Genomic DNA, 115,343 nt, shown 5'->3' with positions numbered 1-115,343 from the left:
AAGCATCCGCTGAAGGACGTACCTGGAAGACAACCGCATTAAAATTATTGTTCTTTAAAAATCCAAAATACCGATCGCTTCCTGCTGCTGCTCAGCAGTACTAAGGTAATTTTTGCTCGGCCAGTTGATATTCGCAACGGAAGCAACCCAGGCAGCACGAAACTCGCGTGGCACAGCTGGAAGTTCAACAACGATATCCTTCTTCTTTTCAACAGCAGGCTGTTCTTTAGTCTCTTTAGTTTCGATTGTATTTTTCATCCGCTCTCTTTTTGGAATCGAAGGTGGATCTTTTTACAATTTCAACATTGGTCTTTGTATTAACAGGTTCTTCCTTCTTATTTTTCTTGGATGAACAAGAAGACAAAAGAAAGACTGCCGTAGCTAAAAATAATAAGGAACGTTTCATTAAGCGATAAAGTATAGTGTTTTTTTCAAAATAACCCCAAAACTAAGCTAAATTTCAATAGAAAAGAAATTTAGCTTTCTTTCATCCTTCTTAAAATATATTTCTATCAGATGAAAATCACAGCATATAAGTCAATTGCAGATTACAACGTAATCTACCCCAACAGGCTCATCAATAGCGCAGTTCCCCTTTGAAGATAACATGCTCCAACTTGAAGTCATCCGTAAACACGATGACATTGGCCATACTTCCTGTATTCAGGTTTCCGATATCGCTTCTTCCTAGTAGATTCGCCGGATAGGTTGTCGACATCCGGATCGCTTCGTCCAACGGAATCCCGACCTGCTGTACACAGTTTCTGATTCCTTCAAATAGGGAAATTGCTGCCCCGAAATCGTGCCATCCGGCAAGGCGTAATAACCATCATTCAACACATGCTGATAGATCCCTTTATTGCATGCCGCGACAGCGTCAGTGATCATAAATAGACGGTCGCCCATTTGCTTTTTAGCAATTTTCACAGCTTCAAAGCTGACGTGATGTCCATCGACAATAATACTCGAACAGGCTCTGTGATGGTTAAAAACAGCTCCGACCAAACCCACCTCGCGATGATGCAATGGGGACATGGCGTTAAACAGATGTGTACTTGTCGGAATTCCCGCATCATAGCCATGAGTCCCTTCGGCAAAAGTAGCATTACTATGCCCTGCACTCAGCAACAACTGATACGTTTGTAAATACCTCAGCACCTCATCCGAAATACATTCGGGAGCAATCGTCATCATCTTGACAACCTGACTTCCCTCGAGCAGATCTTCGATCCGTTCTTTCGTCGGTGTTATAATCAGTTCTTCAGGATGAGCACCACGTTTTTTTGCATTCAAAAATGGACCTTCCAGATGCAGTCCCAAAAATGCATCATGATGATAATCTTCAGCAACGCGAATGGCTTCTTTAAATACTGGAATAGTATTCGTCGCCAAAGTCATCATATAGGAAGTCGTCCCCTTATCAATCAATCCATTGGAGATCCGTTCCAATGACGCGAGGCTAAGTTCAGCAGAATAAAGATCCGAACCATCGCCATATAGCTGCAGATCAACCAATCCGGCACAGATATTGGCACCTTTGACGTCAAGAGACTGATATCCCACTGGGATATCCTTATCATCGACGGTCCCGACTATTACCCCACCATCCAAAAGCAAAGCCTTCTTCTCTATAATTTCATTCCCGGTATAGATCTTACCACCTATTAATGCTGTTTTCTTCATCAAAATAATTTTTACATTTTTCCTTTTCAACGCTTCAAATGGGATACTTTTCATGCTGAATATATTGACTTACAATCCTCTCGAAAAGCTTCCGACATGAAATTCGCTGTAACAATCCGCATTGTAACATGTGTAGGCCTTTTCAGTATTTCCTTTCCTCGTAGGCTCAACAGCAAATTTTACACAGCATGCTTCTATTACTAAAGTTAGGATTTGTCTTCACGCTATCCCAAAGTTTTTACTTTTTAATTTTAACTTTTTAATTTACTGTCGTAACTTAGTTCCATGTACTTTTTCAGAAAGCGCAACGCTGACCGACCCACCAGTGGCAGTATCAAAGCCATGCATATCATTAATGCAACGGCTATTATTGTCTTTTTATTGGGGTTGATCTATAAAATATTTTTTTCATCCTAAACAAGCGACCATGTCAAAAAAGAGATCTTAAATACAGACAAAGCTCCAGCAGCGATCGGCCCCTATAACCAAGCAATCAAAGCGGAAATACCCTCTATGTATCCGGACAGATACCACTTGTTCCAGAGACCATGGAACTGATATCTTCAGGTGTAAAAGATGAAGCACATCAGGTTTTGAAAAATGTGGAAGCCATCTTAACAAATGCTGGATATACATTTCAGGATGTTGTCAAGGCCTCAATTTTTTTAAGTGATATGGGTAATTTTGCTCTCGTAAATGATGTTTATGCGGAATATTTCAAGGATGCACAACCGGCACGTGAGTGTGTAGCGGTGAAGACATTGCCAAAGAATGTCAATGTCGAAATTTCGGTCATTGCCTGGAAAGATTAGTCCGTGGAAAATAATAACGAAACTGTAAGCCGCGGAAAATATCTTTTCGCGGCTTTTTGGCGCCCTTTATTTGGGGCTTCATGTCCATTCCTGTTCGGTGGATACGAGAATATCCTGCCGAAGATATTCTATATTTTAGGATCGTAACAGCCCTTGGAGTGCTGTGGCTCTATCTCCTATTATTTCAAAGAAAGACGCTGCGTGCAGATATTCAAAAGTTCAAAACCTCCCACGGAACCGCAAAATTCAACAGACCGGTCTCACTATTCTCGCGTCCCTATTGATCTTCGGGAATTGGTTTACCTATATCTATGCCGTCAATCACATCAGCATCCAATCCGCGGCATTGGCCTATCTCACCTGCCCCTTGATCACCGCTGCAGCAGCCTATTTTATCTTAAAAGAAGAACTGCGCCCCTTGCAAAAGCTGGCCTTGCTCATTGCCTTTGGCAGTGTTTGTCTACTGGCCAAGGGCTCATTGAATGATGTTTTATGGGCCGCAACCATCGCGACCTGCTATGCCTTCTACCTTATTGTGCAGCGTATATCGACAGGTTTCAACAAACTTAACCAATTGGTCCTCCAATTGAGTATATGTGCGCTATTTGTTGTCCCGAAGCTGATCTATAATCACCACGACATCCCCACAGACCCTATTTTTTGGGGTACTATTTTACTGATCGCTGTTGTCTTCACCATTATCCCGCTTTTCCTGAGCATGTATGCATTGATCGGTATTTCCTCAACAACAACAGGTGTCCTATTATACATCAATCCAATCATTGCTTTCACGCTGGCCGCGACGTATTTTCAGGAACCGGTCCCTTTTGTCAAGTATGTCGCTTATGGCATTATATTGATGGCAATTGTTCTTTTCAACAGCAGTAATTTCCAACAGGTCAGGAAAAATTAGGCTAGGATGTAGCAAAGCGGATAGTATTTACGTATTTATTGCGTAAATAACCAATAAATTAAATACTGACCATGAAACATCACAAGTTATTGTACGTTGCATTATTTTTGTTTATCGCTTTAATTTCCTGTAAAAAAGAGAATCTTTCATCGGGATATTGGGAAGAATTGGCCATTAAAAAACGGAAGGAAATTGAACAGTTAATCACCTCAAAAAAGCCACAGATAAGGAAGAATGGTATGTAAAAAAGCACAAAATTACTGGTGCGGCGAGAGCTATTTTGCCATGCACAAGTCACTTGAAAAGGATTTCGACAGACTGTGGCAGGACTATCGGGATCTTGTAAAAAGGGATTCGATGCTGGGATCAAAGAAGGCATTATTTATGAACCTTGTGACGATTACTATTGGTATGAATATTCACCATTGGAATTGGTTGTTGAGAATCAAAAAGCCAAATTAATTTTTGCACAAGATCTCTCTGCCGAAAAATGCCGGGAACTCCTCCCCGATCTTAAGAAAAAGATGGATGATTATCAAAATCAGCTTAACTGTACCGGTATTGACAAATGGGATGTTACCCCATTCTAGGATGTTATAATACCTATTTACCCTTTTCTCGAGCTAATGACTACAGCGAAATAAAGAGAATAGTAAGCCTTTACAATGCGCTTTACCTAAGGCTATCCTCCTTAGAGCGTCCAGTTTGTACACAAGGCCCTACACCAAAGTTTAAATCGCTGACCTGTGAAAACGGAAAACCAAAGGTCAACTACACTTGGAATTAGACACTTACTCACGAAAAAATTTGACACGTCATCTGGTCTATCGTCGTGCGAGCTTGCTATAGCACAGCGATGATAAATCAGATGATGCATTTTGCTTCCCAAAATCATGCTTCAACTATTACTGAAAGGCTTCAACTATAAAATTTTGAGGCCTTTTGGTGTTTAATATATCCCCAAAGATACATTTTTGGCAGAGCACAAAAATTACAAAACGATACATAACTAAAAATCAACTAATTAACATAAAAACCCCTAGTTTTGTATCAATTTTGTTTCTTAAAATTTTTGATTTTTAATCAACAGTAGTAAATTAGTATTAATTAAAGGAAATCACACTTTCCCTCACTCCTATCAATTGGGGTATTGAATAACATACAATAATCATTTATTTCGCTCTCCAGCTCTATTCAATATCGTTTTCCCTAACCGACATGCTAAATGGAATTAGCCCATTACCGTGGAAAATAACTTCTGTTGTGAAAATATGTATATAAAAAACTGAATATAACACATATACTACATGAATAACAAATTATACACTACACTGAGGATGTTGAGTATTGTTCCGACAATGCTTTTTCAGCATCTTTACTACATGCGCAAAGCAGCCAAGTGAAAGGAACGGTTGTTGACGCAAAATCAAAAACTCCACTCGTGGGCGCTACCATTAAGGTATTGGGAACGTCCACAGCAAGTTCCACAGACAGTAAGGGAACATTTCAGATCAATGTAGACGATAAAAATCGTGTCCTGAACATCAGCACGATTGGCTACGAAAATAAGACAGTTACACTTGGACCGGGAGAAACAACGGTTACAATAAGCCTAGATGAGCAGACGCAACAGCTTGAAAGCGTTGTCGTCACGGCGCTGGGTATCAGCCGCGCACAGAAATCACTGACCTACTCTACACAACAGGTTAGTGGAGATGAACTGAACAAGGTTAAAAGTACCAACTTGGCCAACAACCTAAATGGTAAAGTAGCAGGGGTTAATATCGCTTCCAGCTCCTCAGGGCCAGGCGGCTCCGCAAAAGTCGTTTTACGTGGTAACAAATCTGCCTCCGGTAATAACCAAGTACTTTATGTTGTCGATGGTGTACCGATCAATAACCAAACTTTAGCCGGCCAACCAGATAATGTTTTCGGTGGTCAGCGCGATGGTGGCGACCCAATAGCTATGATTAACCCTGAAGATGTGGAAAATATCTCCGTATTAAAAGGAGCTTCAGCGGCAGCATTATATGGTAGCCAAGCCGCCAATGGTGTGATTTTGATTACAACCAAATCTGGAAAGCAAGGCCGCACAACAATTAACTTTTCATCAAGCGCCCAAATCGAACAAGCTGTATCAACACCAAAGTTTCAGAGCCAATATGGCCAAGGCTCTAAAGGCAAAAACAGTAATACAAGTGTATTTAGTTGGGGTGATAAAACGAATGGCGCTAACTATGATAATGTAGGTGAATTCTTCCGTACAGGAAGTAATTTCACAAATTCACTAACGCTATCTGGTGGTAATGAGAAAAATCAAACCTACTTTTCTTATGCCAATACCCTTGCAAAGGGAATACTACCAGAAAATGACCTGATGCGTCACAACTTCAATCTCAAAGAGAGTGCAACATTCTTTGATGATAAATTGACGGTTGAAGCAAGTGCAAACTACATTACACAAAAATTGGATAATGCACCTACTTCGGGCTTTTACTACAGTCCCTTAGTCGGCCTTTATCTTTTACCTCGAAGTTTGAATATTGCGGATTATAAAACTTACGAAAAATTTAATCCAAGTCGTAGTCTCAATGAGCAGAATTGGTTTACACTTTCGGATGATGAAACCACACAACAAAATCCCTGGTGGATTGCAAACCGGAATTCGACAAGATCGACCAGAAATCGCTTATTGTTGAACGGAAGTGCAAAATATAAAATCGCACCATGGATCAGCGTGCAGGCACGTGGTAGTGTAGACCGACGAGTGAAGTTTGGGATAGAAAGGCATATGCCGGTACACAGAAAATTCTTGCCCGCGAAAATGGTGCATATAGCTACACAAATACCACCATTACACAACAGTATGGTGATGTCGTTGCTAATATGAACTTTAATGTTAGCGACAAACTGCAGATCACAGGATTGGTCGGTACAAGTATCACCGATTGGAAAACAGAAGGAACGGATTTCACGACAGGAAAAGATGGCTTGAAGGTTCCTAATCAATTCTTTATCCAAAATACAACCACACCTGTCACCTCCACATTATCTGCCAACCGCAGACAATTACAATCCGTATTTGCCTCCGCCAATTTAGCCTATGATAATTGGATCTATTTGGATCTGACGGCTCGTAATGACTGGTCAAGTACACTTGCTTTTACTGGCACAAAGTCGTTCTTCTATCCTTCAGCAGGTTTAGGAATTGTCTTGAATGACAAGCTAAACCTCCCTGAATTTGTCAATATGGCCAAGATTCGCGGTTCTTATGCAGTCGTAGGTAACGACCTTCCGCCTTATACAAGTTTATTAACAAACACAGTGAATCCTTATGCGGTATTAACCGTTAATGATATCGCCTTTTGAAAACTTTAAAACCGGAAAAGACGAAGTCATTGGAAATCGGTACAGAATGGCGTATGTGGAATAATCGTCTGAATGTGGACCTGACCTACTACAAAACCAACACAACAAATCAGTTCTTTAAGGTAGCAGCAAGTCACGCTTCACTGAACAAACAATATGCGATCAATGCTGGAAATATCCAAAACCAGGGTATCGAAGCGTTGGTTTCATTGGATGCTATCAAGAATGATAATTTTACTTGGAACACAAGTGTAAACTTCACCTACAACAAAAACAAGATTATCGAACTTGCAGATGCTGTACCTGAATTTAATCTGACTGGAGAAGGTAGAAATAACTTTGCTTCCAAATTGGAAGTTGGAGGATCTTTCGGTGATATCTACGGACAGGATTTTGTACGCGATAACCAAGGCCGCATTATTATTTCTGCGGACGGAATTCCACAAAAAAACAACGTCTATACCAAACTTGGAAATTCCAATCCAATTTGGCAAATGGGCTGGAACAACAGCTTTAACTACAAGAACTTCAATTTAAGTTTCCTCATCGATGGCAAGTTCAACTATGACGTCATGTCGGTGACACAATCTTTACTTGACGGTTATGGTGTATCGAAAGTAACTGGTGATGCACGGGCGAATGGTGGTGTGATCGTCAATGGTGTAACACCAGATGGTAAAGCAGTCACAAAAGTGGATGCAGAGCAATGGTACACATCAACTGCTGGTATGGGGCCTGTGAGTAGCCAATATATCTATGACGGAACTGTAGTGAGATTGCGTGAGCTAACCTTTGGCTATGATTTTAACATTAAAGATAGCTTCTTCAAAAAACTTCGTGTCAATGCTGTCGGAAGAAACCTATTCTATATCTCGAAAAAGGCACCTTTCGATCCTGAAGTGACCATGTCTACGGGCAACGCACTAAGTGGTGTCGATATCTTTATGATGCCAGCAACACGTAACTATGGTCTAACATTAAACGCAACGTTCTAATAGAAATACAATGAAATTTACAATAAAAAATATATCAAAGTTCTCTCTTGCTCTATTAATTTTAGGAGGCGCTATGACGAGCTGCACCAAAAATTTTGAAGACTACAACAAAAACAATATTGGCGTTACAGATGAGGACTTAAAAGGAGACGGACAAGATCTTGTCATTTTCCTACGGAACGCTCAAATGTCTATTTATAATTTTTCAGGTGCTGGCGATCCAAACTCATATCAGGTACAACAGAATCTGAATGCAGATGTTTATTCAGGCTTCTTTATGTCGCCGACACCGTTCAATAGTGGACAGAACAACCTCAATTATGCTATGGTAAATGGCTGGAATGGCGAACCCTTCCAAGTATTATACCTCAATGTCATCAAGGCGATCGATAAACTGAAAAAGAATGGTCTTGCAGAAACATATCCAGCATTATGGGGTTCAGCCCTGGTCATCAAAGTAGAAGCGGCAAGCCGCGTTACGGATATCTATGGCCCCATTCCCTACAGCCAGGTAGGTACATCCAATACTATTCCGTACGACAAACAGTCCGATGTGTACAACAGCTTCTTTAAAGAACTTGATGAAGCGGTAACAGTATTGAAGGCCTATAAAGCAGATAGTCCAATGGCGGCAAAAATCGACCAGATTGATTTGGTTTTTCCAAATACCGATAATCAGGTAAGATTTAAAAATTGGTTGAAAATTGCCAACTCCTGCGCTTACGCCTTGCGATGCGTCTGGTTAAAGTTGACCCACAGCTAGCAAAAACACAGGCAGAAAAAGCTTTGGATCCTGCAAATGGTGGTGTTTTGGAAAGCAATTCCGATAATTTCAAGGTTACCGTACCAACAGACGGAACCTATAGCAATCCACTTTGGTTTATCGCCAAAAACTGGGCCGATACGCGTATCAATGCTACGCTTTCGTCCTACATGGTCGGACTGAAAGATCCCCGGACCTCAAAATACATGTCTCCCGTTTCAAACGACCCTACACTGACATCAGTGGCAGGCCAATACATTGGTATTCGTACAGGTGCAGAGGGTATTGAAAAAGACAAATATCAAAAACTTTCAGCACTGAATACGGAAGGTACCACACCAACCTTCACCGCAAGTACAGCACCGATTCTAATGACGGCTGCAGAAGTTTACTTTTTACGTGCCGAAGCAGCTTTAAGAGGCTGGGGAAATACAGGCGGAACAGCACAGTCACTTTATGAGAAGGGCGTGGAGACTTCATTCGCACAGTGGGGTGTTTCATCAGCTCTAAGAACTTATTTGGATGATAACACAAGTACAGCTGCCGACTATAACGACCCATTCAATGCGGACAATAATGCAAAATCACCAAGTTCATTAACCATCAAGTGGAACGATGGCGCCACGAATGAGGAAAAACTGGAACGCATCATTACCCAAAAATGGTTGGCAATCTTCCCAGAAGGACAAGAGGCATGGAGCGAATTCCGTCGTACCGGATATCCACGTTTATTTCCTGTGGTTGTCAATAACAGCGGTGGGCTGATCGACACTAAAATACAGATCCGTCGTTTGCCGTTCCCTCAGAACGAATACAACACCAACAGAGCTGAAGTACAAAACGCAATATCACTTTTAGGTGGTCCTGACAATGGCGGTACCCGCCTTTGGTGGATGTTGCGAAAGGAAATTTCTAAAAAGAATTCCCTGCAATACCGAAGCGGCTTAACCATATGGTTAAGCCGCTTTTTTATCGTTCTGATCCTCTTTATCTCCGAATTCGTCGCTCGCCCTACGCTCTGGCACAAATCACCGCTTCTAAAAAATCACAGTCATGAGAAATTTTTAATCCTCTCTGTAGCACCAGCACAAAATTCTTCGTTCAGTCAGAAAACCAAATACGCTATTATGAAAAATCTGTCCGTCCTAGGCATTACCTCCCTGCTCGCATGTACGATGCTATTTGTTGTTTGTAAATCCGAATCCCATCTTGAAAACCCCTATAAAGAAAAAAAACCGAAAAGGAATTGGAAACACTTTCAAATGAAAAATACAGCAAAATTATAGCGCTGGCCAGCCCAAAAGAATGTTCCAATGCCGATGACTGGAAAATCATAGATATCCAGACCGTATGTGGTACCAGTCATATCGCCTACCACCACTCCGTTGATAAGACCATCTTACAGAACATGATCAATGACTATAATAGGCTCATGGAAATATACCAGCCCATGATGGCGCCAAGAATCAATTGCATTCCCTATCGAAAACCGCTAGATGTCATTTGCAAGGAAGGAAAGGCAACGATTAAATACGAATAAACCGATTCAAAACAGAAAACTTTACAAGCCTAAATTTATTGATCCTAAAAAAACAGCATGTCAGATCGGTCGCCCAAATAGAAAAAAATCAGTTCAATGCAAGGATGGAAAGCCATTTGTGGAAGTATATAAATCGTAAAAATTAAATTTTTCGTATTTTAGCCACTCGAGAAGAATGGCTGAATTAAGTTTAATTACCCCGATAGAATACCTCAAAGGTGTAGGCCCCAAAAGGCAGATGTGCTCAAGAAAGAGTTACAGGTATTTACCATTGGTGACCTCTTGACCCAATACCCTTTCCGTTATATCGACCGCACAGAATTCCACAAGATACGGAAGCTGCACCCCGATATGATGGCCGCACAGGTTTTGGGACGGCTGGTTTCACTACAGCTCGTGGGTGAGAAAAGAACCAAGCGTCTCGTGGGCTCATTCAAGGACGAAACCGGCTCCATGGAGCTCGTCTGGTTCCAGTCTATTCCCTGGCTCCAAAAGTCCCTGAAAGTAGGTTCGGCCTATATCATTTATGGCAAGCCCAGTGAATTTAATGGGCAGCTATCCATCACCCATCCTGAAATGGACCTGTACAATCCGCAGGTCAAACAGGCGGGCAACATGAGCTTACAGCCCGTCTATTCCTCCACGGAGAAACTCAAAAATTCAATTTGGATACCAAAGGCATCCAACGCTTGCAGCAGACCGCATTGGAGACCGTATTTCGGAGTATCGGAGAAACGATACCCCAGGAAATAATGGCAAAACACCAGCTGGTTTCCCACCAGCAAGCCCTCGCGTCCATTCACTTTCCGAGCAACCAAAAGGAATTGAACCAGGCCATCAAGCGGATCAAATTTGAAGAACTATTTTTCATCCAGCTAAAACTGCTGAACAACAAACAACTGAACACGCAGAAATTCAGGGGTCAGCGTTTCAATAAAGTAGGCGAAAAGTTCAACACTTTTTCAATGAGCGTCTTCCATTCCCGTTGACAGGTGCACAGAAACGCGTTGTTAAAGAAATCCGTATCGATACCAATACCGGCGCGCAGATGAACCGTCTGGTGCAGGGCGATGTGGGCTCCGGCAAAACGGTGGTTGCCCTGATGAGCATGCTGCTCGCCGTTGACAACGGCTTTCAGGCCTGTATGATGGCACCGACCGAGATCTTGGCCACACAGCATTACCATGGACTCAAACAGCTCGTCGGTGATGATCTTGTCAGTATCAAGCTGCTCACGGGATCAACCGGCACCAAAGAGCGGCGGCTGATCCATCAGGCCCTCGAAGAGGGCACGCTCGACATCTTGATTGGCACCCATGCGCTGATTGAAGATAAGGTGCAATTCAAGAATCTCGGCTTCGTCGTTATCGATGAACAACACCGTTTTGGTGTAGAGCAGCGCGCCAAGCTCTGGCGCAAGAATGTTATCCCACCGCATATGCTGGTCATGACAGCTACGCCCATTCCACGGACGCTAGCGATGACGATGTATGGGGATCTCGATATTTCGGTGATCGACGAACTCCCTGCCGGACGTAAACCGATTAAAACCGTGCATTTCTTTGAAAGCTCCCGTCTGCGGATGTTTGGCTTTATGCGGGAAGAAATCGCCAAGGGCAGACAGGTCTATCTGGTCTATCCCCTGATCAAAGAAAGTGAAAAACTGGATTTGATCTATCTAGAAGCGGGGCTAGAAAATTTGCAACGTGAATTTCCTCTCCCACAATATAAAATCAGTATTGTTCACGGCAAGATGCCCGTGAAGGATAAGGATTTTGAGATGCAACGTTTTGTAAAACACGAGACACAGATCATGGTGGCAACAACCGTAATTGAAGTCGGTGTCAATGTGCCTAACGCCTCGGTCATGGTCATTGAAAACTCCGAACGATTTGGTCTATCCCAGCTCCATCAATTACGGGGACGTGTGGGGCGTGGAGCCGAGCAGTCCTTTTGTATCCTAATGTCGGGCAATAAGCTCAGCAAAGAAGGACGCCTCCGACTGGATACCATGGTACGCACCAATGATGGCTTTGAAATTGCCGAAGTTGACCTGGAATTACGCGGCCCTGGGGATATCTCCGGCACACAGCAATCCGGTGTCCTCGACCTTAAGATGGCCAATCTGGCAACAGACCAGGCCTTATTGACCGAATGTAGAAACACTGTGATCGCCATATTCAAAGAAGACCCCACGCTTCAGAGCGAAAAAACTACCTGCTCAGAAGCTTTTTGGCCCGAAAATCAGATGGCATTGCCTGGGACAAAATATCCTGATCATCAGCCACTCAGCAGTGCCGCGTTCAAATTCAAAACAAGAAGTGCCATATATTCGGCACAAACCAAATGATGGCACCTCCAGTGCTCATGAAAATGCTACATAAGCTGGGCATTCAGTTAACTATTTTCGCAATCCGAATCCCGATATCCTTCAAGGGGACGATCAACAAGGGTCAGCGGTACTACCGCATATCGCATGCAAGCTTTTAAATGCTATTTCACTTCCCCTGAGACCAGATGATCAAAAATAAAGTAAACAGATCGTCATAAATAACTTATGGGCGAACAGCACTCAATTCATTTGTATATAAAATCAAAATTATTTATTTTTGCATCATTATGAACATGATATAGAAAATACCCCTTCTTTTACTAGGCAAAAGATGGCGACTGACCGCTTACTTATTTTGAGTTGCCCTGGTAAGCAAATCACAAAAAACTTATTGGTTTTTCTTAAATTCACCTTTTTCAAAACAAAAATTAAAAGTGGAAGTATGATAAGAGGCAGACGATCGCTATGAACATAGCTGAACGCGCTCCATACACTACAATATACTTAATAGTACAAAATGGCCAGAATTAAAATACACGATACAGCAATAAAACCCGAAACAGCCGTCTTGGTCAGTGTGATCACCCAAGGCGTGACTGAGGCAAAAGCAAGGGAATATCTGGAAGAACTTGAATTTCTCGTACAGACAGCCGGTGGAGAGACCAAAGGCATGTTTACACAGAAATTAGCTTTTCCGGATAGAGCGACATTTGTCGGTAGCGGAAAACTTGAGGAGATCAAAGCCTATGTCGAAGCCGAAGAGATCGACATTGTTGTCTTTGACGATGAGTTATCCCCATCCCAATTACGTAACATCGAGAAAGAGCTCCAACGCAAAGTCTTAGACCGTTCCAATCTGATCCTGGATATCTTTGCCCGACATGCGAAAACTGCACAGGCAAAAACCCAGGTGGAACTGGCCCAATTGCAATACCTATTACCACGATTGACCCGCTTGTGGACCCACTTGGAGCGTCAACGCGGGGGTATCGGTATGCGTGGTCCCGGTGAATCGCAGATCGAAACCGATAGACGGATTATCTTGGACAAAATTTCGTTGTTCAAGGAGAGACTGAGAACGATCGACAAGCAGAATGAAACCCAGCGCAAAAACCGTGGCGAGATGATCCGCGTAGCTCTGGTAGGTTATACGAACGTTGGTAAATCAACGATCATGAATATGATCTCCAAATCTGACGTATTGATCGAGAACAAACTTTTTGCAACGCTGGACACTACGGTACGTAAGGTCGTTATCGACAATCTTCCGTTCCTGTTGTCCGATACGGTAGGTTTTATCCGCAAATTACCGCATCACCTGGTGGAATGTTTCAAATCTACATTGGATGAAGTCAGAGAAGCAGATGTGCTGATCCACGTGGTGGATATCTCACACCCTAACTTTGAAGACCATATTCAGGCGGTGAATGAGACATTGAAAGATCTGAAAGCTTTAGATAAGCCCGTTATTACAGTCTTCAACAAAATTGACTTGTACAAACCGGCTGTTGAAGAGGGACACGATGGTGAAGAGGTAGAGATTACATTGGACGATTTCCGCAATTCATGGATGGCGAAAAACTCCGATCCGGCGATCTTCCTATCTGCGACAAACAAGACAAATATCGAAGAGTTCAAACAGACACTTTACGATATCATCGTGAAGATGCACAATGAACGTTATCCATACAACAACCTGTTGTATTAATTTGACAAACATGAGGGCGGATCGTTACTGACGATCCGTCTTCTTAAAAAAATAAGCAATGAATAAAGTGGTGCAGTTCCAAGATTGGGGACTTGTAGACTATCAGGAAGCCTGGGACAGACAAGAGTCCATCTTCAAGGAGGTATTAGACGTCAAACACGACAATCGGGTCAATGCGACAACAACAGACACGCCAAACTACCTGATTTTCACAGCCCACCCCATGTCTATACCTTAGGAAAAAGCGGACACGAAGAATACCTGCTCCTGGATGAGAAAGGCCTGGAAGAAAAAGAAGCGAAGTTCTATAAGATCAACCGTGGCGGTGATATCACCTACCATGGACCGGGTCAGATTGTGGGATATCCGATTCTGGATCTCGACAACTTTTTTACCGATATCCACCTTTATTTAAGGACATTGGAAGAAGCGATCATCTTGACCTGCGCCGATTATGGTGTTCCGGCGGGGAGATACCCCGGATTTACGGGAGTCTGGATCGAACCGGACAAGCCCACGGCCCGCAAGATCTGCGCGATGGGCGTGCGCGCCTCACGCTGGGTCACCATGCATGGCTTCGCCTTTAACGTCAATACAGACCTGGATTATTTCAGCAATATCATCCCATGTGGTATCGACGACAAAGACGTGACCTCATTGAAACGGGAACTTGGTCAAGAAGTCGATATGGATGAAGTGAAGGAAAAACTTCGCGGACACATTGCCAGACTTTTTGAAATGTCAATTATATAGATCAGAAACAACAATAAACGCGCAAGGACCTGCTCAATACAGGTCCTTGCGCGTTTATGCTATCCTTAAAAATAGGAAATCCTTTAGTAATCCATTTATTTCTTTAGTCCCCTATGCTGCGATTAACAATAGTACATACAGTCGTAGCTAAACAATTTACCATCTTTAAAGGTAATGATCAGTTGACCTGCATCGCCATTTTGAAGACGGTACACATGCGGCTCCTCGATCATATTTGCGGAGAGCATATCGCCAAAATGATTGATAAAATCCCTTTCAGCGTAATTGGCATCCATATGTTCATTGCCCATCACCAAGATCTCACCATCCGAAAAGTATAACTTATAGACCGTTCCGAAGACCTTCTTTTTGTCATTTTCTTCGAATGCCACGATCATATTCGGAGTTTTATAAAAGTAACGCGGTTCCCAGCCACATTCGGGCATATCCGGTATCTCGGCAACACGTTGCATCTTTAATTGATTCATCTGAGCATCCTTGATATCTCCGTCCACGAGCGACACCCCTTTCCAGATAAAATGTAAGTTCAGCGCCGTCATTTTCTTTTCATACGCTTCAAAATCCGGCTTTTTATCCAGTTTACTGGCCAGTAGCAATTCAAAATCAATATCGACTTTCGGATTTCCCACCCCATAGGCGGCATAAGATTCCTTCCAATATGACAGGGCCGGCTTCAGATTTTTCGACTCCCGCCAAGCTAACTCCCGCAATCTCCCCACCTGAACCAGTTCTTTTTCTTGATCCTTACCTTTTACCGCCAAATAATCTTTCAGTACTTTATCATAGGTCAGTTCGGAACCCAAAAACTTCAATTGCACATATTCAGGCTGTTCATGAAAATGATCACCGATATACACCCAACCGTCGGTATATAAAGGGACATAATCAATGCATAGCAATTCATTGAGTGGTGCGCGGCGCACAGCGGTGCTTGTCGTTGTAGGCGCTTTACGGACACGCAGTTCGGACACCTGCACATAATAGTGCGGGCACTGATACCCTTCGACGCCCCGATAAAAATATTTAGCGGGCTCACCGGCAGATTTTTTTCCGTCCATGAAATTCTTCAGCGGTTGCCGGTCGATAAATCCGATATCGCCGTTGCTGACCTGCACCTTATACTGCCTATTGGTCGAGTCGAGCAGATAAATCGGCGCTTCAGTGGCAAATACCCCAAAGGATCATTGTTATTTCCAGCCTCCCGATAGAGATAGCCCCACTTGGATGTATACACAGGCCGTTCACCCGCTGGCTGCGCCATGCTTCGGTTCACAAAACAACTGTATAGGATACAGCACAGGAGTAATACTTTTCTAAACATATAGCTTGATTTCTTTAAATAGCGATGCAGATAACCATCAAAGTCGGCTAAATCCGTTGAAAACTATCCCTAAGGGCAACTCAACATTTTTAACATAACAATAGCCCGCTGATACTTAACAAAAATAGGCAAAAAGGAGGCCAAGGAAATCGCTATAATCAGCTATTTAGCGAACGAAGGGTTGATCTTATTTTGGATTTTATTTCCGATTCAGCAGTATCACCTGTCCCTCCAAAGCGGAAATTGTTTTTTCCTGCGCTTTGATCGTCTGTTCAAGCGCGGCGACCAATTGTTTGGAAACTGACGAACCTTCGGAACTGCTCGCAGCCATCTGCGGTTCGGGGCTAACGGCTCCCGCAGTACGCATCATTTTGCCTTCGCCCAACAATAACCAAGCAGGGCTAATATCCGGATGGCGGGTCAATATCGCAATCATTGCATCCGAACTCAGCGCTGTATTTTTCTGACCGCCCTTAAAATTGGCATAGGAGAGCCCCACATCTTTAAAAATTCAGTTTTACTGATGCCCTTTTTTCAGCGATCAGCAATACGCGTTCTTTTACGTTCACAATTATTCTACTTTTAAGACGCTATTATTTTAAACCAAACCACAAACCAAATCTCCCGTTTGTGCAGGAGTTTATCTTTGCAAAAAAGCGAGACCCGCTAATTCCTGTTGATTCCACAACGATTGAACAACTTATTCCCATGCAAATAATGACCAATTAGCTTCCCGTCTCGGAGAAGAAAACAAAAATTTATGGTTAGAATCTATTTATTCCGCAGCCATTCAATCTCTTGCTCAAATGAAGACAATAATCTCTCTAAAGACATAATTGTCTTCTCTTGAGATTTAATAGTCATATTTTGAGAAGCGATCAGTTGTTTTAACGTATTAATCTCCCCATTCGTGATTCCCTCCAACTCAGATGTTAGATACGTTTCTTCACTATCCTTGGCCAAAACAGGCTTAAGCATATCCCCTCACCTCTCAATAACCATTCTGAGGAATATTTGGGATATTTTTCAGCAAGATTGACCAACCACTTAGCTTGAACATCAGTATTATTCGCCAATGCACGTGTAAAAACACCCTTACTAGCCCCAATTGATGCTTCTAAAGCGGACACACTTATCCCCTTTTTCTGAAACAATCTTAATTCTCTTCAATATAGAACTCATTTACGAAAATTTTAATATTTTAAATTTGTTTTGATGAAATATAGTTCTTAAATTAGCTTTACAGAAGATAATTATAAACACACTATTTAACCAAAAACATTCCTAGCATGAAAAATACGCAAAAGAAACTAAAAGCGAAACATTTTCGCTATTTAAGCAAGGATGTAGTCAAAAATCCAATGATCTATATCAGGGATTTCTATCGCTATGAAACAAATATTATTTACTGGATGAATCATATTCAGCTTTTTGTCAACGCAGCAACTGTCCCCGAAATGACAGATCGCAACTTTGCTGAAAACGGATATCATTGCAAACAGATGATCAAACAGATTGAAGCAGCTTATGTATTTTTTTACCAATGTCAACTTCCAATACAAGAAGCCCCATTAGATTTCTTTTCCACAAAAGAAGACTACCACAACTACCTGTTTAAACTGGAATTTACCACCAACGGACATATAGCTCCTGCGGATACCATCAGTAAGTTTTTCTCCTACCAATCTCTTCAAAAATGGTATGAGACCATGGATGATATCATGCACTATCTAACGGTACCCGATTCGGGAACTACGAATACTTTGGTGATCAAATTATTGCCATACGCGAATTGTTGATTCGCCTCGCTTTCGCTCTACACTATATTTATGAAGATGAAGGAATTTCCTTGAATGTTCCTTCCTATGTAAAAGCTATAAATGATGAGCCTCATCAGTCTACCGAAAAGAAGACCAAATTACGACAGTTCATTGAACAAAGTATTGATAAAAAATATGCTCAAAAAGAAGCACAGGAAAATAGCAATGAAATAGATGAAAACCAAAGTTTGGAGACATCAGAAGTTTCTGCAAGCGAAAACAGCGACTTAAAACGATAAAATCTGATCCTCTCACTTCCGCTGGAGCCACCGAAAACAGCATAAACCGAGTGAAACGAGCTCATGAATACATGTGAAAATAAATACTTATGAATAATACCTCAATCAAAAAATAGTTGATAAACAGATAACCTAAAGAGATGAAAAAGAAAAGTAGAAAAATAACGTGGAGAGAATTTAGATATCTTCATAAACATCAGTTCAATGACCACTTGTCGACGCTCAAAAAATTTTCAGAGGATAAAAGAAACTGTAGTAAAATTTCTTGCATTTTATCAACATGTGTTTATGCAAAGAGATCCGCTGTAAGGATTTTAACTCGACGCATACTTATCTAGAACTCGGTAAAGCTATCGATCTTGCTTGGCTGATATTTAACAAATCCGGATTAAGAAGAAAGAATATAAAAGATATTCTTCCAAACCATAGCGACGAGATTGATTGCTCCTGTAATTATCTCGAAGGGGTATATCCTCCTGATTTTTTGACGAAAATGTTTAGTTATCAAAGTCACAAAGACTGGCATACTGCTATAGACGAACTCCTCTTTTCCTACTTAGACCCAAGTTTTAGTTGCACTTTTTTAAGTTATTCAGAAGATCTCATACCCCTTCAAGAGATACTCTCCGATCTCCCAATTGCTTTGAGAACCATACATTTAAATGAAGGAAAAATAGATAAATAACCACAACACCAAACCAATCAATTATGGACACCGAACTTACTCCAATCATCGAAGCTATTCTTCGCGCTATTGCCGTCGATGAAATCTACCAATGGACTTACACCAATGATGGTAAGAAATATCAAATACTGCATATTAACCGCTTATCAAATACAGCAATTCGATGCATAGATCCCCTTGCCGCGATTAATAAGATTATCAAGAATCACCCAGACTTATACGTCAAAATACACTTCACCCATGAGATACAAAAAAACTCGACCAAGGATTGGGACGTACCTCTCTTATTTATCAATCAGAAAATCGCATTTACCAAAATCCAGCGCAGGAAATTCCACTTGTATTACCCCAATATACTCCAGCTGAGGTTATCGAAAGAACCAGATCATATATCGACCAAGAGAAAAGTAAAATCAGATCGTTTATAGATGGACACTTTTTCTATCTGGATAGTAACAACCATGCACACGCAGCCTTTATGCTCCATCAGGCCATCGAACTCTCTCTAAGAACCGCAGAAAAACTTCTCTTAAACGATGAAAGGAAATCACATTCACTTAGAGGTACCATAGCCCATCTCAAAACTTTTGACGCTAAATTGGCCAAATTGATAGACAGCGAAGAGGAAAAAAAGCACTTGAAAAGATTGATGAGGCCTATGTTGGTTATCGTTACAATCAAGATTATACGATCGACAAAAGTCTATTAGAAACAGCTTACCAAATCGCAATAAATGCGTTAAACTGGATCTACGATTATTCCAACCTTTTATTCGAAGAAATCAGAGAAAACTTAGCACCAAAGAACCGCAGCACGGGAGACTGAAAAATCCAAAAATAACACTGTTATTTACAACACAAATCAATGTAACAGCAACTACCGCGATCTAATCTTAAATGTTCTGGAGTTACACTGCACCCCTTCCTTAGCCGCCTGCTTCGGTTATCATTCCGATCAACATAAGCACAATAGTCCGCTCCAAAACAATAAAGAAAACCAGATAACGTATGCTTACTACCTCTTTATCGCGTATGATAGCCTAAATACTGACCTCGCTAACCTACAACAAAAGACCATGGATCTGCTGCCGAAAAATGTGTCGCTGACCTTCGTCACTGAAGAGACAACGCACTTTATCAAAAAACTTTCCAAAGGCCATCCTTTCTTTCTATCGCTAATGAAAGTCGGTGATATCTGGTTTCAAAATGCAGTAATTGAAAATACCAACCCTGACAGCATCGTTGCACCTCAACTTGACCTGGATTATGCACGTCAGCAATGGCGCAATCGCTATAATAATGCCCGCTGCATATACAATGCTTTTGAAGACAATTGGCTTTTTTGCATCGAAGGTGGATATCATGCCTTATCACAAGTTTTAGAACAAATCTGTCTCGGTGTTATCAGTACTGTTCTACAATACAAACCTCAAACTGTTGGGCTCCACTTTTTAATGAATCTCTGCCGATTAATTGTTCCCGAAGCACATGCGACCTTTTGCCTGAACAATAGCGACCATGTTAAACTGTTTAAAGAAATTATCAAAGCCCAACAGGAATTTAGATATAATGCCAATTATAAAGGAGATCCATTCGCTATTATTAGATTACAGCAACTTACAAAGCTGTTTATCGAAAGATGTAACAAAGAGATGGAAGATTACTTTGGGAAAATAGCAAGTGCTATTCAGGTCGAGAAAATAGAATAAATACCTGTGTACGTCAGGCTACATTTAATCAATATCGGAATCCAAATCCTACCACTCCATTCACTAAAAGTAATGCTTTTTAGTGAATGAACTCACCAAAAAGCATTACTTTTGGTGAATAGCATAATTCTTACTGCGTTTAGTCAAGCTCTGGAAGCTTGCTCGTGACTAATCCCAACCTTATATTATCGGCTCTCTACTGGTATGAAATATAGAAACAACATAAATTATTTTCATACCTTCAAAGGAGGTCGATCCGCCATTATAAGATTACGGAACTTACAAAGTTATTTATCGAAAAATACAACGAAGAGATAGAAGATTACTTTGGAAAAATAGTAAGTTGTTAAAAAGACATGTCAAATTATTTGCAGATAATCGGAAATATTCCGATTATCTCACCAATTTAATACATTTACCTTATGAAAGAACTTCAACTAACCCTTTCCGAGCAAGATCAACTGGATGCATTACTGTTCAGCATGTCCAAATCACCCCAAATAATTAAAGCTTGCAAAAATCACGATTCATGTTTATGCTACTTATGCTGATACTTGCCATCCCGTTTTCTATTATGAACGTCAACTGGCCATTCTGATTATCGTAGTCAGCGTAATCGCCTTTCTGTTCTTTCCAAAATATCTCGGGATATACTACAAGCGCTATTTCACTAAATATGTCAAAAGCCCTGAATTCCAAAATCGGATCGGCATTCTACACACAATCAGCTTTGAAGATAATTATCTCCAGATCAAAAGCACACAAATGGAGTCCAAATATCAATATGATCAGTTTGAATATATCACCGAAACGGCTTTCGCATTTTTTATCAAACTAAAAATGGCCGATCAACTGTTTTTTCCAAAACAGCAGATCGAAGATACCGCCGAATTTAAAGCTTTCCTGACAGCGCTCAGCCAACGCCTTCATATCGCCTATCAGGAGGAACTGGACTGGAAGTGGAAATAACAGTCGAAAGACCTTATGTCCATCCATACACTAAGCCAATGCCCTGATATCCTTGATTTCCAATATATTTTTTACATCGTCCCGCTCCACAGCATGAATCATCGCCCGCCCTACCTCATGTAGCGACAACACCGCCGAAGGGGCAAAGAATTTTATAATCTTGGCAACAAATGAAAATGGATTGGCATGTTTCTGTCCTGCAACGGTGGTCATTCCGCCCGGCCGGAAATTGTATTCCTTCTTAAACGGCAATTTCGCCAGATCATTCTCCGTCTTGCCCTTCACTCTTGCCCACATCACCTTCCCTTGCTCGGTACTATCCGTACTCCCACCCGACACGTAGATAAAGCTGATTTCGGGATTGATCTTCAACAGCGATTTTGCAAATGCCAATGTCGTATCATAGGTGATATAGCGGTATTTGTCCTCCTTCATGCCAACCGAACTGACACCTGCGCAATAAAAACAGGCATCATAGCCCCGAATCTCCGTCTCAACTTCGGAAAGATCCGTGAAATCCTTAACCAAAAGTTCTTTTAACTTTGGATGCTGTATATCAGCAGTACGACGTGAAATGCTCAATACCGCCTCTACTTTATTATTTTGAAGACATTCCAATAAAACACCTTCTCCGACCATTCCTGTGGCCCCTGTTATTATAACTTTCATCGCAATTCAACTTATGTACCAAGCCCAAAGGGCTACAATTATTATTATTTATTCAGATCAATAGGATAGCACGGCATTATATCATGCGCAAGCGCTCTTCCTCCAGATCAATCTGATAGAGCTGTGAACGGATGAGATCTTCATCAATCTCCGACCCGCTGTTCAATTTTTCCAGATATTCACGCTGCACATCCAGCAATTCAATGAAAATCACTTTCGTGCGCTCATTCATCCACGAATCATCTGCAGCATTGACTTTTTCCTCCCAATGTCGCAAAATCCTCTCCATTGCCTCCCGATTATGCTCTTCTTTCTCATATTTATCTTTGAGAAACTGATAGACATGCTGTTTTAAGCCTTGCTTCATCTGCTGTTTGGCAACTTCTTCAGGCGCATCTGCAAGCACGGCATCAAAGAGCTTCGTTCGCTTGATCAGATAGGGTAAAGTGAGTCCCTGAACCAAAAGGGTTGAGAGAATGACGACAAAGGTGATAAATAGAATCAGATGCCGCTGCGGAATCACAGTACCATTCATGACCAAAGGAATGGAAAGCGCCGCTGCCAGGGAAACCACTCCCCGCATCCCCGTCCAACCCAGTAATAGCGGCATAAAGAAACGTTGCTTTGAAGACCGCGCCCTAGGTGCCACACTTGGACGAAAGATAAGCGTCGCAATCATCGCGGCATAGGCACTGATCACACGGGCAAGGATAAGGACTGCCGTCACCAAGAGACCGTAACCGATCGCCTCCCGTAGCGAAGTACCATTTGCACGCAAGCCGGCAACAATCTCGGGGAGATCAAGACCGATAATAAAAATACAATCCCATTCAGGATAAACACAAAACTCTCCCAGACACTCAGCCCCCGCACCCGACTGGTACTGTTCAGAAATTTAAGCCGCTGGTTGGACATCAACAGACTTCCCGCAACCACAGCCAGCACCCCGAACTGTGAAACTGCTCGGCAATCCAGTACATAAAATAGGGTTCGATCAAGGTCAGTGCAATATCCGAAGGTGCATCCGTCGGTAGGCGTTTATGTGCCTGAATAAAAAACCAACCCAACAGAACACCGATACCTACTCCACCGACCAACATCCAGATAAACGATACCGCTGCCTCCTGCCATACAAACTGCCCCATACCCACGGCTATCAGTGCAAAACGGACAATAATTAAAGAGGAAGCATCATTCAGCAAACTCTCCCCTTCCAGGATTGCAGAAGTAGATTTTGGAACTTTCACAAACTTCATGATGGCCCCGGTACTGACGGCATCTGGCGGGGAAACAATACCCCCAACAGAAATCCCATTGCGAGCGTGAAACCCGGAATATAATGATTGGCAACCACCGCAACAGATAACGCTGTGAAGAAAACGACCAAAAAGGCAAAACTTCCAATTATACGCCACCATTTCTTCATCTCCTTATACGAAATCGACCAGGCAGCCTCACATAGCAAGGGTGGAAGGAAAATCAGAAAAATAACATCCGGATCGATCGTAACAACGGGCAATGTTGGAATAAAGCTGACAATCAAGCCCGCCAAAACCAATAAAATGGGATAGGCTACCCGAAGTTTCGTAGCCAGCATTTCGAGCAATACGATTGCCGTAATCATGGCAATAAATAACGGGAACAAGTTATGCATAGGCTGTCATAATTTATTGGTCTTGAGACATATCATTAACTATTGTAAATATCTTAAATGGAAATTAAAAACCATCAACTCCCGATCATATTTTTTACTTTTCATCTGTACCCTAGTTTTACCCCAATTCTGTACCTCAAATTCGGGCTGTACCCTTCTTAAATTAGCAAAAGATTTATTGCCATGTCGACTTCAACACATCAATCGTATTCCATCAGACAGGTTGATCTCTCTGATCTCTCCCTACTAAAAAGGTTCAGTCCGAAGTGAGCAACAAAAACTTGCTACACATGCCTTTTCTTTTGCTTGCGCAAAACGAAGAAATAGCAGCTGTTTCTTCTGCTACGGTCTCCGAAAACAACAGCCTTACTGTTGAAATTTCTTATCGAACTGAAGTTTCCGAAAACTTATCAACGGTATTTAAGCGCAAAGCGCTGGCTTATTACGAACAACAACTTTTAAATATGTTTGGCAGCGAAGAAGCACTAAAAGGGGAATCCGTCATTTCCATGATTGGGTAAATCCAACCGGAAACAGTAAATTAGTATAAGTATGGAGCAACAATTGTATAAAAAAATTGCAAACATCGTTGAGAACCAGATCAAAAATGGCTCTTTGACCTACGGTGATCGTCTACCTTCAGTCCGTAGTGCGCAAAAATTGTATAATGTGAGCTTAAATACGGCAAAGAGCGCCTACATGGAGCTCGAGAGCAGATCCCTGATTGAGTCTCGCCCCAAATCTGGCTTTTTTGTCAGCCTGGCCGGCCAGCGCCGGATGTCCATCCCTTCCATCTCAACATTTAAGATTGATGAAAAGAAGCAAGATCCCGCGGCATTGATTGATAAAGTTTTTCACTCGTTGGAGGATAAGGAAATTACGCGATTCTCTTTGGGACTGCCCAGCCCTTCTTTGCTCCCCATTCAGAAGCTCAATAAATGTATCCTGGAGACAGTACACGAACTGCACGATTACGGCGATCAGTACGGACAGGTGCAGGGTAGTCCGACTTTACGTAAAGAGATTGCCAAATGGTCGCTCGTACTCGAAGGAAAAATAAGCGACGAAGATCTGATTATCACCTCGGGTGCCATGAATGCCATTTATAGCTGTCTCCGCGCGGTTACAAAACCCGGTGATACCATTGCCGTGGAAAGTCCGCTCTATTTTGGTTTTATTCAGGCGTTTCAGGTATTGGGATTGAAGACCATTGAGATACCGACACATCCCATTACAGGTATTGAACTGGATGCCCTGAAAAAGTAATCCATAAAATCGATGTATGCTGCTTTGTCTCCAATTTCAGCAACCCTTTGGGTGCACTTATGCCCGATGAACATAAAAAGAACTTGTCAAGCTCCTCGCTTTCCATCATATCCCTTTGATCGAAGACGACCTCTATGGAAATATTTATTTCGGAAGTTCAAGACCCAAGCCCTGTAAATACTTTGATGAGGAAGGTTTGGTCATGTGGTGCGGATCTGTCACCAAAGTATTGGCGCCAAGTTTTCGGATCGGTTGGGTCGAACCAGGACAGTACAAAGACAAGATCCTTAAACAAAGGCTGATCCAGACCATCTCGCAGCCGGCTATTTATCAGGAAGCAGTGGCCAAGTTCCTTCAAATCGGAAGGTATGACCATCATCTCAACACCTTTAGAAAGAAGTTGTACAGCAATTATATCAATTTTAGAAACAGTATTGAGGCCCATTTTCCCGAGAACACCAAAATGTCACAGCCCGAAGGTGGTTTTGTGCTCTGGTTGGAAATGGATCCAAAATTGATTCTACGGTACTATACGATTATGCGCTAAAACAAAAATTGAGCTTTGCTCCAGGCCGAATGTTTACTCAACATGATCAATTCAAAAATTGTATCCGACTGAACTATGCCGTCGATTGGAACGAAAAGACAGCAAACGACCTAATGCGATTGGGCCGCTTTTTTAAAGCCGTCATCTAATCGGTTAATCCCAGTCAACCTCATCATCGTGACTTGGTAAGATAGGCGGTGGCAGTTTATCTGATTTTTCTTCGGGAATATCGTATGCTTACCGCCACGGATCAGGAGCGCATCGAAAATTTCACCAGTCATCAAGGTCCCACCGTTGGACATAAATTCTTCACGCCCATTAGGGGTCGTCAACCAACACCTAACTGTCGCTAGGCATAAAATAACAGCATCTTTGCAGTCCTCCATTGCAAAAGTAATTCCACGATTCACTTTGTGATCTTCTTTTCTTAGCTCCAAGGTTTTACTGCTATGGTAAAATATAGTATTGCGATCATCTAGTTTAATCACCACACAATATATTTTTATGTCTATTTTAACTAGTCTTTCATGAATTAATTCAAATTTACGGAGGCCTGCCAAATGGAGCTGGACCTGAACTTGCTGCTGGGCTTCATCAAAATGTACCATTGGATGATTCATAAAGAAATTGCTCCAGCTGACCCGTTTGGAGTACCGGAAACCTTTCAAAGGGAGTACTGATCCATACCCGAGCCGTAAGCTCCCGAGATCGTGCTCCCGATCATTACGTACGGCCTCATATAGTACATTTTGTAACCGTAAATAGGTACTACGCTCACAGGCGACTCGTAAAATCGATTTTAAAATCTGATACAATCGGCTCGCCAAATTACAGTTGTACGTAAAATCAAGTCCTGTTAACTTGCTATTTTCACTCAGCTCATAGGCGTCCCCTCGTTTGCGTTCTTTTTTACTCTTGCCGGAAGATTTCCTCATCCCATTAAGTTAAATTGGTATACTTTAAAAATACAATAATCGTATGAATTAAACAATACCCCTTTAACAACACATACGACCAAGATAGCTAAGATCCATAAAGTCCCTTCAACTCCCTTAAAGTCCCCTCAAGTCCGTTCAAGTGCCAACAACATTCGAGTACGCTCCGTACATGCTTCGCCCCAACCTTGGGATTGCCTTGGTAATGGTTCGACATTTGGTCGATTCAGCTTCGGTCAATCATCGACAACAGGGCAAACAACAGCCAAAGAACAGTCAAACCAAACCCGACGTTGTCCCAACGCAGTCCCGAAGCAGTAGCAACGCACACCCGAAGGATCTCCGAACAACTATCGAACAAGGGGCAACAGATCAGCGGAAACGCGCTACCCGTCCAGTACCGTACCTCCGCCCAAATTGTATAAGACCAAAAGTACTTTATAGGCGCTTTAGCTGTATCTTATATATGCAAGGGGCTGCCTTATTCAAGCAACCCCTTTGCATATTTTTTATAATACGTAATGTATAGGTACCCAACGAGATGCAATATATGACTTGGAATTATATGTTTGCCCTAAGAATTTCTACATTAAGGAGCGAAATCTTAGGGTAAAAAGCATCAAAAGGAGCTTTGAGAAAGCCTCCAAATAATAAAGGCGTCTTAAAAGGACGCCTTCTAATTACTGAATTTTTGAAAGAATTTTTTTGTCTTATAGAAGGCCAATAATCCGATGATACCAATCATCAACCAAAGAAAATCGACAACAAATAAATCACGTTGACCGTCAACAAATGTTTTCCAAAGCCAATTATGTGTCACCAGGCCATTGGCTATCGGGACGACAAATGCAAGGATGCTTCCAACCAATAGCGTTTCGCGATTTGTCCTTCTTATACTGCGACGAATGATATAGTAAAGTGACAGCAGCAACCATGCGTAAAAATAGACCCGATAAATAAAGTCCTGATCAACTTTAGGACTGACTTTGATCGCAACAAATGTAATCGCTGTAACCGGGAGCATCGTCAAACATATCGCCGTAAAAACATTAGCAGCCCAAAAGTTGAATTTGCGTTTTCTTGGAATGACATTGTTTTTATCCCGCGCAACCAACCAGATCAGAATTCCTGAAATAATAACCAGACAGCCCATTACTCCCAAGATAAAATAGACCATTTTGAGCGGATATCCACCATAGTCGCCATAATGCAAACGGTAGATAATACTGCGGACATAGTCCCCATAGCTCGCCCCTGTTAAGGGTGATTTCTCTTCTACAATTTTATTATCGGCCACCTTCATGGTCAATATTCCAGATCCGGCAAAGCTGCTGTTAAAATGCGGTTCAAGCTCCATGATAACATGCATATTTGAGTCCGCATAGTTTTTTACGACAATACGATGAAACTCGCTTTCCGGCCACTTTGTCTTTGCCATGTCCAAGAAAGGAGCGATTTTCACATCCTTATTCAAGGATTTATAGCTATACGCATAGTCCTCCTTAGCGGATACACCAATATCCTGATACATTTTCTGCTGATCGCCATCGTACAGCAATTTGCTGAAAGGCAATGCCAAAACTGAATTAACAATCAGAAATGTACCTGTAACGGCAAAAATAAACTGAAAAGGGAACCCAATCACCCCTAGGGCGGTGTGCATATCTGTCCAGACAGTCTTCCATTTGCTGAATGGCCTAAACACGAAAAAGTTCGACACTAATTTGTCCCAATGCAATAATAGCCCTGTGATCAGTGCAAATAAAAAGATAAAGGCTGTAATTCCGGCAACGAGGTATCCGAACGGCGCTATTCCTATGCTAATGGGTACTTGATTGAGTTGGGCCAGAAAATGTAAGCGGAATAAAAACTCGCCCATATCATAGTTCTGCGCATAGTCTCCTACTTTTTGATTGACAAAATTATAGGTGAAATTTTTCGAATCATCATCTCCACCTCTCCTTCTCCGGCTTTTCTTTTTTCCGCTTTCTGTTCAGGCGTAATCTTGGATAGGTTTTCCTTATTGAGTATCGTGTCGTTTGACGCGGTGTACCCCACATAAGCAGAAGTCCCCTCCCGGTGCATATAGAAGTTGATATCACGCCCATGGAGGTTGGCTTCACCCTTTAGAGAATCCAGAAGCTTGTCGAAGCTCTGATGGTTTTCCTTGTATGTTTTGTACGACGCATTATTTTGCCAGGCTGCAATCTCATTTCTAAAAAGGCAAAGGAACCTGCAAAAATATCACGTACAGGAGCGCACAGATGATAATGCCACTGATGGTATGGGTATTAAAATAGATATTGTAATTTCTGTTGTTCATGATTGATTACATCTTTAACAAATATGGCAACGAAAAAACCACCGCCAAGAGTAAATAAATTCCCCATATTTTCCATCCGCTTTTGGAAAGAAAAGCCAGGAGCATCAGAACCGCCCAAAGTAGATAACCTGTAAATCCGGCAGTCATCACAACATCTTTTTTCTCAAAAAGGTTAGTCAACAATACATGAAAAGAGAGCATAACAACATAACCGCCGATAAATCCGGCCGTAATCTTCAGGAATCGTTGCAAGGGCGAACTCAGGTATTTTTTATTTGCTGGCATAAGAAATCAATTAGGATATCAAAAATTCAACACAGAGACTGACGGCATACAATCCGAGAACTTGGTACCCTGTTAAATAACGGTAAGGGTTCAATAAAACGACAAGACTCATCATGCACATGACATAGGCAAAAAAGCAAAGAATCCAGCACCAAAACCCTGTACATAAAGGATTACCGCAAATGGTAAAAGTAGCAGACCAATACTCAAGATACGCACAGACTGAGTCTGCGCGCAAAGCTTTTCAACCACTCGGGTCTATGCTGGAACTTCACTTTTTACTGCTGTTGTAAAAGAGGTAAGCGCCAATAAGTATAATTATTAAAAGTGTGCTATACATCGTATAAATGATTTATATAGAATCGCTTAATTAAAACTTGTAGGTTACACCTAGACGGAAGTTGCGTCTTGCCTCAACGATATAAGTATAGTACATAACACTGTTCTCAATTTTAGCATTTTTCGCAGTTGTTGATCCGGCAGTCATCAGCTTACGGTTGTCTAGTAAGTTATTGACCATCAAAGAAATATTATATCGGTTTCGTTGGTAGCTAATACCACCATCTGTACGTAAGTAATTCTTAAAATTAGATTCCTTTGTTGTACCAATAGCACGATCAAACATCCCTGAACACTTCCAATAAAACCAACACCTTTTAATGGACCTTGTTGCAAACGATAGGTTACCCAAGCATTCGCGGTATGCTTTGCCGTATTAGGGGTTATATTTCCTATGTTTTCCACTTTAGTATCTTTTGAGATTTTAGAGTCCGTCAATGCATAATTCGCATTGACATTTAATCCCTTAACAATTTCACCCGTGATATCAAACTCAATTCCTTTGGTCGTTGTCTCACCCAACTGCATCATGAAATAACCGTTGCCATTGGGAAGTGGATGGTCAAAGTCTGTAGCCGTTGCATTCTTGCGTTTGATCTGATAAGCACTCAATGTAGAAATCCATTTTCCGCCAGCCCATTCCTTCTTCACACCGGCTTCCATGCTATTGCCGCGTATTGGCTTGAAAGCATTGCCTTCCCAGTCAGCTCCCGGTACAGGTACAAAGGACTGGTCAAACAGGGCATAAACACTTGTTGAAGGCGTGACCAAATAGTTTAATCCTACCCGTGGGCTCCACACCTTGTCCTTTACCGGATCTGCACCTGTTTTTGAAACTACACTGGATGTGGTAAAACGCAGTCCCAAAGATAATTTAAGACGATCCTCGAGGAATGCCATCTCGTCATGAACATAGAAGGAAGTATATGAGGAGCTTGTAATATACATTTGGCTCTTTGCCCGTTCCTTAATGCTCAAGGTACGGTCAACCTTTGGAAAGACGGACTCAGGAATACCATAAACAGGATTATAAACATTGAGTGGAACTGAAGGGATCGAATCCAATATGGGACTAAAATCGCCCCAGAATTTTTTATTACCATAATCCACACCTGCCAAGATCCGATGTCTAATACTACCTGTTCGCTCCTCACCATTAAGGAGAGCTGTCCAAATTTATTTTCACCATGCTCATCTGCTGTACTATAGTATCGCGGCATATTTCCTTCCGCTGTCATATAGTTCAACCAGGTACTGGTTGCTTTCATGTCGAAATTAAAATAAGCGGCTTGCGCATGGAATTTCCACTTTTGGCTAAGTTTTCGATCAAAATAAAGATAGGCGCTATGATCTCTCAGTTTACCGGGTTCCATCCCCGATCACCATAGAAAAGTCGTTGGCAATACCTGGGTCAGCAAAACCCTTTGGTGAAAAGGTATAATTTCCATTACTTAAGTAAGAAGATCCCTGAAAGGTATATTCTGCCGTAATAGCGGTCAATGAGTCGATATTATACGTCAATACCGGAGCGATGACAAGACGATCACTATTATTGTATTTGGTAAAGAACTTTTTTTCTGACCTGCAACGTTCAGGCGGTAAATTAATTTATTGCTTTTGGTAATCTTTCCATCCAAATCGACAGCGCCGCGGTATAGATCAAAACTTCCGGTATTGAGTGTCACGGATCCTTTGGTATGACCTGTCGGTTTTTGGTGACGACATTGTAGAAACCTCCCGGCTCACCACTAGCAAGCATAAAACCCGCTGGACCTTTGACAAACTCGATACGTTCGATCATGGATACATCCTCCGCGGTAGGCCCCATGAAGCCTCGATATTCATACCATTACGGAAAGCAGGGATCTTGGATCCGCGCATGCGGATATTGGCGTATTGATTGTCCCAGTGTCCCTGACGTGTTGCACCGCTGATATTACGTGTGATGCCATCAACAATGTCGAAAACCTGTTGATCGGCCATCAGATCTGAAGAAACTACCTGGATATTTTGTGGCAGCTCCAAAATTGGTGTCTTTAAACGTAGTGATCCGGATATGCTGTCGAATTTATAGTTCTGATAATATTTTCCATAAACGGCAACCTCATCGATAGACTCAGACTGGTTGCTGAGCTTAATCTGCCCCAGACGACTATCTTCTCCATTAAGGACTGCTGTCATCGTATGTTTGCTGTAACCAAATGCTTTGATCTCGATCGTATACGTATTCGGAGCAAGTTTATAAAAAGTGAAGTGTCCATCACTATCGGTACTGGTCGTTACACCTGTATTCGATAGTTTAATTGTGCACCCGAAATAGGTTCGGATTTTTCATTGACAAGGATACCGTCAATCTTCAATTTGCTCTGCGCCTGCGCCACAGAAAAAATTGAGCTGATCATCGGAATAGCTAGAAAGGATAAAGTTTTATTCATGCGTATTTCACTGGTAGATATGTAATAAAGAATGGATTCATTTTGAATGTGAGATTTAAAATGAATCCATCTACGTTGTAGGTATCAATTTTTATTTTACTGCAAAAAGGTTGTACTTCCCTGCCAAGACGATGCATAGGGTTTTCCCTCATGCTCACCTGCTTTTTCGACAAATGTACTTGCTTCGAGTACATAAGCTCCAGCCCAAAGGGCATCGAAGGTAACAACACCATTGGCATCAGCTACAAATTCTTTTCCCCAGCCTGTGGACGAGAAAACAGATACTTTCGCATTTGGAACTACTTTTCCTTCGCTGGTTATCTTAGCCTGTAAGCTAGCGCCTTTTTTTGCATTTGCTGAATTGAGCAACTCAACCTGTAATGGATTTTTAATGCACTGTAGTCCAATTTGCTTGATTTGCCAATGACAACGGGCATTAGTGAAGAAAACTCATATTTTGTCTGGCCACCCAGATCTTTAGGTGCCTTTACGATCGATAAAAAGTAAGTTCCTTGCTCAGTCGGTTGGAATGAACCGCTGAAATGATCTCCTTTATTGGTCAATTGTACTTTAACAGGGGCTTTTCCCGGAACATACAATAACAAGGTGAAATCCTTCACATCAGAATACCATTTTTCAATCTGATCTCTTTCATTGGTAACATATTCACCATAATAGACTTTTACATCATGCGACTGATTGACTGTACCATGAGGAGCGGATTCTATCCAAAGTGCGTGAGCGGAACTGCTGTTACAGTAAAACAATACTGTAAGGAATGCAAAGAGTGATGTCAAAATTTTCATAATATGTTGATTGATGCGTATAGTTTTTCAACTTATTATGGAGGAGCTCGCAGGTTAAAAAAACAAACCGGTTAACAAATAAAACCGCAAATTTCGTTATCTTGCAAGTTCTTCCATATCCTATATCGGAAGCAACTGGAGCAGCGAGCTGCTTCAGTCAACTAGAGACAGTTGCCGCTGTCTGTAGCTTTTCGCCATGTGATAGATTGCCGTCTATCGCATGGTGTTTTTGTCTTTAATTAGACCAGCAAATTCTTGTTAAATAATTTAGACTGATTAAAAACAAAGCAAATATAAAAGGAATTATTTGGATATCAACTAAATTTTAATTTTTTTCGCTTCTGGAGTTTTCTATGATTTTTTTACGAAATCCAATTGTAAAATAAGAACTTACAAGATCTTGATTAATTAAATCAGCCGGACGGTTTCTTTAGTTGATTCCATGAGGGCGCCCCATAGCGGATCGATATCAGCAAAAAGGTAGAGTGATCGTTGATTTTATCAGGAGTCGTGGTGAGTTTATTCGGACTGGTGATCGACTATATGAGGAGCGGTTGCTTTACTAGAAGCAGCCTTCTTAATTATCCCAAACAGGCCGTCGGTGATGAGACCGTTTGTTTATTTAAGATCTGGGTAATATCAAACAATTCCGTTTCTTGATAACGTGTAGCCACATGAAGTTTGATACGCTCACAATGGGGCTCAAATGTCGCATGAACAAGATCAACCGTATTATTTTCACCAGAAAGGTGTGTTAAGATCAGATGTTTGAGACGATCGGTTTTATATTGATTGAATAATTCAACCGCAACACGATTGGAAAGATGCCCCCATCCGCTGCTGATCCTATTCTTCAAAAAATAGGAATATCTTCCCGTATGCAACATATCCTCATCGTAATTGGATTCCAGCAAGAGAATATCCGAATGTTGGATCACATGTTGCACATTTTCACAGGGCCGCCCAATATCGGTCAGCACACCGATATTATGAACGCCATCGGAGACAAGGAAACTACAGGGTTCTTTTGCATCATGATATTTGGGGATGCCATAAATTTTAAGTCCTCCTATTTCGACCTCCTCATTGGGCGCAATGATATTGACCAGGTGGGATGGTAGATGTAGTCTGGATCCTTCATAACTTCCCTTCGTGATATATACGGGCAGATTGTATTTTTTTGCAAAAACAGACAATCCGCGGATATGATCGGAGTGTTCGTGCGTAATGAAAATTGCTTTAATCTGGGTCGGAATAATCCCGAGATTATACATCCGGAGATGAATATGTTTACTGTTGATACCAGCATCAATTAAGATCGCCGAATCATCTTTGGCGATATAATAACAGTTTCCATTACTTCCGGAGGCGATTGCACAATATTTCATTCGCGTATACTAATTATGAGTATATATATTCTACTGCAGCAAAGATACAAAAACAAGAAGACTCAGTTGAACCTTAACATTCCGGCAAACTCAATGGAATATTGACTGCCAAGCCGCCATCTGCAGTTTCTTTATATTTGGCATTCATATCCAAAGCGGTCTCCCACATGGTTTTGACCACGGTATCCAAGCTTACTTTGGCTTTGTCAGGATTTGACTGTAAAGCCAGCTGCGCTGCTGTAATCGCTTTTATCGCCCCCATAGTATTGCGTTCGATACAAGGGATCTGTACCAGTCCTCCGATCGGATCGCAGGTCAATCCGAGATGGTGTTCCATGGCGATCTCCGCTGCCATCAGCACCTGCCGTTGTGATCCGCCCAGCACTTCTGTCAGCGCACCGGCAGCCATTGCTGAGGATACCCCAATTTCGGCCTGACAGCCACCCATGGCAGCTGAAATAGTCGCATTCTTTTTAAAGATGGATCCGATCTCCGAAGCTGTTAGGATAAACTGCACAATTCTATTTTCCCGCATACCGTCATGGAAAGTAATATAATACTGCAAAACGGCTGGTATAACCCCGAAGCGCCATTGGTAGGAGCGGTAACAACACGTCCAAAAGAAGCATTTTCTTCATTGACAGCAAGCGCAAAGCAGCTTACCCAGTCCAGGATATATTGAAAATTCTGTCCACCTTCACGAATTGCCGTTATCCATGATTCATAATCTTGGTAGCTACGCCCCTGCATCAATTTTTTATTTAATTTCGCAGCCCTGCGTTCCACATTCAAGCCTCCGGGCAGTGTACCACCCGTGTGACAGCCACGATAGATACACTCATAGATCGTCTTATAGATATTCAGGACTCCGGCAACAGTTTCACTTTCCTCCCGCCATGCACACTCATTTTCAAGCACAAGCTCTGATATCTTCAAGCCTGTTTTCATCGTCCAGTGTAGCAGCTCCTGCGGTATCCACCGGAAAAGGAAGATCCACTTCAGATAATACACTCTCGGTATCATTTTCCTGAACGACAAATCCACCACCGATTGAATAATAGGTTTCCGTAATGGCTTTACCACTTGACAGGAAAGCCTGAAAAGTAACGGCATTTGGATGGAAGGGTAAACTCTCCGTGTACAAAAACAGGAGGTCTTCCTGATAGGAGAATGGGATCGTGCGCTCACCTGCAACCTCCAGTTCGCCTACCGCTTTGATATGCGCTACTTTTGGTGTCACCTGATCTACATCGAAGGTAACTGGATCATCGCCACTCAGTCCAAGCAGAACAGCGATATCTGTACCGTGTCCAGCACCGGTCTTGGCTAAAGATCCATAAAGCAAAATCTTGACCTGCTCGACCTCATTCAATACACCTTTTATCTTGAGGACATGGGTAAATTGCTGGGCTGCACGCCAAGGACCTAAGGTATGCGAACTGGATGGTCCGATACCAATCTTAAACATATCAAAAACGGATATTTGTTCTTTGCTCATAATCTTTATTGTTGCGGTTAGCTCGCTTTTCATAGCTTTTGTGAAAACCGCATCTAAATTAGCACAAATAAGTGTACAATGTTACCTGTATTTGCATTATTATCAATTTGAAAACCAAGCTGACATTCTTTTAACAAGTATCCAACAAACATCTTACATTTTTTAGGAAAAAGTAAGAAATGCTTCCCTATCTTTGTTGGCTACAATTTATAGAATGACGGAAAAACATATTTATATTCTTTTTTTGCCTTTTTATCTGTTTATTTTCGATCAGAACATATTCCCAACAAATACCTAAGCGAGAGTTTCGTGGTGTATGGGTTGCAACCATAGGTAATATAGATTGGCCTTCGGTCAGAGCGGGCAATAATGTTGCCCAGCAAAAGCAGGAATTTATAGACCTCCTGGACCAGCACCGTAGTGCGGGTCTAAATGCAATCATCCTACAGGTGCGGCCTGCAGCAGATGCTTTTTATGGCAAAGGTCGTGAGCCCTGGAGCAGATACCTGACAGGAAAGCAAGGGTTAGCCCCGTCGCCATTTTATGATCCTTTAGAATTTGCCATTGAGGAAGCACATAAAAGAGGCATGGAACTTCATGCCTGGTTCAATCCCTATCGGGCCTCAACCACCTTGAATCCCGCACATTTCTCAGAGGACCATATTACCAAACGTCACCCGGAATGGTTCTTTACATACGCAGGAAAAAGCTTTTCAACCCAGGGCTACCCGATGTCCGTAAATATATCATCGATGTCATTATGGATGTTGTCAAGAATTACGATGTGGATGGTATCCATTTTGACGATTATTTTTACCCTTATCCCGATAGCCGGAGTACATCCGTCCCGGATCAGCTGACTTTTGCCCAGTATAATAATGGCATTGAAAATATTGAAGACTGGCGACGCAATAATGTGAACATGCTCGTGCGTGACCTCGGCATTGCGATCAAAAGGATAAAACCTTATGTCAAATATGGAATCAGTCCATGCGGTGTATGGGATAATAAGGAAAACAATAGTATTGGCTCGGAAACACGTGGGCTAAGTGCCTATCGTGAGCTCTATGCAGATGGTGTAAAATGGATGCAGGAAGGCTGGATCGACTATATCAATCCACAGATTTACTTTCCATTTAAAAACCGCGCAGCGGCATATGAGGTTCTGGTATCCTGGTGGCAACGCCATACCTATGGTCGGCATTTTTATGTGGGACATGGAGCTTACCGTGTAACAGAAAATAAAACCGGATGGACCGACAAAAGTCAGATCCCTCGACAGGTACGCCACCTACGCGAAGAACATGATGTAGAAGGAAGTATTTATTTCAGTTCCAAATCGCTCATGGACAATTTGGCCGGATTACAGGACTCCATGCGAAATGACCTGTATCGTAGCCCTGCTTTACCCCCGACAATGCCTTGGCTGGACAGCATTCCACCAAACGCTCCTTTCGGCTTGCTGGTAAAATCATCCGCCAACGGAAAAATGAATACACTTTTTTGGCAGAAACCGGATGTAGCCAGTGACGGTCAATCGGCCTATGGTTATGTCGTCTATCGATTTGTCGTAGGTGAGCACGTCAATATCAAAGATCCAAGCAAAATTATCTTTATCACATACGATGCCGATAAACTCCAATATACAGATGATGACATCAAACAGAATCAACGTTATAAATATGTCGTCACTGCAATAGACCGGCTGAAAAATGAGAGTCGTCCTTCTGACAGTCGGGAGGAAGATGAGGAGAGCTAATCTTCGTCTGCAAGATTGGCATTGATAAAAAAATAAGAAGAGCCCTCCCGGATCGCTGTGCTGATGGCAGCAGCGCGATCCAGGAGGGCTCTTTTATTGGTGTGATTTTATAGCGACCTTATTTGCCCTGTCCGTACTTGAATTTTTTATTGATGGTAACAGGCAACTTTCCTTTAGGAACATTTTGTCCCAATATTGTTTTGGCAGCAGCTAGCTGCATAAAAGCATCATTTTGATAAGCGAGCAAAATTGTCTTCGCTTTCTTGGATGCTTCTACGCCATCTAATGCATATACATTTGTAAATAGGGTCAAGATGGATTTCTTTGCAAACTTCTTCATCAGGTCCTGTACATTTTCATTCAATTGCATTGTAGGGCGTGGGCGTAACCGCGTATCGTGTACAGCGATGATGTATTGCTTGTTTTTCTTGATTTCTTTCACAAGACGTTTCATATCATCTTTGCTCAAGCTGTCTGGCACAAAATATTGTGTTTCGTTGGTCAATCCCGACGCCAGTTCGTTCTGGAATGTTTGATTGGCAGCAACACCGACATTGATAATCGCTGTAGGTAGATCCTTTTTAAAGGATTTTAATTTTTCGGTGCTGTTGAGGGCTGTAATAGCAGCATTGGACAATTCATCAATCAGCTGAACTGCAGACGCTCTATGTAAATCGGCATACAGATTCTGCTGCGGGGTTGCCTGGTATTTGTCTAGGCCCAACCAGAGTTTAGCAGCCAATACTCTTTTCACGCGTGCATCAATATCTGCCTGTGAGATCCGACCCGATTCAATAGCTTTCAGAATAAGGTCAATGGCGCGTTTACTATTTTCGGATACCTCAAGGAGATCGTGTCCGGCAATGATTGCCTGAACATCGGCCTCACCATTCGGGAAGAATTTTTGACGCCTTTCATGTCCATTGCGTCAGTCACTGTTAAGCCCTTAAAGCCAAGTTCATTCCGTAAGAGATCTGTAACAACCTTTTTAGAAATAGAGGATGGCATATTCGGGGTATCATCCAAGACAGGGATATTCATATGCGCAACCATAACCGCTGGCGCACCGGCTTTAATAAGTTCTTTGAAAGGGTACAGTTCCAGCGTATCCAATCTGGTTTTATCAAAAGGAAGCTTAGGCAGGTCATGGTGTGAATCTACATCGGTGTCACCGTGTCCCGGGAAGTGCTTAATGGAAGCCAAGATACCGCCATCCACCATACCGTCCATATAGGCTTTTGCTTTTTGGTGACATTATATTTATTGTCGCCAAAAGAACGAATACCTATGACCGGATTTTTTGGGTTGTTATTGATGTCCACATCTGGTGCAAAATTGAAATGCATACCGATACGATGAAAATCCAGCGCAACCTCACGTCCCATGCGGTAGATCAATTGATTGTCCTGCACAGCACCGAGCGTCATCTGATAAGGGAATGACAACGTAGAATCCGGCATACGCATACCAAGCCCCATTCTCCATCAAAAGTGATCATTAAGGGCACTTTAGATAAAGACTGATAACGATTGAACATGTCCGCATGGCGCACGGGACCGCCCTGAAAAACCACAAGACCACCCAGATGTTCATCCTGAACAACCTGTGCAACGGAATCAATATATTTCTGACCTAGATTAGTATGTGCCCTTACGAGGAACAACTGGGCCACTTTTTCTTTTGGCGTCAAGGTATTAAACACAGCATCTACCCAATCATGCTGGGAATTGATGTATTTTACAAAATCTTTCTTGTCCTGTGCCTTCGCAAATGATAGCGCACTGGCCAACGCCAATAGGCCCAGACTGAATTTTTGAACATAAATTAGTTTGTATAATGTCTTAAATAGAATACTAATAACGTTATTATTTTGGATAATATGAAATTGTTTTTGCAACAATTTTATTAAAACATGCAACAAGACGCATTTCAAGCGCAACAAAGGGAATATAAGGATACAATACCTGAGAAGTACTGCCGAATGTACCTATTGTCTATCGTTGATTTTGCCGGGAACCGATTTCGGGATGAATCTGGTGATGGATTTGATTAGCTAATGAACGTCAGTTATGGCTAAGTCTCTGCAATAAGCTTAAGCAAGCCCAAAATACCCAAGAGTAAAAACAAACGAAGTATCAGCTGTAAGCTTAAACAACGAGAATCTAAATACTAGATACTCAATACTATAATCTAAATCAAATTATACTTTTTCTCCAGAAACAGCGTCAATTCCATAACATGCTCCAATTCGCCAATAGCTTCCTTTTTCCAAAATGAATCAATGATCAAGAGGAGGAATTGCGTTTCCAATTCAGGATTTTCATAGCCCAGTTCTTCAAAAGCACGATGGATAATCGGCTGCACTGGTTTCATGAACTGCTCATGTTGTTGTTTGGAGAACGGGTGGTGGGACAGGCGCTCCTGTAATTTCCAGAATATGGGTTCAGCACTGACCAACTTATTGGGAAGGTTGATCATGGTACGTAAAAAGTCTTTGGGTTCACGATAGGTCATCATCCCACGGTGATGGGTCAGGACCTTGCGATATCCGGATTTGATCAAATAGACCAAGAGTGCGTCTTTGTTACCAAAATGTTTGAATATCAAAGCCTCAGAAACGCCAGCGTTCTGCGCTATTGTTTTGGTAGACGTATTGGTATAGCCCTGGTCTGAAAAAAGCAGCAATGCTTCTTTCATAATACGCTCTTTTCTACTCAAAACACTTTCTTTCATATACTATGCCGTTCAGTTGATTTCTAATTCTACTGCAAATATATCTAATCTTTCCATTCAGTTAGGATTATTGTAACTAAAATGATAGTAATTCGTATCAAATAGTCGCATAAATTTGACAAATAAAAAAATAGAACCAACACCCGCGCCTAAAACCACGCAGACAACATCAACCAATGAAAATCAAAACCTGGACAACTGTTATCCTCTCGCTTAGTTTAATGCTGTTAAAAATGAATGCTTTTGCCCAGCAGTATATCTCGGGGAAGCTCATGGATAGCAACGGTTCAAAACCTATTTCAGGTGCCAGTGTTACGATCATTGCCTTAAAAGACTCCAGTAAGCTGCAAACACCAACGGATATCCTGGGCAAGTTTACCAGTGTCGCACTTCCCAATGGTGATTATCTGATTTCGGTACAGCCAATGGGCTATACGGCAGATATTCGGAAGATCAAATTAGCTGGTAAAACTGTGGAGGTAAACTTTAAGCTCAACAGCTCGGAGATCGTGCTGGACGAAATCAGCATCTCACCGACGAGTGTACAGGTGCGGGGCGATACCTTAGAATTTGATGCAAAAAAATATGTTACACCTGATTTTGCAGATGCCGACGAACTGGTCAAACAGATCCCGGGTGTAGAAATTGACGAAGATGGTAATGTAAAGGCGCAGGGGAAGCCGTAAGTAAGATTATTATTGATGGTCGCGAATTTTTCAGCACCGATCCAAAAGTAGCCCTTAAAAACTTACCCGCGGATGTCATTGCCAAAGTTCAGCTTATTGATGACAAAACCGAACAAGCGAAATTCAGTGGATTTGATGATGGAAAACGCCTAAAAGTGATCAATATTGTCACCAAACCGGATAAAAGAAAATCTTACTTTGGCAAAATCAGTGGTGGAGCTGGTCCGGATGAGAAGTATGCGATCAATACGCAGGTCACCAAAATGAACCCAAAGCGCCAATATTCCATAGATATCAATACCAATAACGTCAATCAGCCCAATGGTTTTGCGCCACGAGGCAACACGCGCGGACGCACAGGACAGGGCGTCACAACACGATTCAATGCTGGATTCAACTATCTCGACCGTTTTTTTGCGGACCGGATGGATTTCAACGCCAATTATACCTACAACTATACCGACAATAATACCATCAGCCAAAACAAAACGGAATATACGGCAGGCAATAGGGCCAACCAGATCAACAATCAACAGCAATCTGGCAGCACCTACACAAACAATCACGCCTTCTCCCTGCGGGCGAACTGGAAAATAGATTCTATTCAAAAGCTGGACATACAACCCAATTTTTCCTACCAGAGCAACAATAGGCATAGCAGCTCGCTGGGCAGTACCTTATTAAACCTGAGCGAAATGCTCAACCAATCCAACAGGAAACAGCAGTTTTGGCGAAAATTTCAACTGGGGTGGCGATCTGACTTATATGCGTAGGCTAAACAAACCGGGACGAACTATTAGTGTCAATTTTAATGGTTCTTTCAGCACAAACAAGGGGAATGCTGCAAACTATGCCTTGAATACCTATTATAGGAACGGGGAGTTTAGTCGAATTGACACCACAAACAATCGTAATTACTCAAATGGCGACAACAATGGCTTTCGCTCAAAAATCGCCTATACCGAGATGCTGGATAAATATTCCCGTTTGCAGGGTAATTACACCTTCCGAAATACGGCTCGTTATTCTGACCGTAAAACGTATGAATTCCTAGCGGAAACAGAACAATTGGGCGAGTTGAAAACCGTCTTTCGAATGAATTTCGCAATGACTTTGTTTACCATAGTGCTGGGGTATCCTATTTATTCAATAAAAAGATAGTATACGATTTCAAATCGGATTGGATTATCAGACCGCCAATCAGTTAAATGACAAACTATTTCCAAACAAATTAAAAACAAGGAGTCATTTCAACAGTCTGCTGCCAAACTTGAATTTCCAATATAACTTCAACAAGGAAACACGTATTGAATTGCGCTATAATGCCAAAACGAATACGCCTGCCATTGAGCAGTTACAGGATTTTATCGATAATCAGAACCCACTACGTATTACTTCGGGCAACCCAAACCTAAAACAGGAATATGACCACAACCTGGTTATGCAGTTTAGGTCTATCAATAAGGCTTCTGGTCGAAGCTTTACATCAGATTTTACGGCAGATTTTATTCAGGATAAGATTTCAAATACCATCTTTACAACCGATTCAGCATTTACCATTGAGAACGATGTCGTACTGGGGCCGGGAGGGCAATATATCAAACCCGAGAATTTTGATGGTGTCTACAACCTAAAGTGGCACAATAGCCTTGGTTATCGTATAGAACCCTTAAAGCTCAATATCAACCTAAATAATAATCTATATTTCAATCAAAACTACACCTTGTTGAATCTGGAAAAAGTAGATGCAAAAACATATGGTATGAGTCAACGCGTTGGCGTGAACACAGCGTTCAGTAAGGAACTGATCATCGGATTGGATTATAATGGAAATTTATCCTATTCAAAAAATTCGGCAACTGAAAAATCCAATTATTCTGTTTATAAACATACCATCAGCAATTCCATTGCGTTGACATTATTGCAAAGCTGGACCCTAAATTCGACGTTCAATTACTTATATAACGGAAGTATCCTCAACGCACCCAGTACAACGAGTTTATTGTGGAATGTTTCCGTCGGCAAGAAGCTGTTCAAAAAGAGAAATGCAGAGATCAACCTAACGGTTTTTGATATTTTTAATGACAATAAAAACGTCAATCAACAGGTCAACGACCTTTGGGTACGTGTATCCCAATCCAATGCAATTACCCGATATGCCATCTTGAGTTTTACCTATCATATACGGGGTATGGGCGGGAAGGCTAATCGAATGCGAAAAGAATAAAAAATCTCCACGTGGAACACCGTCATCAATCCACTGTAAGCATATAGCCGACCCCGCGTATATTGGTAATTTTGATCCTTGGGTCCTGGCTTAAATACTTCCGTATACGGCTAATAAATACATCCAGGCTTCGTCCTGTAAAGTACTTATCATGGCTCCAATAAGCACGCATGATCTCTTCTCTAGCGATTACCTTATCTTTCTGTTCGTAGAGCTTACGGAGGAGTTCACTTTCACGAAAAGACAACTTGAGCATTTCCTCCTGATAAATCAGCTGGTGCTTTAAACTGTCCAGTGTATAATCACCGATCATCAGCTTCTGTCCAAAGAGCATTTTGGGGCTATTCTTTAACAGGGACTCGATCCGTACGACCAATTCTTCGATTTTAAACGGTTTTTTGACATAGTCATCTCCCCGAGACGAAATCCCCGGACCACATCTTCTGTCTGCACTTTCGCTGTTAAGAAGATAATGGGAAGCAAGGAGTCCATCTCGCGGATTTTTGCCGCCAAGGTGAACCCATCCATGACAGGCATCATCACATCTACGACCATTATATCCGGTTTCGCTATGCTAAAAGAGTCCAAGGCCTCCTGCCCATTGTTGCAGTGTACGACATGAAAACCATTAGCCTCCAGACTATCTGCAACAATCATCGCCAGACTCGGTTCGTCCTCTACGTATAAAATATTAATCATAATTCCTGTAGTTCAATAATAATGCTTTTTCTATACTAATGTTATGTTGAAGATAGCTTTCTTTAGGTTAATATGGTAACCTGATCATAAAAGTACTCCCTTTTTCCAGCTCACTCGCTACACTGATCTTGCCCTCATGGCGTTTGACAACCTGCTTGACATAAGCAAGCCCCAGTCCAAAACCTTTCACATCATGTAAGTTGCCCGAAGGTACCTAAAAAACATATCGAAGATCTGCTGATGGTATTCGGCTGCAATACCTTTGCCATTATCCGTAATATGGATCTGGACATGCTCCTTAGCCCCTATTATTTCGACTTTAATCTTAACATGTGGTCCGGCATATTTAATGGCATTCTCCAATAGATTATTGATGACATTTTTCAGATGGGACTCATCTCCTTTGATCAGGATCGATCCAGGATCAGCAAAGAGCTCCACCTCTACTGTTTTTGTTTTATTAAGCTGAGCCACTTCAATCGCACTTGCCACCATCGCGATAATATCAAAATCCGATCGTTGCAATACTATTCCCCGAGAGGCGTCAATATCCATCTGCAAGACCTTTTCAATCATGCCGGAGAGGTGCTCAAGTTCCTTTTTAGAAATATCAAGGTAACGGTCCATCTTTACCTTATCTTCCCGCACTCCGTATAATTGTATGGCTTCAATCGCCGCCATTACGGTGGATACTGGAGTTTTCAATTCATGGGTCATATTGTCAACAAAGTTCTTTCGAGCTCCGCCATTTTATTTTGTTTAAAAATGGTTTTCATCAGGTAAAAGAAGGTTCCTAACAAAAGACCTATCAACAGCAGCGAAATCAGTAACTGCCAGCTCAAGCTATACAGCAGGTATTTCCAATCCTCCTGAAATTTAACAACGAGGAATTCATTCTTTAGGGGTTGACCATCATCGGTCTGGTCCAGGCCAGGTTCTTTTCCCGATATTCGCGACGCACGTCTTTTACCTGTTCACGTGGAATCGTCACGATACTCAGCTCATAGGGTACCGAAATGCTTTTATTGCTCAGTGATTCTTTGAATTTATTGTCGATCTGGTCTAGATTCGTTTTATTCATTTCAAAATCACGGAACAAAAGGGCGGAATAATAGCATTCTGATGATCACGATCTTTGGAATACATTTTACCTTTTCGATCGGGATCACCTCGAAAAGCGTGTTCTTTGTGTGGCTGGCGGGCACGTACCCTTTGCAAGGCCTCATCAAGCACCGTCTCCGGTACCGCAGGTAGAAGTTCTTTTTCACATCGTTGAGCAGTTGATCTCTTTCGGTCTCAGGCCCATCCAATCGTTGATCACCATTTTCCGCCTGGTATACCTCCTGTACCGCATTAAAGAGCGACCGCTCAGCTGTGGAAAGAAAAAGATCTCGCCGATTGGTATAACTTCCGTAAAGCCAGATCCCCAGCACAACGGTGATTCCTGTGCCTATTAAAACGATCAAGCTGATCAGCAATTTAAATCTTCTACCCATAATGAAAACAAATTTAAATTACTAGATTTGCAATCGCTGTGGTAATTAACCATATTTAACAAAATATAACACTGATTAACAGTAAGCATTGATTACTTTTGCACTATTCAAAAATTAATATGATCAAAAACTTTAAGAGACGTAGTATACAATTTTTACTTCCACTTTTTACGTTGGCAGCTTTTGTCGGTTGTAATAAAGACATTTCACTTTCTTTGGATAACTCAAGAGATGAAACGATTGGCGTAGTACCAATTGATACTGTTTCCGTGAAAGTTTCCACTTACCAATGGATCCTCTTCCAACTTCAAATACGGGTACGATTCTGGTAGGAAAAAATAGCAATGCTGTCACTGGTACTGTCAAGTCAACTTCTTATATGCGTTTGGGAATTGGTACAATAAACAGTACCGCCATTCCAGATGATGCGGTATTGGATTCTGTGTCTTTGGTTCTAAGTCCGAACAAATACTATTCTGGTGATACAACCAAAATGCAAAAAATCGCTGTTCATCGTGTTACGGATGATATCACCCTGACACCAATTGATCCGACACAGCCAACGACTGCACGACCATTTTATGTGACTGCAGCCAGTATATTCAGCAATAAGAAATTTGCTTATGAAAACACACCATTAGCAGAGCTGTCCTTTAACCCTCGTGTCAAAGCAACGGATTCATTGTTCTTTAAATTCAATAGTACCATTAGCAATGAACTTTTCAGATTGATCAAAGATGGTGATAACAAGATTCAAAATAACACGAGTTTTCAAGAATATTTCAAAGGGTTAGCGCTTGTTCCAGATAATAACAATACAGCGATTATCGGCTTTAAAGACACTGTTTTCCTACAGGTGCACTATTCTTTTGAAAACAATGAGGGAAACAAGACAAGAGGCAAGCAGTATTTTGCTATTGACAGCAAAACATACCAATATAACCAAATTGAGACAGATCGTTCGGCGACAAAGTTTGCATCGATGACGCTATCAAATCCGCAGATTGATGTTGAAAAAACCAACGGAAATACATTCTTAGAAGGTTCAAGTGGTGTTGTAGCGAAAATTGAGTTCCCTACGTTATTATCATTGGTCAATGATCCAACAATTTCAATCAATAAGGTGGAACTTGTCATTGAAGCAGAAAATAACCCGCTGGAAGGCTATGAGCAACCAAGTAATTTGGTCCTTATGGTCGCAAATAGCGAAGGGACGCCTATTAGTGCCTTAGCATCATTAGAGACTGCAAACGCGATGCAAGTGGCCCGATTGATTAAAATTGGAGACGCAAATGGTAAATACACCTTTAATTTGATTGATTATTTAAATAAAATTAAAACAACAGCATATAAAAACACTTCATTATATCTATCTTTACCCCCATTGCCAGTACCAGTTGGAACTGTAGGTGGGACTTCAGTAGCAATACCTCCACAGCTATCAAGTACAGCGAATCGGTTGATATTGGCAAAAGATGGTAATGATCCAAGAATTAAATTAAACATCCTTTATACTAAATTTCAATAATTTATGAACAAGAAAAATTGGCTACTCGTATTGTCAGCTTTTGTAGTTACAGTTACATCATTCTCTTCTTGTAAAAAAGCAACGACAACACTGAAGATAAATCTACTGAGTGGTTTCAAAAAGCAGCTTACAAAGGTCCACAAACTTCCTCTGCAGCAAGTTTTGTAATAAAAAACATCGCTTATGTAACTACAGGTCAATCAAACAATGCAGGTAGCAAGCCTGTTAATCTAAAAACACCTATGCTTATGATCCAGCATCCAACACGTGGAGCGAAAAAGATCCATTAGCGGATAATAACGCAGAAAGCAGTGGTCGTCGTGGTGCAATTGCTTTTGCTATCGGAGATTTTGGTTATGTAGGTGGCGGTAATGATGGCGCAAACTTCTTGAAAGATTTCTATAAATTTGACCCTTCAGCAGAAAAAGGAAAACAATGGACTAAAGTTGCTGATTTACCTATCGTATTAGCAAATGCTGTAGCATTTACTATCGGAGGAAAAGCCTATGTGGGTACAGGAGAGACAACGATTGCAAATGGTACTTCCTTTACCAATCAGTTTTTCAAATATGACCCAGATTTAAATAAATGGGAAGCCATTCCTGATGCTCCATTTACAGCTAAGAGAAAAGGTGCTTTTGTATTTGTATCGGGTAATGCCGCATATGTTGGCGGCGGAGTTTCCAATGGTGGTTACCCCGCAGATTTTTACAAATTTGATGGTAGCAAATGGACACAATTAGCAGATCTAAACAGAAACGATGGCACATATAGTTATGATATGACTCGTTCTAATGCTGCTGCTTTCGTTATCGGCAATAGTGGTTTCTTAGCTGGTGGATTAAAAGGGACTGCAATAAGTTCAGTTGTGAAATATAATATCAGCGGCGACTATTGGACAAGTGACAATACAGCCCTTGGTGGTGGTGCAAGACAAGATGCTGTTGCTTACACAATCGGATCAACTGGTTATGTTGCTACAGGCCTAAATGGTACAACTCGTTTTGATGATAACTGGAGCTTTGTTCCTGTTTATTAATAACAAAATATAAATCAATAGAAAAGGGATGGAACATATGTTTCATCCCTTTTTATAGTGTCTGTTTTTTTCTAAAAATGTCTGTTTTCTATTGGTCAGAAAGAACCTTCAGTTGATTTCATGGCTATTGATGCTTATAAGAGCATCAAGGTTTTATTGATTCTCGTTTTTTCATCAAGGTATCAATAAACTCACAGCCCTAGGTTTATTGGCCAAAAAGAACTTCAAGTTGATTTCCATTGTCGTTTGCGCTTGTGAAAGCAGGCAGGTTTTACGACAAGATCTGTCTTTGTTGGTTTCTGTCTGATCGCATTAGTTATAGAGGCCAAGATGTAAAGTAGTCCCTGCGATATAGCGTGGCGGCTACTTTTTAATGTTTGAAGGATCCATGCATCAATATCCTGCGTGCGACGAATTTATACGAGTTTGTGTTTCTCAGGAGGTCTATCCTGGACCAAGTCGCCTCGCATGAACGATCAATACCCTTTACATGATATTGGCGCTGTTAGACTCACAGTAAAAGAAAAGCGATACCCAGGGACATCGCTTTTCTTTTTATGCATTTCGCTTAATACGCGCTATTTTTCTATTGCTTTGATTTCATACAGTGTATTCCACAACTTACCAGTTACGAACAAGCGTTTATTGGCCTGATCATAGGCAATTCCATTCAGCTCATTATCATAAGCTGAAGTATGTTCATAGATTCCGACCAGATTAATCCTACTCTCTACAGCACCTGTCTCTGGATTGATAATTGCGAGAACATCCTTTTGATAGACATTCGCGTAAACTTTTCCATCAATATACTCCAATTCATTCAATTGATCTACGGACCATTCTCATCATATACACCAATTGAGCCCAACTCTTTACCAGTAACGGCATCCAGGAAAAACAATTTATTGGAGCCATCTGACTTGATCAAACGCTTTCCATCATAGGTAATCCCCAGCCCTCTTTACTATTTTCGTATTTAAATGAGCTCTCTTTTGTAAATGAATTTTTATCAAAGACGTATCCCTCACCTTGCTGCCAGGTTAGCATAAACAATTTATTACCCACTAAAGTCATCCCTTCAGCGAAAGTTTTCTCATCGAATTTGATTTCCTTCAAGACCTTTCCAGTCGTCAGGTCTACTTTTCTAAGGTTAGACTCACCATATCGTCCATTTGACTCATACAATACACCATCGGCAAACTGAAGTCCTTGGGTAAATGCTGTGGTATCATGCGGGTATTTGTTGACAACCTGGAATCCATAGTTCTTTGCACTTGCAGGAACTACATAGAACGTGCTGGATACGGAATCGGACTTTCCGCCACTGTAGACTGTTGCGGAAATATTGCGTGTGCCATAGGCCATATCTTTGGTCTCTACAGTGATCGCTACAGTATCTGTAGAGGAACCCACATGTTTGTCGTCCACAAAGTAAGCGACAGAATCCATGGTAATTGCGTCAAATTTCAATTTTAATTGCACTTGACTGCCCTTTAAAACGGCTTGGTTTGCACCAGGTGACGCAAATTCCAAAGCAGATTTTTTCGATTTACAGGAAGCAAAAGCAAGTGTTGCAATCGCAATAAAATACGTGATTTTTTTCATCTATATAATCTATTTTTAAAGCTGATGAAACGATCGCATTTTTATAAAACAGTATGTTTGAATAAACCATGATCGTTTCATTTTTATAATACAAAAAGTCTGATTCAAAACCAGAAATTTGGTAATCTGATGACTTACACAGCCAAGATATTTCATTTCAGATCGAATAGCGCAATACTATTCTCAACTATCCCAAAATGCATCTTTAATATAAGTAAGTTTTGAATGCGTGTTATTCGTTACAGCTATCACATCAAATCTCACTTCACCACTATATGCATATTTTAATATATAGGCTTGCGCCGCCCGAATCAGTCGCCGTTGCTTGCGCACATCCACAAATTCATAAGGCTCACCAAAATCTGTCGTCGACCGTGTTTTCACCTCCACGAATACCAGGGTATCTCCATCCATGACGATCAAATCTACTTCTAAATTCTTAAATCGCCAATTTCTTAACATTATTTTATAGCCCATCTCGATCAGGTATTCCATGGCCAACTGTTCGCCCTGTATTCCTATTTCAAGATGCTTCGCCATATCATCTGGATCACTTTACAATTGTATTTCCCAAAAATCCCCTAGAAGACGCTCCGCTTCTTTGAGTTTTTGATACTTAAAGATAAGCACTTCCAGATTAGCAACATCCTGTTCTTGCTTCATTTCCTCACGAATATGATGCATTTCCGCGCCTATCTTCTGCTTTTTTATCCGATAGATAGCCTCTACAACCAATTGTTTGAGATGCTCATACTCCTGAGTTACATAGATCTTGCGTTTGTCGTCATTCCAGTTTTCACTGAGTGAATATTTCGTCGCCACGCAATTGATCGCCAGTTCGGAAACTGCAGCATCCGCATGGGAATAAAACAATTTTGCATCGGGGATTTCATAATTTTCAGCAGCATCCCGATAAGCTTTCAGAATAAATGCAGCACCCTTATCTTTAAATTCGATATCGCTGATATTACCCAGCAAGACACCTGCAACTGGAATATCGCCATCCCCTTCCCAGGTCGCCAGGTAATCGCCGTAGTTGATCAGGATACGGACGATCTCACGCTCCTGCAGGATCTCAGCGGTCAGCTGTGTCGGTTGCTCTGTTGCTTCCATCGCTGGCAGGCCTCCACGCTCATCATCTGTCATAAAGAAATCAGGCGGTGGGCCATCCATTCCAAAAGGTGGCATCCCCGTATTTGCAGGGGTATTTTGAGCCTTGCGAGAGGCATCCTTATCAGCCTTTTTTGCCTTATTCAGCCTTATCTTGTTGAGCTCAGCAAGCAAAATACGTTCCTCAATATCCAATAAACTGCTACATTCCCGAATAAAAACAGAAACTTTAATCTCATCGGGAATCAAAGCAATACTCTCAACAACATCCCGTATTACTTCGGCCCTTTTGATCGGATCGTTGTTGGCATCGCGAAGTAAAATATTGGTCTTATAGAAAATAAAATCCTGCTGATGAGATTTCACGTAGTCCTTAAAGGCTGTGGCTCCATAGGTTTGCACATAGGAATCGGGATCATTCCCATCCGGGAAGAGCAATACCTTTACATTTAACCCTTCCTCCAGCAACATATCGGTACCACGTAATGAGGCTTTTATACCGGCTTCATCCCCATCATAGAGTATGGTTACATTTTTGGTAAATCTGGAAATCAATTTAATCTGACCTGTGGTCAGGGAAGTTCCCGAGGAAGAAACCACATTTTCAACACCGGCCTGATGTACAGATAGAACGTCCGCATAGCCCTCGACGAGATAGCAGTTGTCCTCTTCCATGATTGCCTTTTTGGCAAAATTCAACCCATAGAGTACATCTGACTTATGATAGATCTCACTTTCGGGCGAGTTCACATATTTGGCGACCTTCTTATCCGTTTTTAGCGTACGTCCACCAAACCCGATAATACGTCCGGTTAAATTATGGATCGGGAACATGACACGCCCCTAAAGCGATCGTAGAGCGATTTATCGTCACGTTCAATAGCCAGTCCACTTGCAGCCAGGTAATCCGGATGGAAGCCCGCTTCCTGCGCCTTATCCACCAGTGCCGTCCACTCTTCGGGCGAATAACCCAGTTCGAATTTCTTGATGATATCTTCACGGTATCCCCGCTCTTTGAAATAGTTGAGTCCGATGACTTGCCCCATTTCACTTTTCCAGAGCTGTTCTACGAAAAATTTACCTGCCCAGGCACTCAAGACATACAGACTTTCTCTTTTATCCTGCGCAGCAAGCTGTGCTGGAGACCGCTCAACTTCTTCAATCTCAATGGAATATTTATCAGCCAGGTAACGAATCGCTTCGGGATAGGAGAACTTTTCCAGTTCCATCACAAATTTGAGGGAATCCCCCAACACCACAGCCAAAACATTTGTAGATACCTTTTGAGACAGAAACGTGGAATGAAGGTGTTTTTTCGTGGTGAAATGGACAGTTTCCGATCAACGAAGTACCACGCTTCTTTAAATCAACGAAGTCTCCCACCACTTCCTCTATGCGTGCCGTTTCCAGTACTTTGTCAATAACTTCTTGCTTTATCAAAATCGTGCTCCTATTTTTAATGTAAAATTAGTATAAATCTGATAGATTTTAGTCCCGATCCAATTATTTATACAGCCCCTTTGTTGTCTAAACAAACTGCTCAAAAAGAGATTTAACCCCAGCTAATCCGCCCACGTTAGTTCTTATACCTTTAGATTGAGCCAGACAAAGGCTTCGATGGAACCACTATGCTACAATAACGTCCTATTTTTATACTTTCGAAATGAAATATTGACTTTTATCGACAAAAACAATTTCGAATTCTTTACATTTGTTGTTCAATTTATAGCTGATTAAGATAATCAAAATGAGTAAAACTATCAAGAAAATATGCTGTATAGGAGCTGGTTACGTGGGCGGTCCGACCATGTCGGTTGTTGCGAAACAATGTCCTCATATTGAGATCACCATTGTTGATATGAATGCCGAGCGTATTGCAGCCTGGAATGATGAAAACCTGGAAAACCTTCCTGTTTATGAACCAGGGCTCCAAGAAATCGTTGCTGAAGCGAGGGGACGCAATTTGTTTTTCTCAACCGATATCAACAAGGCTATTGATGAGGCCGATATGATTTTTATCTCGGTCAATACCCCAACCAAGAATTACGGAAAAGGAAAGGGGATGGCTGCGGATTTAAAATATATTGAGCTTTGTGCTCGTCAGATCGCGGCAGTCGCCAAAGACGATAAGATTGTTGTCGAAAAATCCACTCTTCCGGTACGTACAGCAGCGGCATTGAAAAGTATCCTTGATAATACCGGCAACGGTGTGAATTTTCATATTTTATCCAATCCGGAATTCCTCGCCGAAGGAACGGCAATACAGGATTTGATCAATCCGGACCGTGTACTTATCGGCGGTGAAAATGAAGAAGCAATTGCAGCATTAGTAGATATCTATGCACATTGGGTAGATCAAAGCAAAATCTTGACGACAAATCTATGGTCTTCCGAGCTTTCTAAATTGACCGCCAACGCTTTTCTGGCGCAACGGGTCTCTTCTATTAATTCGATCTCTGCTCTTTGTGAGAAAACGGGAGCCAATGTTGATGAGGTGTCCAAAGCTATTGGTATGGATACACGTATAGGCGCTAAATTTTTAAAGGCATCGGTTGGCTTCGGCGGGTCATGTTTTCAGAAAGACATCCTCAACCTCGTCTATATCGCACGCAGTTATGGGCTTACGGAAGTCGCTGAATACTGGGATCAGGTTATTTTAATGAATGATTATCAAAAGCAACGTTTTGCTGACAATATCATCCAGACATTGTACAATACCGTATCGGGAAAAAAAGATTGCCTTTTGGGCTGGGCATTTAAAAAAGATACCAATGATACCCGTGAATCCGCAGCGATCTACGTTGCCGATTATCTATTAAATGAGCAGGCAGAAATTACGGTGTACGATCCAAAAGTATCTGCGGAACGTATTTACGCTGACTTGGATTATCTGAACACGCGTTCATCGGAAGAAAATAGGCTCTTGGTCAAAGTTGTCAATACGCCTTATGAAGCCTGCGACGACGCACACGCTGTTGCCATATTAACAGAATGGGATGAATTCAAAAGCTATGACTGGAAGAAGATCAAAGATCAGATGAAGAAACCTGCCTTTGTATTTGATGGCCGGAAACTATTGAATCGAAAACAGCTTGAAGATCTCGATTTTAAATATTATGCGATAGGCGAATAACCGCATCACGAGATAAAGAAGAACCCTCAGTAGCTATCTGTATGTTCATACGGATATCACTGAGGGTTTTGTTTGTGCCTGTTGGCAACGCATAAGGAAAGAGAGATGAAACACAAGCGAAGCAACAGGACTTTTTATCTTAATTGTTTAACATGCCATAAAATTCATTCATGTAATACGATTCTTGTAAGGCATCCCTAAAGTTTTGCCATTGCTCTTCGTCAAACGAGAAAACAATATCAGGATAGGGCGTCTTCATAATCAAGCGAAATTCACCATCCGGGAATGAACTGAAGAAAAGTTCGTCGCCATTACTCTTAATGATGTTCAGAAAATCGAAAAACTTATTCTGTGTAAATGTCAGTACAAAATTTTGCTGCCAGATATAATATGTTCTGCACTTGTGGCAAACACTAATGTGGGTATCTCCGCGTTGACTTAGAATCTTGGTATCACACATACTATATACATTTATTTAGACTCATTATAAATAATATTCAAATGTAAGCATTGTTTTTAGAATAACAAGTATGAAAACAAAAAAAGGAGATATATTTTTATATATCTCCTTTTTTTGTTTTGTAGTGGATTAATTCAATCCTCTTTTTTCAATAAATATTTCGGATCTGGGTCTGCACCTCTAAAGGTCCGGTACATTTTTGCCGGATCATCTGTTCCTCCTTTTTCGAGAACATTCTTACGGAATGAATCCGCTGTTGCTTTATCGTACAAAGATTTCTCTTTGAAGGCTGCAAAAGCATCTGAATCCAATACTTCCGACCAGATATAAGCATAGTATCCAGCTGAATAACCTCCAGCGAAGACATGCTGAAAATAAGTACTTCTATAACGCGGGATAATTGCGTCAATAATACCTATTTTCTTGCTGCTTTTTCAAATCCATTGACATCTTTCGAAATTTCCTTGGTTGCCGCATGGTAATCCATATCCAACAATGCTGCTGAAAGATATTCCACCGTTGCAAAGCCTTGGTCAAAAGTACCTGCTTTTTCCATTTTTTGGATCAATGAATCTGGCATGGCCTCTTTGGTCTTAAAATGTTTTGCATAGGTCTTTAATACCTCTGGATCTGCTGCCCAATTTTCCATGATCTGCGATGGCAATTCGACAAAGTCACGTGGTACGGAAGTACCGGCCATTGATCTGTATCTGACATTGGAAAGTAATCCATGTAAAGCATGTCCAAATTCATGAAATAGCGTAGTCGCCTCATCAAATGTCAGCAATGCAGGGTTTTTACCCACAGGTTTTGTGAAATTACATACAATAGAAATTACCGGAGCAACGCGTTTGCCATCTTTGTAGATTGATTGCGGTAAGATGTCATCCAAGCGCCGCCACGTTTAGACTCACGTGGAAAGAAGTCTGCATACAAAAGTCCCAGATGTGAGCCATCTTTGTCTTTCACTTCGTACACTTCTACTTCTTTATGATAGGTTGGCACATTGTTAAGGGCAACAAATGTCAAACCATATAGTTTGTTTGCTACTGCAAAAGCGCCTTCACGTACTGTTGGTAAGCTCAAATAAGGTTTGATTTCATCTTCATCCAGTGCAAAGCGTTTTTTACGGATAATCTCTGTATAATATCTCCAATCGTAAGGTGCAACTGCAAAAGTACCACCTTCGCCTTTAATCTCTTTTGCGATATCCGCCTCTTCGCCTTTTGCTTTCGCCAAAGCCGGTGTCCATAACTTATTCAATAAAGCATATACATTTTCAGGTGTCTTAGCCATGGATTCCTCCAAGACATAGGCCGCATGCGATTTATAGCCCAATAGCTTCGCTTTTTGAAGACGAAGGTTGACGATTTTCTGAATGATTTCTTTGTTATCATTTGTGTTATCGTGGTTTCCGCGCATTTGATATGCTTCCCAGATCTGTTTTCTCAGTTCCCGGTTTTTGGCATATTGCAGGAAAGGCATGATCGAAGGATTCTGTAAGGTAAATACCCATTTATCCTTTTACCTTTGGCAACAGCTTCTTCGGCAGCCGCAGTTTTTAATGATTCCGGCAGGCCTTCCAATTGACTTGCCGAATCAACCACCAGTTGATAGGCATTGGTTTCAGCTAATAGGTTCTGTCCGAACTGTGTTGTCAATGTCGAAAGTTCGGCATTGATCTTTTTCATTTTTTCTTTATCCGCATCTTTTAGATTTGCGCCAGAACGCACGAAGCTTTTATAAGTCTCTTCTAGGAGTTTGTCGTCTTGGGCGTCCAGACCAAGTGTATTGCGGCTATTCCAAACTTCCTTGATTTTATCAAATAATTTGGAGTTCATCGAAATTTCATCCGAATGGCTAGACAATATTGGGGCTAGATCTTTTGCGATCGCCTGAATGCTATCGTTAGTATTTGCACTATTGAGGTTATGAAATACAGTAGATACATTATTTAGCAAGCTTCCAGCATTTTCAAGGGCTACTATCGTATTTTGGAAAGTCGCTTTATCGGAGTTATCGACTATAGAGTCAATTTCCAAATTATGTACTTTTATTGCCTCTTCAAAGGCAGGCCTGAAATGTTCGGTTTTGATCTTGTCAAATGGTGGAACATTAAAGGGTGTTTCATAGGCCAACAAAAGAGGATTATCTGTCATCATTTTTTTTCCTCACAACCAACAATCGCAGTTGCCACTATCATTAAAAATGGCAAAAGTTGTCTTTTCTTCATATCGTCTGATTATTCCTGATTTTTTTCCAAAGATAATAAAATTAGGCAAATAAAGTCCCGGTTCTTTGCATCGCAAGCGACTGAAAAAACGTCATCCTATTGTAAAACAAAAACTTATTCGTAACCTTGTTAAAAATAATCTGTCAATTTGGGTAAAAATATTTAAATGAGCGCTATTAACCGTTTCTTTTGGAGATGTGCAGGTGCACATCAAGAAACTCTTGAAAAGTATCCGGAGGAGCATAGTAAGTACACAGCCATAGGTGCTACTATTTTTTTACCGGTTTGTTCGCCAGTCTCTCTGGCGGCTATGCGATGTATTTTGTGTTTAGTGGGGAACACTGGACTGGTTCTTGGCAATCGTATTCGGAATCATTTGGGGTCTGGCGATTTTCAACATGGACCGTTATATCGTACTGAGTATCAATAAATCAAAAAGTGGCTGGATGCAGCTCTTGCAGGCGCTACCGCGTATTCTGTTGGCTATATTAATTGGTTTAGTTATTTCTCGGCCTTTGGAACTGAAAATTTTTGACAAGGAGATCCGTGAGAATTTACGCGTACGTTTCCTCGCTGACCAACGCGCAAAAATTGATACCCTGAACAGTACTTTCAATAAAAAATACAGCAACGAGGTCAATCAACTAAAAGCGATAAGTGTAGAACGTGATTCACTGGAATCAGGTATCAAGACCGATCGCACCAAATTGAATTATGAAATCTATGGAAATAAAACCACAGAGACATCGGGTGTGATGGGTTATGGTCCTTATGCTAAAATGAAGGAAGAAGAACTCAAAAAGAAAGAAGCTTATCTGGACACGCTACGGAATAAGATAGCAGCACAACAAAATGCTATCCGTCAAAAGCAAAAATTTGAAGGAATACTGGATCAAAAGGTTTTGTCAAATGCCTCACTGGACAGTGCTGTCAACGTCGCAGGTTTTGCTGATCGCAATTCGGCGCTAGGTAATCTACGCTATGATGCCAATGGAAAGGTCAATGAATCCAATGCGAATGCGGTATTCTTTATCGCGCTACTCTTTGTGTTTTTAGAATGTCTTCCTGTCATTGTCAAACTGTTGGCCGGACGTGATCCTTATGACAATGAAATCCAAAATCTAAGAACCTTACATGATTACGAATCAGACACCAATCTCGTTGTCGAGAAAGAGGCTGTTGATCGCTTAAAGGATACTTATGTAGATGTTTCGATCAATAAACGCATGAAAGAGCTGTAGGGAGGTATTAGTATTGAGTAGTTAGTAGTGCGTATTGAGACTTTGGTGGGGCAAGCCTTCGGCTTACGGCCTTAGCTTGAGGATTGAAGAGCTTGTTTGCAAGAAGCCTAGTGCTTTTATGACCAGCGCTTCAATCTTTGTTCTTATGCCTGCACAACCTGTCGAACCGGAAGGTTTGACTACTCCGTCTCTCTTTTTCGAAACAATCGCTTTAACTTAGAGTAAACGGACTTCATCAACCACCTTAAACAGGACAATCCACACTTTCATATCTTAAAATATATCAGGTTACTAACCGGAAAGTCGTCGTATTTACTAAGTCCTGGCCCTCATTATTCGTCTTCGTCCAGAAATTTAGCGTCGATCTGTTTATTTGCTTTTGCTCCCAATCGTTTCAGCTTCTCCACTTTCCCGATGACATTTCCGGCCCCTGTCGACAGTTTTTGGTCGCATCCTCATGGCTTTTCAACGCGCGTTCCAGCTGATTTTGAACCTGCTCCATATCCGTCAGGAAGCTCACAAATTTATCGTACAAACTTCCTGCTTCTTTGGCGATTTCAATCACATTGCGTGTCTGACGCTCTTGCTTCCAGATACTAGCGATGGTACGCAATGTCGCCAACAGTGTCGAAGGGCTAACGATAACGACCTTGCGATCCCAAGCATCGCTGAATAGGTCTGGTTTTTCTGCGACAGACATACTCAATGCAGATTCGATCGGCATAAACAATAAGACAAATTCGGGCGATTCTATCCCATACAACTCATGATAGTTTTTGGCGGAGAGCTCCTTCACGTGATTTTCGACAGACTGTACATGTTGTTTTGCAAAAATCGCTCGGTCTTCATCAGTCTCCGCATTTACCCAACGCTCATAAGCGATCAAGGAGACCTTAGAATCGACAATAAGATGTTTATCTTCGGGAAGGTCTATAATCGCATCGGGCTGCATTCTCCGCCCATCAGCATCCATTAAGGAAACCTGTAACCTAAACTCACGGTCTTTCATCAATCCCGAACGTTCCAAGACTCTTTCCAAAATCACTTCACCCCAATTACCCTGCTTTTTCGTATCTCCTTTTAATGCCTTGGTAAGGCTATTGGCTTCATCTTTAATCTTGAGACTTTGTTCGACCAACTGCAACACGACGCCTTTCAGGGAATTTCGTTCCGCCGCTTCCTGATTATAATTTTTATCTACCTTCTCTTCAAACAGCTTGATTTTCTCCTTGAGCGGATCTAGGATCAGTCCGAGTGAGCGGTGGTTTGTTTCGGTAAATTTCTGCGTTTTCTCTTCCAATATTTTATTGGCGATAACCTGAAATTCATTGTTAAACTGTCTTTTTATTTCGGCAATTTCATTTTTTTGCTCCTGAAATTTATCCATTTGAGCCTCATAGAATGAACGCGTGCTTTCCAGCGAACGCTCAGCAACCAATACACTCTCACGTTCTTTGTCCAATTCATCTCTTAGCATTAAACGTTCTTCCAGCAAACTTTGCTCTCGTTGTTGTGAACGGGCCAGTTCTATTTTCAATGCCTCTACTTCTTTATTCTGGCCCACATCCACAGTAGGAGCGCTATTTCTTTTCAACACCAATATGATCAAAATGACCAACAACAAGACAATTCCTGCAAAGAAAAATATTTCCATGATTTATATTTTACGAGAATAGCAGCTTCTTACCTGTCGTGACAGAACATCTGCTATCAAATTTGATTAATGTTAAGTTTGCGTATCAACAGTAGTATACAATAGTCTTTATTGACTGATCATACTACTACTGACTGATGAATTTATGCCGCTGCAATTGGGTAATGCTATCATCAATCCAATATCCCTTTAATTTAGACAGGGCATTAAGGTACAAGCAAGATATTGCTTTATCCTGATTTACTGCAATTTCTGATGGGTTTTCCACCATAGATCGGGCATTTCCCCAGATACAGCCATTTGGTAATCTTCATAACGGCATGGCACAAGGTAGTACCTTTCGTTGACAGATTTTGACCCAAAATAAGGCACTTGTATCCACCAACGGTCTGATTTTTTGCTTTTCACAAAAACCAATTCATGTTCTTCATTTTCAAGTGTGGTACGGTAGATGATATAGGACGATTTGGGGTATAAAGGTGTATCCTGCTTGCGATTATAATAACCGTCGATAAAACACCAGATCATTTGAGAAACCAACATTGCGGTCTGTTCCATGGGATCAAATGTAGGGTTCAATTCGTAGAAACCAATAGAAGTACATTTGTCCGACATACCTGCATAACGCGCAAGCTGACAAGCTTCGTCTCCGTACAAGCCATTTGGAATCGCATTGGCATTGCCCGGTGCCTCTGAAGCCCGTATAGCGCCAATATCGAAACTGATCAGGTCAGCAGCCCGGATAAGTGGTTCAGACTGATCCATTTTACCTGCGATCATCCCTACTCGGGTTGCATTGAAAAACAATTTGTCGTACATATTGATGGACTCTTTGCTGACAAGATAGGTCTGATAAGCAATGGAATTCAGGTTAAACAGATAATCGGGCTGATGCAAAATAATGTGATTGACATAAGATCGAGAATTGAGGCTGACATTTTCAGCTTCCTCCTGATTGAGGTCGAAACGCGAATCCACAATAGCCAATTCGATCTTCCGTTCCAAATTCTGGTAGCCTAGGTATTGTGCATAGGTCAGATCCTGTCCACCACCGATAATAATCGGGAGAACATTCGTCTTTACTAATTCTTCTACCACAGATTTCAAGGCCACGTAGGTATCCTGAATGGTATTACCAGCTTTTATATTCCCCAGATCGACAATATTCATCTTATAATCTCCTTGATACAAGGTATAAAGATGTTTGCGTACCGCATCCGGAGCTTTATCCGTTCCGTTGTTATTGACCGATGCCCGATCCTCCTGTACACCGATAATAGCCAATTGAGGTTGTTCATTTTCCTCCCAAGTAGGAAAATCTGTTTCATAAGCCTGAATCACATTCCCTAATTGGGAATTTAAGAAACCATGCTCTGGAGAGATACTTGCAATTGAAATCGGGCTAAAGAATACGGACAATGATGACATAAGCTATAATTTGTTTAAAACATCTTATTTTTTTCGGGATGCAACTCACACAAATATCCATTTATTAACTAACTTTTGAAAACATTATTTTTAACAGTATCTTTATCAAGTGATATTAATAACAGGAGGAACAGGTTTTTTAGGATCTACATTGATCAAACAACTGATAGATCAAGGAATTGACGTCATTGCGACCAAGAGAGCTCAATCTATTATTCCAACCAGCCTGTTATCTTCTTCGTTGATTCAGTGGGTTGATGCAGACATCAACGATTATTTTGAACTGGAAGACGCGCTGGAAGGCGTAACGAAAGTGTATCACTGCGCGGCATTGGTCTCCTATCAGAAGAAAGATGCTAAATCACACTTTAAGGTCAATGTAGAAGGAACAGCAAATATTGTCAACCTTTGCCTGGAGAAAAACATCCGTCTACTTCATGTTAGTTCGATCGCCGCATTGGGCACCAACAAAGACAACTTACCGGTATCTGAAAAAGACCATTGGGAGCATAGCCCCACAACCTCCAACTATTCGCTGTCTAAATATCAGGCGGAAATGGAGGTTTGGCGCGGTATTACGGAAGGGCTGAATGCTGTTATCGTAAACCCTTCGGTGATATTGGGGCGGCAGCCAAAGACAAAGGATCTGGAGCTATATTCTCCATGATCAATAAGGGATTGAGGTTTTATCCGAAAGGGAGTGTCGGCATCGTCGATGTGGAAGATGTCGCATCAATTATGATCCAATTGATGGAAAAGGGCGAGATTACCGCTGAACGCTATATTATCAATCACCTCAACATTCCCAATAAAGATCTGCTCAGTGTGGCCAGCGTCCTGATGAACAAGCCCGAACCTACGATTGAGGTCTCCGAGACTCTTCTTCAGATCGCATCCACTGTTTCCAGCATGCTCGCTGTCTTCAAGAAATCGGACTCTTCGCTGACCAAAGAAACGGCAGCAGCATCGAGTGCCAAATTACAGTACTCCAATGCGAAGGTACAGTCACTCTTGAACCACAGTTACCGCCCATTGGAACAGACATTAAAAGAAATCGCAAATTTGTACAGCAAACAGTAAAAACTTTATAAAATATTAATCAACCGAACCCTGAACCCATCATGAGCTTACCAAACTATCCGATTCAAAATCAAGCCTGTGCGTTTATGATTGTTTCAAATAATAAAGATGAAACAATCAGGATTAACCAATTCTCAGTTCGATAGTAATAAGTACCCCTCATGATAGCTTCATCACCACTAAACAACAAATAATTAAGATGAAAAACTATTACATCATTGATTTTGATAGTACATTTACCCAAGTAGAAGCGCTCGATGAGCTCGCCCGGATCTCACTTGAAAATCATCCTGACCGCGAATCTATCTACAATGAAATTGAACGATACACCAATCTTGCCATGGAGGGAAAACTCTCTTTCCGTGAAGCCTTGGCCGGTCGTGTGAAATTGCTAAACGCGAACAAAAGCCACTTGGATAAACTGGTATCTCATCTCAAGAAAAAAGTTTCAACGTCTTTCTCACGTAATCGTGAATTTTTCAAAAACATTCGGATACGGCCTGGATTGTTTCCGGTGGATTTAAGGAGTTTATCACTCCTGTGGTAACACCTTATCATATCAAAACCGAAAATATCTACGCAAACACATTTAGATTCGATGCGGAAGGCAATATCATCGGCTTTGATGAGGAAAACCCCTATCCACTGAAGGCGGAAAAGTACAGCTCTTAAAACAACTGAATATCGAAGGCCGACTTTTTGGTATCGGTGACGGTTATTCGGATTTTCAATTGAAAGAGTCGGGTTTAATCGAAAAGTTTTTTGCCTTTACGGAGAACATCCAACGTAAAAGTGTCACTGAAAAAGCGGATTTCATCACGCCTAGCTTTGATGAATTCCTATATGTAAATGATCTGCCACGTGCGATCTCTTACCCTAAAAACCGTATTCTTTGTCTCATTGTCGGTGATGTTCCGGAGATTGCTGCCCATATTCTGAAAAGAGATGGTTTCTCGATCCGTACGAAAGAGACTTTTGAGGAAAAATATGTAAAAGATGTTGGCATGCTTTTGCTAGGCGACAATATCGACATTACTGATGAACAGCTTCAACAGGCAGATAAATTAAAAACAATCGGTTATCTGGGCGACATCAAGGGACATATCAATAAAGATATCTGCAATGCCAAGGGAATTGTCGTATTTGATGATAAGAAAAGTAAAAAGAAAAATTCGGAATTTATTCCACGTCGTATGGCCGAATTTATCAACAATGGTGACACTTATCTCAGCCGCAATTTCCCGAACCTGGTATTACCAAAAGTTAAACAGGTGACAAGATTGCTGCATATCCATAAAAACGTACCGGGTATCATGGCCCAAATCAATAAGGTCTATGCACAAAACAACATCAATATCGTTGCTCAGTTCTTAATGACCAGGAGTGATATTGGCTATGCAGTAACTGATATTCAGGGCGAATATGATAAAGATCTATTGAAACAATTGAAGCAAATTGACAATACGATCAAATTTAGAATATTATATTAACAATCAACCAGCGGATCTATGTTGTAGGGTCGGAATGATACTTTCCATTCACCTATTTAGGTCGCTGATAAAATAGGGATAAAGGAGCAAGGATAACAGACTATTAGCTGAACAATCAGGCGTCTTTCATCTTTGCTCTTTCATCGCTAATAATAAGATCATTTTACGTAAACATTATGTCTCTACATCAAGATGCCGAGTTAAAGAAAGCTGTCCTTGAGCTGCCACAAAAAGAAAAAGACAAATTACTTGTCCGTCTGATCAGTAAGGACAAAATGCTGATGAAACAATTGCATTTTCAATTGTTAGAGAACGAGTATGATCTGGAGGAACGTATTGATAAATTGCGGAAGCAATTAGCTCAATTATTTGACATCGGAACAAGTCAGATTGGCAATACACCGCATCACAGCAATTTTATCGGGCTGAGCAAGCTGGTCAAACAGGCAAGCGGTCTGGTGAACGAGCATGAGAAAGTCACCAAAGACAAAACCAGTGAAGCTGAATTCCGTTTTTATATCCTACAACGGGTTATAGGCGACTATGAACGACTATTTGATTCATCTTATCAATCGGCAGCCCATAAATTGCATAAATATATCACGGGCCGTATTAAACATGCTGTCGGTAAATATGATAAACTTCATGAGGACTTTCAATTCGATTACCGGGAAGATTTTCAAAACACACTACATGCTTTTGGTAATACAACATTAAAAAGCTATATTAGTGAACAGCGAATTGAGCTTGACCTGAATTAATTATGAGAAACAGCAAAAACCGTGTTAAAATTGGATCCTATCGTGTCACTGCCTACGAGCAGTATAAATTACTCTATCTGGCGATCCTTTTGATCTTATTGGCCTTTGCCTATACATTTCACTTAGCAAAATAATTCATTACTGAATCTCCATTGCTAGTCTTCAAGGACAGGCAGCATAATTGCTCGTTTGCCACAATACTCTCGCTCGCTATTCATGGGACATTCCCCTTTTGTCCCGGCAACAAAAGTTCTCTTTTTGATCAATTTTTACCAAAAAATTTAGCACAACATACCACATACTTAAGAGTATTTAATTAAATTCGCAATTATTCGAAATTTTTGCTCGTGGGAATTCAAGAAATACTAGAAAAATACAGCCAAAGCGAATCAGTCCAGTCGCTTACAAAGGCTATGCAGTCCAAAAATCCAAAGATTCAACTGAAAGGCCTTGTCGGTTCTTCGGATGCATTCATCGCTGTCTCATCCTACAAATTGCAGGAGCATCCAATGGTCTTTATTTTACCAACGCACGAAGATGCCTCCTACTTTTTAAGCGACCTAGAAAGCTTATTGGACAAACAGGTACTTTTTTTCCTTCTTCTTACCGAAAAGCTTTTGACTTCACACAGACGGATTCAGCAAATGTACTACAGCGTGCAGAAACATTAAGTTCGCTCAATCATACGTCGGAATTACCAAAGATAGTGGTCACTTACCCCGAAGCAATTGCTGAAAAGGTAATCAATCGTACCGATCTGGAGAAAAACACGCTGGAAATTACAGAAAACACGGCTTTAAGTATTGATTTTATCAACGAGTTTTTGATCGAATATGACTTCGAACGTGTAGATTTTGTCTATGAACCCGGACAATTTGCAATACGAGGTGGTATCGTAGATATTTTTTCATTCTCGAATGACCTTCCCTACCGCATCGAATTCTTTGGTGATGATATCGAAAGCATTCGGACCTTTGACATTGAATCGCAGCTCTCGGTCAATAAAATCCATAAGGTTACCATTGTTCCGAATGTTCAGGCCAAGTTCCTGACCTCGCAGCACATTTCCTTATTGGAATATATCGATCAGGGGCTTCCATCTGGATCAAAGACGCCCAGTTTACACTTGATATTGTCAAGGATGGGTTGAAAAAGCAAAACAACTCTGGACCAGTTTGACTGATAAACAGAAAAAGATAATCCAGACTGGCATAATCCAGAGTATGAATTTACCGATGAGAAAAACCTCAATGCCCTATTTTTTGATTTCCCGATCATTGAATTTGGAAAACAGTTTTTCTATAAGGGGAAGTCACACTCAAGTTTGATATTCATCCTCAACCTTCTTTTAATAAAGATTTTAATCTGCTGATCCATAACTTTAAGGAAAATGAGAGCCATCGGATCCAGAATCTGATCTTTTCGGATTCAGCGAAACAAGTGGAGCGAATCTATACGATATTAGAGGATCTTGACAAAGCGGCTACGTTTATCCCTATTCATAAAGCATTGCGCGAAGGCTTTAGGGACGACAGCTTAAAATTGTTGTTATACAGATCATCAGATATTTGACAGGTACTACAAATACAAACGGAAAAAAGCATACGAACGTTCGCAGGCAATTACATTGAAAGATCTACGGGATCTCAAACCCGGAGATTTTATCACGCATATTGATCATGGGGTAGGCCGGTATGGCGGACTGGAAAAGGTGGATGTCAATGGCAAATCCCAGGAGATGATCCGGCTGATCTATGCGGACAATGATTTGCTTTATGTCAATATCAACTCGTTAAACCGGATTTCAAAATATTCCGGCAAAGAGGGCACAGTTCCGAAGATGAACAAGCTCGGTACGGATGCCTGGGATAAATTAAAGAAAACGACCAAGAAGAAAGTCAAGGATATTGCCCGTGACCTGATTATGCTCTATGCAAAACGGAAGGCTCAGCATGGGAATGCCTTCTCTCCGGACAGCTATTTGCAGAATGAACTGGAAGCCTCATTTATCTATGAGGATACACCAGATCAGGAAAAGGCTACCGCAGATGTAAAAAAGATATGGAGTCGCCACATCCAATGGACCGGTTGATCTGTGGTGATGTCGGGTTTGGAAAGACAGAAGTTGCCATCCGGGCAGCATTTAAAGCCGTTGCTGATAGCAAACAGGTTGCTGTGTTAGTCCCAACAACGATCTTAGCATTACAGCATCACCGTACTTTTACCGAACGTCTGAAAGGACTTCCATGCAATATTGACTACATCAACCGTTTCAAAACGACCAAGCAGATCAAGGACACTTTGGCGCGTCTTGCGGAGGGAAAAATAGATATCATCATCGGTACACATCGTCTGGTGAGTAAGGATGTCAAGTTCAAGGATCTGGGTTTGATGATTATTGATGAGGAGCAGAAATTTGGTGTTGCCGCTAAAGAGAAGTTAAAGGCTATGCGTGCCAATGTGGACTCGTTGACCTTAACAGCGACCCCTATCCCCAGGACCTTGCATTTCTCCTTGATGGGAGCGCGAGATCTAAGCATTATATCGACTCCTCCGCCCAATCGTCAACCGGTACAGACCGAGCTTCACGTATTTAATGAATCATTGATCGGTGAAGCAGTCAGTTATGAACTCGATCGGGGTGGACAGGTGTTCTTTATCCATAACCGTGTGGCTGACCTTCCTCAATTGGGCAATTTAATCCGCAAGCTTGTACCTGGAGCACGTGTCGTGGCCCATGGTCAACTGGAAGGAGATGAATTGGAAGATGTGATGCTCAAATTCATCAACCACGACTTTGACGTGCTTATCGCAACGACAATTATTGAAGCAGGCCTGGATATCCCGAATGCCAATACCATTATCATCAACCATGCGCATATGTTCGGCTTGAGTGACCTTCACCAAATGCGGGGCCGTGTAGGTCGTTCGAATAAAAAAGCCTTCTGTTACTTATTGAGTCCTCCATTATCGACACTGACATCGGAGGCATACAAACGACTTTCGGCGATCGAGGAATTCTCAGAGCTAGGTTCGGGATTCAATGTTGCCATGCGGGACTTAGATATCCGGGGTTCCGGAAATTTACTGGGCGGAGAGCAATCAGGCTTTATTGCTGAAATAGGTTTTGAAATGTATCACAAAATCTTGGATGAAGCCATCCAGGAACTGAAAGATGATGAGTTCTCGGAGGTATTTGCGGATGAACAGGAACGCAAATATGTTAATTTTACACAAATAGACACCGATCTTGAAGTATTAATCCCTGATGAGTACGTAACGAATATCACCGAACGCTATAACCTCTATACGGAGCTTTCCAAACTCGAGAACGAGCAGCAACTGGCGGCATTCAAGAAAGAACTCGAAGACCGTTTTGGCCCGATCCCACACGAAGTATTCGAGCTATTCAATACTTTACGCCTGCAATGGTTTGGAAAAACAATTGGGTTCGAGAAGATATCCTATAAAAAGAATACACTAAAAGGGTATTTTGTCAATAACCCAAAATCGAGCTATTTTGAATCGGATCAGTTTGGTCGGGTACTGTCTTTTGTGCAGTCCCACCCTGAAATCAGCAATCTCAAAGAAGTAAAGGGCAACTTCGCCTTGCGCTAAGTAATGTAAATACAATAAGCTACGCGCTAAACCTACTCAAACAGATGTTATCGTAACGCTCTTGGCACTCAGCTATAAATAAAATCTACTTATTGTGTAGATTTTATTTATATTTGGGTATACAAGAAACCTTCCTATAGCAATCTGCGCCAAGTGCAATGAAAGGATATTGAAGGCTCTTATTGGCTATCAGGAACAGACATATATGTGATGTGTCTATTGAAGCTAAAAAAGGACACTTATCAATAAAAATTAGCATGGCATCCAATACCGAAACGATACTCGTCCATGAAGGACAACACTTCAATTCAACCGCTGCTGTAACGGCTCCTATCTTTCAGACATCAACTTATATTGCGGACAGTGATCCCGCGGAATACATCAAGGCAGCGACCGAACCCAAACATCCTTACTTTTATCACCGTCATGGCAATCCAACCAATAGCCAAGTTGCAGCGGTAGTCGCCAAACTGGAGAAAACAGAAGATGCACTCGTATTTGCGACGGGCATGGCCGCTATCAGTACCGCCATATTAGCTATTGTGAAATCTGGTGACCATATCGTTGCACAGCTTGCCCATTACTCAGGAACAGCTATTTTTTTAAAGAATTTCTGACCGACTATGGCATCAGCGTCACAGCCGTGGACCAAACGGATACCGCAGCCTTTGCCCATGCTATTCAGGAAAACACCAAACTCATCTATATCGAAACTCCTTCCAATCCGAATTTAAATATTACGGATCTAAAGGCAGTTGGTGAATTGGCCAAGCAACATGATATTTTGAGTATGGTTGACAATACCTTTGCCTCCCCATAAATCAGACACCACGGGACTTTGGGATTGATATCGTTGTTCATAGCGCTACGAAATATCTGGGTGGGCATAGCGACCTAACGGCTGGCATTGTCTGTGGAAGTCAGGACTATATTTCAAAAGTCTGGAAGCGCAGTGTTGCTCTGGGGGCATCTTTGGCACCATTGGATTCTTGGTTGCTCCTCCGTGGGCTCAAAACGCTGAGCCTACGTGTCAAACAAATCAATTCAAATGCATTAGAACTCGCCAGTTTCCTTGATCGGCATCCTAAGATTAAGAACGTAAGTTATCCGGGGCTTTCAAGCCACCCCAGCATGAACTTGCGGCTCGCCAGATGCGCGGCTTTTCAGGAATGATCTGTATTGAAGTTGAGGGAACAGATGAAGAGCAGGCCTTCAAAAATGCACAGGCTTTAATTAACAATCTGGAAATTTTTATCAATGCAGCTAGTTTAGGCGGTGTTGAATCACTTATTGTGCATCCGGCCAGCATGTGGGGCGGACACCACACACAGGCGCAAAAGGAAGCGTCCGGAATCACTTTGGGCATGCTCCGCATCTCAGTTGGGATTGAAAATGTAGCAGATTTGATTGAAGACCTAGAGCAAGCGTTGGGGAAACTTGACACATAAAAATAAAAACAGCTCCTCCTATCGTCAATCGGCCTGTTTCACCATAACAACCTGTAATATTGCACCTTGCGTTATCATATATTATAGCTTATATTACAATATATGAATTTATATATTGGTAGTGAACAATATTATATATTACCAATATACACTTTTAAAGATTCACCCCTCGTCGAAATAAAACAAAAAATACCCGCCGAAGTTCAACGGGTATTTATTACTAAAACTTTTATTCACTCAACTGTATGAAAATATACTGAAAGTTATATTGATCACTGAAAACGAGCGCTTTATAATAAAAAATGGATTACAAAATCCTTGTACCATTCGCAATTTCTACCTGAATGACTGAAAGTTCCTTATCAAATTTTTGTTGATATTCTTTCTCCAAGGTTGGCAAAATTGATGCAACAGCACCTTCTTTAACAATATTGATTGTGCAGCCGCCAAAGCCGCCGCCCATCATTCGGGCACCAATGACTTCAGGGAATTGTTTGACATAATCAACCAGGTAATCCAATTCAGGACAACTTACCTCATATACTTTGCTCAAGCCCTCATGACTCTGAAAAATATATTGCCCCAACTGTTCAATATCCCCAGAGCGTAATGCTTCGCAAGACTTTTCTACCCGTTCATTTTCACGGACAACAAAACTTGCTTTGGCATAGATATCTGCATCTTTATCTTTAACCAGTTCATCCAGCATATCTACTGTAACATCTCTCAGATTTTTAACTTGAGGATATTGCGCTCTTACCCATGATGACGCCTGCTCACATTGCTCTCTACGTGTATTGTAAGCCGTTGAAGCAAGGGAGTGTTTCACGTTTGTATTCAATAGGACCACTTCATAACCTTTGAGGTCAAGTGGCACGTATTCAAATCCCAAGGAGCGACAATCCAGCTTAATGACATTTTCTCTTTACCAAATGCCGACGCAAATTGATCCATGATACCACACATCACACCGGCATAGGTATGCTCGGCTTTTTGTGCAATTTGCGGGATATCAATCTGTTCTACATTTAATTCAAACAGTTCACTAAGGGCCAAAGTAACAGCACATTCTACTGCTGCTGAAGAAGATAAGCCGGCACCCAATGGTACATCACCATCAATATAAAGGTTAAACCCGCCCAATATAGCACCTCGCTTTTGGTATTGGTCCACTACACCGAGGATATAATTCGGCCAGTGCTTTTCTGAAATAGCGATTTCACTTAATTTGACCTCATGGCTTTCTTGATAGTCTTCAGCATACAACACAATATTATCGTCCGCACGTCTGCTGACAGCAACATAAATAGCCTTGTCAATAGCTGCAGGTAATACAAAACCATCGTTATAATCGGTATGTTCACCGATAATATTAATGCGCCCCGGCGAGGAAACCACAATGGGTTCTTCCTGATATAAGCTCTTAAATTTATTTACTATAGTTTCTTTTGCGATCATTCTTACTTAGATTTATAATGTTTGGTAGCACAATTCCGCAATTGTTCGGCGGCAACTTCAGGTGTAATATCCCGCTGTGGATTAGCGAGCATCTCGTATCCGACCATAAATTTTTTGACTGTTGCCGAGCGTAATAAAGGTGGATAGAAATGCATATGCCAATGCCATTCCGGATGATCTCCATCATTGACAGGAGCTTGGTGCATACCCGCAGAATAAGGAAAAGATGTTTTGAAAAGGTTATCGTAACGTGTGGTCAATAACTTGAGTATTGCGGCAAGATCTTCCTTCTCCTTTTCGTCAAATCCGGCTATATTTTGCACAGCTCTTTTGCTAACAATCATGGTTTCATAAGGCCAAGCGGCCCAAAAAGGCACCAAAGAGACAAAAGAATCATTTTCATCAATAATGCGCTCTTCTTTTTTAGTTCGGCTTTGATATAATCGGCTAATAGCGTACGCTGGTATTTGTCGAAGTACTTTTGCTGTTGCACACACTCCTTTTGAATCTCTACCGGTAAATGATTTTGTGACCAGATCTGTCCATGGGGATGTGGGTTGCTACAGCCCATAATAGCGCCTTTATTTTCAAAAATCTGAATATAGCGGATCCATTCCACTTTGGAAAGTTCCTCAAATTCCTTTTGCCAAAGATCAACTACAGCCTTTATAGCTGATTGTTCCATTTCAGGCAAGGTGAGGTCATGGCGTGGTGTAAATGCAATAACTTTACAGATTCCTTTTTCAGTCTCTGCAATAAACAATTCGTCCTCATTAAATTCCTGTTGGCTAGTATCTTTCAATAATGCCGAAAAATCGTTGACGAAAACGAAGCTTTCTTTATAATCTGGATTGATATCCCCATCTGCCCGTTTATTGGTTGGGCACAAATAGCATTTGGGATCATAAGCCGGTCTATCATCGCCTGGCAGATCTTCTACCTGGCCTTGCCATGGTCGCTTGCTGCGATGTGGAGACACAAGTACTTTTTCCCCGGTAAGAATATTAACGCGTGTGTGGGGAGAGTCCCCAAAGTTTAAAGTTGATTGCATGTTATGTATAACTGGTGTACAGAATACACAATATTAGCTTTTTTAAGTAAAAAGTTAAAATTAAAAAGTAAAATTATCTAAAGATGAGTCCTTTAAAGCTATGTTAAAAATATCAGAATCACTGACATCTCCCGTGACAGCTAGTCATCTCCCAGATTATTAAGCCAAAGATCGGAACGACCAAAGCCTCCATACAGCAGGTTAAGCCTTAAATTTTGGATCTTGCCCTTTAATCAACTCAAAGATTGTAATTTCAGGAAGGATACCAACACGACCGGGATATCCTAAGAATCCATAACCGACATTGACATATAAACGTTTATTTTCTTGTGCACGGTAGAGTCCAGCCCATTCTTTATAAATATATTGTACAGGGCTCCACTGCAACATTTCAGCGCGTACACCGAACTGCATACCATGGGTATGGCCTGCAAACATCACATCGACATCAGTATCCAATACCTGTGCGCGCCAATGAGAAGGGTCATGGGACAATAATAACTTAACGGACTGTTCCTCGGTTCCCATCAAAGCCTTTTTGATATCGCCATGTTTTGGGAAACGACCTGTTCCCCAGTTCTGCACCCCAACGATACAGAGTTCTTCGCCATCTACTTTGATCTTGCGGTTTTCATCCATTAATAGATCCCAGCCCATCACTTTATGGACATCAATCACATCCTTCAAATTTTTTCGCTTCTCGGGAGAATCTTCTTTTCCATAATAGTAATCACCATAATCATGGTTACCCAATGTTGAGAATACGCCTAAATCCGACTTCACCCGCGCAAAAATATCTTGGTATTCGCGCATTTCAGATGCTTGAGCATTCACGATATCGCCTGTAAAGAATGTCACATCTGCCTTTTCTTTAAGTAACATATCGATTCCACCGTTTACAGCAGTCTTGTTATAGAAGGATCCCGAGTGTACATCTGATATCTGTGCGATGGTCATGCCGTGGAAAGCTTTCGGAAGATTAGGTAAATATAAAGGTACACGTCTCACGCGATAATCGTATGCGCCAGAAATAATACCCCAGCTTAATGGAATCAACGGCGAAGCGCCAATTAAAATACCCGCTTTGGTCAAAAATTCGGATCGACTGATGCCTTTGACCGGATTTTCAGGCAATGAACTGCCAGCATCTGCCACAACATCCTCTACGGATTCCTTCTTGCTGAACAAGCGTTTGACCCAGACTCCGCCACGACGGATATCATCAATCAACAAAATCAAAAAGAAGAAGATCTTTGAAGCTGCTGTCAGAAAGAACCCGACCAAAATAACAGATCGTACAATCAATGGAATGTTATATTTGGCAGATATAAAAACACCTAATAATAATAGGGCCGAATACGACCACCATAATACGGCGAATATTTTTGTTTTGGGAAATTTAATCTTCGTAGCTCGGAGGGCAAAAAGATATAAAAATCTAGAATGAGTAAAACACATGCATTTACTAACAACATCATTAATTCGTTTTAATTTTTGGCATTGAGTGCCAATTGCTTCAGAGATGCTATCCATTTGGGATCATCATTAAGACTTTCGACCAAACAGACCTCCTCTCCACCTAAATCCTTGAATTCATTAGCATATTCCACGCCAATTTCATCGATAGTCTCTATACAGTCTGCCACAAATGCCGGACTGAAGACCAATAATTTTTATAGCCTTTACTAGCGAGGTCATGCAACAAATCGGAAGTATAGGGCTGAATCCACGGTTCTTTACCCAGACGGGACTGGAAACACAGGGAGTATTGTTCTTTCTGCAAGCCTAGTTTTTCAACAATGGTCCGCGTCGTCGCATAACACTGAGAAACATAACAATATGCATTGACATTTGTTTTGCAGGAGTCACAACCCGATTCAGGACATTTTAGTTTGCCAGTAGGATCCACCTTACCCAGCTGCCTGACAGGAAGGCCATGATAGCTAAACACAAAGTGGTCGAAATGTGTAAGATCGTGTTTTCGAGCATGGTCTGCAAACGTCTCAGCCATTAAGTCATCCGTGCAGAAATTGCTTACAAAACTAATCTCAGGTAAATAATTCCATTTGCGGATCAGCTCCATTACACGGTCTATTACAGAACCTGATGTGGCTGATGCATATTGTGGGAATAATGGAATAACGCGAACGGATTCGAGCAGCATCCCCTCCATCTTGCCCAGTGCAGCTTCGATGGATGGATTTTGGTAACGCATAGCCAACTCCACATGGTACTCGTCCCCTAGCGATTCCTGCAATAGGTCTCGTTGCAATATACTGTAATGCATCAAGGGGAGCCAGTTTCCTTGTCCCAGATTGTTTCGTAAATTTTTGCTGATTTTGGAGCGCGGGTACGAGCAATAATTCCTTTTACCAATAATGTCCGTTGAAAATAAGGAATATCGATGACGCGGGGATCCATTAGGAATTCGGTCAAATATTTTTTACGTCTGGAGTAGTTGGACTATCGGGTGTACCTAATTGTACTAAAAGAATACCTTTTTGGCTTTATTGCTCATAGCCTACAAAAATAAACAAAAAAGCATGTACTGCAGATTCACTCGCGATAATATGAAATATCTATGACGGGTGAACTAGGTTAGAGTGCTTCCAAGGTCGCTTTTACATCTTTCATCAGCCACATTGGTGTTGAGGTTGCTCCACATATACCGATACGGTCACCGGTTCTAAAAACTGACGCATCCAGTTCGGCAGGGTCGGAGATAAAGTAACTTTCGGGATTGGCTTTTTGGCATACTTCAAACAAAACCTTTCCATTGGAAGACTTTTTACCGGACACAAAAACAATTTTATCATATTGTCGAGCAAAGGCACCAAGATCCTCATATCTGTTAGACACTTGTCTACAGATAGTGTCATTGGCTTTGACCTCATACCCTCTCTTGATCAGTTCCTCTTTGATGGCGTAGAATTTATCCACACTTTTTGTTGTCTGACTATAGAGCGTAAATGAAGCTGGCAGATCGGCATCATCCAACTCAGCGATATCCTGAAATACGAGTGCTTCGTTATTTGTCTGTCCCTGTAGACCGATGACTTCCGCATGCCCATGTTTTCCAAAGATCAAGATCTTTTCCTCCTGATCAAAAGAGGTTTTGATCCGATTCTGCAACTTGAGTACGACTGGACAGGAAGCATCAATTAGGGTAATATTGTTTTCTAACGCTGTACGATAGGTTTCGGGGCTTCACCATGCGCACGGATCAGTACCTTCTCGTTTTGTAGTGTAGGCAGTGCAGCATGATCGATAATACGCAGTCCTTTGGCTTTCAATCGGGCTACTTCTTCGTCATTGTGTACGATATCACCAAGACAATAGAGGTAACCGTCCTCTTCCAAAATCTCCTCTGCCATATCTATAGCGTATACCACTCCAAAGCAAAAGCCGGAATCCTTATCGATGTCTACTGTTAGATTTAATGCCATAACATTACAAAGTTACATATTCGTATCGAATATATTTATTTAATAGATTTGTTTACAGTTGATTTTTTATTTCTGGTCATTATCAATTGCCTATAAACTTATTACATTTTCCACGGCAAAAAGATTGCCAGTGACGGAGGGAGGCACAACTTGCGGGTTCAGCAGAATTGAACTGAGACTTGTTTCACGACCCTGAGCACTTTAAATTAAGACACTATGACGAATAAATTGTTTTTATATAAGTCTAATTATATTGCATATAAAAAGCAATTTATCTAAGTTTGCAAAAAAATTAAAATAATGGCAACTAACAGAACTTTTACGATGATTAAACCTGACGCAGTAGCGAACGGTCACATCGGTGCAATCTTAAACGATATTATTGCTGGTGGTTTCAAAATCATTGCAATGAAATACATTCAATTATCAAAAGAAACTGCTGGCGCATTTTACGCAGTGCACAAAGAACGTCCTTTCTACGGTGAATTGGTAGAGTTCATGACTTCAGGTCCTATCGTTGCTGCAATCTTAGAAAAAGACAATGCTGTTGAAGATTTCCGTACATTAATCGGTGCTACTAATCCAGCTGACGCAGCTGAAGGTACAATCCGTAATAAATATGCTAAATCTATCGATGCTAACGCTATCCACGGATCTGATTCTGATGAAAATGCGGCTATCGAAGGTAACTTCTTCTTCTCTCAATTTGAAAGATTTTAGTCATTAGCAATGCTATAAAAAAGCGTTGTACAGCTGTACAACGCTTTTTTTTATGTATTATCGATTTGCTATCTCCACATAAATCCACCAATCCTAAAAAAACGGAGGAATTTATTGATCGCAGTTAACGCCGGTTTCTTAATCTTCCACTTTAATCCGCTTATCCCTGTTGGCGGAGCATCAAAATCCTGTACTGTAGCAGTACCTGTTCTCATATGTGTTGGCGGCTGCATTTTTCGTTTCTCAACCACCAATATGCTGTCGTAATAATGCAAGGAGTTGACCGAACGTGTAAATTCATTGACTTTCAGCCCGCGTTGTTCTGAATGATGAGCATTGATGTAATCAATAAAATTCTTACTGTATTCGATAAAAGTGCCATTCCGTTTATGCCCACCACCATAAAAAAACTTGGTAAGAGGTATGCAGGTCTTCACATAGATAGACACCATCTTCTTTTACATGTCCAAATAACTCTTCAAATGTAATAATCTGTTGCAGCATGGTATGCCCCCATCATCTATCAGGATATCTATTGGTGGGATTGATTCTTTCACTTTACGAAGGAATTTACGGTCTGACTGAGATCCTATAAATATTTCTACGTTCTCCTCTTCTAATTCTTTGCAATTGGGGTTGATGTCTACACCATAGATTTTAGCTTTGTCGCCAAAATATTTCTTCCACATCTGCAGGCTTCCGCCCTGAAAGACACCTATTTCCAGCACGACGATCTCTTTATCTTTAAATCGACGGAAATGGCGATCGTATACGTCGAAATAATGCATCCATTTGTTGATCAGCTTCGCATTGTTATTTCGGAAATATTCCTCTAATTCGTTCATATTAGACACATTATAAATGGTTTAGCAATTTGTGTTTTGAAGCTAATTAAATATAATGGGAAAGTCAAGTTTTTTTGACGGAAAAACTCAGGAGATATTCGCGTATATACCTTATACTTAAGTGTTCCTCAGCTGGGAAGAACTGAATCAGAAAATAACAGATCACTTGCATAAAAGATAAATAAGAAGCTGTCAAAAAGGGAAAGGACCCGCTGGAGAATTGAACCGCTGAAATGAGGTTTCAAGAGGATACGAGTAAAAAAATAGGGTATCCATTTCTTTTGGACACCCCTACTGACATTGGATGGTAGAATAAACTAGAAATTTCTTTTCCCTAGATATTCATCTTCTTTAGCCGTCATCTTAGCTTTATCAGCCGGTTTTTTGTCCGGATATCCACAAAGGTGCATAACACCGTGAATAATGACGCGATGCAACTCATCACGTTCATCAACCTTAAATTTTTGTGCATTCTCCTGGATACGTTCCACGCTGATAAAAATATCGCCAGCAATGGTATCCTCATCTTCTGATGAATCAAAAGTCACAATGTCGGTATAGGTATCGTGATTCAGGTATTCTTTATTGATTTCCAAAAGATAAGCGTCCGAACAGAGGATAAAACTTAGTTCGCCTACGCGCTTAAATCCCTCAGCTTTTATCGCATCAGCGATCCATTGGCGAATCTTACCTTTTTCTTTTAATTTAAAATCTATGTCTTCTGTAAAAAATAATATGCTTTTCATCTGTAATTATGTATTAAGTGAGCCCGCTACGCCCAGTTTTGATTACATCGCCTACATGGACTATATGATCATAAAATTGACACTACTCCATTAATAAACGAGTTATCTATTGCTAACGGTTCATGCGATAAAATTCGTATTTAAAAATTCCGACCCTCCATATAGCTCTGCAAGATAATTGTCGCTGAGACTGTATCGACCAGGCCTTTCTGTTGACGGTCCTTTTTCTTCTTCCCACTTTGAGCGATGGCTGCAGAGGCCATTTTTGAAGTAAACCGTTCATCAATTTCCACAACTGGAATTGTAGGGTAGGTCTTTTTCAATTTGCGCATAAACCCGACCACATGCGAAGCTGACTCCGAATCCGATCCGTCCAATTGTTTGGGTTTACCGACAACGAATGTTTCGATCTGTTCCGTGTGGAGGTAATCCGTAAGAAAAGTCCAAATATCCTGCGGATGAACTGTTGTCAGTGCTGTAGCAATAATTTGCATCGGATCCGTAACCGCAACCCCAATTCGTTTTGTACCATAATCAAATGCCATTAACCTCATGGAAAATCGTTTTTTACAAAAGTACAATTTAGATTTGAGTATCGAGATATGCGTGTTGAGATTCTGCTTCCACAGGCTATTAGCCCATGAAGTGTCATCATTTTTTTTTTTTTATTGTGTAAAACTTCAATTCACTAAAAAAGCTATAACTTTGATAGACTATTTAAAAGATAAATGAGAAAAACAGTTATTGCCAGCCTTTTTGTTGCATTTTGCCTATATGGTCATGCGCAGAGCAGTTATGAGCAACAAATTTTGGCCCAGCGCAAGGAGAAGGCTTTGGAATTAGCCAAAGAACAATTTGGCCCATTGAAAGCCGATCAAGTGGCATCTTTAGATTACTTTCCTATTAGCCCTAACTATAAAGCTAAAGCAAAAATAGAGGTCTTATTTGATGAACCTGTATTTCGTATGCCTACCTATGACGGTACCAGCAATGAATACAAACGCTATGCGATTGTGACATTTCAATTGAACGGGGCTGAAAGGACATTAAATATCTATCAAAGTGTGGCCTTATTTCAAAATCCTGCTTACAAAAAACATTTATTTTTACCATTTTTAGATCAGACAAACGGCCACGAGAGTTATAGTGGTGGGCGGTATATCGACCTGTCCACAGATGATATCAAAGGCAGTACCATTGAGATAGATTTTAATAAGGCTTACAATCCTTATTGCGCCTACAGCAACGGTTATCGTTGTCCAGTTCCCCAGTAGAAAACAATTTAGAAACAAAAATTATGGCAGGAGAAAAAGCCTTTCATAAAGCGAAGAATGAGCGACCGGTCAACCTGAATGCCGGACAGGAATTTACGGAAGCTGACAAGAAGATTATTCTATCAGGGAATGAAAACACACTTCTTCGTGTATTACAAACTACCGACGAAAAAGATTTAAAGGTATTGAAAGCGACAAGCAGTGATGTTAAGTACAATGACCCACTGTTAGAAACACTTTCAAAGCGGATGTTTGCAACTGTTCGGGATCCAAACCATCCAGGGGTAGGAATAGCGGCACCTCAAATTGGGATCAACAAAAACCTGATCTGGGTGCAACGGTTTGACAAACCGGAACAACCTTTCGAGTTTTATGTAAACCCAAAAATCCTGTGGCGTTCAAAGCTAAAACGGAAGGGTGCAGAAGGCTGTCTATCCATCCCAAATCGCAAAGAAGACGTTTTGCGGAGCTACGCGATCCGTTTGCAATACATCAATAAGGAGGGAAAAGTTATCGAAGAAAATATTGAAGGGTTTACCGCAGTAATCTTCCAGCATGAAACGGATCACCTCTTCGGCATATTATTTCCTGACCGCCTGGAAGAGCAGGAAAAAGACAGCTATGTACCATTGAATGATAAGATTGATTTTTCCATCTTGCCAAAGACCTTGACACCATAGCAAGAGATTTGTTGGACCTGGCTGAAAAATGCCTGTCCTCCTGGAAATCATAAATGTACCTATAAAAAGAGCCCCATGAATTACTTCATGGGGGCTCAATATTATGGAATCTACTTGAGTTAGATCAATCCTTTTTCTGCCAATAGTTCAGCAACTTGAACAGCATTTGTTGCTGCACCTTTACGCAAGTTGTCTGCTACTACCCACATATTTAACGTATTCGGTTGCGAGTCATCACGACGGATACGTCCTACAAAAACCTCATCTCTACCATGTGCATCTTTTGGCATCGGGTATTGAAGATTAGCAGGATCATCAACAACGATACAACCACTTTGAGCTGCTAATGCAGCACGTACATCATTTAGATCAAAGTCATTTTCGAATTCGATATTCAATGATTCGGAGTGCCCGCCCATCACTGGAATACGCACAGTTGTTGCTGTTACCTTGATTGAATCGTCGCGCATGATTTTGTTTGTTTCCAAAATCATTTTCATTTCCTCTTTGGTGTAGCCATTTTCCTGGAATACATCGATATGTGGAATGACATTCAAATCAATCTGATAAGGATAAGCTTTTTCGCCTTCTTTACCTGCGCGTTCATCCATCAACTGGTTAACGGCTTTTACTCCTGTGCCTGTTACGGACTGATAGGTCGAAACTACGACACGCTTAATTTTATATTTATCGTGTAATGGTTTTAACGCCACTACCATTTGAATAGTTGAGCAATTTGGATTTGCGATGATCTTGTCATCAGCAGATAACACATCGCCATTTACTTCTGGAACAACCAATTTCTTCGTCGGATCCATACGCCATGCTGAAGAATTGTCAATAACTGTAATTCCAGCTTCTGCAAATTTTGGTGCAAATTCTTTAGACGTGTCACCTCCTGCGGAGAACAATGCAACATCAGGTTTCAAAGCAATAGCCTCAGATGGTGTAACCACCTTATACTTCTTTCCCTTGAATTCAATTTCCTTACCCTTGCTACGCTCTGAAGCTACTGGAATCAATTCTGTTACTGGGAAATTTCGCGCCGCCAACACGGTTAGCATCTCAGTACCTACAAGGCCTGTTGCGCCGACTACTGCCACTTTCATTTTTGTCTGTGTTTAAATTGTGTATATAAAATTTGTTATTTGATGTGTTTTTAGTTGATTCTTGAAGAATGAATTCTTCAAATTTAAAAAATATTCCCCAATTACAATATTAAAATAACAAAATATCGCTTATTCTGCTAAAAAGTCACAACGGCTCCGTTTTTTCCGCCTTGATCAAAAAAATATTGAGCACAAACCGCCGTATTTGACCTAAAAAATTGAAGTAACGATAATTCAAAAAAATAAAAATTTTCGCTGCTCATTCAAAAAAACAGAACAAACGATTGAAACGGTTTAAAATCTCATAAAAACAGCGCCAAGAGTCTATAAATTAACATTTTTAGGAGACTGTCCTTTGCATCAAACAGTTGCTAGATACTGAAAAGCCGTTATATTTGCATCATGAAAGAAAGCATTATTATCATTGGTGCAAACGGCCAAATCGGTACTGAATTGGCAATCGCTCTGCGTAAAAATTTGGTGCAGAAAATGTTGTCACCACAGACATCAGAGAACCACAAACAAAAAGCCCCGACGAGAATTTTGAAATTGCAAATGTGCTTGACAAAAATGGTCTGGACATATTGTTTCAAAAATATAAACCTACTCAAGTATATTTATTGGCAGCCATGCTTTCAGCAACAGGAGAGAAATATCCTGAAAAAGCCTGGGAGCTTAATATGAATGGATTGCTCAATGTGCTTGACCTAGCTGTTACGTATAAAGTTTCAAGAATATTCTGGCCAAGTTCCATTGCTGTCTTCGGTCCGCACTCACCGAAAGTAAATACGGAGCAATACTGTGTTATGGATCCGAATACGATCTATGGAATCAGTAAGCTTGCAGGTGAGCGCCTTATCGAATGGTATCAGGAGCACCGCGGATTGGATATCCGTAGCGTAAGATATCCAGGTATTATCTCCTGGAAAACAGAACCGGGAGGTGGAACGACAGATTATGCTGTTGATATCTTCTATGAGGCACTGAAAACAGGTACTTACGAATGTTTCCTATCCGAGAATACAGCATTACCGATGTTATATATGGAAGATGCCATCCGCGGCACACTTGAGCTGATGGACGCGCCACAGGAAAGTCTGAGCATCCGCCACGCCTATAACCTTGGTGGAATTACTTTTACTCCAAAAGAACTCGCACAAGAAATTAAAAAATTCTTCCTAATTTTGCAATCTCTTACGTAGCGAATGACCCAAGACAACAGATTGCCGATTCATGGCCTGCAAGTCTGGATGATTCATACGCAAGTAAAGACTGGAACTGGAAGCCAGAATTTGACATCCAGAAGATGACAGTCGATATGATTGAGAATCTTAAAAACAAAATATAACAATGGGAAGAGCTTTCGAATTCAGAAAAGAGCGGAAATTCAAACGCTGGGCTAAGATGGCCGTGCAATTTACACGTTTAGGTAAAGAGATCGCTATGGCGGTTAAAGAAAGCGGCCCTCACCCTGAAACCAACTCGAGACTTCGCACAGCAATACATAATGCTAAGGCTGTAAATATGCCTAAAGATCGTATCGAAGCAGCTATAAAACGTGCTTCAGAGAAAGATTCAAAAGGCTACGAAGAATATGTATATGAGGGTTATGGCCCACATGGTGTTCCGGTTTTGATCGAAACAGCAACAGACAATACCAACCGTACCGTAGGAAATATCCGTAGCTATTTTACCAAAGCTGGGGTTCATTGGGAAAAACAGGATCCTTGGATTTTATTTTCAATCGCAAGTCTATTTTCCGCTTTGCAGCTACAGACGAATTGGATCTTGAAGAATTGGAACTGGAACTTATCGATGGTGGTTTGGAAGAATTGTACGTTGAAGCTGATGAAGAAGGCAATGATGTTGCTGTAGTTCAGACTTCTTTTGAAGATTTCGGTAATATGCAAAAATTGCTGGAAGAGAAAGGTATCGAAGTAAGCTCGGCAAAGTTGGAGCGTATTGCTTTATCACACTCTGATATTACTGAAGAGCAAGCGGCAGATGTATTAAAGATGATCGATAAAATCGAAGAGGATGATGATGTTCAGGCGGTATACCATAATATGGCATAAGCTGTTTATCTCACAAAATATCTAAAAAAGAGCGCTTGTCGCTCTTTTTTATAGCAAGGCCTCTCAGCGCCGTCAGAAAAATTACTACATTTGTAATAGACTATATCAAACTCGTAACAGGATGACTTTTGAAGAATTTTTCACGAAAAAGAAAATTGATTTAAAAGCTTTAAAAGCTGCAGATGAACCTTTATTTGAAGAGTTCAGGGCACACTATTCTGCTATGGGCGAGAAAAGCTTTGATCATAGCAAGAAGTTTTGGTTCAACAAGCTTCGTAAAAGTTACCATCTGACGGAAGAAGAAACGGCGGTTATCAAAAACCGATCCAAACAGATCCTGTTGAGAAGGCTCCGGCCGTAACAGATGCCACTGCCGCAAAACCTGCAGGTTTCAAACCAAGGTTTAAGGCAGCAACTCCAGCTGAACCTGCTGAGCAGAAAGAGGAACCTACAACAGAACCTTCGACGGCAGCTGCAAATTCTACCACAGGATTTAAGCCACGCTTTAAACCGGGAATCACTAAAAACACAGCGACTTCAGCCGAGGAGACGGCCGCACCTACAGATTTGTCGAACGACACTGCGCCAGAAACGACTAAACCAACAGGGTTTAAACCCCGTTTCAAGCCAGGTGTTACGAAAGCAGCTGATAGTACTGTTAACGAGGATATATCCTCACCTGCAGAGGCCCCGGACAACTCGGCAACAGAAGCACCGAAGCCGACAGGCTTTAAGCCAAGATTCAAAGCAGGTCTGACGAAAGCAGCAAGTAACGGCTCGACACAGGAAATGGCTCCGTCAGCAGAGTTACCGAGCGCGAAGCAGACAGCTGCTCCAGAAGCAACACCAACGCTAACCGAAAGTAGCCCAGCCAATCCATCCATTGAACCACAACAGGAGAATACGGCTGAAACGGATACAACCGCAGCAAACAAACCGGCAGGTTTCAAGCCTAGGTTTAAAGCTGGTGTAACGAAAACAGCAAGTACGGATTCTTCCCAAACAAAGCCGCCGGCAGTAGAGAACACTGTTGACAAGCAGCAAAAAGAACCCAGCGAGCAGGAAACAGCAATTGCTAAACCAACGGGGTTCACTCCTCGCTTTAAAGCCGGTGTGACGAAAACAACTGATAGCACTATTAATGAGGATACATCTTCACCTGCAGAGGCCTCGGACAGCGCGGCAACAGAAGCATCGAAGCCGACAGGCTTTAAGCCAAGATTTAAAGCCGGAATAACGAAAACAGCAAGTGCTGATAACAAACAGGCGGCTGAATCTGTTCAATCCGCAAACTCTTCGGTAGAGGATGCGACTACACCTTCAGCGGTCGAGGATAGCACTGTTACAGCGAATACATCCTCACCTGCGGAATCCGCGACAAGTTCGGCAACAGAGATATCAAAGCCAACAGGCTTTAAGCCAAGATTCAAAGCTGGTTTAACCAAAACAGCAAGTACTGATTCTCCATCGACAGTAGTTCCCTCAGCAGCAAATACGGACGATACACAGGAAGTGGATCCGCCAACAGAAGACCCGAACGCGAAACAAACCGCGGCTCCAGAAGCAACACCAACGGGAAGCAATATGGCCAATCCAACTGTTGAACCCCAGCAGAATGATGATACTACAACGGAACAAACTGCAGCTAGCAAGCCAACAGGATTCAAACCTCGCTTTAAAGCGGGTTTAACAAAAATTGATAAAAAGGAAGAATAATTTTCACTACATTTAAACTGATTTTTTTCAACTAGTTTAATAACTCCGATTAAAACCAAAGACCAATGTTAAAGGAAGAAAGACAAGCATTTATTATACATCAGATCAATCTACATAACAAAGTTTTATCTTCAGATTTAAGTGTCCAACTTAATGTATCCGAAGATACGATCAGACGTGACTTGAACGAGCTTGCAGAAAATGGCAAAGTTTTAAAAGTCTACGGTGGAGCGCTTTCCAAATCATTTCAATTTCCTTTTCAGGACGGAAATGTCTACGCTAAAGAAGCGAAAAAGAAATTGCCAAGAAGGCAAGCTCATTAATCTCAAATGGTATGACTGTATTGGTCGGCGGGGAACGACCTTGATTGAACTGGCACGAACAATTCCAGACCACCTTCAATGTACATTCTTTACGATCAGCCCACTAGTTGCATTAGAACTGGCTGAAAAGCCAAATCTTGAAGTGATTTTGGTTGGCGGAAAGCTTTCACGTAATACAAATATTGTATCAGGTGCACAGGTGGCCAATGAATTGGCGGACCTAAAAGTAGATCTTTGCTTGCTGGGTACCAATTCACTCTCTGTAGAAGATGGGGTAACGGATTCCGACTGGGAAGTTGTGCAAATCAAACGTGCAATGATCAAATGCTCTAAGAAGGTTGCTATACTCAGTATTGCGGAAAAACTTAATTCCGTTCAAAAAATGAAAGTGGTACCTCTACGTGATATTTCCTATTTGATTACTGATATCAATCCGACTGATGTTTCCTTAAAAGAATTTGCGAATACAATTGCAATACTTTAATATTGCCGCTCATTTAATTTAGCATGTCATCGCAAACAGGAAATGACTCTTTAAAATCAAAAACAACAAAAGGATTGCTATGGGGTGGTATGGCCAGTATCATCCAGCAGTTTTTGGGCTTCGGCTTCGGCATTCTACTAAATCGTAAACTAACAGCAGAAGATTACGGTTTAGTAGCCATGATTACCATATTCTCTGTTCTTGCCTCAGCATTTCAAGAGAGCGGATTTGTGTATGGGATTGTCAATAAAAAGAAGTTCAACATAAAGACTACAATGCCGTATTCTGGACAAGTGTTGGAATAGGTACATTTATTTATATTGTATTATTCTTTTCAGCACCGCTCATTGCCCTGTACTACAACCAGCCGGTACTTGTTGAACTCAGTCGATTTACCTTTCTATCCTTCTGGTTAGGAAGTTTCGGGATTGCGCATAACGCCTACCTTTTCCGCAATTTAAAGATCAAGGAAAGAGTGATCACCGGGACTTTGGCCCTTATCTTATCAAATACAATTGGTATATATTTAGCCTATAAAGGTTATGCCTATTGGGCATTTGCGGTCCAGATCGTTTCCTATAGCGGTTTTAATATGCTTGGCTTTTGGTATTTTTCCAAATTCAAGCCCTCATTTACCTTCGATTTCAGTCCTATCCGCGATATTCTAGGGTTTAGCAGTAAAATACTGGTTACCAATATTTTTATCAATATTAATAAAAACATATATGCGGCAATTTTGGGAAAACATTATACAACCGAAGAATTAGGATATACTGTTCAACCAAATAAATGGAGCCAAATGGCGCAGTCTATTTTAACCAATATGGTTAATAACGTCACACAACCTATCCTACGTGAGATAGAAGACGATAAGGACAGACAGGTTCGTGTATTCCGCAAGCTCATCTCCTTTACTGCTTTTTTGGCTTTTCCAATGTTATTTGGTTTAACAACCGTTGCACAAGACTTCATTACGATTACAATAACCGAAAATGGCAGCAAAGTGCTATCTTTCTTCAGATTTTCTGTATTGGAGCTGCTTTTGACTCAGTAAGCAATGTCTTCTCCAGCCTGATTATCAGCAAGGGAAAGTCCCAGATCTATATGCGAAATATCGTTGTTTTTGGTTTACTTCAAATCGCTATTTTAGTCTTTGGCAAATCGCTTGGCATTGAAATGCTCATCGCCTTAACCTCCGGATTAAATGCCTTATGGATATTTGTCTGGTACGCTTCGGCTAAACCCTATATGACCTATTCATTCCGTTATCTAATTCAGGATGTATTTTCATATGCTGTATTAGCCGGTATCAGCTGTTTGGCAGCACACTATGCCACCGCATCCATTGCCAACCTGTACCTTCGGTTTGCAAGTACTATCGCTGTCGCTGTATGTGCATATATTATCGTCAATAGAGTCTTTAAGCCGAGTATTTTGTTGGAATTATTCAGCTATTTCATCACAGTTATCCGAAAAAATAGATGGCCAAGATTCTCACCATAATCGTTTCTTATAATTTTGAACCTTGGATTCACAAATGCCTGCACAGTTTATTATTATCAAGCCATCCAACGGATATCCTTGTTATAGATAATAACTCAAGGGATCATACTACCTGTATCATCAAAGAAACTTATCCTGCTGTCAGGCTGATAGAAAGTCCCGAAAACCTCGGTTTTGGGAAAGCCAACAACATTGGATTGACTATCGCCCTCGAGGAAGATTATGACTACGCCTTTTTAGTCAATCAGGACGCTTGGGTAGATCAAAACTGCATCGCCAACCTGATCAAGGTAAACACTGCAAACATTGGAATTATTTCCCCATCCACTACGATGGTACGGAGGAAAAACTCGACCATGGGTTCTCAATTTATACGAAGCATACGCAGTTTGAAAATTCCTACCGAACCTGCTCATTCGTCAATGCTGCTTTTTGTTGATACCAAAAGCTGTCATCAAAAAAGTCGGCGGTTTTTCTCCAATTTTCTTCCATTATGGAGAAGATAAAGATTATGCCAACCGCATCCATTATTATGGATTAAACTTTGTATTAGCCGAAGATGCCAAGGCTTATCACGACAGACAGCAGCGCCAAGTAGATCGCAAAGCTTTTCTAAAGAGCGAATTCGTCTATCATCTGACAGAATATTGCAATATCAATTATACGTTTACAAAGGCTTTCTCAATGGCGATATTAGCGAGCGTAAAGAAAATGCTGTCTTCTTTGGGTAAAGGTCGTATTTTTGAAACAAGAAGTTATTTCAATATTGCTTTTAGACTATTGGGTAAGACCATGGAAGTCCGTGATACCCGTCAGGCTAATAAAAAGCTTTTAACAAAATTTTTGATAGATGAACAGTCTTGCTCCAGTCTTACTCTTTGTGTATAATCGTCCAGCGCATACGCTAAAGACTCTTGCAGCACTTGAGAGAAACAGGTATGCTGACCAGACTATTCTCTATATTTATTCGGATGCGGCAAAAGATGAGCGCGCGATTGAGGCTGTAGAAGAGGTACGTCGGATTATAAAAAGCCCTGGTATTTTAAACAGATCAAAATTGTCGAGCGGGACAAAATTGGGGCTTAGCTGCGAATGTCATTGACGGTGTTACCAAAGTCGTGCAAGAACATGGGCAGATTATAGTCTTAGAAGATGATCTCGAAACATCAGCATTTGCTCTCGATTACTTTAATAAAGCACTAAACCGCTATAAAGAGGACGAACAGGTCATGCAGATCAGTGGCTACGGCTATCCGGTAAAAAATCTGAATGAGCTTCCTGAAACGTTTTTCTTTCGAGTCGCCAATAGCTGGGGTGGGCAACATGGGATCGTGCTTGGCAACATTTCAACCCCAACATAGATGAGCTTGTTCCCGATTTTTCGGAGGAACAGATTCATCAGTTCAGTATTGAAGGAAAAGAGAACTTTTGGAAGCAGGTACAGGAGCTACGCACTGGAAGGATCAACTCCTGGGCAATACGTTGGTACGCTTCGGTATTCAAAAAAATGGACTAGTTTTGTATCCGAGGAATTCGATGACACAGAATATCGGTAACGATGGTTCGGGCACTCATACAGCTGCAGAATCAACCTATCAGGTCACTTTAGCAGATCATCCTGTACATTTTTTCCCTACCGAAATAGCGGAGAATGTACAAGGGTATGAAGCTATCAAATATTTCTACGCACATCGGAAAGGTTCTTTATTCAATCGGGGCATCCGATTCCTCAAGAAAAAAATTAACAAATTCAATAAATAGACATGTCTGCTCATCCAAAATTTTCAATCATCACTGTCGTTTACAATAATGTGCGGGATATTGAGCATACCATCACATCTGTTGCTAACCAGACTTACGACAATATTGAATATATCGTCATTGATGGGGAATCATCCGATGGTACTTTAGCCGTTATTCAAAAATATCAGGATAAAATTGCGGTCTTATTATCTGAAAAAGACAAAGGAATTTACGATGCGATGAACAAAGGCCTTGCTTTGGCTACAGGTGACTATGTTCTCTTTTTGAATTCCGGAGATGAAATATACGATCTCAACAGCATCGAAAATCTAGCGAAGCTCAGTGATGGTGCCGATATCCTCTATGGTGAAACGATACTTGTAGATGACAATCGAGCTATTATTGGTGAACGAAGACATAAAGTACCAGCAAATTTCGACTGGAAGAGTTTTCGTTATGGCATGAATATCTGTCATCAGGCGATTTATATCAAACGGAGTATTGCAGAACCGTATGACCTCAATTATAAGCTATGCGCCGATATAGATTGGGTCATTCGCTGTGCTAAAAAGGCAAATAAATCTGTTAATGCACATCAATATGTAGCGCGCTATCTCGTGGGCGGGATGTCAAAACAGAAACATAAGGAGTCGCTAAAAGAACGCTTCGCCATCTTCAAACACTATTACGGCACCATTCCCAATTTATTCAATCATGGGATCATCGCGTTAAAAGCGATCTGGTACCGCATTAATTATGGAAAACCCCAAGACTAATGCTAAATCCTGAAATCCTCACTGAACTTGTGACAGTTAAAATGCCCTTCGGCAAATATCAGGGCTACACCTTATGCAATCTTCCGGAGCCTTATTTGGTCTGGTACAATCAAAAAGGATTTCCTAAAGGTAAATTAGGACAGCAACTGGCCACACTTTATGAGATCAAGCTAAACGGCTTGGAGTACCTCTTGGAACCTTTGAAGAAAAGGTGACGAAGGTCATTTCCTTCCATTTATTATTTTTGTAGCTTTGCAGTGAATTTATTTTTGCATTAAACGCCGTTTGCAGCGGTATCAATGAATATCATGACACAATATCAAACATTGCTGTACTATTGTTACAGCCCTATCGAAAACGCAGAACAGTTTGCGACTGATCACCTTGAATTTTGTAAATCACTTGACTTAGTAGGACGTATTATTGTTGCCGATGAAGGCTTGAATGGTACTGTTTCGGGTACGACTGATGCTTGTCAACAATATATGGATGCAATTTATGCGGATGGTCGTTTTAACAAAACAGAATTTAAAATCGACAACGTTGATGAACCTTCTTTCATCAAAATGCACTGTCGCTACAAAGCTGAAATCGTGCACTCTGGCCTAAGGGATCCGAAAGAAATCGATCCAAACCGCCAAACAGGTATACATCTGGAACCAAAAGATTTCTTGGCGATGAAGGACCAAGAAGATGTCGTTGTATTAGATGTGCGTTCAAACTACGAGCACAATGTAGGTCACTTTAAAAATGCGGTGACTTTGGACATTGACAACTTCCGCGAGTTTCCAGAAAAAATCAAAGAGCTTGAACAATATAGAGGCAAAAAAATATTGACCTATTGTACTGGTGGGATCAAATGTGAAAAAGCTTCTGCCCTATTGTTAAAAGAGGGCTTTGAGGATGTCTACCAATTGCATGGTGGAATCATTAAATATGGCAAAGAAGCAGGTGGTGAAGATTTCGAAGGACAGTGTTATGTCTTTGACAATCGTGTCACAGTAGACGTCAACTCAGTCAATCCATCGGTCGTATCAACCTGTTTCAATTGTGGCAAACAGACGACCAAGATGATCAACTGCGCCAATCCGGTATGTAATGAGCATTTCACGCAGTGTGACGAATGCGGATGGGAAATGGAAGGCTGTTGCTCTGTTGCCTGCAAAGAAAGCCCGAATAAACGAGAATATGATGGTACAGGATACTATGTTAAAGTTCCTCAACCTGTTAATGTAGACAAAATCAGCAAAAGAAAACATAAGAATTTTCCACCTAAAGTAACGGTAGAAAATTAATTCAATATAACATAAAAAGTCGGTAACTGATCAGTTACCGACTTTTTATGTTATAAGATTGCTTTACTTCGCAAACATTCCTGCGATCGAGTCAAGGATATTTCCTTTGGATTGACCATCGTTACTTTTATCAAAGAAGCTGCCGGCCAAACCGCCCAACATATCAGTCATACTACCGCCTGTAGAAGCCTGTTGTGTTTCTTGTGCAGGCTCTTCCTGTCCGCCGCCTAGAAATGAACTGAGAATCCCTCCTAGCATACCACCCCCAGCACCTTGCTGTCCACCAGCACCTAAAACAGATCCGATCAGGTCACCAATACCCCGCCACTGGACGCCTGTTTTTGTTGACCTAAGTAACTCATGACAATAGGCGCTAACGTTGCTAAAACCCCAGTTACCTGAGCAGAGCTAATACCAGCTTTATCGGCAATATTCTGTGTCACCACCTCTGTGTTTTGTCCAAACATATGGTTGACAATCTTGTTCCCGTCGTCAGATCCACCCTGGCCAAATAAATCACCTATCTTATCGAAGATACCTCCACCGCTATGTTGATCGATCGCTTTGTCAATGTTTTCCGATTGACCTTTGTTTTTTGCATTGTAGTTCAATGCTGCAATCATTAAAGGAACAGCCGCTGCCACAATCCATTTTGCTTTGGATTCACTGACGCCTGTCATTTTAGAAATGGCTTCTATTGCTTTCGAGCCAACTCCTCCTGTAACTAAGTCTGTTAAGTTCATAAGTCTTCGTTTATAGTTACTATGAAGATAACGAATTTTTATGAGGAGTTTAGAAAATATATGCCGACAACAGAAAGCCCTGTGGAGTCTTCACTACACAGGGCTTTTACATAATCAGTCGTTCAACTTAATAACTCTTATAGATTGCAATATCATCCAGGCCGAGCCTTCCATTATTAATGACATTGTTGCTGGTTCCCAATCCAAGCTTGGTGACCCGGAAACGAACAGCTCCTTGAACATTCATTAAAAATACAGTCTGTTTTGAATTCATACTCTGCGAAGTTGGATGTGCGTCAGCGATGGATTCACCTATTTGCTTCCAAGTCGCGCCCTGATCGGTAGAATATTCCAGCTTAAACGTGCATGACCGATCTGTATAATATGAACCATACCAAAGTGTCACTTTTGAAGCGCCATTTGGTACATCAAAATTCATCTGTACATGACCATCCACACTTAAATTCTGTTGCATGCGTATCGCATTTTTACCGGAAACAATTCGGTCACGACCAGCAGTAGTACCCAATATTGCCTGATATAACTTCCATTGCCCAGTTGGGAAAGACACGTCGTTCTTTTCGCCCATATCGTAACTTCCTTTCACACTCGCGTCTACAGCATCAAAAGTCTCCGGCCATCCAGCATATAGTTTACCACTTGCATAGGCCATGTCGGAGTAGTCCTGCATTCGGATTTGCAATTTATCCCCCTCTCTGAATGCTATTCCTCTGAAAGAGGCGCTGGGAGCAATAGACTGTGCCGCAAATGTTGCATTGTCCTCGGTATGTAAGGTAATCTCATTTTTATCTCCATCCATCAAGATCTTATCGCCTTTTAGGGCTGTTCCGGTTGCAGGCTCTGGCTCGACATCAGCAGTAACATCAATATAAGTTGATTCAAATTCGTCGAATTTCGCATTGAGGTTCGCGACCGATACGGCCAATGGAGCAACATCCTTATTTGAGGCAAAGACATTGACCTGTTGATTATTAACGGACGATAAAACCATTAGACCAGATTTTTTGACCAATTTTGTACCATCGATATTGATCTGAACAGAGTCACCAAATTTGAAACTCGAGGCATCAGTAACCTCTACTAATATTCCTCTACGTTGATTGCGCCAAATATTCTGAACAGCAATGGTATTTTCGGGCAAATTCTTATTCTCAGCGCGTGAAACCACAAGCGCCTTCACGTACTTTGCGCCAAGCGCACTTGATTCGTTGAGCTGTAGGTCCGTATTTTTATAGAGGCTGCGTAATGTATACAATGATATTTCAGGATTTAATTCTCCGATTGACTCATTGATATCTTCTTTACAGCCTGTCAGGAGCGTTGACATCGCCAACGCAGTCCATATTACTAACTTTAATTTTTTCATGAACTAGTTGATTGTAGGTTGCCACCACATTTTTTCATTTATTCCATCTCCGCCCATGCGACCGACCGCATCTTGGTAATTTTCCTATTAAGCGATTGGACAATAATTGGGTAATTTAATCTGACCGGCATCTTTCCATTGTTTAATAAACCTGGCCCTTTGTACAGATCTAGCAACTGTGTTCGACGATATTCATACCACTGTTGGAAATCCGTAAACATCATCGCATAGTATTTTTGCAGATGCACCTTTTTTAGCTTTTGAGTTTCGGAATCCTCAGCCGAAAAGATCACTTTTGGATTTGCCAAATAGCCCTGTGGAACAGTAGTTCCCCAATATTCCATCGCTCCATTGATTCCTTTTGTATATGCCTCAGAAGCATCAAGCTCAACATATTTCCGCAGGGCACATTCCGCTATGATAAATTGCAATTCAGCATAATTCATGATATTTCCCATGTGCGCATCTGACTTTAGCGCTGCGAGGAGTGTAGATTGACGCTCAGGAACATTTCCGCGAGCATAACCAGACTGCATACCTCCATAGACACCTAGAGTAGCCTCCGTAGCCCAAAGCTTCAAACGAGGATCGCCCAGGTCCATCAAATTATTAATAAAAATTCAGAATACCCCTAGTGCCATTAAAATCAATATCGCGCACATTATAATTGGGATTCATATAAGGCTGTACATTGGTATAATACAATGCGGCTGTTTCAGCATTACTTTGCATAATCGGATATTCGGCAGCATTAGTCTCCAATATTTCCTTAATCTTGGCAACAGCATTCGTTTCTGTTTTATGTGCAACCCGCAATAACAAACGCAAATACAAGGAGTTACCAAATTTGCGCCATTTTGTCGGATCTGAACTATAAATTGGATCCATCGCGTTATTGGCCGACTCTACCAAAACATTTTCTTTCAATAGGGCGTTCGCTTCCTCTAGTTTTCGGAAAATATCCTTATAGATATCCTCCTGTTTATCAAATTTGGGGTGAGATTACCTTCGGAAAAACCTTTATTACTATCGAAATACGGTACATCACCATACATGTCCGTGATAAGCGAACTTACCCATGCATCCATGACCAAGGAAATACCCATATAAGTCTGATAACCGACCTGTTTTGCGTCGTTAGCCCTCTGATATATATCTCTAATATTCGTCAGTTGCACATACCAGCCAGTCCAGCTTGACTCCGATTCCGATGGTCTAATCTCATAGCGCTGAATTTCCAAATTATCATTTATTGTGACTGTAACCTGCATCAATTCGTTATTGATTCTTAAATTACGAGATAGATTAGTACTCAACACATTAACCAAAGCCGGTGCAATCAAGCTTTGCGGTGCTACTGCAGAAACTTTATTAGGATCGGTATTCTTTTCTACAAAATCTTTAGTACAACTCTGGAATACTATACTCCCGAGTATGAGTAAAAATGTTATACGGATATATTTTTTCATAGCGTCAATAATTAAAATGAAAATGATAGGTTCACACCCATTGTTCGCGTCGAAGGAAACTGAGCAATTTCAGCTCCTTTCTCAATTCCACTACCGGTCAAAGAAGCAAATTCTGGATCAAAAGCTGGCCATTTAGTAAATACAAAAAGATCCCGTCCATATAAACCGATAGATGCCTTTTCAATTTTGTAACGACTTAAAAAGATTTCGGCAATGAATAATCCAGTCTAACTTCCCGCAGTTTGATAAAGTCAGTAGAAAACGTATTTGATTCAAGATTGTCACGATTAAAATGTCTTGCATAATAATCTCCAGCTGTTGCAACGACCGTATTTTTGCTATAACTTCCATCTGGATTCAGCACAACGCCGTCGCCAATAATCCCTGTATAACGCCCCGGAAGCGTCTTCTTTAATTTTCCCTCTTCCATCAGAACAGCATGCGTTAATGAATAACCTACCCCGCCAAACTGTCCGTCAAACAGGAAATTAAAACGGAAACCTTTGTACTTGAATTCATTGCCCCAACCAAATTTCGTGGTCGGATTGGGATTACCAATATAACGGCTTTCCTGTGCCAATACAGGTACACCATCAGCATAGATGATCTTTCCATCTGGGTTTCTTTCATAACCTAGTCCCCAGATATCACCAAATCTACGCCCTGGTATAGCCTCTATCGTGCCGCGGCTACCAAACAATGTAGAAAGAATAAGTCTCCCTTCAAGCGAAGCCGGTATAGAAACGACTTCCGAATCATAATGGGTAAAATTCCCATACATATTCCAGTTTAACTTATCCTGGCTTTTCAAAATATCTCCCGATAAAGCAATCTCAATTCCTTGAGTTTTAACTTCCCCACCATTGGTGAACTTTCGTCTATAACCACTGGAAGGGTCTACAGGCGTTTCGATTAACTGCCTGTCCATCAATGTACTGTATACAGTCAAATCCAGTTTTATTCGGTCTTTAAACATCCGAAAGTCGGTTCCTAGTTCATAAGACAAGGTATTTTCGGCTTGCAAATTTTCATCAGGAACTGTCGAAGGATTAGATAATCCACCGTTAAATCCGATCACACTGCTATATCCATAAAAGTTATTAAAGGGTTTGGTTCCTCCCCTCCTACTCCAGCAATAGAGGCCCGTAATTTCCAATAGTTGATTGATTTCGGCAATTCAAAGATTTGACTTAGGATAAAGCTTGTATTAACCGATGGGTAAAAGAAAGGCTTAACTTCATTTCTTTTAGGTGAAGCCAATGTACTTGCCCAGTCTACGCGACCCGTAAAGTCAATAAAATATCTTTCTTTATAACTATAATTTGCCAAACCATAGACACTATGAATAGCGTACTCCGCCCTATACGGATCATATAGCACCCTTTCTCTGGCATTTGCAAACTTATACTGGTTTGGATAAATCAGACTATTTGCTGATGCATCATCTTTAATGTATTTGTTGTTTAATAAGGCTCCCCAGCTGAAACACCAAAACGATGGTTTTCCGAACGTTGGTTATTATATTGTAATAAAAATCTGAATTTCGTTCCTCGGCATAAATAGATTGTTCACGATAGTAACCAAACGCATATTTATAAGTATCAAAAGGTCTTGACTGCTTACGTTTGTCATATCCCATATCGATTCCTGTCCGGAGCATCAAACTTAGTTCATTGGTGAATTTATAATCCAACTGCACGTTTCCGATCAGGTTATTTTTATTCTGCGCATTGACCATATCATAAGAAATCGTTCTCGGATTATCCAGTAAATTGGAAAATGGTGTCATTTGCTCAATGCGCTCCTTGCCAGGAAGCCAATTCTGATCCAACCAAGCCGCATCTATATTCGGCACAATCCCCGAACAAAATACATATAGCTTTGATTATTGTAACCGCTATTAGGCAAATTGTCAGAACCTCTATTATTAAAATTAATTTTTGTGGACAAGGTCAATTTATCGGTGATCTTACTGCTAAATTGCGTTGCAATTGTGTGCCTATTATAGCCCATATTGGGAATAATCCACTTATTGGTTACATTGGTATAAGAAAAGCGCGCTGTCGTCTTATCTGTAGATCCGGAAACACTAATGGAATTTGTCGAAGTCAGCTCCGTTTGAAATAGGTCCTTGCGATTGTTTTATAAGGTCGCCAAAGTGTACGTTCGGCAGGTGTTTGTCTATAATTAGCGGGATCATATTGGTAATAGTATTGACCATCAAATTTAGGTCCCCAAGCAGATGAGGTGCTCAACGTACTTGCACCATCTTCCGATTGACCATAGGAGTAATACAAGTCCTGTCCTATAGCACCTTGCCCATATTCATACTGATAATCAGGCCATCGATTAATTGTCCCGATTGCAGTATTTGAATTGACAGTAACCCCTATTCTATTTCGTATACTCTTCCCTTTTTTAGTCGTAATAATGACTGCACCACGAGACCCTCTATACCCATATAATGCTGCAGCACCAGGCCCCTTAAGAACTGAAACTGACTCAATATCTTCAGGATTAATATCAGCCAAAGAAGAGCCAAAATCTACGGGTGAATCACCATCCAAATAGGCCGAATTCCCATTCCCTGTCATTTTAGTCCCACCTCCCATGATAATCCCATCCACAATAATAAGCGCATCATTGTCCCCGTCATGGATGTTTCGCCACGCAGGATAACTTTATTTGACCCCAACGGTCCTGCACCAGATTTAACCAGATTTAAACCAGCTACCTTACCAGTCAATGCATCTGTCCAGTTGTTTGAAATTGCATTGGTCAATTCCTCCCCTTCACGGTACTAATGGAGTAACCAAGTGCTTTCTCCTCCCGCTGAATACCCAGCGCCGTAACAACTACTTCATTCAATGCCTCGGAAGTAACATTTAATGCGATTTGAGCATTTGACTGTGCTGTTGCAAAGGTCTTGGTCTGCCCTCATAACCAATCAATTGAAAACGGACCAAAGCACCGGTCTCAACCTCTATTTCAAAATGCCCCGTTCGATCAGTCGTCCCCTTCGCTACCCCGCCAGCAAGGATAGATACCGATGCTAAGGGCTCCTGTGTCTTGCTATCTACAACTTTTCCTTTAATTTTAATCTTCCCTGATTAAAATTATGTGTGACTCCATGGCTGTTGTCCATTGGAACAGCCGCCGAAGCTACATCCAGATTGCAAGCAACTGCCAGCGCTGCAAATAGCACTTTCGAGGATGAGTGCCTTAGATTAATTTGGATAGGGTTAATACTAAACATAGATATTAGTGTAAATTGTTAATTTGCAATTTGGGACAAAAGTATACTCTTAACAAAAAGTTTGTTTTAACTTAATGTTTTCTTTCTGTTAACAATTGTTTCGAATATAATTTCCTTTAAGAAACATTTTGCCCGATTTACATCATATAAAAATGCATAAGAATTCATTACAGACAGGAATTTCACGCATTAGGTCTAAAAAAGCAAGCCTTTACCTTGGTTATTTACTATAATAGTATCGAAAATAATAAATATTTCTTAAAAAACGAAGCAAATCGAAGTTATTTAAAATACATATCGCAATAAAAACACACAGCACGCTAAGCTAATTCTGCCTTGATTAAAAATATATCCATGGTTTTCGAGAAAGGCAGAAAGAGAAGAAATGAATAAAGAGCGGCCCATTATCTTATGCACGATCTGACCTGGGATACCTTGCAGCAGCTCAAACAGCACAATCAGGCTTTGGAAGAAATTGATTTTGAGATTGCCGAACTCGAATACCTGTTATTCCCTATCGAACAGGATCTTGATATTCTTGAGGTATTTCTCAAGATCAAGGATCCCTCGGTGCTTCCATTCGATAAGCACGATGAAGTAACGGAAATAAGTATAGACCTGGAAGACTTCTATAAAGGGGTAATATATCACAACCAGCACATTCAGGATCTCCACGATGATGTATCTAGGGAATACCAGTGGTTCAATGCTCATTTCGAGATGATCTATGAAAAAGAAGGCTGGATAAATGAAGCGCTGTGGAATGACATCCATCTGATCTACAAAAACTACCTGGGTGCGCAGGTCGACATTGTTTCTCTGGATCGCGACCAGGAGGAATTTAGAGAAGTATTGGCTGAGGTCAATGACGTACAGGATAATTACAATGAATATGGAGAGGTCATTTTCAATTCTTTCAACGCTCTTCATACTCGATCTCAGGAATGTTATAAAAGGGCAGAAATTGTCAATAAAGGATTGGATGAACTGAAATAGAAGAAACTGTCTCCTATGCTTGCATCATGCAAATGTAGGAGACAGTTTCTTTCTTTACAATAAAAACTTTGATGTTAGCGTTTCTCAAAGCTCCATTTCACATAGTTTATATTCTTATCGTCAGCAAGATACTTTTTCTCATAGTATGTCTTGATTGATAAAACATTATCGACCAAGTCCGAGTGATACAGATCTGTCGTCTCTTTATATTTCTTCAGATTCTGTAACTCTATTTGCTCAAGAGTATATGCATAGAAGCCATCATTATCTGTCTTTAGATTCATCATCCCTTCTGGCTTCATGACAATCTGGTAACGGTCTAAAAATTTAGGGCCTGTCAAGCGTTTCTTTTCGCGACTGTCCTGCGGCTGTGGATCTGGAAAGGTAATCCAAATTTCATCAATTTCATTCTCAGCAAAGTGCTCAAGAAGCGTTTCAATCTGTATCCGTAAAAATGCGACATTTTTGATACCATCTTCCAACGCGGTTTTTGCGCCACGCCAGATACGGTTGCCTTTAAAATCAATCCCGATAAAGTTCTTTTCCGGAAACAAGCGCGCCAAATTAACTGTATATTCTCCTTTACCGCAGGCAAGTTCCAAAACAACCGGGTTTGCATTTCCAAATTGTTTCTCAGCCCATTTTCCTTTATATTCTTTGCCGGCATCGAGCTGGATGACATTCTCAAAAGTCGCTACTTCGGCAAATTTACGTAGTTTATCCTTTCCCATTTTTTAATTAATATCCCGCAAAAATAACCTTATATTTGCAGGAATCAATAACTTATCGTGGAAAAAGACGCTAAAATTTACGTAGCAGGCCATCGAGGAATGGTCGGATCGGCAATATATCGCAAATTAACAGAACTGGGATACAGTAACATCGTGACCCGTACCTCTCAAGAATTAGATCTGCGTAATCAACAAGCAGTTGCTGACTTTTTCAACGAAGAAAAACCTGATTATGTTTTCCTGGCAGCCGCTAAGGTTGGGGGATTATGGCAAACAATACCTATCGCGCAGATTTCATCTACGAAAACATGGCGATACAGAATAACGTTATTAAATCCTCTTACGACAATGAGGTTACAAAGTTGATGTTTTTAGGTTCAAGCTGCATCTACCCCAAAATGGCACCACAACCTTTGAACGAAGACTTATTGTTGACAGGTACCTTAGAGCCTACCAATGAGCCTTATGCCATCGCCAAAATAGCTGGTATTAAAATGGCAGAAGCTTTTCGTGATCAATATGGTTGTAACTATATATCAGTTATGCCAACTAATCTCTATGGTATCAATGATAATTATCATCCACAGAACTCGCATGTTTTACCAGCCCTGATCCGTAGATTTCACGAGGCAAAGGTAAATAACTTAGATGAAGTGGTTATTTGGGGTACGGGGACTCCTTTAAGGGAGTTTCTTTTCTCGGATGATCTAGCTGACGCCTGTGTATTTTTGATGAATAGCTATAATGAGAAACAGTTCGTCAATATCGGCATCGGTGAAGATTTAAGCATAAAGGATCTTGCCGAACTCATTAAGGACGTCATTGGATATACCGGCAAAATCTCATTTGATACAAGTAAGCCTGACGGAACACCACGCAAATTAATGGACGTATCCAAATTACACGCCTTAGGCTGGAAGCATAAAACCAATCTTCGCGAGGGAATTAAATTAGCTTACGAGGATTTTTTGAGTAAAGAAGAGGCAACTTCCTAGTAGGTTTCACTATAGGAAGGAATTCCATATTCATTGACTTCATCTTTTAGAGGAACCTCCCTTCAATTTGTGAGGCTTTCTTTTTCTTCTTTTTGGGACGGATAAAATTGCTGAGTTTACCTATCAATCCACTGATTTTATCCTGATTGATCTGGCCGACAGCACGCTCCGATAGCAGCAACATTAACGCTTTTTTAGCATTCCTGCGTTTTTCAAAAACAGCCTGTTCATCACAAAAGGAACACCTATGCGCAAGGTTTTTGTCAGCCAATCCGAATCAGGATTGTTACTTTTCGCAAATAATTGCTGAATGATATTGACTCCGGGAATATTATTTTTTAATGAATTGAAAAAACGAATCGGAGCTTCGATCTTGTTATTAAATAAAGTAAACTGTGTTTTCAGGTAAGCCTCTTGTTCATTTTTGAGTTCCTTTAAACGAGCGATTTCAGTCTTAAGCTCCTGTAAATTGCGTATTTTCGTTTGCTTGTTATTCATTTGTAGTCCCTTCTCTATCAAATTTTTCGTTTTTTCTCAACTCTTCTTCCTCTTCTTCGATCTCATCATTCCACTTGGCCAAAAAGCGACGGATGGAAAGATCCATAAACTTAGATTCCAATGCAGGTTCGAAAATCCGTATAATTACGATAATAACCATAAAAATGCCTGCTGTCGCCAGAAATCCCAATGAATAACTTCCCAATAGCTCACCTAGCCAAAATCCCAAAGCCAAACACAGGAAAAAGACAACAAACAAAGTGAATATCAATTTAGTCGCGTCCACCACCAAACTCGCGATCAACCGCGATGATCGCTCGATTGTTTTCAATTTAACGAGCTTAAACTGGGAATCTATGTACTCTTTTGTTTTCTGAAAAGTACCACTAAGTGAAAATTTTTCTTCTTCCATGCATCTTAATTTTATTTAGGCTATCTCAAAAGTCTATACGAACTTCAATAGAATATTTATATTCAGCCTTTTGAAATAGCCTATAATTCTATGTATCTCCCAAAACTGTCCTGAGGGACAATTTGCTTCTTATGCATGCTCGATGATATCATCGTCTACAATCTCCTCTGCCTGGTTTAATTTACCTTTTAGGGTGGAGACAATTTTTTCTTTAAACTCATTCAATTGATCGAATTGTTCTTCAGCTCTCTCACGAATAGCATCACTCAAATCGCTTAATGAATCATTGATCTTATCTCTTGTATCTGATCCTTTGTCCGGAGCAAATAAAACTCCCAAAGCTGCACCTGCAGCAAGACCTGCCAATAACGCCAAAGCTACTTTACTTGTGTCATTCATTTCTTTTTCGTTTTAAAGTTCTAATTCTATTACACGATGAATCTAGTCTTCGATAATAATACAATTTATAAAGCAAATCGTTTGCCAAATACCGCGATTATTCATTATTAACTAGAATCTATATAATTACAATATAGTCATTTTTCAACAATTCGTAATCGATTTACAATAATTCACTAGCGCATTATTATTTATGATTTAATATTTAGTATCTTTAAATCAACCGATTATAGAATTTATGCTAAACAAAACCTATTGTAGTGCCGTCTATGGGATTGAGGCATGCACCATAACAGTTGAGGTAGTTGTTTCTACTGGACTACATTATTATATAGTCGGGCTTCCTGACAATGCTGTCAAAGAAAGCCTCAGACGTATTGAAAGCGCTATTACTTCCTGCCAACTTCACATGCCACGACAGAAAATTGTGGTCAACTTGGCACCAGCTAACATCAGAAAAGAAGGCTCTAGTTATGATTTATCGATCGCTATCGGTATACTCGCGTCCTCGGGACAGCTTCCAAATGAGCTATTGGAACAGTATCTGATCGTGGGAGAACTATCCCTGGATGGTAGCATAAAACCTATCAGAGGCGTATTACCTATTGCCTTACAGACATTAAATGACGGGTTTAAGGGAATTATACTTCCGCAACAAAATGCACAGGAGGCAGCCATCGTTGCTGGCATCGATGTGATTGCCGTCGAACACCTAACAGAGGTGGTACAGTTTCTTAATAACTCAAAAATATCCTTCCAACGAAAGTCGATATCCAATCTCTCTTTCACACTGAAACAAATAAGTATGATGTTGATTTTGCAGATGTTCGGGGACAGGAAAATATCAAGAGAGCATTAGAAATAGCCGCTGCTGGAGGACATAATGTTATTCTAATCGGTCCCCAGGCGCGGGGAAGACGATGTTAGCGAAAAGATTACCAACGGTATTACCGCCCCTCAATATGATCGAATCGCTTGAAACAACCAAAATTCACTCTGTTTCGGGAAACCTTAAAGCTAAAGACGCCTTACTAACGATACGGCCATTTCGCGCCCCTCACCATACCATCTCTGATGTAGCCATGGTGGGTGGAGGCTCCAATCCTCAACCCGGCGAGATTTCACTATCACATCATGGCGTACTATTTCTGGATGAACTTCCTGAATTTAAACGAAGTGTCCTTGAAGTCATGCGACAACCACTCGAATCCCGAAGTATCACCATATCAAGAGCAAAATTAACCATAGATTATCCTGCCAGCTTTATGTTGATCGCCGCCATGAACCCATGCCCTTGTGGATACTTCAATCACCCCGAAAAAGAATGTATCTGTGGCAACAACACTGTTCAGCGTTATTTAAGTAAAATATCGGGTCCATTATTGGATCGGATTGACCTCCATGTAGAAGTCACGCCAGTACTTTTCGATGAGCTGAGTGCCTCAGCTTCTTCTGAAAATAGCCTGACAGTCCGCAATCGTGTCATCCAAACGAGGTTGGTTCAAAAACAACGATTCGAATCTTATCCAGATGTTCATTGTAATGCACACATGAGCACCAAATTAACCAGAGATATCTGTCAGATCGGCGAATCGCAAAAAAACTATTAAAGACAGCTATTGATCGTCTAAATCTTTCCGCGAGGGCTTATGATCGAATATTAAAAGTCGCCCGTACCATCGCCGATATGGAAAATAGTCCAACGATCGAAAACCACCATCTCGCTGAAGCGATCCAGTATAGAAATTTGGATAGGGAAACCTGGGGCGGAAAATTTTAGAACTGTGCCAGACAATGTTTTATGACCCAAGGAAAACAGATAATGGTCAAGATCAGTCCTGATAATGCACCAAAGAAATGCGCATCATGGTTAATCCCGTCCTGTGCTTTTTGGAAGCCCAAATACAATAACCCAGAAACAGAAAGGCAAATAAATAAGCTGGCATTGGGATAATCATCATGACTCCGATAGTCATCTTCGGGTTAAAAAGGATATAGCTAAATAAAACGGCACAGATAGCGCCCGAAGCACCCAGACTGTAATAACCGTAATTATTTTTCTGTTGGATAATCGTCGGAATGTCACTCAGCACCAGACTTCCTAAATAAATGACAGCAAAGAGAAGATGTCCATAGGGACTTGCCTGTGCCAGCATCTGTTCCAATCCAAATGCGAAATAATAAAAAGTGATCATATTAAACAGCAGGTGCCCCCAGTCTTTATGGATAAAACCACTGGTTAATATTGTATACAAGCGCTGTTTACGCGCGATACTATACGGATGGAGCATTAACTTACCATAAAGCTGCTCATGAGAAAAGGTATAGATACTCGTAACAAGCGTAAAAAAGAAAATAACACTTGCGACGGGAGTTTGTTGTAAGTAAAAAGTAAGCATTGCTAGAAACGGTCTTCTAAAAGTAAAACATATATAACTCTTTGGGGCCATGAGCCCCAAAACCAGCCTTTTCTCAATATCTGCAGTACGTGAAGGACCTGTAATGGTTGAAATCATCGTTGGAATCTCCTGGCCATAACGTTTCTGCATATAAGCTAAGGCATCTTTCACATCCCACACCAATTGAGAAGCTTTGGCCACAACGATATGAATCGGTGGGTAGATACTCAGACGACGTCCGGAAGCATTAGCATTGCTCACCATGATACTGCCATTACGTGCGATCAAGGCTTCACATGAGGTGATACTCGCATTGGCAGACTCGAAATCTTTCTCCGTTTTGAAAAAGGGAAACCATAGGGACTCAGCAGATTTTGGATCCCCTGCTCCCAGGCATAGATATTTTTATATTGTTTACCTCTGTTAATGTAATCAAATTTTCGATGAGGCCAATCTCACCATCGCAATAAAGAAACTTGCCGCCAGCGGCTGTCAATTCACGAACAAAAACAAGATCAACCAATTCATCCTCTTCTTTGTAAAGGGGTGTTTCTTTGAAATTAGGGTGTGGATTATCGTTTTTTTGAAGCAATGCCTGACGTATGCGTTTTAACATTACCTCCTTCGCTGTCGCGTTCTTCACGTTCATGGCTCAATAGCAATATAAATACAGCGCTAGAGTTTTTCTAGCGCTGTAAAATCTAAATTAGTTTAAACTATTCGGTGATGGATTATCCAATCGCTGTTCATCTTTTGAAGTTGCCTCCTCAGGGTGAACATCCAATGGCAAATCGGTCTGTGGTACACCGCCACCATCCGCACCGTTGACAAATTCATCATAAGTTGTCTTGGTATCGAAAGGACGCTTACCTAATATCTCTTCAAGGTCAGATTGGAAAAGAATCTCTTTTTCCAATAACTTCTCTGCAATCTTAATCAGTCCCTCACGTTTGTCCAACAAAAGTTGTTTTGTACGTGCATAGACATCTGTAATCAGATTACGAACTTCGGCATCAATAAGCTCTGCCGTTTTGTCAGAATATGGCTTTTGGAAAGAAGCCTCTGAGCTGTCACGGAAAGACACATTTCCTACCTTATCGTTCATACCATAGATGGCAATCATTGCATAAGAAAGCTGCGTGATACGTTCTAGGTCATTTTGAGCACCTGTGGAAATCCGCCCAAAAGTAATATCTTCGGCTACACGCCCACCCATAGTCATACACAGGCTGTCCACCAGTTGTTCTGTTGTATATAAGAACTGTTCACGAGGAAGGTATTGTGCATATCCCAAAGCCGCTACTCCACGCGGAACAATAGAAACTTTTACCAAAGGATCCGCATGTTCCAAATACCAGCCCGCAATAGCATGCCCTGCTTCGTGGTAAGCAACAATACGTTTCTCCTCAGGAGAAATGATTTTATTCTTTTTCTCAAGACCACCGATCACACGATCCACGGCATCCTGAAAATCTTGCATATCTATCTCAGGTTTGTTTTTACGTGCAGCAATCAGCGCCGCTTCATTACAAACATTAGCAATCTCTGCACCAGCAAAACCTGGAGTCTGTGCCGATAATTTTTGGCATCTACCTCCGCTGATAACTTCAATGGTTTTAAGTGCACTTTAAAAATATGCTCACGACCGATCAAATCTGGTTTATCAATAGAAATCTGACGATCGAAACGTCCTGGACGCAATAATGCAGTATCCAATACATCAATACGGTTTGTCGCTGCTAAAATAATAACACCCGAATCCGTACCGAAACCATCCATTTCCACCAATAACTGGTTCAATGTATTTTCACGTTCGTCGTTACCACCCATCATAGAATTCTTACCACGGGCACGACCGATCGCATCAATCTCATCAATAAAAATAATACATGGTGCTTTCTCTTTGGCTTGTTTGAACAAGTCCCGAACACGTGAAGCACCCACACCAACAAACATCTCTACGAAGTCTGAACCAGATAGGGAGAAGAAAGGCACCTGTGCTTCACCAGCAACAGCTTTTGCCAATAAAGTCTTACCTGTTCCCGGAGGGCCTACCAGCAATGCTCCTTTTGGAATTTTACCCCTAGATTCGTATACTTACGTGGATTTTTCAAGAAATCCACAATTTCCATTACTTCTTGTTTTGCTTCTTCTAAGCCTGCAACATCATTAAAAGTGATATTGATTTGTGATTCTTTATCGAATAACTGTGCTTTGGATTTGCCGATATTAAATATCGCACCACCGCCACCACCAGCACCACCGCCCATACGGCGCATCAAGAAAATCCAGATCGCTGCCAACACTAACAATGGCAACATAAATGTCACAAACCAGCTCGCCCAAGGATTAGAACGATCGGCATATTTTAATTGCACTTTAGGTGTTCCTGGAGCCAGTTCAGCCTGCGATGCAGCTAATTTTTCTCCAGAACCTCTGCTGAGGCATCCTTAAAGATATACTGCGGACCTGTTTCCTCTTGACCAGCAAGACTAGGGATTGGATCATTGCTTTTAGTTACGTCTTTAAAATTGGGATTATCTTTCCAGCCCTTTTTTAGATAAACTTCTACCTCGACAAGATCATTTTTCTTATATGCTTCCAAACGCTCAACAGCGCCGGTTTTTAACATGCGTGTTTCAAAATCACTATAGCTAATTTCCTTAGCCGGGTTTTCTCCAAAAACATATTGCAAGGCAAAAAACCTAAAAACATGGCAATCATAAGCCACACAAAATTGAATTTTGGCGGTTTCGGGCTTACCTTACTACTTGGGATTTTTTTCATTATATCGTAATTATATTTTCTGTATAAATTATTGAATTGAGGCTTTTATTAAGCGCTTTGGAAATGCTGAACTTGTGCATCTCCCCACAAATCCTCGATTGCGTAATGCGCTCTTTTTCGGTCTTAAAGATATGTACAACCACATCCACAAAATCCAAAATCAACCACTCTCCATTTGATTGTCCTTCTTTATATTGGGGTTCTTGACCAAAAGCCTTATAGACTTCCTCCTCAACACTTTTGGCAATCGCATTTACCTGAATGTTGGAGTCGGCATGACAAATCACAAAATAATCAGAAACAGAACTGTGAAGATCTCTTAAATCCAAGCGAACAATCTCGTTTGCTTTCTTTTCCTGCATACCGTGAACGATAATTTCTGATAGACGTTGCGACAATTCTGAACTTTTATTTTTACTCATTAAAAAATATGATAGTTTTGACTTAATATTTATTTAATACTTTCAGTTTGCAAAATAACAATATTTCGGGACTTATCATCGGTCAAAATACAATATATCTTGACAAAGTTGCCTCTACAAACGATTATTTAAGAGATTTATTGTCAAATTTCAAGCCACTCGCAGAGGGCACTGCCATTTTAGCAGGAGAACAGTTTCAGGAAAAGGGCAACGAGGAAGCACCTGGGTCAGTGAACCTGGAAAAAACCTGACTACATCAATTCTTTTAAAACCGCATTTCTTATCAATAGCGCAACAATTTGCGCTCTCAGCCACGGTTGCAATCGCCGTAGTCAACTGGCTTAAACGCAAGACTGAGCAGGATGTGACCGTAAAATGGCCCAATGACATTTATGTGGGCAACAAAAAAATAGTAGGCATCCTTATTGAAAATAAATTAAAGGGAAATAAAATTGAAGCGTCTATTGTCGGAATCGGCATTAATATTAATCAAGTCAATTTTGACACAGCGACAACAATTACTTCGCTAGCTGTTCTTACAAACAAAGCCGATTATGTCATAAAGGACCTGGCCGTCGAGCTTTTGATAGTATCCAAAAGGAGTATAACAACCTCTTCACCCAATCCTGGCAGCCTATATTGGACCGCTATAATGAGTCACTATTTTGGAAAGATCAGGAACGCCCATTTTTAGTGGCAGGCGAAAAAAAACGGGAATCATTAAGGCAGTGGGCATTGATGGTCAACTACAAGTGCTTATTGACAACAAATTGCAGAAGTTTAACATCAAAGAGATAAGCCACCTTATATCCTAATCTTTACACTAAATACAGATAAACCATTTTAGAATATGCTACTTTTGTAAAGTGGATAAATTAAACCTTTTTAACTTTAGTTATCAAAGGTGTATAACGAACTGCAATAATTATTTAGGAAAATGAAAAAAATTAGTATTGTTAATAACTGCAGTAATTTTCGCAGTTACTGGAGCCTTCGCTCAAATTCACAAACCTGTAAAATGGACTGTAGCCAGCAAGAAACTGAACAACAACGAAGCTGTTGTCTATGTCAAAGGAACAATCCAAAACGGATGGCACATTTATTCCCAAAATGTAAAAGATGGTGGACCTATTCCAACTTCCTTCAATTTTGCAAAAGCTGCTGAATACGCATTAGTTGGTAAAACTGCTGAGCCAAAACCAAAAGTTAAACACGAAGAGGTGTTTAAAATGGACGTTGGTTACTTTACAAATGAAGTGATCTTTCAACAAAAAGTAAAGTTGAATAAAGGTACAGCAACAGTAAAAGGTACCGTTGAATGGCAAGCTTGTGATGCATCACAATGTCTTCCTCCTGACGAATATGCTTTTGCTGTGACAATCAAATAGTAAAAATGATCATACACGGATAAAATAATAAGGCGATTCTCATCGCCTTTTTTTTTTTTGAAGCTGACATCAGAAACAGATACGCATGTTAAAAAACACATTTATTCTACTTTTAATTGCTTTTTCAGCCTCTCTCTTACGACGACGACTTTTGCCTTCGAACAAGATAGTTTAACGAGTACAGAAGGGCTTCAATTTGAATCTTCACCAGATACTACACCTGCAGTAGAGGCAGTACCGGACGACCTGGCTTTTTCAGACGCTCCGGATACAACCCTGAGTCAAGATAGCAGCAAATTGGATAAGGCAGCAACAAATATTCCCGCCGGTAATTCCGAAACTGGGAAGAAATCTCTTTGGAGTATTTTTATCGCTGGATTAATTGGCGGGTTTGCCGCACTCTTGATGCCATGTATATTTCCGATGTTACCACTGACAGTCAGCTACTTTACCAAACAATCTGGTACGCGTGCGAGTGGCATTAGCAAAGCGCTATTGTATGGCCTTTTTTATTGTGATCTATGTCGCGCTCGGAATGATTATCACAATTGCTTTTGGTTCGGATGCGCTTAACGCCTTATCGACCAATGGGATATTCAATTTCCTATTTTTTCTATTACTTGTCGTTTTTGCGGCATCATTCTTTGGCGCTTTCGAAATCACATTACCAAGTTCCTTTGTTAATAAAATGGATGCAAAATCAGATAAAGGGGCCTTATTGGACTTTTCTTTATGGCATTCAGCCTATCACTTGTATCCTTTTCCTGTACAGGTCCGATCATCGGCACCTTGCTTGTTGAGGCCGCATCAAAAGGTGAACGTTTAGGCCCAGCCGTTGGTATGTTGGGTTTTTCTATTGCATTAGCGATTCCTTTCGGTCTATTCGCTATGTTTCCTTCGATGTTAAAGTCATTGCCCAAATCGGGGGATGGCTCAATTCGGTAAAAGTAGTTCTTGGATTTTTAGAGCTTGCCTTGGCTTTAAAGTTTTTGTCCAATGTAGACCTAGCTTATCACTGGAATTGGTTGGATCGTGAGGTGTTCCTATCCTTGTGGATTGCTATATTCGGCCTAATGGGCTTATATCTTATTGGGAAGATCAAGTTTTCACATGATAGCGAACTGAAATTCCTTTCTGTACCGCGTACAATACTTGCCATAGTTGTATTCTCCTTTGTCATTTATATGGTTCCTGGCCTATGGGGGCACCATTGAAATCCATCTCCGCTTTCTTACCGCCTTCTGCGACACAGGACTTTGACCTTTCGGCTGGAGTAGTAGGTACGCCTGCTCACAGTGATGGTAAAGTAAAAAATATGCGGAAATCTTCCATGAGCGCGGTACCCCAAAAGGCTTTGATCCATACTACGATTATGATCAAGCTTTGGAAACTGCAAAAGAACTGAACAAACCTGTATTAATAGATTTCACGGGCTGGAACTGTGTCAATTGCCGAGAGATGGAAGCAAATGTTTGGACTGATCCTGGTGTTGCCAAACTATTAAAAGAAGAATTTGTTATGGCCGAACTATTTGTTGATGATAAAACAGAATTACCGGCAAACGAACAATTTGTTTCCAAATATAGTGGCAAGAAAATTAAAACAATCGGTAATAAAAACAGCGATTTTCAGGCATCGACGTTCAATAGCAATTCACAGCCTTTATATGTAATCGTGGATGCCTCAGGTAAGGTATTAGTACCTCAATCTGGTGCAAATAGAAATATCGAACAATACAAGGCTTTTTACAAAGCGGAATTGATGCTTTTAAAGCTAAAAATAAGCCTGCTGATATAACAACCGGAAATAGCTCATTTAACATGTAAAAGGCTATTGTAAAGTTTACATGAAGTTTGCTACTCGCTTAGATTAATTGCATAGCATAAGGCAATTATTTAAGCACTTTTAAGCGATTCAGAACTTTTTATAACGGAAATATAATTGTATATAAGCACAAAAATAGCTAAGTTTGAGTACGTATGAGTAACATTAAAAAAATTGCTGTTTTGACATCTGGAGGAGATGCTCCAGGAATGAATGCCGGTATTCGCGCTGTAGTGAGAGCGGGTATCTTTAACAATCTTGAGGTATTTGGTGTACGCAGGGGCTATGATGGTTTGGTAAATGGAGAAATTTTCCCTATGGATGCCAAATCCGTAGCCAATATCATACAACGTGGCGGCACAATCCTAAAAACTGCGCGCAGTGAGGCTTTTAAGACCATAGAAGGCCGTAAACAAGCTTATGATAACTTACGTAGCCATGAAATTGACGCTATGGTCGTCATCGGTGGTGACGGAACATTTACAGGTGCATCAAAATTCATTGACGAGTTTGACTTTCCAATTATCGGTCTACCAGGAACAATCGACAATGATCTGGCCGGAACTGATTTCACCATTGGTTATGATACAGCAATAAACACCGTTATTCAGGCAGTAGACAAGATTCGTGACACTGCTGAGTCTCACGACCGTGTTTTTGTCATCGAGGTTATGGGACGTGACTCTGGCTTGATCGCCATCCGTTCGGGTATAAGTACCGGAGCTGAAGCGGTATTGGTTCCGGAATTTGAAGTGGATTACGATGCAATCATGAAAAGATTGGATAAGAGCCGTAAGAACAAATCTTCGCGTATTATTATTGTTGCTGAAGGGGACAAAGAAGGTGGAATGATCGTGTCGGAAAAAATAAAAGAAAATTTCCCGCATTATGATGTAAGGCTTTCTATTTTAGGTCACATCCAACGTGGTGGTAGCCCAACATGTATGGACCGTGTACTTGCAAGCAGACTTGGTGTAGCGGCAGTAGAAGCGCTTGTTGCGGGCCGTAGAGGTGAAATGGCCGGACTAATCTGTAGTGAAATCAGATTCACTCCTTTTAAGAGCGCTATTAAACATAACGTCAAACTTAATGAGGATCTGCTTCGTATCATTGAGATACTTTCTTTATAAAAAGACAGGCTTCCAAATTGGGATATATAAGAAAACGAAGCTACTCAAAAGTAGAAGCACTTCCTCTAAAAGTTGAATAGCTGAAAACCAACTGTAGGAGAAACAAATAAAACTAAAAAAACGGTGTGTCCAACCAGCTCGGACACACCGTTTTTTTATGAGTTATTAGTAGTTACTATATTCTTACCTCGAAGTCCTTGTCTTATCTTCTTTTGAGACGCCTATTTCAGCAAGTTATTTAGATACTCCTCATTGACAATAGGTAATTGAATGGTCTGTCCAGCCTTAGCCATTGAATCGGCAAAATGATTGGTATTTAGAATTGCCTGCTCATAGGCTTTGACAACCTGATCGGAAATATGTAAGGACTTTGGGTCCTTGATATTAACTTTATACTGGTTGTCCGTTAACGTTACATGGTGATAGAAACGATAGGCAGCAGCCTTCAACAAGCCTAGTTCCTGTTGCGATAACTCATCTATCCGTGCATTAGGTGGTAATGTCACATCGATAAACGCTGTTCCTTTAGCCAGTGTGTCAATAGAATGATCCAAAGGAATTGCACTGAGTGCTTCTAGGTTAACCACGGGGACGCCATTTTCTTTCTTCGAATTACAGGCAACGGCACATATAACCCACGCCATCACCACAATCAGTTTCTTTCTCATTTTATTATTTTCTGAGTGTACTACGACACCCGGTTTGATTATTTATGAAAACCCGAGCAGTTGTCCCCACGGGTCAAAATTATGTCCTGCTCGATTTCATCCCTACAAATTACCCTAATTCGATTATCTGGGGGATATAAATCGACAAAAAATCATCCTTCTTGTTTCTTGCTTGATCGGATCCTTCCAAAGCATTCATACGATCCTCAACAGCTTAAAAGGAGAAACCCAAGTTAATTTCTTAAGCAAAGGTAAAGAAAAGATACGTAGGACAACCCATAACAAAAAGACACTTATTTAAAATCTCTCATACATAAAAGATTTTAAATAAGTGTCTTTGTATAGCGCAGTCTTAGGCTGTAAGATCAGACTATTTCAATAATTCTGCTAATTTAGCTTCCAAAGCTTCTCCTCTTAGATTTGAAGCGACAATTTTGCCTGAAGGATCAATTAAGAAGTTTTGCGGAATTCCACGCACCTCATATAATTTAACAGGAGCAGATTTCCAACCTTGCAAATCGGATACATGCGGCCATTGCTGCAAATTATCATCATGGATCGCTTTCATCCAAGCATCTTTCTTACCTGGATTATCCAAGGAAACACCAAATACTGTAAATCCTTTATCTTTATACTTATTGAATGCCGCAACAACATTCGGGTTTTCATGACGACAAGGTCCACACCAGCTTGCCCAGAAATCCAACAAGACATATTTTCCTCTCAACGAAGATAAAGAAACATTGTTACCGGTCGTATCAGGCAATGTAAAATCTGGCGCTACAGAACCTACGGCAACAGCTTTCAATTTCTGAATACGTTCTGCCAGTTCTTTTCCTTTTTCAGAATTTTTTAATTCCGGAGACAGTTTATCAAAAGAAGCTACATATTCATTCACATTTTCGCCGCTTATATTTTCCGCCAATAGATCCAAAGTATACCAGCTTTTTGGGTTCTTATTGATAAATTCAGCGTCAGATTTTTCCATCTTTTCAGAAATCTCACCAGCTTGCTTTTGCAATCCCTCAATAAATTTTGGGTCTTGTTTTTGAGCTTCAGACGCCGCAAAATATTGCTGATTTAATGCCTCATATGCATCTGTATGAGGTTTTACAAAAGTTTTGTATTGGGTAAAATCATCATTGATTGCTGTACCTGTTACCGACGCGTCTTTAAATCCTTTGGATGCATCAACCTTGATCACCCCTTTGGATAAATACAATTGTGCTGTTTCAGGTTGCTTTTGAGCACCTCTTAATTCTCCGAAAGAAAGTCCATCAGGAGAATAAATCATTACACCTTTAGTTGGTGAAGCTACCTGACCGTTGAATTTAAACTCGCCTTTAACGACAGCTGCTGAATCCAACTGACGTGTACCATTATTAGGATACTGCAAAAATACTTTGGCTTTGTCAGAAGCCGCATTCACTTTTCCTGTTACCGTATAGCTTTCTTGTGCCATCAATAAGGCTGGTAAAAAGCTTAAACCCATTAATATTCCCTTTTTCATAATTATATACTTCCCATAAATGTAAAACATTTCCTTTGCACTGACATGCTATTTAACATTATTTAGCAAAGTTGTTACCAACGTCCCGAAGCACCACCGCCGCCAAAATCGCCGCCGCCGAATCCACCAAATCCACCTCCAGATCCACCACCGAACCCGCCATCACCACCTCGACCGCCACCACCAAGACCGTTAAGCAAGGTCCACCAGAAAATATCGGACGAGCCACGACCATTCATCACACGACCACCACCCTTTCCTCCTCCACCTCGATTTGAAAACATCACAACAAGAAATATTACTACAATGATGACAAATATAATTGATCCTGATCCACCACCACTAGGCTGTTTAGGATCAGCTTTATATTCTCCTTTTGCATACGAAATCAGGGAATTCGTGGCTTTGTCAACTCCACCATAATAATCACCCTGACGAAACGCTGGTTTGATATCATTTTCAATAATACGATAGGCTATCGCATCTGGAATAGCTCCTTCAATCCCGTAACCAGTCTGAATGGTAACAGCCCGGTCGCCCAATGCCGCTAATAATAAAATACCATTACTGTATTTTTGTTCCCGACACCCCACTTCTTCGCCAGCCGAACCGCATAATCTGAGATATCATACCCTCCGGTAGAGTTCATCACAACAACGGCAATCTGTGTGGAAGTAGAATCTTCAAATGCCAACAGCTTTTGCTCCAATTGCTGTTTTTGACTGGCTGTCAATGTATTTGTATAATCGTTGACAAGTTTATTGGGTGTCTCTGGAAAATCCTGCCCTATTGCAGTCATGAAAGTCAGTGCCCACAGCACTATCATCATGACCGGAATCCGAACCCGAGAAAATAATTTCGACATAAGTTTTATTTTTTTATTGACTAGCGATCACCGAAAACAATATCATTTGGAAGTTCATTGATATCATCATGTTCTCTGGGAAAGAATTTCGCTAATTGTTTGCCTGCATGTTCAATTCCCTTCACGAGACCTTCAACAATTTTATCCATACGGAATTCTTCGACCATAAGATCTTTGGTACAATTCCAAAATCGCTTTCCACCCGTTGATTGATACCCTTATCACCGATGATAGAAAATTTATGATCCTCCAATGCGATATAAATAAGCACGCCATTTTTCAGCATGGTTTTATGCATGCCCAATTTGGAAAAATAGTACGTTGCACGATCGTGAACTTCATCGGGACAATGATTTTCGATCACAACACGGATTTCTCCCGATGTCTCGTTTTCAGCCACATTGATGGCATGAACGACTCTTTCTTGTTCCTCAGCATTTAAAGCCATAATATATCTTCATTTATGTTAGCGTTCGTCTGTCTGACTAGGCCTGCCGGCAAACACTTACCACCTATAAAACATTCTGTATAAAAAATGGATGAAGGGCCCATACGCAAGCCGCATCATCCATGATATCGTGTATTTCTAATAAAAGTATTATTAGAATGATACGGTCGGTGCTTTGTCTGAGCCGGGAGCAGCAGTAAATGTTCCCTTCGCTTTAAATCCAAACATACCAGCCATTAAATTATTTGGGAAGCTACGTACAGTCGTATTAAATTGCTGTACAGCCTCGTTATATGACCTGCGTTCGGTCGATATACGGTTTTCTGTACCTTCCAATTGAGCCTGTAATTCCAAAAAGTTTTGATTTGCCTTCAAATCTGGGTATGCCTCTACCGAAGCCAATAGGCGGCTCAAAGAACCACTGAATTGATCTTGAACTTTTTGGAACTTCGCAATATTCTCTTCTGTTAAGTCATCTGCATTAATTGTAACAGATGTTGCCTTAGCTCTCGCTTCAACGACTGCGGTCAATGTGCTCTCCTCGTGTTTTGCTGCACCTTTGACAGTA

The 115,343-nt window shown here is 41.0% G+C and carries 130 protein-coding genes and 25 pseudogenes (2 of these 155 only partly in view); 66 read left to right on the top strand and 89 right to left on the bottom strand.

What is annotated here, in order from left to right; translation table 11 throughout:
* From KUH03_RS22280 to nagA, 4 genes and pseudogenes are all read right to left on the bottom strand, one after another.
* Position 1, bottom strand: a pseudogene (locus KUH03_RS22280) (hypothetical protein) (its annotated part extends 137 nt beyond the left edge of the window); the annotation flags it as partial.
* Positions 2–54: 53 nt separating this feature from the next.
* Positions 55–258, bottom strand: a complete 204-nt coding sequence (locus KUH03_RS22275) for a family 10 glycosylhydrolase (protein ID WP_257096661.1) — start codon at positions 256–258, stop codon at positions 55–57.
* 319 nt (positions 259–577) lie between these two features.
* Positions 578–736 (bottom strand): amidohydrolase family protein, encoded by a 159-nt coding sequence (locus KUH03_RS22265; protein ID WP_257096657.1) that lies wholly within the window; start codon positions 734–736, stop codon positions 578–580.
* Positions 688–1,737: an N-acetylglucosamine-6-phosphate deacetylase gene (nagA, locus tag KUH03_RS22260; protein ID WP_257096655.1), complete on the bottom strand. Its 1,050-nt coding sequence runs from the start codon at positions 1,735–1,737 to the stop codon at positions 688–690. The genes KUH03_RS22265 and nagA overlap by 49 nt, the downstream gene beginning before the upstream one ends.
* 231 nt (positions 1,738–1,968) lie before the next feature.
* Between nagA and KUH03_RS46400 the strand changes: the two genes are divergently transcribed.
* The 13 genes and pseudogenes from KUH03_RS46400 to lipB all read left to right on the top strand — a co-directional run bounded on the left by KUH03_RS46400 (position 1,969) and on the right by lipB (position 14,868).
* Positions 1,969–2,100: a DUF6728 family protein gene (locus tag KUH03_RS46400; protein ID WP_306429691.1), complete on the top strand. Its 132-nt coding sequence runs from the start codon at positions 1,969–1,971 to the stop codon at positions 2,098–2,100.
* Positions 2,101–2,231: 131 nt separating this feature from the next.
* Positions 2,232–2,495 (top strand): Rid family detoxifying hydrolase, encoded by a 264-nt coding sequence (locus KUH03_RS22255; RefSeq protein ID WP_306429690.1) that lies wholly within the window; start codon positions 2,232–2,234, stop codon positions 2,493–2,495.
* 163 nt (positions 2,496–2,658) lie between these two features.
* Positions 2,659–3,408, top strand: a complete 750-nt coding sequence (locus KUH03_RS22250) for an EamA family transporter (protein WP_257096653.1) — start codon at positions 2,659–2,661, stop codon at positions 3,406–3,408.
* Between the two features lie 71 nt (positions 3,409–3,479).
* Entirely contained in the window at positions 3,480–3,653 is a 174-nt protein-coding gene (locus tag KUH03_RS22245; protein WP_257096652.1) for a hypothetical protein, read from the top strand.
* 75 nt (positions 3,654–3,728) lie between these two features.
* Positions 3,729–3,998, top strand: a complete 270-nt coding sequence (locus tag KUH03_RS22240; RefSeq protein ID WP_257096651.1) for a hypothetical protein — start codon at positions 3,729–3,731, stop codon at positions 3,996–3,998.
* Positions 3,999–4,807: 809 nt separating this feature from the next.
* Positions 4,808–6,298 (top strand): SusC/RagA family TonB-linked outer membrane protein, encoded by a 1,491-nt coding sequence (locus KUH03_RS22235; RefSeq protein ID WP_257096649.1) that lies wholly within the window; start codon positions 4,808–4,810, stop codon positions 6,296–6,298.
* On the top strand, positions 6,295–6,777 hold the full coding sequence (locus tag KUH03_RS22230) for a TonB-dependent receptor (RefSeq protein WP_257096647.1): 483 nt from the start codon (positions 6,295–6,297) through the stop codon (positions 6,775–6,777). The genes KUH03_RS22235 and KUH03_RS22230 overlap by 4 nt, the downstream gene beginning before the upstream one ends.
* Complete coding sequence (locus KUH03_RS22225; protein ID WP_257096645.1) at positions 6,774–7,772, top strand: outer membrane beta-barrel protein; 999 nt, start codon at positions 6,774–6,776, stop codon at positions 7,770–7,772. The genes KUH03_RS22230 and KUH03_RS22225 overlap by 4 nt, the downstream gene beginning before the upstream one ends.
* 10 nt (positions 7,773–7,782) lie before the next feature.
* Positions 7,783–9,821: pseudogene (locus KUH03_RS48965) on the top strand (RagB/SusD family nutrient uptake outer membrane protein).
* A complete protein-coding gene (locus KUH03_RS22210) occupies positions 9,782–10,075 on the top strand; it encodes a hypothetical protein (RefSeq protein WP_257096640.1) in 294 nt (97 codons plus the stop codon). Before KUH03_RS48965 ends, KUH03_RS22210 begins: the two are co-directional and overlap by 40 nt.
* 175 nt (positions 10,076–10,250) lie before the next feature.
* Positions 10,251–12,352: pseudogene (recG, locus tag KUH03_RS22205) on the top strand (ATP-dependent DNA helicase RecG).
* 572 nt (positions 12,353–12,924) lie between these two features.
* Positions 12,925–14,115 (top strand): GTPase HflX, encoded by a 1,191-nt coding sequence (gene hflX / locus KUH03_RS22200; RefSeq protein ID WP_257096638.1) that lies wholly within the window; start codon positions 12,925–12,927, stop codon positions 14,113–14,115.
* Positions 14,116–14,173: 58 nt separating this feature from the next.
* Positions 14,174–14,868 (top strand): annotated as a pseudogene (gene lipB / locus KUH03_RS22195) (lipoyl(octanoyl) transferase LipB).
* A 122-nt stretch (positions 14,869–14,990) separates the two neighbouring features.
* On the opposite strand, the gene KUH03_RS22190 reads toward lipB, so the two are convergent.
* The 4 genes from KUH03_RS22190 to KUH03_RS22175 form a co-directional block, all read right to left on the bottom strand.
* Positions 14,991–16,004, bottom strand: a complete 1,014-nt coding sequence (locus KUH03_RS22190; protein ID WP_257096637.1) for a hypothetical protein — start codon at positions 16,002–16,004, stop codon at positions 14,991–14,993.
* A 405-nt stretch (positions 16,005–16,409) separates the two neighbouring features.
* On the bottom strand, positions 16,410–16,709 hold the full coding sequence (locus KUH03_RS22185; RefSeq protein ID WP_257096634.1) for a hypothetical protein: 300 nt from the start codon (positions 16,707–16,709) through the stop codon (positions 16,410–16,412).
* A gap of 272 nt (positions 16,710–16,981) precedes the next feature.
* Entirely contained in the window at positions 16,982–17,188 is a 207-nt protein-coding gene (locus KUH03_RS22180) for a hypothetical protein (protein ID WP_257096632.1), read from the bottom strand.
* Entirely contained in the window at positions 17,143–17,340 is a 198-nt protein-coding gene (locus KUH03_RS22175) for a hypothetical protein (protein ID WP_257096630.1), read from the bottom strand. The genes KUH03_RS22180 and KUH03_RS22175 overlap by 46 nt, the downstream gene beginning before the upstream one ends.
* Before the next feature lie 159 nt (positions 17,341–17,499).
* Here KUH03_RS22175 and KUH03_RS22170 point away from each other — a divergent pair, with 159 nt between their 5' ends.
* From KUH03_RS22170 to KUH03_RS46395, 5 genes are all read left to right on the top strand, one after another.
* Positions 17,500–18,009 (top strand): hypothetical protein, encoded by a 510-nt coding sequence (locus KUH03_RS22170; RefSeq protein WP_257096628.1) that lies wholly within the window; start codon positions 17,500–17,502, stop codon positions 18,007–18,009.
* A 50-nt stretch (positions 18,010–18,059) separates the two neighbouring features.
* Positions 18,060–18,269 carry a hypothetical protein gene (locus tag KUH03_RS22165; protein ID WP_257096627.1) on the top strand — a complete coding sequence of 70 codons (210 nt, stop codon included), beginning with the start codon at positions 18,060–18,062 and terminating at the stop codon, positions 18,267–18,269.
* Positions 18,270–19,222: 953 nt separating this feature from the next.
* Positions 19,223–19,663 (top strand): hypothetical protein, encoded by a 441-nt coding sequence (locus tag KUH03_RS22160; RefSeq protein WP_257096625.1) that lies wholly within the window; start codon positions 19,223–19,225, stop codon positions 19,661–19,663.
* A 366-nt stretch (positions 19,664–20,029) separates the two neighbouring features.
* Positions 20,030–20,662: a hypothetical protein gene (locus KUH03_RS22155; RefSeq protein WP_257096623.1), complete on the top strand. Its 633-nt coding sequence runs from the start codon at positions 20,030–20,032 to the stop codon at positions 20,660–20,662.
* Between the two features lie 519 nt (positions 20,663–21,181).
* Positions 21,182–21,631 (top strand): YcxB family protein, encoded by a 450-nt coding sequence (locus tag KUH03_RS46395; RefSeq protein WP_306429786.1) that lies wholly within the window; start codon positions 21,182–21,184, stop codon positions 21,629–21,631.
* A gap of 30 nt (positions 21,632–21,661) precedes the next feature.
* On the opposite strand, the gene KUH03_RS22145 is transcribed toward KUH03_RS46395, so the two are convergent.
* From KUH03_RS22145 to KUH03_RS22130, 4 genes are all read right to left on the bottom strand, one after another.
* A complete protein-coding gene (locus tag KUH03_RS22145; RefSeq protein ID WP_257096621.1) occupies positions 21,662–22,300 on the bottom strand; it encodes an NAD-dependent epimerase/dehydratase family protein in 639 nt (212 codons plus the stop codon).
* 76 nt (positions 22,301–22,376) lie between these two features.
* The gene (locus tag KUH03_RS22140; RefSeq protein ID WP_257096619.1) at positions 22,377–23,078 is read right to left on the bottom strand and encodes a cation:proton antiporter; all 702 of its coding nucleotides are present in this window, start codon (positions 23,076–23,078) and stop codon (positions 22,377–22,379) included.
* A gap of 136 nt (positions 23,079–23,214) precedes the next feature.
* Entirely contained in the window at positions 23,215–23,664 is a 450-nt protein-coding gene (locus KUH03_RS22135) for a cation:proton antiporter (protein WP_257097222.1), read from the bottom strand.
* Positions 23,553–23,954 carry a cation:proton antiporter gene (locus KUH03_RS22130; RefSeq protein ID WP_257096617.1) on the bottom strand — a complete coding sequence of 134 codons (402 nt, stop codon included), beginning with the start codon at positions 23,952–23,954 and terminating at the stop codon, positions 23,553–23,555. The genes KUH03_RS22135 and KUH03_RS22130 overlap by 112 nt, the downstream gene beginning before the upstream one ends.
* A 266-nt stretch (positions 23,955–24,220) precedes the next feature.
* Here KUH03_RS22130 and KUH03_RS22125 point away from each other — a divergent pair, with 266 nt between their 5' ends.
* From KUH03_RS22125 to KUH03_RS22115, 3 genes are all read left to right on the top strand, one after another.
* Entirely contained in the window at positions 24,221–24,475 is a 255-nt protein-coding gene (locus KUH03_RS22125; RefSeq protein ID WP_257096615.1) for a hypothetical protein, read from the top strand.
* A gap of 31 nt (positions 24,476–24,506) precedes the next feature.
* On the top strand, positions 24,507–25,220 hold the full coding sequence (locus KUH03_RS22120) for a PLP-dependent aminotransferase family protein (protein ID WP_257096613.1): 714 nt from the start codon (positions 24,507–24,509) through the stop codon (positions 25,218–25,220).
* Between the two features lie 115 nt (positions 25,221–25,335).
* Entirely contained in the window at positions 25,336–25,767 is a 432-nt protein-coding gene (locus tag KUH03_RS22115; protein WP_257096611.1) for a hypothetical protein, read from the top strand.
* Between the two features lie 110 nt (positions 25,768–25,877).
* Here KUH03_RS22115 and KUH03_RS22110 read toward each other — a convergent pair whose 3' ends face one another.
* Positions 25,878–26,702 carry a hypothetical protein gene (locus KUH03_RS22110; RefSeq protein WP_257096609.1) on the bottom strand — a complete coding sequence of 275 codons (825 nt, stop codon included), beginning with the start codon at positions 26,700–26,702 and terminating at the stop codon, positions 25,878–25,880.
* Between the two features lie 293 nt (positions 26,703–26,995).
* Here KUH03_RS22110 and KUH03_RS22105 point away from each other — a divergent pair, with 293 nt between their 5' ends.
* Positions 26,996–27,127 carry a hypothetical protein gene (locus KUH03_RS22105; protein WP_257096607.1) on the top strand — a complete coding sequence of 44 codons (132 nt, stop codon included), beginning with the start codon at positions 26,996–26,998 and terminating at the stop codon, positions 27,125–27,127.
* Between the two features lie 251 nt (positions 27,128–27,378).
* Here the strand turns inward: KUH03_RS22105 and KUH03_RS22100 are convergent.
* The 12 genes and pseudogenes from KUH03_RS22100 to KUH03_RS22045 all read right to left on the bottom strand — a co-directional run.
* Positions 27,379–28,593: pseudogene (locus KUH03_RS22100) on the bottom strand (PepSY-associated TM helix domain-containing protein); the annotation flags it as partial.
* Between the two features lie 11 nt (positions 28,594–28,604).
* Complete coding sequence (locus KUH03_RS22095) at positions 28,605–28,787, bottom strand: hypothetical protein (RefSeq protein ID WP_257096604.1); 183 nt, start codon at positions 28,785–28,787, stop codon at positions 28,605–28,607.
* Positions 28,788–29,031: 244 nt separating this feature from the next.
* Positions 29,032–29,310 (bottom strand): hypothetical protein, encoded by a 279-nt coding sequence (locus tag KUH03_RS22090; protein ID WP_257096602.1) that lies wholly within the window; start codon positions 29,308–29,310, stop codon positions 29,032–29,034.
* A gap of 370 nt (positions 29,311–29,680) precedes the next feature.
* On the bottom strand, positions 29,681–29,830 hold the full coding sequence (locus tag KUH03_RS46390; RefSeq protein ID WP_306429689.1) for a hypothetical protein: 150 nt from the start codon (positions 29,828–29,830) through the stop codon (positions 29,681–29,683).
* Positions 29,830–30,759, bottom strand: coding sequence for a TonB-dependent siderophore receptor (locus tag KUH03_RS22080; protein ID WP_257097219.1), 930 nt, complete (start codon positions 30,757–30,759; stop codon positions 29,830–29,832). Before KUH03_RS22080 ends, KUH03_RS46390 begins: the two co-directional genes overlap by 1 nt.
* A gap of 249 nt (positions 30,760–31,008) precedes the next feature.
* Positions 31,009–31,149: a hypothetical protein gene (locus KUH03_RS22075; RefSeq protein ID WP_257096598.1), complete on the bottom strand. Its 141-nt coding sequence runs from the start codon at positions 31,147–31,149 to the stop codon at positions 31,009–31,011.
* A gap of 297 nt (positions 31,150–31,446) precedes the next feature.
* Positions 31,447–31,953 carry a TonB-dependent receptor gene (locus KUH03_RS22070; RefSeq protein WP_257097217.1) on the bottom strand — a complete coding sequence of 169 codons (507 nt, stop codon included), beginning with the start codon at positions 31,951–31,953 and terminating at the stop codon, positions 31,447–31,449.
* On the bottom strand, positions 31,929–32,084 hold the full coding sequence (locus KUH03_RS22065) for a hypothetical protein (RefSeq protein ID WP_257096596.1): 156 nt from the start codon (positions 32,082–32,084) through the stop codon (positions 31,929–31,931). The genes KUH03_RS22070 and KUH03_RS22065 overlap by 25 nt, the downstream gene beginning before the upstream one ends.
* Before the next feature lie 96 nt (positions 32,085–32,180).
* The gene (locus tag KUH03_RS22060) at positions 32,181–32,453 is read right to left on the bottom strand and encodes a DUF4198 domain-containing protein (protein ID WP_257096594.1); all 273 of its coding nucleotides are present in this window, start codon (positions 32,451–32,453) and stop codon (positions 32,181–32,183) included.
* Positions 32,402–32,890, bottom strand: coding sequence for a hypothetical protein (locus tag KUH03_RS22055; protein WP_257096592.1), 489 nt, complete (start codon positions 32,888–32,890; stop codon positions 32,402–32,404). Before KUH03_RS22055 ends, KUH03_RS22060 begins: the two co-directional genes overlap by 52 nt.
* A gap of 581 nt (positions 32,891–33,471) precedes the next feature.
* Positions 33,472–34,278 carry an MBL fold metallo-hydrolase gene (locus tag KUH03_RS22050; protein ID WP_257096589.1) on the bottom strand — a complete coding sequence of 269 codons (807 nt, stop codon included), beginning with the start codon at positions 34,276–34,278 and terminating at the stop codon, positions 33,472–33,474.
* A gap of 73 nt (positions 34,279–34,351) precedes the next feature.
* Positions 34,352–35,776, bottom strand: a pseudogene (locus KUH03_RS22045) (L-serine ammonia-lyase).
* A gap of 227 nt (positions 35,777–36,003) precedes the next feature.
* On the opposite strand from KUH03_RS22045, the gene KUH03_RS46385 reads away from it, so the two are divergent.
* Together KUH03_RS46385 and KUH03_RS22040 are read left to right on the top strand one after the other, a co-directional pair.
* Positions 36,004–36,636, top strand: coding sequence for a glycoside hydrolase family 10 protein (locus KUH03_RS46385; RefSeq protein ID WP_306429785.1), 633 nt, complete (start codon positions 36,004–36,006; stop codon positions 36,634–36,636).
* Positions 36,537–37,535 (top strand): glycoside hydrolase family 10 protein, encoded by a 999-nt coding sequence (locus KUH03_RS22040; protein ID WP_306429688.1) that lies wholly within the window; start codon positions 36,537–36,539, stop codon positions 37,533–37,535. The genes KUH03_RS46385 and KUH03_RS22040 overlap by 100 nt, the downstream gene beginning before the upstream one ends.
* 118 nt (positions 37,536–37,653) lie before the next feature.
* Here KUH03_RS22040 and KUH03_RS22035 read toward each other — a convergent pair whose 3' ends face one another.
* Genes KUH03_RS22035 through KUH03_RS22020 form a run of 4 tightly spaced genes read right to left on the bottom strand, consistent with a single transcriptional unit; the run spans position 37,654 to position 39,435 of the window.
* On the bottom strand, positions 37,654–38,289 hold the full coding sequence (locus tag KUH03_RS22035) for a glycoside hydrolase family 3 C-terminal domain-containing protein (RefSeq protein WP_306429687.1): 636 nt from the start codon (positions 38,287–38,289) through the stop codon (positions 37,654–37,656).
* Between the two features lie 47 nt (positions 38,290–38,336).
* On the bottom strand, positions 38,337–38,765 hold the full coding sequence (locus tag KUH03_RS22030) for a glycoside hydrolase family 3 N-terminal domain-containing protein (RefSeq protein WP_257096586.1): 429 nt from the start codon (positions 38,763–38,765) through the stop codon (positions 38,337–38,339).
* Entirely contained in the window at positions 38,693–38,962 is a 270-nt protein-coding gene (locus tag KUH03_RS22025; protein WP_257096584.1) for a glycoside hydrolase family 3 N-terminal domain-containing protein, read from the bottom strand. Before KUH03_RS22025 ends, KUH03_RS22030 begins: the two co-directional genes overlap by 73 nt.
* A complete protein-coding gene (locus KUH03_RS22020) occupies positions 38,959–39,435 on the bottom strand; it encodes a hypothetical protein (RefSeq protein WP_257096582.1) in 477 nt (158 codons plus the stop codon). Before KUH03_RS22020 ends, KUH03_RS22025 begins: the two co-directional genes overlap by 4 nt.
* A 12-nt stretch (positions 39,436–39,447) precedes the next feature.
* Between KUH03_RS22020 and KUH03_RS22015 the strand changes: the two genes are divergently transcribed.
* The gene (locus KUH03_RS22015; RefSeq protein ID WP_257096580.1) at positions 39,448–39,588 is read left to right on the top strand and encodes a hypothetical protein; all 141 of its coding nucleotides are present in this window, start codon (positions 39,448–39,450) and stop codon (positions 39,586–39,588) included.
* Between the two features lie 137 nt (positions 39,589–39,725).
* Here KUH03_RS22015 and KUH03_RS22010 read toward each other — a convergent pair whose 3' ends face one another.
* Entirely contained in the window at positions 39,726–40,268 is a 543-nt protein-coding gene (locus tag KUH03_RS22010) for a TetR/AcrR family transcriptional regulator (RefSeq protein ID WP_223581494.1), read from the bottom strand.
* A 176-nt stretch (positions 40,269–40,444) separates the two neighbouring features.
* On the opposite strand from KUH03_RS22010, the gene KUH03_RS22005 reads away from it, so the two are divergent.
* The 4 genes from KUH03_RS22005 (at position 40,445) to KUH03_RS21990 (ending at position 43,181) form a co-directional block, all read left to right on the top strand.
* Positions 40,445–40,954, top strand: a complete 510-nt coding sequence (locus KUH03_RS22005) for a carboxypeptidase-like regulatory domain-containing protein (protein WP_257096578.1) — start codon at positions 40,445–40,447, stop codon at positions 40,952–40,954.
* Positions 40,955–41,109: 155 nt separating this feature from the next.
* Positions 41,110–41,727, top strand: coding sequence for a hypothetical protein (locus KUH03_RS22000; RefSeq protein WP_257096576.1), 618 nt, complete (start codon positions 41,110–41,112; stop codon positions 41,725–41,727).
* On the top strand, positions 41,720–42,115 hold the full coding sequence (locus tag KUH03_RS21995; protein ID WP_257096574.1) for a hypothetical protein: 396 nt from the start codon (positions 41,720–41,722) through the stop codon (positions 42,113–42,115). The genes KUH03_RS22000 and KUH03_RS21995 overlap by 8 nt, the downstream gene beginning before the upstream one ends.
* Before the next feature lie 19 nt (positions 42,116–42,134).
* The gene (locus KUH03_RS21990) at positions 42,135–43,181 is read left to right on the top strand and encodes an outer membrane beta-barrel family protein (RefSeq protein WP_257096573.1); all 1,047 of its coding nucleotides are present in this window, start codon (positions 42,135–42,137) and stop codon (positions 43,179–43,181) included.
* A 25-nt stretch (positions 43,182–43,206) separates the two neighbouring features.
* Here KUH03_RS21990 and KUH03_RS21985 read toward each other — a convergent pair whose 3' ends face one another.
* From KUH03_RS21985 to KUH03_RS21955, 7 genes and pseudogenes are all read right to left on the bottom strand, one after another.
* Positions 43,207–43,557, bottom strand: coding sequence for a winged helix-turn-helix domain-containing protein (locus KUH03_RS21985; protein WP_257096571.1), 351 nt, complete (start codon positions 43,555–43,557; stop codon positions 43,207–43,209).
* The gene (locus tag KUH03_RS21980) at positions 43,530–43,880 is read right to left on the bottom strand and encodes a response regulator transcription factor (RefSeq protein WP_257096569.1); all 351 of its coding nucleotides are present in this window, start codon (positions 43,878–43,880) and stop codon (positions 43,530–43,532) included. The genes KUH03_RS21985 and KUH03_RS21980 overlap by 28 nt, the downstream gene beginning before the upstream one ends.
* Before the next feature lie 67 nt (positions 43,881–43,947).
* The gene (locus tag KUH03_RS21975; RefSeq protein ID WP_257096567.1) at positions 43,948–44,070 is read right to left on the bottom strand and encodes an ATP-binding protein; all 123 of its coding nucleotides are present in this window, start codon (positions 44,068–44,070) and stop codon (positions 43,948–43,950) included.
* The gene (locus tag KUH03_RS21970) at positions 44,067–44,456 is read right to left on the bottom strand and encodes a sensor histidine kinase (protein WP_373564836.1); all 390 of its coding nucleotides are present in this window, start codon (positions 44,454–44,456) and stop codon (positions 44,067–44,069) included. The genes KUH03_RS21975 and KUH03_RS21970 overlap by 4 nt, the downstream gene beginning before the upstream one ends.
* Positions 44,445–44,609 (bottom strand): annotated as a pseudogene (locus KUH03_RS21965) (histidine kinase dimerization/phospho-acceptor domain-containing protein); the annotation flags it as partial. The pseudogene KUH03_RS21965 and the gene KUH03_RS21970, both read right to left, overlap by 12 nt.
* Before the next feature lie 169 nt (positions 44,610–44,778).
* On the bottom strand, positions 44,779–44,961 hold the full coding sequence (locus KUH03_RS21960; protein ID WP_257096565.1) for a hypothetical protein: 183 nt from the start codon (positions 44,959–44,961) through the stop codon (positions 44,779–44,781).
* Between the two features lie 7 nt (positions 44,962–44,968).
* A complete protein-coding gene (locus KUH03_RS21955) occupies positions 44,969–45,376 on the bottom strand; it encodes a hypothetical protein (RefSeq protein ID WP_257096563.1) in 408 nt (135 codons plus the stop codon).
* A gap of 289 nt (positions 45,377–45,665) precedes the next feature.
* Here KUH03_RS21955 and KUH03_RS21950 point away from each other — a divergent pair, with 289 nt between their 5' ends.
* Both KUH03_RS21950 and KUH03_RS21945 read left to right on the top strand, forming a co-directional pair.
* Positions 45,666–46,904 (top strand): DUF4270 domain-containing protein, encoded by a 1,239-nt coding sequence (locus tag KUH03_RS21950; protein WP_257096561.1) that lies wholly within the window; start codon positions 45,666–45,668, stop codon positions 46,902–46,904.
* A gap of 328 nt (positions 46,905–47,232) precedes the next feature.
* Positions 47,233–47,943 (top strand): Kelch repeat-containing protein, encoded by a 711-nt coding sequence (locus KUH03_RS21945; protein WP_373564835.1) that lies wholly within the window; start codon positions 47,233–47,235, stop codon positions 47,941–47,943.
* Between the two features lie 578 nt (positions 47,944–48,521).
* Here KUH03_RS21945 and KUH03_RS21940 read toward each other — a convergent pair.
* The 6 genes and pseudogenes from KUH03_RS21940 to KUH03_RS48955 form a co-directional block, all read right to left on the bottom strand.
* The gene (locus KUH03_RS21940; protein WP_257096549.1) at positions 48,522–48,767 is read right to left on the bottom strand and encodes a glutaminyl-peptide cyclotransferase; all 246 of its coding nucleotides are present in this window, start codon (positions 48,765–48,767) and stop codon (positions 48,522–48,524) included.
* A 5-nt stretch (positions 48,768–48,772) separates the two neighbouring features.
* Positions 48,773–49,308 (bottom strand): annotated as a pseudogene (locus KUH03_RS21935) (glutaminyl-peptide cyclotransferase).
* A 423-nt stretch (positions 49,309–49,731) separates the two neighbouring features.
* Complete coding sequence (locus KUH03_RS21930) at positions 49,732–50,088, bottom strand: YraN family protein (RefSeq protein WP_257096547.1); 357 nt, start codon at positions 50,086–50,088, stop codon at positions 49,732–49,734.
* A gap of 15 nt (positions 50,089–50,103) precedes the next feature.
* Positions 50,104–51,492, bottom strand: coding sequence for a DNA primase (locus KUH03_RS21925; RefSeq protein ID WP_373564777.1), 1,389 nt, complete (start codon positions 51,490–51,492; stop codon positions 50,104–50,106).
* Entirely contained in the window at positions 51,471–51,887 is a 417-nt protein-coding gene (locus KUH03_RS48960; protein ID WP_373564776.1) for a hypothetical protein, read from the bottom strand. The genes KUH03_RS21925 and KUH03_RS48960 overlap by 22 nt, the downstream gene beginning before the upstream one ends.
* Positions 51,838–52,098, bottom strand: a complete 261-nt coding sequence (locus KUH03_RS48955) for a CHC2 zinc finger domain-containing protein (protein ID WP_373564775.1) — start codon at positions 52,096–52,098, stop codon at positions 51,838–51,840. Before KUH03_RS48955 ends, KUH03_RS48960 begins: the two co-directional genes overlap by 50 nt.
* A gap of 307 nt (positions 52,099–52,405) precedes the next feature.
* Here KUH03_RS48955 and KUH03_RS21920 point away from each other — a divergent pair, with 307 nt between their 5' ends.
* The gene (locus tag KUH03_RS21920; protein WP_257096546.1) at positions 52,406–53,791 is read left to right on the top strand and encodes a nucleotide sugar dehydrogenase; all 1,386 of its coding nucleotides are present in this window, start codon (positions 52,406–52,408) and stop codon (positions 53,789–53,791) included.
* Positions 53,792–53,930: 139 nt separating this feature from the next.
* On the opposite strand, the gene KUH03_RS21915 is transcribed toward KUH03_RS21920, so the two are convergent.
* The 5 genes from KUH03_RS21915 to KUH03_RS21900 form a co-directional block, all read right to left on the bottom strand.
* Positions 53,931–54,251 carry a hypothetical protein gene (locus KUH03_RS21915; RefSeq protein ID WP_257096544.1) on the bottom strand — a complete coding sequence of 107 codons (321 nt, stop codon included), beginning with the start codon at positions 54,249–54,251 and terminating at the stop codon, positions 53,931–53,933.
* Between the two features lie 134 nt (positions 54,252–54,385).
* A complete protein-coding gene (locus KUH03_RS21910) occupies positions 54,386–54,649 on the bottom strand; it encodes a M3 family metallopeptidase (RefSeq protein WP_257097211.1) in 264 nt (87 codons plus the stop codon).
* A 17-nt stretch (positions 54,650–54,666) separates the two neighbouring features.
* On the bottom strand, positions 54,667–55,056 hold the full coding sequence (locus KUH03_RS48950; protein WP_373564774.1) for a M3 family metallopeptidase: 390 nt from the start codon (positions 55,054–55,056) through the stop codon (positions 54,667–54,669).
* A gap of 29 nt (positions 55,057–55,085) precedes the next feature.
* A complete protein-coding gene (locus KUH03_RS48945; RefSeq protein WP_373564773.1) occupies positions 55,086–55,736 on the bottom strand; it encodes a M3 family metallopeptidase in 651 nt (216 codons plus the stop codon).
* The gene (locus KUH03_RS21900) at positions 55,700–56,413 is read right to left on the bottom strand and encodes a hypothetical protein (protein WP_257096543.1); all 714 of its coding nucleotides are present in this window, start codon (positions 56,411–56,413) and stop codon (positions 55,700–55,702) included. The genes KUH03_RS48945 and KUH03_RS21900 overlap by 37 nt, the downstream gene beginning before the upstream one ends.
* Before the next feature lie 424 nt (positions 56,414–56,837).
* On the opposite strand from KUH03_RS21900, the gene KUH03_RS21895 reads away from it, so the two are divergent.
* Positions 56,838–57,725: a DUF4407 domain-containing protein gene (locus KUH03_RS21895; RefSeq protein ID WP_257096541.1), complete on the top strand. Its 888-nt coding sequence runs from the start codon at positions 56,838–56,840 to the stop codon at positions 57,723–57,725.
* Positions 57,726–58,119: 394 nt separating this feature from the next.
* On the opposite strand, the gene rmuC is transcribed toward KUH03_RS21895, so the two are convergent.
* Together rmuC and KUH03_RS21885 are read right to left on the bottom strand one after the other, a co-directional pair.
* Positions 58,120–59,379 (bottom strand): DNA recombination protein RmuC, encoded by a 1,260-nt coding sequence (gene rmuC / locus KUH03_RS21890; RefSeq protein WP_257096539.1) that lies wholly within the window; start codon positions 59,377–59,379, stop codon positions 58,120–58,122.
* 240 nt (positions 59,380–59,619) lie between these two features.
* The gene (locus KUH03_RS21885; protein ID WP_257096537.1) at positions 59,620–60,807 is read right to left on the bottom strand and encodes a formimidoylglutamase; all 1,188 of its coding nucleotides are present in this window, start codon (positions 60,805–60,807) and stop codon (positions 59,620–59,622) included.
* 109 nt (positions 60,808–60,916) lie between these two features.
* On the opposite strand from KUH03_RS21885, the gene KUH03_RS21880 reads away from it, so the two are divergent.
* From KUH03_RS21880 to KUH03_RS48940, 7 genes and pseudogenes are all read left to right on the top strand, one after another.
* The gene (locus tag KUH03_RS21880) at positions 60,917–61,474 is read left to right on the top strand and encodes an NAD-dependent epimerase/dehydratase family protein (RefSeq protein ID WP_257096535.1); all 558 of its coding nucleotides are present in this window, start codon (positions 60,917–60,919) and stop codon (positions 61,472–61,474) included.
* Positions 61,471–61,887, top strand: coding sequence for a hypothetical protein (locus KUH03_RS21875; RefSeq protein ID WP_257096533.1), 417 nt, complete (start codon positions 61,471–61,473; stop codon positions 61,885–61,887). Before KUH03_RS21880 ends, KUH03_RS21875 begins: the two co-directional genes overlap by 4 nt.
* Positions 61,888–62,086: 199 nt before the next feature.
* Positions 62,087–63,377: pseudogene (locus KUH03_RS21870) on the top strand (HAD-IB family phosphatase).
* A 176-nt stretch (positions 63,378–63,553) separates the two neighbouring features.
* On the top strand, positions 63,554–64,138 hold the full coding sequence (locus KUH03_RS21865; protein ID WP_257096531.1) for a hypothetical protein: 585 nt from the start codon (positions 63,554–63,556) through the stop codon (positions 64,136–64,138).
* A 2-nt stretch (positions 64,139–64,140) separates the two neighbouring features.
* Positions 64,141–64,272 (top strand): hypothetical protein, encoded by a 132-nt coding sequence (locus KUH03_RS21860; RefSeq protein WP_257096529.1) that lies wholly within the window; start codon positions 64,141–64,143, stop codon positions 64,270–64,272.
* 213 nt (positions 64,273–64,485) lie between these two features.
* A pseudogene (gene mfd / locus KUH03_RS21855) lies at positions 64,486–67,812 on the top strand (transcription-repair coupling factor).
* Between the two features lie 201 nt (positions 67,813–68,013).
* Positions 68,014–69,204: pseudogene (locus tag KUH03_RS48940) on the top strand (PLP-dependent aspartate aminotransferase family protein).
* A gap of 307 nt (positions 69,205–69,511) precedes the next feature.
* On the opposite strand, the gene KUH03_RS21830 reads toward KUH03_RS48940, so the two are convergent.
* The 6 genes and pseudogenes from KUH03_RS21830 to KUH03_RS21800 all read right to left on the bottom strand — a co-directional run bounded on the left by KUH03_RS21830 (position 69,512) and on the right by KUH03_RS21800 (position 75,159).
* Positions 69,512–70,054 (bottom strand): hypothetical protein, encoded by a 543-nt coding sequence (locus KUH03_RS21830; protein ID WP_257096514.1) that lies wholly within the window; start codon positions 70,052–70,054, stop codon positions 69,512–69,514.
* Positions 70,042–70,662 (bottom strand): galactokinase family protein, encoded by a 621-nt coding sequence (locus KUH03_RS21825; RefSeq protein WP_257096512.1) that lies wholly within the window; start codon positions 70,660–70,662, stop codon positions 70,042–70,044. The genes KUH03_RS21830 and KUH03_RS21825 overlap by 13 nt, the downstream gene beginning before the upstream one ends.
* 2 nt (positions 70,663–70,664) lie before the next feature.
* Positions 70,665–71,713: pseudogene (locus KUH03_RS21820) on the bottom strand (UDP-glucose--hexose-1-phosphate uridylyltransferase).
* Positions 71,714–71,914: 201 nt separating this feature from the next.
* Positions 71,915–73,018: a metallophosphoesterase gene (locus KUH03_RS21815; RefSeq protein ID WP_373564772.1), complete on the bottom strand. Its 1,104-nt coding sequence runs from the start codon at positions 73,016–73,018 to the stop codon at positions 71,915–71,917.
* Between the two features lie 182 nt (positions 73,019–73,200).
* Positions 73,201–74,134: pseudogene (locus KUH03_RS21805) on the bottom strand (ferrochelatase).
* Positions 74,135–74,311: 177 nt separating this feature from the next.
* A pseudogene (locus KUH03_RS21800) lies at positions 74,312–75,159 on the bottom strand (4-hydroxy-3-methylbut-2-enyl diphosphate reductase).
* A gap of 300 nt (positions 75,160–75,459) precedes the next feature.
* On the opposite strand from KUH03_RS21800, the gene KUH03_RS21795 reads away from it, so the two are divergent.
* On the top strand, positions 75,460–75,879 hold the full coding sequence (locus KUH03_RS21795) for a nucleoside-diphosphate kinase (protein WP_077437233.1): 420 nt from the start codon (positions 75,460–75,462) through the stop codon (positions 75,877–75,879).
* 68 nt (positions 75,880–75,947) lie between these two features.
* Here the strand turns inward: KUH03_RS21795 and KUH03_RS21790 are convergent, their stop codons facing one another.
* From KUH03_RS21790 to ruvX, 4 genes are all read right to left on the bottom strand, one after another.
* Positions 75,948–76,331 carry a hypothetical protein gene (locus tag KUH03_RS21790; RefSeq protein WP_257096508.1) on the bottom strand — a complete coding sequence of 128 codons (384 nt, stop codon included), beginning with the start codon at positions 76,329–76,331 and terminating at the stop codon, positions 75,948–75,950.
* 6 nt (positions 76,332–76,337) lie between these two features.
* The gene (locus tag KUH03_RS21785) at positions 76,338–76,724 is read right to left on the bottom strand and encodes an SDR family oxidoreductase (RefSeq protein ID WP_257096506.1); all 387 of its coding nucleotides are present in this window, start codon (positions 76,722–76,724) and stop codon (positions 76,338–76,340) included.
* A gap of 317 nt (positions 76,725–77,041) precedes the next feature.
* Complete coding sequence (gene ybeY, locus KUH03_RS21780) at positions 77,042–77,470, bottom strand: rRNA maturation RNase YbeY (RefSeq protein WP_257096504.1); 429 nt, start codon at positions 77,468–77,470, stop codon at positions 77,042–77,044.
* Positions 77,471–77,610: 140 nt separating this feature from the next.
* On the bottom strand, positions 77,611–78,024 hold the full coding sequence (ruvX, locus tag KUH03_RS21775) for a Holliday junction resolvase RuvX (protein WP_257096502.1): 414 nt from the start codon (positions 78,022–78,024) through the stop codon (positions 77,611–77,613).
* A 174-nt stretch (positions 78,025–78,198) separates the two neighbouring features.
* Between ruvX and KUH03_RS21770 the strand changes: the two genes are divergently transcribed.
* The gene (locus KUH03_RS21770) at positions 78,199–78,744 is read left to right on the top strand and encodes a DUF1684 domain-containing protein (protein WP_257096500.1); all 546 of its coding nucleotides are present in this window, start codon (positions 78,199–78,201) and stop codon (positions 78,742–78,744) included.
* A gap of 23 nt (positions 78,745–78,767) precedes the next feature.
* Positions 78,768–79,424, top strand: coding sequence for a peptide deformylase (gene def, locus KUH03_RS21765; protein ID WP_257096498.1), 657 nt, complete (start codon positions 78,768–78,770; stop codon positions 79,422–79,424).
* Between the two features lie 119 nt (positions 79,425–79,543).
* Here def and KUH03_RS21760 read toward each other — a convergent pair whose 3' ends face one another.
* Positions 79,544–80,533, bottom strand: coding sequence for an aspartate-semialdehyde dehydrogenase (locus KUH03_RS21760; RefSeq protein ID WP_120260404.1), 990 nt, complete (start codon positions 80,531–80,533; stop codon positions 79,544–79,546).
* 402 nt (positions 80,534–80,935) lie between these two features.
* Between KUH03_RS21760 and KUH03_RS21755 the strand changes: the two are divergent.
* Both KUH03_RS21755 and KUH03_RS21750 read left to right on the top strand, forming a co-directional pair.
* A pseudogene (locus tag KUH03_RS21755) lies at positions 80,936–81,881 on the top strand (NAD-dependent epimerase/dehydratase family protein).
* A gap of 2 nt (positions 81,882–81,883) precedes the next feature.
* Positions 81,884–82,608, top strand: a pseudogene (locus KUH03_RS21750) (YebC/PmpR family DNA-binding transcriptional regulator).
* A 314-nt stretch (positions 82,609–82,922) separates the two neighbouring features.
* On the opposite strand, the gene KUH03_RS21745 reads toward KUH03_RS21750, so the two are convergent.
* The gene (locus KUH03_RS21745; protein WP_257096496.1) at positions 82,923–83,189 is read right to left on the bottom strand and encodes a hypothetical protein; all 267 of its coding nucleotides are present in this window, start codon (positions 83,187–83,189) and stop codon (positions 82,923–82,925) included.
* Here KUH03_RS21745 and KUH03_RS21740 point away from each other — a divergent pair.
* The 12 genes and pseudogenes from KUH03_RS21740 (at position 83,176) to KUH03_RS21685 (ending at position 90,448) form a co-directional block, all read left to right on the top strand.
* Positions 83,176–84,324, top strand: coding sequence for a hypothetical protein (locus KUH03_RS21740; RefSeq protein WP_257096494.1), 1,149 nt, complete (start codon positions 83,176–83,178; stop codon positions 84,322–84,324). The genes KUH03_RS21745 and KUH03_RS21740 overlap by 14 nt on opposite strands.
* Before the next feature lie 65 nt (positions 84,325–84,389).
* Positions 84,390–85,131 (top strand): annotated as a pseudogene (locus tag KUH03_RS21735) (DeoR/GlpR family DNA-binding transcription regulator).
* A gap of 23 nt (positions 85,132–85,154) precedes the next feature.
* Positions 85,155–86,185: pseudogene (locus KUH03_RS21725) on the top strand (lipopolysaccharide biosynthesis protein).
* A gap of 50 nt (positions 86,186–86,235) precedes the next feature.
* Complete coding sequence (locus KUH03_RS21720; protein ID WP_257096492.1) at positions 86,236–86,634, top strand: hypothetical protein; 399 nt, start codon at positions 86,236–86,238, stop codon at positions 86,632–86,634.
* The gene (locus KUH03_RS48935; RefSeq protein ID WP_373564771.1) at positions 86,613–87,140 is read left to right on the top strand and encodes a glycosyltransferase; all 528 of its coding nucleotides are present in this window, start codon (positions 86,613–86,615) and stop codon (positions 87,138–87,140) included. The genes KUH03_RS21720 and KUH03_RS48935 overlap by 22 nt, the downstream gene beginning before the upstream one ends.
* Positions 87,067–87,522, top strand: coding sequence for a glycosyltransferase family 2 protein (locus KUH03_RS21715; protein ID WP_257096491.1), 456 nt, complete (start codon positions 87,067–87,069; stop codon positions 87,520–87,522). The genes KUH03_RS48935 and KUH03_RS21715 overlap by 74 nt, the downstream gene beginning before the upstream one ends.
* Positions 87,515–87,736 (top strand): hypothetical protein, encoded by a 222-nt coding sequence (locus tag KUH03_RS21710; protein ID WP_257096485.1) that lies wholly within the window; start codon positions 87,515–87,517, stop codon positions 87,734–87,736. The genes KUH03_RS21715 and KUH03_RS21710 overlap by 8 nt, the downstream gene beginning before the upstream one ends.
* A gap of 16 nt (positions 87,737–87,752) precedes the next feature.
* On the top strand, positions 87,753–87,995 hold the full coding sequence (locus tag KUH03_RS21705) for a hypothetical protein (RefSeq protein ID WP_257096483.1): 243 nt from the start codon (positions 87,753–87,755) through the stop codon (positions 87,993–87,995).
* Positions 87,996–88,062: 67 nt separating this feature from the next.
* A complete protein-coding gene (locus KUH03_RS21700; protein ID WP_257096481.1) occupies positions 88,063–88,395 on the top strand; it encodes a hypothetical protein in 333 nt (110 codons plus the stop codon).
* Positions 88,396–88,397: 2 nt separating this feature from the next.
* Complete coding sequence (locus KUH03_RS21695; protein WP_257096479.1) at positions 88,398–89,153, top strand: glycosyltransferase family 2 protein; 756 nt, start codon at positions 88,398–88,400, stop codon at positions 89,151–89,153.
* Complete coding sequence (locus KUH03_RS21690; protein ID WP_046673143.1) at positions 89,153–89,368, top strand: DUF3820 family protein; 216 nt, start codon at positions 89,153–89,155, stop codon at positions 89,366–89,368. The genes KUH03_RS21695 and KUH03_RS21690 overlap by 1 nt, the downstream gene beginning before the upstream one ends.
* Positions 89,369–89,461: 93 nt before the next feature.
* Positions 89,462–90,448 (top strand): rhodanese-related sulfurtransferase, encoded by a 987-nt coding sequence (locus KUH03_RS21685; protein ID WP_257097194.1) that lies wholly within the window; start codon positions 89,462–89,464, stop codon positions 90,446–90,448.
* A gap of 63 nt (positions 90,449–90,511) precedes the next feature.
* Here the strand turns inward: KUH03_RS21685 and KUH03_RS21680 are convergent, their stop codons facing one another.
* From KUH03_RS21680 to KUH03_RS48930, 12 genes are all read right to left on the bottom strand, one after another.
* Entirely contained in the window at positions 90,512–90,706 is a 195-nt protein-coding gene (locus KUH03_RS21680; protein ID WP_257096477.1) for a hypothetical protein, read from the bottom strand.
* Between the two features lie 47 nt (positions 90,707–90,753).
* Complete coding sequence (locus KUH03_RS21675) at positions 90,754–91,191, bottom strand: DUF937 domain-containing protein (RefSeq protein ID WP_257096475.1); 438 nt, start codon at positions 91,189–91,191, stop codon at positions 90,754–90,756.
* A 127-nt stretch (positions 91,192–91,318) separates the two neighbouring features.
* Positions 91,319–92,578, bottom strand: a complete 1,260-nt coding sequence (locus KUH03_RS21670; protein WP_257096473.1) for a DUF5689 domain-containing protein — start codon at positions 92,576–92,578, stop codon at positions 91,319–91,321.
* Positions 92,579–92,616: 38 nt separating this feature from the next.
* A complete protein-coding gene (locus tag KUH03_RS21665; protein ID WP_257096471.1) occupies positions 92,617–93,180 on the bottom strand; it encodes a SusD/RagB family nutrient-binding outer membrane lipoprotein in 564 nt (187 codons plus the stop codon).
* A 7-nt stretch (positions 93,181–93,187) separates the two neighbouring features.
* Positions 93,188–93,538, bottom strand: coding sequence for a SusD/RagB family nutrient-binding outer membrane lipoprotein (locus KUH03_RS21660; protein ID WP_257097192.1), 351 nt, complete (start codon positions 93,536–93,538; stop codon positions 93,188–93,190).
* Positions 93,523–94,047, bottom strand: coding sequence for a SusD/RagB family nutrient-binding outer membrane lipoprotein (locus KUH03_RS21655; protein ID WP_257096460.1), 525 nt, complete (start codon positions 94,045–94,047; stop codon positions 93,523–93,525). Before KUH03_RS21655 ends, KUH03_RS21660 begins: the two co-directional genes overlap by 16 nt.
* Before the next feature lie 196 nt (positions 94,048–94,243).
* Complete coding sequence (locus KUH03_RS21650; RefSeq protein ID WP_257096458.1) at positions 94,244–95,125, bottom strand: TonB-dependent receptor domain-containing protein; 882 nt, start codon at positions 95,123–95,125, stop codon at positions 94,244–94,246.
* A complete protein-coding gene (locus KUH03_RS21645; protein ID WP_257096455.1) occupies positions 95,122–95,427 on the bottom strand; it encodes a TonB-dependent receptor in 306 nt (101 codons plus the stop codon). The genes KUH03_RS21650 and KUH03_RS21645 overlap by 4 nt, the downstream gene beginning before the upstream one ends.
* A gap of 67 nt (positions 95,428–95,494) precedes the next feature.
* A complete protein-coding gene (locus KUH03_RS21640) occupies positions 95,495–95,902 on the bottom strand; it encodes a hypothetical protein (RefSeq protein ID WP_257096453.1) in 408 nt (135 codons plus the stop codon).
* A gap of 253 nt (positions 95,903–96,155) precedes the next feature.
* Positions 96,156–96,674, bottom strand: a complete 519-nt coding sequence (locus KUH03_RS21635) for a TonB-dependent receptor plug domain-containing protein (RefSeq protein WP_257096451.1) — start codon at positions 96,672–96,674, stop codon at positions 96,156–96,158.
* The gene (locus KUH03_RS21630) at positions 96,638–96,829 is read right to left on the bottom strand and encodes a hypothetical protein (RefSeq protein ID WP_257096450.1); all 192 of its coding nucleotides are present in this window, start codon (positions 96,827–96,829) and stop codon (positions 96,638–96,640) included. The genes KUH03_RS21635 and KUH03_RS21630 overlap by 37 nt, the downstream gene beginning before the upstream one ends.
* Positions 96,830–96,932: 103 nt before the next feature.
* A complete protein-coding gene (locus KUH03_RS48930; RefSeq protein ID WP_373564834.1) occupies positions 96,933–97,142 on the bottom strand; it encodes a carboxypeptidase-like regulatory domain-containing protein in 210 nt (69 codons plus the stop codon).
* Between the two features lie 572 nt (positions 97,143–97,714).
* Here KUH03_RS48930 and KUH03_RS21625 point away from each other — a divergent pair.
* Positions 97,715–98,299 (top strand): hypothetical protein, encoded by a 585-nt coding sequence (locus tag KUH03_RS21625; RefSeq protein WP_257096448.1) that lies wholly within the window; start codon positions 97,715–97,717, stop codon positions 98,297–98,299.
* Between the two features lie 74 nt (positions 98,300–98,373).
* Here KUH03_RS21625 and trmB read toward each other — a convergent pair whose 3' ends face one another.
* Complete coding sequence (trmB, locus tag KUH03_RS21620) at positions 98,374–99,030, bottom strand: tRNA (guanosine(46)-N7)-methyltransferase TrmB (RefSeq protein WP_257096446.1); 657 nt, start codon at positions 99,028–99,030, stop codon at positions 98,374–98,376.
* 57 nt (positions 99,031–99,087) lie between these two features.
* On the opposite strand from trmB, the pseudogene KUH03_RS21615 reads away from it, so the two are divergent.
* Positions 99,088–100,025: pseudogene (locus KUH03_RS21615) on the top strand (GDP-L-fucose synthase family protein).
* Positions 100,026–100,071: 46 nt separating this feature from the next.
* Here the strand turns inward: KUH03_RS21615 and KUH03_RS21610 are convergent.
* From KUH03_RS21610 to KUH03_RS21595, 4 genes are all read right to left on the bottom strand, one after another.
* On the bottom strand, positions 100,072–100,209 hold the full coding sequence (locus KUH03_RS21610; RefSeq protein ID WP_257096444.1) for a hypothetical protein: 138 nt from the start codon (positions 100,207–100,209) through the stop codon (positions 100,072–100,074).
* Positions 100,209–100,523: a hypothetical protein gene (locus KUH03_RS21605; RefSeq protein ID WP_257096443.1), complete on the bottom strand. Its 315-nt coding sequence runs from the start codon at positions 100,521–100,523 to the stop codon at positions 100,209–100,211. The genes KUH03_RS21610 and KUH03_RS21605 overlap by 1 nt, the downstream gene beginning before the upstream one ends.
* Entirely contained in the window at positions 100,516–100,935 is a 420-nt protein-coding gene (locus KUH03_RS21600) for a hypothetical protein (protein WP_257096441.1), read from the bottom strand. The genes KUH03_RS21605 and KUH03_RS21600 overlap by 8 nt, the downstream gene beginning before the upstream one ends.
* Before the next feature lie 129 nt (positions 100,936–101,064).
* Entirely contained in the window at positions 101,065–101,334 is a 270-nt protein-coding gene (locus tag KUH03_RS21595; RefSeq protein WP_104383581.1) for a YtxH domain-containing protein, read from the bottom strand.
* 238 nt (positions 101,335–101,572) lie between these two features.
* Between KUH03_RS21595 and KUH03_RS48925 the strand changes: the two genes are divergently transcribed.
* The 3 genes and pseudogenes from KUH03_RS48925 to KUH03_RS48915 all read left to right on the top strand — a co-directional run.
* Complete coding sequence (locus tag KUH03_RS48925; protein WP_373564770.1) at positions 101,573–102,193, top strand: magnesium chelatase domain-containing protein; 621 nt, start codon at positions 101,573–101,575, stop codon at positions 102,191–102,193.
* A pseudogene (locus KUH03_RS48920) lies at positions 102,085–102,944 on the top strand (YifB family Mg chelatase-like AAA ATPase). The gene KUH03_RS48925 and the pseudogene KUH03_RS48920 overlap by 109 nt, the downstream one beginning before the upstream one ends.
* Positions 102,896–103,018: pseudogene (locus KUH03_RS48915) on the top strand (hypothetical protein); the annotation flags it as partial. The pseudogenes KUH03_RS48920 and KUH03_RS48915, both read left to right, overlap by 49 nt.
* Before the next feature lie 148 nt (positions 103,019–103,166).
* Here KUH03_RS48915 and KUH03_RS21585 read toward each other — a convergent pair.
* The 4 genes and pseudogenes from KUH03_RS21585 to rsfS all read right to left on the bottom strand — a co-directional run bounded on the left by KUH03_RS21585 (position 103,167) and on the right by rsfS (position 106,942).
* Positions 103,167–104,021 carry a rhomboid family intramembrane serine protease gene (locus tag KUH03_RS21585; RefSeq protein WP_306429686.1) on the bottom strand — a complete coding sequence of 285 codons (855 nt, stop codon included), beginning with the start codon at positions 104,019–104,021 and terminating at the stop codon, positions 103,167–103,169.
* Between the two features lie 76 nt (positions 104,022–104,097).
* Complete coding sequence (locus KUH03_RS21575; RefSeq protein ID WP_257096439.1) at positions 104,098–104,376, bottom strand: hypothetical protein; 279 nt, start codon at positions 104,374–104,376, stop codon at positions 104,098–104,100.
* 63 nt (positions 104,377–104,439) lie between these two features.
* Positions 104,440–106,520 (bottom strand): annotated as a pseudogene (gene ftsH, locus KUH03_RS21570) (ATP-dependent zinc metalloprotease FtsH).
* A 48-nt stretch (positions 106,521–106,568) separates the two neighbouring features.
* A pseudogene (rsfS, locus tag KUH03_RS21565) lies at positions 106,569–106,942 on the bottom strand (ribosome silencing factor).
* Between the two features lie 139 nt (positions 106,943–107,081).
* On the opposite strand from rsfS, the gene KUH03_RS21560 reads away from it, so the two are divergent.
* The 4 genes and pseudogenes from KUH03_RS21560 to pfkA all read left to right on the top strand — a co-directional run bounded on the left by KUH03_RS21560 (position 107,082) and on the right by pfkA (position 111,284).
* Positions 107,082–107,636: a biotin--[acetyl-CoA-carboxylase] ligase gene (locus KUH03_RS21560; protein WP_257097190.1), complete on the top strand. Its 555-nt coding sequence runs from the start codon at positions 107,082–107,084 to the stop codon at positions 107,634–107,636.
* 259 nt (positions 107,637–107,895) lie between these two features.
* Complete coding sequence (locus KUH03_RS21555; protein WP_257096437.1) at positions 107,896–108,330, top strand: protein-disulfide reductase DsbD N-terminal domain-containing protein; 435 nt, start codon at positions 107,896–107,898, stop codon at positions 108,328–108,330.
* 99 nt (positions 108,331–108,429) lie between these two features.
* A pseudogene (locus KUH03_RS21550) lies at positions 108,430–110,156 on the top strand (protein-disulfide reductase DsbD family protein).
* Positions 110,157–110,309: 153 nt separating this feature from the next.
* The gene (gene pfkA, locus KUH03_RS21545) at positions 110,310–111,284 is read left to right on the top strand and encodes a 6-phosphofructokinase (RefSeq protein WP_257096435.1); all 975 of its coding nucleotides are present in this window, start codon (positions 110,310–110,312) and stop codon (positions 111,282–111,284) included.
* 221 nt (positions 111,285–111,505) lie between these two features.
* Here the strand turns inward: pfkA and KUH03_RS21540 are convergent, their stop codons facing one another.
* The 6 genes and pseudogenes from KUH03_RS21540 to KUH03_RS21520 form a co-directional block, all read right to left on the bottom strand.
* Positions 111,506–111,952 (bottom strand): hypothetical protein, encoded by a 447-nt coding sequence (locus KUH03_RS21540; protein WP_257096433.1) that lies wholly within the window; start codon positions 111,950–111,952, stop codon positions 111,506–111,508.
* A gap of 370 nt (positions 111,953–112,322) precedes the next feature.
* Positions 112,323–113,462, bottom strand: a complete 1,140-nt coding sequence (locus tag KUH03_RS21535; RefSeq protein ID WP_257096432.1) for a TlpA disulfide reductase family protein — start codon at positions 113,460–113,462, stop codon at positions 112,323–112,325.
* Positions 113,463–113,536: 74 nt separating this feature from the next.
* Entirely contained in the window at positions 113,537–114,055 is a 519-nt protein-coding gene (locus KUH03_RS21530; RefSeq protein WP_306429685.1) for a YgcG family protein, read from the bottom strand.
* Positions 114,010–114,327, bottom strand: a complete 318-nt coding sequence (locus KUH03_RS46380) for a YgcG family protein (protein ID WP_306429684.1) — start codon at positions 114,325–114,327, stop codon at positions 114,010–114,012. Before KUH03_RS46380 ends, KUH03_RS21530 begins: the two co-directional genes overlap by 46 nt.
* 121 nt (positions 114,328–114,448) lie before the next feature.
* On the bottom strand, positions 114,449–114,775 hold the full coding sequence (locus tag KUH03_RS21525) for a TPM domain-containing protein (RefSeq protein ID WP_306429683.1): 327 nt from the start codon (positions 114,773–114,775) through the stop codon (positions 114,449–114,451).
* A 153-nt stretch (positions 114,776–114,928) separates the two neighbouring features.
* Positions 114,929–115,343, bottom strand: a pseudogene (locus KUH03_RS21520) (LemA family protein); it runs 163 nt beyond the window's last position.

Origin of the sequence: Sphingobacterium sp. E70 (genome assembly GCF_019285695.1) — a bacterium.
Taxonomy (GTDB): Bacteria; Bacteroidota; Bacteroidia; order Sphingobacteriales; family Sphingobacteriaceae; genus Sphingobacterium; species Sphingobacterium detergens.
This window is presented reverse-complemented; position numbering and strand designations above follow the sequence as displayed.

Excerpts from the sequence above, each read along its gene's own strand:
- KUH03_RS46390 (WP_306429689.1), bottom strand. The coding sequence starts at position 29,830 with ATGGTCAATAACTTACTAGACAACCGTAAGCTGATGACTGCCGGATCA.
- KUH03_RS21960 (WP_257096565.1), bottom strand. The coding sequence starts at position 44,961 with ATGAATAAAACGAATCTAGACCAGATCGACAATAAATTCAAAGAATCA.
- nagA (WP_257096655.1), bottom strand. The coding sequence starts at position 1,737 with ATGAAAAGTATCCCATTTGAAGCGTTGAAAAGGAAAAATGTAAAAATT.
- KUH03_RS22025 (WP_257096584.1), bottom strand. The coding sequence starts at position 38,962 with ATGACGCTCGGTGCTGTGCAGGACAATCAATTGATCTACCGCATGGGA.
- KUH03_RS22015 (WP_257096580.1), top strand. The coding sequence starts at position 39,448 with ATGCAACAAGACGCATTTCAAGCGCAACAAAGGGAATATAAGGATACA.
- ruvX (WP_257096502.1), bottom strand. The coding sequence starts at position 78,024 with ATGAGGTTAATGGCATTTGATTATGGTACAAAACGAATTGGGGTTGCG.
- KUH03_RS22155 (WP_257096623.1), top strand. The coding sequence starts at position 20,030 with ATGGATCTGCTGCCGAAAAATGTGTCGCTGACCTTCGTCACTGAAGAG.
- KUH03_RS21795 (WP_077437233.1), top strand. The coding sequence starts at position 75,460 with ATGGCAACTAACAGAACTTTTACGATGATTAAACCTGACGCAGTAGCG.
- KUH03_RS21865 (WP_257096531.1), top strand. The coding sequence starts at position 63,554 with ATGTCTCTACATCAAGATGCCGAGTTAAAGAAAGCTGTCCTTGAGCTG.
- KUH03_RS22170 (WP_257096628.1), top strand. The coding sequence starts at position 17,500 with ATGAAAAATACGCAAAAGAAACTAAAAGCGAAACATTTTCGCTATTTA.
- KUH03_RS21760 (WP_120260404.1), bottom strand. The coding sequence starts at position 80,533 with ATGAAAGTGGCAGTAGTCGGCGCAACAGGCCTTGTAGGTACTGAGATG.
- KUH03_RS21980 (WP_257096569.1), bottom strand. The coding sequence starts at position 43,880 with ATGATTAATATTTTATACGTAGAGGACGAACCGAGTCTGGCGATGATT.
- KUH03_RS22230 (WP_257096647.1), top strand. The coding sequence starts at position 6,295 with ATGAACTTTAATGTTAGCGACAAACTGCAGATCACAGGATTGGTCGGT.
- KUH03_RS22005 (WP_257096578.1), top strand. The coding sequence starts at position 40,445 with ATGAAAATCAAAACCTGGACAACTGTTATCCTCTCGCTTAGTTTAATG.
- KUH03_RS22065 (WP_257096596.1), bottom strand. The coding sequence starts at position 32,084 with ATGAATAAAACTTTATCCTTTCTAGCTATTCCGATGATCAGCTCAATT.
- KUH03_RS22245 (WP_257096652.1), top strand. The coding sequence starts at position 3,480 with ATGAAACATCACAAGTTATTGTACGTTGCATTATTTTTGTTTATCGCT.
- KUH03_RS21785 (WP_257096506.1), bottom strand. The coding sequence starts at position 76,724 with ATGAACGAATTAGAGGAATATTTCCGAAATAACAATGCGAAGCTGATC.
- KUH03_RS21670 (WP_257096473.1), bottom strand. The coding sequence starts at position 92,578 with ATGAAAAAATTAAAGTTAGTAATATGGACTGCGTTGGCGATGTCAACG.
- KUH03_RS46400 (WP_306429691.1), top strand. The coding sequence starts at position 1,969 with ATGTACTTTTTCAGAAAGCGCAACGCTGACCGACCCACCAGTGGCAGT.
- pfkA (WP_257096435.1), top strand. The coding sequence starts at position 110,310 with ATGAGTAACATTAAAAAAATTGCTGTTTTGACATCTGGAGGAGATGCT.
- KUH03_RS21825 (WP_257096512.1), bottom strand. The coding sequence starts at position 70,662 with ATGATCGCAAAAGAAACTATAGTAAATAAATTTAAGAGCTTATATCAG.
- rmuC (WP_257096539.1), bottom strand. The coding sequence starts at position 59,379 with ATGGAAATATTTTTCTTTGCAGGAATTGTCTTGTTGTTGGTCATTTTG.
- KUH03_RS21915 (WP_257096544.1), bottom strand. The coding sequence starts at position 54,251 with ATGTGTGATACCAAGATTCTAAGTCAACGCGGAGATACCCACATTAGT.
- KUH03_RS22255 (WP_306429690.1), top strand. The coding sequence starts at position 2,232 with ATGGAACTGATATCTTCAGGTGTAAAAGATGAAGCACATCAGGTTTTG.
- KUH03_RS21690 (WP_046673143.1), top strand. The coding sequence starts at position 89,153 with ATGCTAAATCCTGAAATCCTCACTGAACTTGTGACAGTTAAAATGCCC.
- KUH03_RS21655 (WP_257096460.1), bottom strand. The coding sequence starts at position 94,047 with ATGAAAAAATATATCCGTATAACATTTTTACTCATACTCGGGAGTATA.
- KUH03_RS48945 (WP_373564773.1), bottom strand. The coding sequence starts at position 55,736 with ATGCCTTTCCTGCAATATGCCAAAAACCGGGAACTGAGAAAACAGATC.
- KUH03_RS21625 (WP_257096448.1), top strand. The coding sequence starts at position 97,715 with ATGCACGATCTGACCTGGGATACCTTGCAGCAGCTCAAACAGCACAAT.
- KUH03_RS21540 (WP_257096433.1), bottom strand. The coding sequence starts at position 111,952 with ATGAGAAAGAAACTGATTGTGGTGATGGCGTGGGTTATATGTGCCGTT.
- KUH03_RS21930 (WP_257096547.1), bottom strand. The coding sequence starts at position 50,088 with ATGGCGAAGCATCTTGAAATAGGAATACAGGGCGAACAGTTGGCCATG.
- KUH03_RS22040 (WP_306429688.1), top strand. The coding sequence starts at position 36,537 with ATGGATGTTGTCAAGAATTACGATGTGGATGGTATCCATTTTGACGAT.
- KUH03_RS21955 (WP_257096563.1), bottom strand. The coding sequence starts at position 45,376 with ATGGGTAGAAGATTTAAATTGCTGATCAGCTTGATCGTTTTAATAGGC.
- KUH03_RS21680 (WP_257096477.1), bottom strand. The coding sequence starts at position 90,706 with ATGCTAGGAGGGATTCTCAGTTCATTTCTAGGCGGCGGACAGGAAGAG.
- KUH03_RS21900 (WP_257096543.1), bottom strand. The coding sequence starts at position 56,413 with ATGATGACAGATAATCCTCTTTTGTTGGCCTATGAAACACCCTTTAAT.
- KUH03_RS22120 (WP_257096613.1), top strand. The coding sequence starts at position 24,507 with ATGGAGCAACAATTGTATAAAAAAATTGCAAACATCGTTGAGAACCAG.
- KUH03_RS21665 (WP_257096471.1), bottom strand. The coding sequence starts at position 93,180 with ATGGACCTGGGCGATCCTCGTTTGAAGCTTTGGGCTACGGAGGCTACT.
- KUH03_RS46380 (WP_306429684.1), bottom strand. The coding sequence starts at position 114,327 with ATGTCGAAATTATTTTCTCGGGTTCGGATTCCGGTCATGATGATAGTG.
- KUH03_RS21695 (WP_257096479.1), top strand. The coding sequence starts at position 88,398 with ATGTCTGCTCATCCAAAATTTTCAATCATCACTGTCGTTTACAATAAT.
- KUH03_RS22090 (WP_257096602.1), bottom strand. The coding sequence starts at position 29,310 with ATGCCAGCAAATAAAAAATACCTGAGTTCGCCCTTGCAACGATTCCTG.
- KUH03_RS21950 (WP_257096561.1), top strand. The coding sequence starts at position 45,666 with ATGGATCCTCTTCCAACTTCAAATACGGGTACGATTCTGGTAGGAAAA.
- trmB (WP_257096446.1), bottom strand. The coding sequence starts at position 99,030 with ATGGGAAAGGATAAACTACGTAAATTTGCCGAAGTAGCGACTTTTGAG.
- KUH03_RS22130 (WP_257096617.1), bottom strand. The coding sequence starts at position 23,954 with ATGCATAACTTGTTCCCGTTATTTATTGCCATGATTACGGCAATCGTA.
- KUH03_RS21525 (WP_306429683.1), bottom strand. The coding sequence starts at position 114,775 with ATGGCTTTAAATGCTGAGGAACAAGAAAGAGTCGTTCATGCCATCAAT.
- KUH03_RS21720 (WP_257096492.1), top strand. The coding sequence starts at position 86,236 with ATGCGAAATATCGTTGTTTTTGGTTTACTTCAAATCGCTATTTTAGTC.
- KUH03_RS21995 (WP_257096574.1), top strand. The coding sequence starts at position 41,720 with ATGCGTAGGCTAAACAAACCGGGACGAACTATTAGTGTCAATTTTAAT.
- KUH03_RS48960 (WP_373564776.1), bottom strand. The coding sequence starts at position 51,887 with ATGGAACTGGAAAAGTTCTCCTATCCCGAAGCGATTCGTTACCTGGCT.
- KUH03_RS21860 (WP_257096529.1), top strand. The coding sequence starts at position 64,141 with ATGAGAAACAGCAAAAACCGTGTTAAAATTGGATCCTATCGTGTCACT.
- KUH03_RS22110 (WP_257096609.1), bottom strand. The coding sequence starts at position 26,702 with ATGAGGAAATCTTCCGGCAAGAGTAAAAAAGAACGCAAACGAGGGGAC.
- KUH03_RS22275 (WP_257096661.1), bottom strand. The coding sequence starts at position 258 with ATGAAAAATACAATCGAAACTAAAGAGACTAAAGAACAGCCTGCTGTT.
- KUH03_RS22050 (WP_257096589.1), bottom strand. The coding sequence starts at position 34,278 with ATGAAATATTGTGCAATCGCCTCCGGAAGTAATGGAAACTGTTATTAT.
- KUH03_RS22145 (WP_257096621.1), bottom strand. The coding sequence starts at position 22,300 with ATGAAAGTTATAATAACAGGGGCCACAGGAATGGTCGGAGAAGGTGTT.
- KUH03_RS21925 (WP_373564777.1), bottom strand. The coding sequence starts at position 51,492 with ATGTTCCCGATCCATAATTTAACCGGACGTATTATCGGGTTTGGTGGA.
- KUH03_RS22180 (WP_257096632.1), bottom strand. The coding sequence starts at position 17,188 with ATGCTTAAGCCTGTTTTGGCCAAGGATAGTGAAGAAACGTATCTAACA.
- KUH03_RS21885 (WP_257096537.1), bottom strand. The coding sequence starts at position 60,807 with ATGTCATCATTGTCCGTATTCTTTAGCCCGATTTCAATTGCAAGTATC.
- KUH03_RS22010 (WP_223581494.1), bottom strand. The coding sequence starts at position 40,268 with ATGAAAGAAAGTGTTTTGAGTAGAAAAGAGCGTATTATGAAAGAAGCA.
- KUH03_RS48925 (WP_373564770.1), top strand. The coding sequence starts at position 101,573 with ATGCTAAACAAAACCTATTGTAGTGCCGTCTATGGGATTGAGGCATGC.
- ybeY (WP_257096504.1), bottom strand. The coding sequence starts at position 77,470 with ATGAAAAGCATATTATTTTTTACAGAAGACATAGATTTTAAATTAAAA.
- KUH03_RS21605 (WP_257096443.1), bottom strand. The coding sequence starts at position 100,523 with ATGAATAACAAGCAAACGAAAATACGCAATTTACAGGAGCTTAAGACT.
- KUH03_RS21610 (WP_257096444.1), bottom strand. The coding sequence starts at position 100,209 with ATGTTGCTGCTATCGGAGCGTGCTGTCGGCCAGATCAATCAGGATAAA.
- KUH03_RS22030 (WP_257096586.1), bottom strand. The coding sequence starts at position 38,765 with ATGGACGGTATGGTGGATGGCGGTATCTTGGCTTCCATTAAGCACTTC.
- KUH03_RS21535 (WP_257096432.1), bottom strand. The coding sequence starts at position 113,462 with ATGAAAAAGGGAATATTAATGGGTTTAAGCTTTTTACCAGCCTTATTG.
- KUH03_RS21685 (WP_257097194.1), top strand. The coding sequence starts at position 89,462 with ATGACACAATATCAAACATTGCTGTACTATTGTTACAGCCCTATCGAA.
- KUH03_RS21600 (WP_257096441.1), bottom strand. The coding sequence starts at position 100,935 with ATGGAAGAAGAAAAATTTTCACTTAGTGGTACTTTTCAGAAAACAAAA.
- def (WP_257096498.1), top strand. The coding sequence starts at position 78,768 with ATGGCAGGAGAAAAAGCCTTTCATAAAGCGAAGAATGAGCGACCGGTC.
- KUH03_RS21970 (WP_373564836.1), bottom strand. The coding sequence starts at position 44,456 with ATGATTGAAAAGGTCTTGCAGATGGATATTGACGCCTCTCGGGGAATA.
- KUH03_RS21790 (WP_257096508.1), bottom strand. The coding sequence starts at position 76,331 with ATGGTGTCTATCTATGTGAAGACCTGCATACCTCTTACCAAGTTTTTT.
- hflX (WP_257096638.1), top strand. The coding sequence starts at position 12,925 with ATGGCCAGAATTAAAATACACGATACAGCAATAAAACCCGAAACAGCC.
- KUH03_RS21875 (WP_257096533.1), top strand. The coding sequence starts at position 61,471 with ATGATCAATAAGGGATTGAGGTTTTATCCGAAAGGGAGTGTCGGCATC.
- KUH03_RS22055 (WP_257096592.1), bottom strand. The coding sequence starts at position 32,890 with ATGAAAATTTTGACATCACTCTTTGCATTCCTTACAGTATTGTTTTAC.
- KUH03_RS22095 (WP_257096604.1), bottom strand. The coding sequence starts at position 28,787 with ATGCACCGGGAGGGGACTTCTGCTTATGTGGGGTACACCGCGTCAAAC.
- KUH03_RS21595 (WP_104383581.1), bottom strand. The coding sequence starts at position 101,334 with ATGAATGACACAAGTAAAGTAGCTTTGGCGTTATTGGCAGGTCTTGCT.
- KUH03_RS48935 (WP_373564771.1), top strand. The coding sequence starts at position 86,613 with ATGGCCAAGATTCTCACCATAATCGTTTCTTATAATTTTGAACCTTGG.
- KUH03_RS21675 (WP_257096475.1), bottom strand. The coding sequence starts at position 91,191 with ATGAACTTAACAGACTTAGTTACAGGAGGAGTTGGCTCGAAAGCAATA.
- KUH03_RS21770 (WP_257096500.1), top strand. The coding sequence starts at position 78,199 with ATGAGAAAAACAGTTATTGCCAGCCTTTTTGTTGCATTTTGCCTATAT.
- KUH03_RS21920 (WP_257096546.1), top strand. The coding sequence starts at position 52,406 with ATGAGTAAAACTATCAAGAAAATATGCTGTATAGGAGCTGGTTACGTG.